The 115,343-nt window shown below is 40.4% G+C and carries 100 protein-coding genes, 5 tRNA genes and 1 pseudogene (1 of these 106 only partly in view); 33 read left to right on the forward strand and 73 right to left on the reverse strand.

The genetic code is table 11. The annotated features are described in order from the left end of the window. On the reverse strand, positions 1-1,835 hold the 5' end (the start) of the coding sequence (gene hrpA, locus QPX86_RS13090) for an ATP-dependent RNA helicase HrpA (RefSeq protein ID WP_285162949.1). 2,041 nt of this gene lie to the left of the window's left edge; only the first 1,835 of its 3,876 coding nucleotides appear in the window; its start codon is at positions 1,833-1,835; the stop codon falls past the left edge of the window. A 133-nt stretch (positions 1,836-1,968) separates the two neighbouring features. Beyond that, entirely contained in the window at positions 1,969-2,385 is a 417-nt protein-coding gene (locus QPX86_RS13095; RefSeq protein WP_220755435.1) for a CBS domain-containing protein, read from the reverse strand. Positions 2,386-2,969: 584 nt separating this feature from the next. Here QPX86_RS13095 and QPX86_RS13100 point away from each other — a divergent pair. Beyond that, the gene (locus QPX86_RS13100) at positions 2,970-3,146 is read left to right on the forward strand and encodes a DUF6435 family protein (RefSeq protein ID WP_285162950.1); all 177 of its coding nucleotides are present in this window, start codon (positions 2,970-2,972) and stop codon (positions 3,144-3,146) included. Positions 3,147-3,417: 271 nt separating this feature from the next. On the opposite strand, the gene QPX86_RS13105 is transcribed toward QPX86_RS13100, so the two are convergent. Continuing rightward, positions 3,418-4,833 carry a DUF4397 domain-containing protein gene (locus QPX86_RS13105; RefSeq protein ID WP_285162951.1) on the reverse strand — a complete coding sequence of 472 codons (1,416 nt, stop codon included), beginning with the start codon at positions 4,831-4,833 and terminating at the stop codon, positions 3,418-3,420. 339 nt (positions 4,834-5,172) lie between these two features. On the opposite strand from QPX86_RS13105, the gene QPX86_RS13110 reads away from it, so the two are divergent. Both QPX86_RS13110 and QPX86_RS13115 read left to right on the forward strand, forming a co-directional pair. Continuing rightward, complete coding sequence (locus QPX86_RS13110) at positions 5,173-5,928, forward strand: hypothetical protein (RefSeq protein WP_285162952.1); 756 nt, start codon at positions 5,173-5,175, stop codon at positions 5,926-5,928. 373 nt (positions 5,929-6,301) lie between these two features. Further along, positions 6,302-6,448 (forward strand): annotated as a pseudogene (locus QPX86_RS13115) (IS5/IS1182 family transposase); the annotation flags it as partial. A gap of 59 nt (positions 6,449-6,507) precedes the next feature. Here the strand turns inward: QPX86_RS13115 and QPX86_RS13120 are convergent. Next, the gene (locus QPX86_RS13120) at positions 6,508-7,443 is read right to left on the reverse strand and encodes an alpha/beta hydrolase (RefSeq protein WP_285162953.1); all 936 of its coding nucleotides are present in this window, start codon (positions 7,441-7,443) and stop codon (positions 6,508-6,510) included. A gap of 55 nt (positions 7,444-7,498) precedes the next feature. Here QPX86_RS13120 and QPX86_RS13125 point away from each other — a divergent pair, with 55 nt between their 5' ends. The 6 genes from QPX86_RS13125 to QPX86_RS13150 all read left to right on the forward strand — a co-directional run bounded on the left by QPX86_RS13125 (position 7,499) and on the right by QPX86_RS13150 (position 11,924). Next, complete coding sequence (locus QPX86_RS13125; protein WP_285162954.1) at positions 7,499-7,639, forward strand: hypothetical protein; 141 nt, start codon at positions 7,499-7,501, stop codon at positions 7,637-7,639. Positions 7,640-7,815: 176 nt separating this feature from the next. Continuing rightward, the gene (locus tag QPX86_RS13130) at positions 7,816-8,328 is read left to right on the forward strand and encodes a hypothetical protein (RefSeq protein ID WP_160178543.1); all 513 of its coding nucleotides are present in this window, start codon (positions 7,816-7,818) and stop codon (positions 8,326-8,328) included. A 132-nt stretch (positions 8,329-8,460) separates the two neighbouring features. Then, positions 8,461-9,429, forward strand: a complete 969-nt coding sequence (locus tag QPX86_RS13135; RefSeq protein ID WP_285162955.1) for an SDR family NAD(P)-dependent oxidoreductase — start codon at positions 8,461-8,463, stop codon at positions 9,427-9,429. A gap of 14 nt (positions 9,430-9,443) precedes the next feature. Continuing rightward, positions 9,444-10,295: an SDR family oxidoreductase gene (locus QPX86_RS13140; RefSeq protein ID WP_285162956.1), complete on the forward strand. Its 852-nt coding sequence runs from the start codon at positions 9,444-9,446 to the stop codon at positions 10,293-10,295. A 26-nt stretch (positions 10,296-10,321) separates the two neighbouring features. Then, positions 10,322-11,239, forward strand: coding sequence for a helix-turn-helix domain-containing protein (locus QPX86_RS13145; protein ID WP_285162957.1), 918 nt, complete (start codon positions 10,322-10,324; stop codon positions 11,237-11,239). 19 nt (positions 11,240-11,258) lie between these two features. Continuing rightward, positions 11,259-11,924 carry an NAD-dependent epimerase/dehydratase family protein gene (locus QPX86_RS13150; protein ID WP_285162958.1) on the forward strand — a complete coding sequence of 222 codons (666 nt, stop codon included), beginning with the start codon at positions 11,259-11,261 and terminating at the stop codon, positions 11,922-11,924. 509 nt (positions 11,925-12,433) lie between these two features. On the opposite strand, the gene QPX86_RS13155 is transcribed toward QPX86_RS13150, so the two are convergent. Beyond that, positions 12,434-13,462: an isoaspartyl peptidase/L-asparaginase family protein gene (locus tag QPX86_RS13155; RefSeq protein ID WP_285162959.1), complete on the reverse strand. Its 1,029-nt coding sequence runs from the start codon at positions 13,460-13,462 to the stop codon at positions 12,434-12,436. A 166-nt stretch (positions 13,463-13,628) separates the two neighbouring features. Here QPX86_RS13155 and QPX86_RS13160 point away from each other — a divergent pair, with 166 nt between their 5' ends. Further along, positions 13,629-15,443 carry an autotransporter assembly complex protein TamA gene (locus QPX86_RS13160; RefSeq protein WP_285162960.1) on the forward strand — a complete coding sequence of 605 codons (1,815 nt, stop codon included), beginning with the start codon at positions 13,629-13,631 and terminating at the stop codon, positions 15,441-15,443. Continuing rightward, a complete protein-coding gene (gene tamB / locus QPX86_RS13165) occupies positions 15,443-19,435 on the forward strand; it encodes an autotransporter assembly complex protein TamB (RefSeq protein ID WP_285162961.1) in 3,993 nt (1,330 codons plus the stop codon). The genes QPX86_RS13160 and tamB overlap by 1 nt, the downstream gene beginning before the upstream one ends. Before the next feature lie 168 nt (positions 19,436-19,603). On the opposite strand, the gene rplY is transcribed toward tamB, so the two are convergent. From rplY to QPX86_RS13180, 3 genes are all read right to left on the reverse strand, one after another. Next, positions 19,604-19,891: a 50S ribosomal protein L25 gene (gene rplY, locus QPX86_RS13170; RefSeq protein ID WP_102527108.1), complete on the reverse strand. Its 288-nt coding sequence runs from the start codon at positions 19,889-19,891 to the stop codon at positions 19,604-19,606. Between the two features lie 323 nt (positions 19,892-20,214). Next, entirely contained in the window at positions 20,215-20,763 is a 549-nt protein-coding gene (locus QPX86_RS13175; protein ID WP_285162962.1) for a DUF882 domain-containing protein, read from the reverse strand. A gap of 150 nt (positions 20,764-20,913) precedes the next feature. Next, positions 20,914-22,359 carry a L,D-transpeptidase family protein gene (locus QPX86_RS13180; RefSeq protein WP_285162963.1) on the reverse strand — a complete coding sequence of 482 codons (1,446 nt, stop codon included), beginning with the start codon at positions 22,357-22,359 and terminating at the stop codon, positions 20,914-20,916. A 234-nt stretch (positions 22,360-22,593) separates the two neighbouring features. Between QPX86_RS13180 and QPX86_RS13185 the strand changes: the two genes are divergently transcribed. The 6 genes from QPX86_RS13185 to QPX86_RS13210 all read left to right on the forward strand — a co-directional run bounded on the left by QPX86_RS13185 (position 22,594) and on the right by QPX86_RS13210 (position 26,626). Beyond that, the gene (locus QPX86_RS13185; protein ID WP_220755498.1) at positions 22,594-22,869 is read left to right on the forward strand and encodes an HU family DNA-binding protein; all 276 of its coding nucleotides are present in this window, start codon (positions 22,594-22,596) and stop codon (positions 22,867-22,869) included. 398 nt (positions 22,870-23,267) lie between these two features. Then, entirely contained in the window at positions 23,268-23,630 is a 363-nt protein-coding gene (locus tag QPX86_RS13190; protein WP_285162964.1) for a YgiW/YdeI family stress tolerance OB fold protein, read from the forward strand. A gap of 79 nt (positions 23,631-23,709) precedes the next feature. Then, on the forward strand, positions 23,710-24,381 hold the full coding sequence (locus QPX86_RS13195; RefSeq protein ID WP_080914599.1) for a response regulator transcription factor: 672 nt from the start codon (positions 23,710-23,712) through the stop codon (positions 24,379-24,381). 52 nt (positions 24,382-24,433) lie between these two features. Next, entirely contained in the window at positions 24,434-25,591 is a 1,158-nt protein-coding gene (locus QPX86_RS13200; protein ID WP_285162965.1) for a sensor histidine kinase, read from the forward strand. Between the two features lie 248 nt (positions 25,592-25,839). Further along, positions 25,840-26,202, forward strand: coding sequence for a YgiW/YdeI family stress tolerance OB fold protein (locus QPX86_RS13205; RefSeq protein ID WP_080914597.1), 363 nt, complete (start codon positions 25,840-25,842; stop codon positions 26,200-26,202). A gap of 37 nt (positions 26,203-26,239) precedes the next feature. Next, positions 26,240-26,626: a hypothetical protein gene (locus QPX86_RS13210; RefSeq protein ID WP_285162966.1), complete on the forward strand. Its 387-nt coding sequence runs from the start codon at positions 26,240-26,242 to the stop codon at positions 26,624-26,626. A 349-nt stretch (positions 26,627-26,975) separates the two neighbouring features. Here QPX86_RS13210 and QPX86_RS13215 read toward each other — a convergent pair whose 3' ends face one another. Then, positions 26,976-27,149: a hypothetical protein gene (locus QPX86_RS13215; RefSeq protein WP_220754885.1), complete on the reverse strand. Its 174-nt coding sequence runs from the start codon at positions 27,147-27,149 to the stop codon at positions 26,976-26,978. 747 nt (positions 27,150-27,896) lie between these two features. On the opposite strand from QPX86_RS13215, the gene QPX86_RS13220 reads away from it, so the two are divergent. Beyond that, positions 27,897-29,831 carry a B12-binding domain-containing radical SAM protein gene (locus tag QPX86_RS13220; protein ID WP_285162967.1) on the forward strand — a complete coding sequence of 645 codons (1,935 nt, stop codon included), beginning with the start codon at positions 27,897-27,899 and terminating at the stop codon, positions 29,829-29,831. Between the two features lie 853 nt (positions 29,832-30,684). Here the strand turns inward: QPX86_RS13220 and QPX86_RS13225 are convergent. The 3 genes from QPX86_RS13225 to QPX86_RS13235 form a co-directional block, all read right to left on the reverse strand. After that, positions 30,685-30,770, reverse strand: a tRNA-Leu gene (locus QPX86_RS13225). A gap of 204 nt (positions 30,771-30,974) precedes the next feature. Next, positions 30,975-31,562, reverse strand: coding sequence for a uracil-DNA glycosylase family protein (locus QPX86_RS13230; protein ID WP_285162968.1), 588 nt, complete (start codon positions 31,560-31,562; stop codon positions 30,975-30,977). Between the two features lie 107 nt (positions 31,563-31,669). Next, on the reverse strand, positions 31,670-33,001 hold the full coding sequence (locus QPX86_RS13235) for a leucine-rich repeat-containing protein kinase family protein (RefSeq protein ID WP_285162969.1): 1,332 nt from the start codon (positions 32,999-33,001) through the stop codon (positions 31,670-31,672). 216 nt (positions 33,002-33,217) lie between these two features. Between QPX86_RS13235 and yqfB the strand changes: the two genes are divergently transcribed. After that, positions 33,218-33,535 (forward strand): N(4)-acetylcytidine aminohydrolase, encoded by a 318-nt coding sequence (gene yqfB / locus QPX86_RS13240; RefSeq protein WP_220754889.1) that lies wholly within the window; start codon positions 33,218-33,220, stop codon positions 33,533-33,535. A gap of 107 nt (positions 33,536-33,642) precedes the next feature. Beyond that, a complete protein-coding gene (locus QPX86_RS13245; RefSeq protein WP_285162970.1) occupies positions 33,643-34,482 on the forward strand; it encodes an SGNH/GDSL hydrolase family protein in 840 nt (279 codons plus the stop codon). Positions 34,483-34,492: 10 nt separating this feature from the next. Here QPX86_RS13245 and QPX86_RS13250 read toward each other — a convergent pair whose 3' ends face one another. Further along, positions 34,493-35,584: an alcohol dehydrogenase family protein gene (locus QPX86_RS13250; RefSeq protein WP_285162971.1), complete on the reverse strand. Its 1,092-nt coding sequence runs from the start codon at positions 35,582-35,584 to the stop codon at positions 34,493-34,495. Further along, positions 35,572-36,135, reverse strand: coding sequence for a TetR/AcrR family transcriptional regulator (locus tag QPX86_RS13255; RefSeq protein ID WP_285162972.1), 564 nt, complete (start codon positions 36,133-36,135; stop codon positions 35,572-35,574). The genes QPX86_RS13250 and QPX86_RS13255 overlap by 13 nt, the downstream gene beginning before the upstream one ends. Before the next feature lie 576 nt (positions 36,136-36,711). Between QPX86_RS13255 and QPX86_RS13260 the strand changes: the two genes are divergently transcribed. After that, positions 36,712-37,587, forward strand: a complete 876-nt coding sequence (locus QPX86_RS13260; RefSeq protein WP_285162973.1) for a polysaccharide lyase family 7 protein — start codon at positions 36,712-36,714, stop codon at positions 37,585-37,587. Positions 37,588-38,720: 1,133 nt separating this feature from the next. Here QPX86_RS13260 and QPX86_RS13265 read toward each other — a convergent pair. The 27 genes from QPX86_RS13265 to rnm all read right to left on the reverse strand — a co-directional run bounded on the left by QPX86_RS13265 (position 38,721) and on the right by rnm (position 66,993). Next, positions 38,721-38,806, reverse strand: a tRNA-Leu gene (locus QPX86_RS13265). Between the two features lie 53 nt (positions 38,807-38,859). Continuing rightward, positions 38,860-38,933: transfer RNA gene (locus QPX86_RS13270), tRNA-Cys, on the reverse strand. A gap of 14 nt (positions 38,934-38,947) precedes the next feature. Beyond that, a tRNA-Gly gene (locus QPX86_RS13275) sits at positions 38,948-39,023 on the reverse strand. A gap of 249 nt (positions 39,024-39,272) precedes the next feature. After that, positions 39,273-39,821, reverse strand: a complete 549-nt coding sequence (gene pgsA / locus QPX86_RS13280; protein ID WP_220754893.1) for a CDP-diacylglycerol--glycerol-3-phosphate 3-phosphatidyltransferase — start codon at positions 39,819-39,821, stop codon at positions 39,273-39,275. A gap of 45 nt (positions 39,822-39,866) precedes the next feature. After that, positions 39,867-41,699, reverse strand: a complete 1,833-nt coding sequence (uvrC, locus tag QPX86_RS13285; protein WP_285162974.1) for an excinuclease ABC subunit UvrC — start codon at positions 41,697-41,699, stop codon at positions 39,867-39,869. Between the two features lie 48 nt (positions 41,700-41,747). Then, positions 41,748-42,392: a UvrY/SirA/GacA family response regulator transcription factor gene (uvrY, locus tag QPX86_RS13290; protein WP_102527121.1), complete on the reverse strand. Its 645-nt coding sequence runs from the start codon at positions 42,390-42,392 to the stop codon at positions 41,748-41,750. Between the two features lie 505 nt (positions 42,393-42,897). Further along, entirely contained in the window at positions 42,898-43,491 is a 594-nt protein-coding gene (locus QPX86_RS13295) for a lipid-binding SYLF domain-containing protein (RefSeq protein ID WP_220754895.1), read from the reverse strand. 313 nt (positions 43,492-43,804) lie between these two features. Next, a complete protein-coding gene (locus QPX86_RS13300; RefSeq protein ID WP_285162975.1) occupies positions 43,805-44,824 on the reverse strand; it encodes an HD-GYP domain-containing protein in 1,020 nt (339 codons plus the stop codon). Between the two features lie 36 nt (positions 44,825-44,860). Beyond that, complete coding sequence (locus QPX86_RS13305; RefSeq protein WP_285162976.1) at positions 44,861-49,564, reverse strand: response regulator; 4,704 nt, start codon at positions 49,562-49,564, stop codon at positions 44,861-44,863. A 115-nt stretch (positions 49,565-49,679) separates the two neighbouring features. Next, positions 49,680-51,293: an ATP-binding response regulator gene (locus QPX86_RS13310; protein ID WP_285162977.1), complete on the reverse strand. Its 1,614-nt coding sequence runs from the start codon at positions 51,291-51,293 to the stop codon at positions 49,680-49,682. A gap of 66 nt (positions 51,294-51,359) precedes the next feature. Continuing rightward, positions 51,360-52,019, reverse strand: a complete 660-nt coding sequence (locus QPX86_RS13315) for a potassium channel family protein (protein ID WP_220754899.1) — start codon at positions 52,017-52,019, stop codon at positions 51,360-51,362. A 6-nt stretch (positions 52,020-52,025) separates the two neighbouring features. After that, a complete protein-coding gene (locus QPX86_RS13320) occupies positions 52,026-53,144 on the reverse strand; it encodes an AI-2E family transporter (protein WP_220754900.1) in 1,119 nt (372 codons plus the stop codon). A 291-nt stretch (positions 53,145-53,435) separates the two neighbouring features. Continuing rightward, positions 53,436-54,458, reverse strand: coding sequence for an AraC family transcriptional regulator (locus QPX86_RS13325; RefSeq protein ID WP_285162978.1), 1,023 nt, complete (start codon positions 54,456-54,458; stop codon positions 53,436-53,438). 54 nt (positions 54,459-54,512) lie between these two features. After that, on the reverse strand, positions 54,513-55,562 hold the full coding sequence (locus tag QPX86_RS13330) for a DUF2955 domain-containing protein (RefSeq protein WP_220754902.1): 1,050 nt from the start codon (positions 55,560-55,562) through the stop codon (positions 54,513-54,515). Continuing rightward, complete coding sequence (locus QPX86_RS13335) at positions 55,552-56,724, reverse strand: HlyD family secretion protein (protein ID WP_220754903.1); 1,173 nt, start codon at positions 56,722-56,724, stop codon at positions 55,552-55,554. Before QPX86_RS13335 ends, QPX86_RS13330 begins: the two co-directional genes overlap by 11 nt. A 342-nt stretch (positions 56,725-57,066) precedes the next feature. Continuing rightward, positions 57,067-57,465, reverse strand: a complete 399-nt coding sequence (locus QPX86_RS13340; RefSeq protein WP_285162979.1) for an ACT domain-containing protein — start codon at positions 57,463-57,465, stop codon at positions 57,067-57,069. 78 nt (positions 57,466-57,543) lie between these two features. Further along, positions 57,544-58,065: a nuclear transport factor 2 family protein gene (locus QPX86_RS13345; RefSeq protein ID WP_220754905.1), complete on the reverse strand. Its 522-nt coding sequence runs from the start codon at positions 58,063-58,065 to the stop codon at positions 57,544-57,546. A gap of 178 nt (positions 58,066-58,243) precedes the next feature. Next, complete coding sequence (locus QPX86_RS13350; RefSeq protein WP_220754906.1) at positions 58,244-58,708, reverse strand: GNAT family N-acetyltransferase; 465 nt, start codon at positions 58,706-58,708, stop codon at positions 58,244-58,246. A gap of 191 nt (positions 58,709-58,899) precedes the next feature. Beyond that, positions 58,900-59,184 (reverse strand): hypothetical protein, encoded by a 285-nt coding sequence (locus QPX86_RS13355; protein ID WP_285162980.1) that lies wholly within the window; start codon positions 59,182-59,184, stop codon positions 58,900-58,902. A gap of 89 nt (positions 59,185-59,273) precedes the next feature. Next, positions 59,274-60,290 carry an acyltransferase family protein gene (locus QPX86_RS13360; protein ID WP_285162981.1) on the reverse strand — a complete coding sequence of 339 codons (1,017 nt, stop codon included), beginning with the start codon at positions 60,288-60,290 and terminating at the stop codon, positions 59,274-59,276. 1,839 nt (positions 60,291-62,129) lie between these two features. Further along, positions 62,130-62,220 (reverse strand) — tRNA-Ser (locus QPX86_RS13365). A 111-nt stretch (positions 62,221-62,331) separates the two neighbouring features. Continuing rightward, positions 62,332-62,664, reverse strand: a complete 333-nt coding sequence (locus tag QPX86_RS13370; protein ID WP_220754911.1) for a hypothetical protein — start codon at positions 62,662-62,664, stop codon at positions 62,332-62,334. A gap of 334 nt (positions 62,665-62,998) precedes the next feature. Next, positions 62,999-63,871, reverse strand: coding sequence for a 23S rRNA pseudouridine(2605) synthase RluB (gene rluB, locus QPX86_RS13375; RefSeq protein WP_285162982.1), 873 nt, complete (start codon positions 63,869-63,871; stop codon positions 62,999-63,001). Continuing rightward, positions 63,872-64,459 (reverse strand): SMC-Scp complex subunit ScpB, encoded by a 588-nt coding sequence (gene scpB / locus QPX86_RS13380; protein ID WP_220754926.1) that lies wholly within the window; start codon positions 64,457-64,459, stop codon positions 63,872-63,874. It abuts the gene before it with no gap. Positions 64,460-64,491: 32 nt separating this feature from the next. Beyond that, positions 64,492-65,280 carry a segregation and condensation protein A gene (locus QPX86_RS13385; RefSeq protein ID WP_220754913.1) on the reverse strand — a complete coding sequence of 263 codons (789 nt, stop codon included), beginning with the start codon at positions 65,278-65,280 and terminating at the stop codon, positions 64,492-64,494. 235 nt (positions 65,281-65,515) lie between these two features. Beyond that, positions 65,516-66,136, reverse strand: coding sequence for an L-threonylcarbamoyladenylate synthase (locus tag QPX86_RS13390; RefSeq protein WP_220754914.1), 621 nt, complete (start codon positions 66,134-66,136; stop codon positions 65,516-65,518). Beyond that, the gene (gene rnm, locus QPX86_RS13395) at positions 66,133-66,993 is read right to left on the reverse strand and encodes an RNase RNM (RefSeq protein ID WP_220754915.1); all 861 of its coding nucleotides are present in this window, start codon (positions 66,991-66,993) and stop codon (positions 66,133-66,135) included. Before rnm ends, QPX86_RS13390 begins: the two co-directional genes overlap by 4 nt. Before the next feature lie 478 nt (positions 66,994-67,471). Here rnm and QPX86_RS13400 point away from each other — a divergent pair, with 478 nt between their 5' ends. From QPX86_RS13400 to QPX86_RS13445, 10 genes are all read left to right on the forward strand, one after another. Then, positions 67,472-69,022: an anthranilate synthase component 1 gene (locus tag QPX86_RS13400; protein ID WP_285162983.1), complete on the forward strand. Its 1,551-nt coding sequence runs from the start codon at positions 67,472-67,474 to the stop codon at positions 69,020-69,022. A 26-nt stretch (positions 69,023-69,048) separates the two neighbouring features. After that, the gene (locus QPX86_RS13405) at positions 69,049-69,669 is read left to right on the forward strand and encodes an aminodeoxychorismate/anthranilate synthase component II (RefSeq protein WP_285165170.1); all 621 of its coding nucleotides are present in this window, start codon (positions 69,049-69,051) and stop codon (positions 69,667-69,669) included. Continuing rightward, positions 69,669-70,706 carry an anthranilate phosphoribosyltransferase gene (gene trpD / locus QPX86_RS13410; protein WP_220754917.1) on the forward strand — a complete coding sequence of 346 codons (1,038 nt, stop codon included), beginning with the start codon at positions 69,669-69,671 and terminating at the stop codon, positions 70,704-70,706. The genes QPX86_RS13405 and trpD overlap by 1 nt, the downstream gene beginning before the upstream one ends. 2 nt (positions 70,707-70,708) lie before the next feature. Beyond that, the gene (trpCF, locus tag QPX86_RS13415) at positions 70,709-72,163 is read left to right on the forward strand and encodes a bifunctional indole-3-glycerol-phosphate synthase TrpC/phosphoribosylanthranilate isomerase TrpF (RefSeq protein WP_285162984.1); all 1,455 of its coding nucleotides are present in this window, start codon (positions 70,709-70,711) and stop codon (positions 72,161-72,163) included. Positions 72,164-72,234: 71 nt separating this feature from the next. Beyond that, on the forward strand, positions 72,235-73,440 hold the full coding sequence (trpB, locus tag QPX86_RS13420) for a tryptophan synthase subunit beta (RefSeq protein ID WP_285162985.1): 1,206 nt from the start codon (positions 72,235-72,237) through the stop codon (positions 73,438-73,440). Positions 73,441-73,449: 9 nt separating this feature from the next. Further along, complete coding sequence (gene trpA, locus QPX86_RS13425; protein ID WP_220754920.1) at positions 73,450-74,259, forward strand: tryptophan synthase subunit alpha; 810 nt, start codon at positions 73,450-73,452, stop codon at positions 74,257-74,259. A 323-nt stretch (positions 74,260-74,582) separates the two neighbouring features. After that, entirely contained in the window at positions 74,583-75,128 is a 546-nt protein-coding gene (locus QPX86_RS13430; protein WP_220754921.1) for a septation protein A, read from the forward strand. Positions 75,129-75,144: 16 nt separating this feature from the next. Continuing rightward, complete coding sequence (locus QPX86_RS13435) at positions 75,145-75,444, forward strand: YciI family protein (RefSeq protein WP_220754922.1); 300 nt, start codon at positions 75,145-75,147, stop codon at positions 75,442-75,444. Further along, positions 75,444-76,253, forward strand: coding sequence for an exodeoxyribonuclease III (xthA, locus tag QPX86_RS13440; protein WP_285162986.1), 810 nt, complete (start codon positions 75,444-75,446; stop codon positions 76,251-76,253). The genes QPX86_RS13435 and xthA overlap by 1 nt, the downstream gene beginning before the upstream one ends. A gap of 158 nt (positions 76,254-76,411) precedes the next feature. Further along, positions 76,412-77,317: a substrate-binding periplasmic protein gene (locus QPX86_RS13445; protein ID WP_285162987.1), complete on the forward strand. Its 906-nt coding sequence runs from the start codon at positions 76,412-76,414 to the stop codon at positions 77,315-77,317. Between the two features lie 211 nt (positions 77,318-77,528). On the opposite strand, the gene QPX86_RS13450 is transcribed toward QPX86_RS13445, so the two are convergent. From QPX86_RS13450 to QPX86_RS13505, 12 genes are all read right to left on the reverse strand, one after another. Next, positions 77,529-78,014, reverse strand: coding sequence for a hypothetical protein (locus tag QPX86_RS13450; protein ID WP_285162988.1), 486 nt, complete (start codon positions 78,012-78,014; stop codon positions 77,529-77,531). A gap of 112 nt (positions 78,015-78,126) precedes the next feature. After that, on the reverse strand, positions 78,127-78,687 hold the full coding sequence (locus QPX86_RS13455) for an SUKH-4 family immunity protein (protein ID WP_285162989.1): 561 nt from the start codon (positions 78,685-78,687) through the stop codon (positions 78,127-78,129). A gap of 111 nt (positions 78,688-78,798) precedes the next feature. Then, positions 78,799-79,239, reverse strand: coding sequence for a hypothetical protein (locus tag QPX86_RS13460; protein ID WP_285162990.1), 441 nt, complete (start codon positions 79,237-79,239; stop codon positions 78,799-78,801). A 214-nt stretch (positions 79,240-79,453) separates the two neighbouring features. Further along, entirely contained in the window at positions 79,454-80,992 is a 1,539-nt protein-coding gene (locus tag QPX86_RS13465; protein ID WP_285162991.1) for a transposase, read from the reverse strand. A gap of 238 nt (positions 80,993-81,230) precedes the next feature. Then, positions 81,231-82,423, reverse strand: a protein-coding gene (locus QPX86_RS13470; RefSeq protein WP_285162992.1) for an IS3 family transposase whose coding sequence is annotated in 2 segments (ribosomal slippage) — positions 81,231-82,115 and positions 82,118-82,423 — 1,191 coding nt in all. Because the reading frame shifts where the segments join, the coding sequence is not laid out codon by codon here. A gap of 73 nt (positions 82,424-82,496) precedes the next feature. Beyond that, entirely contained in the window at positions 82,497-84,245 is a 1,749-nt protein-coding gene (locus QPX86_RS13475; RefSeq protein ID WP_285162993.1) for a hypothetical protein, read from the reverse strand. Positions 84,246-84,374: 129 nt separating this feature from the next. Continuing rightward, positions 84,375-84,782, reverse strand: a complete 408-nt coding sequence (locus QPX86_RS13480) for a GFA family protein (protein WP_220754963.1) — start codon at positions 84,780-84,782, stop codon at positions 84,375-84,377. Positions 84,783-85,009: 227 nt separating this feature from the next. Continuing rightward, positions 85,010-87,268 carry a xanthine dehydrogenase family protein molybdopterin-binding subunit gene (locus QPX86_RS13485; protein ID WP_285162994.1) on the reverse strand — a complete coding sequence of 753 codons (2,259 nt, stop codon included), beginning with the start codon at positions 87,266-87,268 and terminating at the stop codon, positions 85,010-85,012. Between the two features lie 2 nt (positions 87,269-87,270). Next, the gene (locus QPX86_RS13490; protein WP_220754961.1) at positions 87,271-87,738 is read right to left on the reverse strand and encodes a (2Fe-2S)-binding protein; all 468 of its coding nucleotides are present in this window, start codon (positions 87,736-87,738) and stop codon (positions 87,271-87,273) included. Positions 87,739-87,741: 3 nt separating this feature from the next. After that, positions 87,742-88,398 carry a nucleotidyltransferase family protein gene (locus QPX86_RS13495; RefSeq protein ID WP_220754960.1) on the reverse strand — a complete coding sequence of 219 codons (657 nt, stop codon included), beginning with the start codon at positions 88,396-88,398 and terminating at the stop codon, positions 87,742-87,744. Beyond that, a complete protein-coding gene (locus tag QPX86_RS13500; protein ID WP_285162995.1) occupies positions 88,398-89,435 on the reverse strand; it encodes an XdhC family protein in 1,038 nt (345 codons plus the stop codon). Before QPX86_RS13500 ends, QPX86_RS13495 begins: the two co-directional genes overlap by 1 nt. A 257-nt stretch (positions 89,436-89,692) precedes the next feature. After that, positions 89,693-90,337: an MBL fold metallo-hydrolase gene (locus QPX86_RS13505; RefSeq protein ID WP_220754958.1), complete on the reverse strand. Its 645-nt coding sequence runs from the start codon at positions 90,335-90,337 to the stop codon at positions 89,693-89,695. Between the two features lie 402 nt (positions 90,338-90,739). Between QPX86_RS13505 and QPX86_RS13510 the strand changes: the two genes are divergently transcribed. Next, a complete protein-coding gene (locus QPX86_RS13510) occupies positions 90,740-92,038 on the forward strand; it encodes an alpha/beta fold hydrolase (RefSeq protein ID WP_285162996.1) in 1,299 nt (432 codons plus the stop codon). Positions 92,039-92,313: 275 nt separating this feature from the next. On the opposite strand, the gene QPX86_RS13515 is transcribed toward QPX86_RS13510, so the two are convergent. The 6 genes from QPX86_RS13515 to QPX86_RS13540 form a co-directional block, all read right to left on the reverse strand. After that, complete coding sequence (locus QPX86_RS13515) at positions 92,314-92,808, reverse strand: hypothetical protein (RefSeq protein WP_285162997.1); 495 nt, start codon at positions 92,806-92,808, stop codon at positions 92,314-92,316. A gap of 193 nt (positions 92,809-93,001) precedes the next feature. After that, entirely contained in the window at positions 93,002-93,988 is a 987-nt protein-coding gene (locus QPX86_RS13520; RefSeq protein ID WP_285162998.1) for an HlyD family secretion protein, read from the reverse strand. Beyond that, on the reverse strand, positions 93,988-94,440 hold the full coding sequence (locus tag QPX86_RS13525) for a hypothetical protein (RefSeq protein ID WP_220754954.1): 453 nt from the start codon (positions 94,438-94,440) through the stop codon (positions 93,988-93,990). Before QPX86_RS13525 ends, QPX86_RS13520 begins: the two co-directional genes overlap by 1 nt. Positions 94,441-94,622: 182 nt before the next feature. After that, complete coding sequence (locus tag QPX86_RS13530) at positions 94,623-95,504, reverse strand: heparin lyase I family protein (RefSeq protein WP_285162999.1); 882 nt, start codon at positions 95,502-95,504, stop codon at positions 94,623-94,625. Positions 95,505-95,687: 183 nt separating this feature from the next. After that, positions 95,688-96,566, reverse strand: coding sequence for a prohibitin family protein (locus QPX86_RS13535; RefSeq protein WP_220754952.1), 879 nt, complete (start codon positions 96,564-96,566; stop codon positions 95,688-95,690). 114 nt (positions 96,567-96,680) lie between these two features. Next, on the reverse strand, positions 96,681-98,720 hold the full coding sequence (locus tag QPX86_RS13540; RefSeq protein WP_285163000.1) for a DNA topoisomerase III: 2,040 nt from the start codon (positions 98,718-98,720) through the stop codon (positions 96,681-96,683). Positions 98,721-99,132: 412 nt separating this feature from the next. Here QPX86_RS13540 and QPX86_RS13545 point away from each other — a divergent pair, with 412 nt between their 5' ends. Continuing rightward, positions 99,133-99,315: a hypothetical protein gene (locus QPX86_RS13545; protein ID WP_153913104.1), complete on the forward strand. Its 183-nt coding sequence runs from the start codon at positions 99,133-99,135 to the stop codon at positions 99,313-99,315. 169 nt (positions 99,316-99,484) lie between these two features. Here the strand turns inward: QPX86_RS13545 and QPX86_RS13550 are convergent, their stop codons facing one another. The 14 genes from QPX86_RS13550 to fabB all read right to left on the reverse strand — a co-directional run bounded on the left by QPX86_RS13550 (position 99,485) and on the right by fabB (position 115,312). Next, entirely contained in the window at positions 99,485-99,802 is a 318-nt protein-coding gene (locus tag QPX86_RS13550; RefSeq protein WP_285163001.1) for a hypothetical protein, read from the reverse strand. Between the two features lie 109 nt (positions 99,803-99,911). Next, on the reverse strand, positions 99,912-100,316 hold the full coding sequence (locus tag QPX86_RS13555; protein ID WP_285163002.1) for a VOC family protein: 405 nt from the start codon (positions 100,314-100,316) through the stop codon (positions 99,912-99,914). A gap of 228 nt (positions 100,317-100,544) precedes the next feature. After that, positions 100,545-101,267: a signal peptidase I gene (lepB, locus tag QPX86_RS13560; protein ID WP_285163003.1), complete on the reverse strand. Its 723-nt coding sequence runs from the start codon at positions 101,265-101,267 to the stop codon at positions 100,545-100,547. Positions 101,268-101,679: 412 nt separating this feature from the next. After that, on the reverse strand, positions 101,680-102,582 hold the full coding sequence (locus QPX86_RS13565) for a dienelactone hydrolase family protein (RefSeq protein WP_285163004.1): 903 nt from the start codon (positions 102,580-102,582) through the stop codon (positions 101,680-101,682). Between the two features lie 117 nt (positions 102,583-102,699). Beyond that, on the reverse strand, positions 102,700-102,945 hold the full coding sequence (locus QPX86_RS13570; protein WP_285163005.1) for a DUF2164 domain-containing protein: 246 nt from the start codon (positions 102,943-102,945) through the stop codon (positions 102,700-102,702). A 147-nt stretch (positions 102,946-103,092) separates the two neighbouring features. After that, the gene (gene purF / locus QPX86_RS13575) at positions 103,093-104,604 is read right to left on the reverse strand and encodes an amidophosphoribosyltransferase (RefSeq protein ID WP_220754945.1); all 1,512 of its coding nucleotides are present in this window, start codon (positions 104,602-104,604) and stop codon (positions 103,093-103,095) included. 33 nt (positions 104,605-104,637) lie between these two features. Further along, positions 104,638-105,126, reverse strand: a complete 489-nt coding sequence (locus QPX86_RS13580) for a CvpA family protein (protein WP_285163006.1) — start codon at positions 105,124-105,126, stop codon at positions 104,638-104,640. Between the two features lie 115 nt (positions 105,127-105,241). Then, positions 105,242-105,835: an SPOR domain-containing protein gene (locus QPX86_RS13585; RefSeq protein ID WP_220754943.1), complete on the reverse strand. Its 594-nt coding sequence runs from the start codon at positions 105,833-105,835 to the stop codon at positions 105,242-105,244. Between the two features lie 4 nt (positions 105,836-105,839). Further along, a complete protein-coding gene (folC, locus tag QPX86_RS13590) occupies positions 105,840-107,168 on the reverse strand; it encodes a bifunctional tetrahydrofolate synthase/dihydrofolate synthase (protein ID WP_285163007.1) in 1,329 nt (442 codons plus the stop codon). A gap of 60 nt (positions 107,169-107,228) precedes the next feature. Further along, a complete protein-coding gene (gene truA / locus QPX86_RS13595) occupies positions 107,229-108,014 on the reverse strand; it encodes a tRNA pseudouridine(38-40) synthase TruA (RefSeq protein ID WP_220754941.1) in 786 nt (261 codons plus the stop codon). A gap of 115 nt (positions 108,015-108,129) precedes the next feature. Beyond that, on the reverse strand, positions 108,130-111,519 hold the full coding sequence (locus QPX86_RS13600; protein ID WP_285163008.1) for a FimV/HubP family polar landmark protein: 3,390 nt from the start codon (positions 111,517-111,519) through the stop codon (positions 108,130-108,132). Positions 111,520-111,698: 179 nt separating this feature from the next. Then, positions 111,699-112,715 carry an aspartate-semialdehyde dehydrogenase gene (locus tag QPX86_RS13605; RefSeq protein WP_220754939.1) on the reverse strand — a complete coding sequence of 339 codons (1,017 nt, stop codon included), beginning with the start codon at positions 112,713-112,715 and terminating at the stop codon, positions 111,699-111,701. 2 nt (positions 112,716-112,717) lie between these two features. After that, a complete protein-coding gene (locus QPX86_RS13610) occupies positions 112,718-113,860 on the reverse strand; it encodes a 4-phosphoerythronate dehydrogenase (RefSeq protein ID WP_285163009.1) in 1,143 nt (380 codons plus the stop codon). 240 nt (positions 113,861-114,100) lie between these two features. Next, a complete protein-coding gene (gene fabB / locus QPX86_RS13615; protein ID WP_220754937.1) occupies positions 114,101-115,312 on the reverse strand; it encodes a beta-ketoacyl-ACP synthase I in 1,212 nt (403 codons plus the stop codon). Between the last annotated feature and the right edge of the window lie 31 nt (positions 115,313-115,343).

Raw genomic sequence — 115,343 nt, forward strand, 5'->3', positions numbered from 1 at the left:
CTTGCTGGTGAATCATTTAACCGCCACTTTAAGTCATGTACAGCTTGTTTAATTTGAGTATATAAATCCTGCCATTCACGTACTCGTAAATAGGCTAAATACTCTTCTCGGCATTGTTTTCTGAACTGACTGGCTGATAATTCGCTTTTTTGCTCTTTTAAGTAATTCCACAGATTTACCCAACTGACAAAATCTGAGTCTTTATCGGCATATCTGCGATGACATTCATCAGCGGCTTGCTTCTTTTCAATCGGCCTTTCACGCGGGTCTTGGATCGATAAACCTGAGGCAATCACCATCACTTCGTGCAAACAGCTCATATCTTTTGCTTCAAGTACCATTCTCGCCAAACGAGGATCTAATGGAATTTTAGCTAAATCACGGCCTAGGTTTGTCAGCACTAAGTCTTTGCGTTTTTGTTTAACAGCTTGCAGCTCTTCCAGTAGTAAAAAACCATCACGAATATGCTTTTGATCAGGTGGCTGAATAAATGGGAACCCTGCAATATCACCAAGACCAATAGCCAACATTTGCAGGATAACCGAGGCTAAATTAGTACGAAGGATCTCAGGATCGGTAAACTCAGGACGCTGATTAAAATCCATTTCGTCATATAAACGAATACATATACCTGCAGCAACACGACCACAACGACCTTGTCGCTGATTAGCACTGGCTTGTGAAATAGGCTCTATCGGTAAACGTTGTACTTTGGTGCGATAACTATAACGACTAATACGCGCGGTACCAGGATCAATAACATAACGAATCCCCGGCACGGTTAATGACGTTTCAGCCACGTTGGTGGCTAATACAATTCTGCGGCCAATATGACTTTTAAATACTTTTGACTGTTCACCATAAGATAGCCGTGCATATAACGGCAAGATTTCTGTATCGCGATATTTTTGTTTACGCAACATTTCAGCTGTATCACGAATTTCGCGCTCACCATTCATGAAAATCAAAATATCGCCAGGCCCTTCGGCCATTAACTCATCCACTGCAGAGAAAATCCCATCACTGACATCTAAATCAGCATCGGTATCTCGTACTAATGGACGGTAGCGAGTTTCTACTGGGAAGGTTCGGCCTGATACTTCAATGACTGGTGCATTGTTAAAGTGTTTTGAAAAGCGTTCAACATCAATGGTTGCCGAGGTAATAATCACTTTTAAATCAGGACGTTTTTTTAGAACTTGCTTAAGGTAACCTAAAATAAAATCAATATTTAAGCTTCGTTCGTGCGCTTCATCGATAATGATCGCATCATATTGATTTAAAAACTTATCTGATGTCAGTTCAGCCAGTAAAATACCATCTGTCATCAGCTTGATATAACTGTCTGGACTTATCGCATCGGCAAATCGGACTTTAAAGCCGACAACTTCACCTAGTGGACTGTTAATTTCTTCCGCAACGCGGTTTGCCACACTTCGAGCTGCAAGTCGTCTTGGTTGAGTGTGACCAATTAAACCGCGCGTTCCTAGCCCTAACTCTAAGCAAATTTTAGGTAACTGAGTGGTTTTACCTGAGCCAGTCTCACCCGCCACAATCACCACTTGGTTGGTCGCAATGGCAGAGGCAATATCATTACGTTTTTGCGATACCGGCAAGGAGTCTGGGTAGCTAACTTGAGGAATATTATTTAGTCGGTATTGCGCTTTATCGTAAGCGTTAACCGCTTGTTCTGACAACTTAGCAAGGACTTGATCTTTCTTTTCAGACTGAGGCTCTTTTTTTAACTGAAACAACCTACGACGAATTCTAGCCGCATCGGTTTGATAACAAGAGTTTAGGTATGCTTTAGAGAGCGGGTGTTGGTCCGAATTCAAATCTAATTCCTAGCAAGTATTTCAAAAACTGCGATCCTAGCAAGGAACTAGACTGAATGGTATTAGTTTGCAACAAACAACAAGGTAAACTTAGATTTATACTGCAGGTAATTGGCGATATTACCCTTAGCCTCTATGCAGGCGTTAAATAACATTGCTGCATATATATGTTCATCGCTTTAAGTACATCAGTACGGTTAATCGTCCCCACCACCTTTGCCCCTTCTACAACTGGGTAAATCTTCGGTTTTGCCCCTAACATTTGTTCTGCCAGTTGCAATATACTGCCCTCAGGCGAAGCGGTTAAGACATCGGTTTTCATGCAATCTTTAACAGTTTCAGTCATGTCACAGTGATAGCTGCTTTTTAGCATCACTGATAAGCAGTCTTGTTGAGACAAAAATCCCACCAGCTGACCATCATTATCAATCACTGCTGCGCCCGCTTTATTTTTGGTCAGCAAATGTTCTACTGCCGTTGCTAACGACATATTGGCTTTTAACAACACAGGTTGGCGATCCATATATTCTGAAATTTGAATTGAATCCATATATTACCCCTTTAATTTTAACATCAGCGCTAGTGTTCAATCGACGATTTATGTTTAGTCATTAAAAATCAAAACTCTAAATTTTCAGTATCGACTACACCTCATCTTTGATTTAGTTATCGTACTAATAATCGTACTAATAATCGTACTAATATTCGTACTAATAATCGTACTAATATTAGTGTAGTCAAATTTAACAAGATACGTTGATTGAATAACTAGATTGTCGTAACAGGAATTTAAGGGGGGAAATTGATGAGTGACAGACTTTCCTCAGAAGGTGAGTCATAAGATGACTCAAATATTTGCGGCCTTCATTCATCTACAAAAAACTGAGAGGCTGATTTCAGTAAAGGGAAATTACGGCAAAGCAGCCATTAATAATCGTGCTGTTAAGTGCTCAAACTCGACATACGTGAAACTAGCATGCTCGCTGAATATAAAACATTAGCAGCAAGAAACAAGCAACGGGTTCTGATTGGAAAGACAACTGTTAAACTTTCCATAATAATTAATTGAAAAATATAAAACTAAAACCTGTTTAAAAACGTACTAGTGCAAAAGGCTATTAAAAAGTGATTGGTATGTTTTCTATATTCAAGCAAGACCCCATCAAAAAACTCAATAAAGCTTATGAAGCTAAACTTGAACAAGCCATGTATGCACAAAGAAATGGCGATATTAAATCCTATTCAATGATTACCGCAGAAGCAGAAGACATTGTAAAACAGATTCAAGAGCTAGAGCGGCTAACAAAGTGATAACTTGATAGTGTTTGTCGGTGGCAAAAATGCTATGAATATAAATGAGTTAATGCCCTAATCCAATGGACAACATGAGTTAGGGATTAAACCTTGGCGCATAATAATCTGATAGAAAACAATGAAGTTTATTCTGTCGCCAGTTATTTATCACCCCCACAAATTTAAGTACCAAACAAGGCTAATGCTAGCTCTAGATGGGGTTGATAGCCCCATCTAAATTAGCTACTGGTCTTCTTTACTCAAAAAGTAAAAAAGCACATGTATTCACTTAATTGTTGATATGCGTTTGCAGTTCGTAAGGCGTGCCACCGTAGGTATAGTCAGTTGCAATTAAATTAATCACATCACCTTTTTCAATACCGCGTAACGATGTTTCAATAATTAACTCATCAGTCGATGCATTGTAGATATAAATATCGTAATCACCACTTTCCAATTCATAATCATCATTACCCATATAACTTAGTTCAATTTGAGCAGAATAAGAATCAGGATTAGCACCATCATTTAAAATTAAAACGTCAATAGCATCACTTTTTATATCACTAATATTGTGGCTAACTAAAATTTTCGCATGGGTATCTATAACACGCAGATCTTCTTCATTATCATTTACAGTAATAGCTGATGATGTGTCACCAGACGTTAAGATAAGAGTACGACTACCTGGTTGCATATCAACACTAAATGTATCAATTTTATCTTCAGTCGTATTATCCATTAAGTAATAGTTTCGAGTATCACCCGTATCAATATTTTCTATTTCAATATCAACTGAGTCAGACAAAGTACCAAATTCTAGGGCACTTGTGATTAAGCTGGCTTCGTCATCGTTACTAGCATCAGTTAAATAAATATCAAGATAAACATCTAAGTAATCAGGAGCTGAAATACCATGAAAGAAGCGCACATTTGCTGCTTGTGCTTCATTGGTGAGTTTACGGCCGCCATCAGTTTCAATGTCGACGATGGTATTGACGTGATCGTCTGAACCAGCAATCAGATAGCTAGTGAGTGCAAATATTTGAGCATCCCCGTCTGCTATCGTTATGCCGTCTGTCGATGCAATAATGATATCTGTGCCAGATTCAGTCAGTACCAATTTGTAACTACCTGATTCAATTTCTATTTCATCACTTGACGCTTCATATGCCAATGTATAATCGGCGACTTTATTTAATAAATCTTCACCTTCGTTTAACCAGTAAACGTCAATATCAGCGGCTGAGTTCGATAGATTGATAAATTGAATGATTGCATCATAGTCTTCATCAAAATCTTCATCGTATAAATCCGAAATGTCAGTCGTCAATGTTAACGATGACGGCGCATCTGTATCACCATAAATAATATATGTACTGGTTTTATTTTTGGATACACTAATACTATCGCCACTTGTAAATTCGTCATTCGTGGAGTTAGGTAAAATTTGATTAAATTCTAAGTCGTAGCTGTCATTACTGACTTGTTCGATACTGCTTGCATCACCGAACGCTAATTCACCTATAGACTCATCTTCAACCATAATTTCAATCGCTGGAGATTGCGCGACTAAATTAACAAATTGATAGTAGCCCATTGAACTAGAGTCACTACTTTCCTCAAGTAATATCGTTTCCCAATCACACGCTGCTAACGTTAACGATATTCCGACAAATAAGGTTGCGGATAATATTTTTTTCATTTTTCCCTTAAACATAAGAAAATGTGCACCTAAATTGTAAATATGCATTGATTATACTTTTGAATAGTGTGAATTTTCGTAAGCATTAAGGAAAAAGCGTGGAGGTTTAGTATAAGTAAGTAAATAGGGATTCGGCGCGGTTATTTATTAAACCTAATCAAGAGGTATCAAGTTTTTAATTAGCCTTGGAACATAAGCGTTTGATAGAAAACAATTCCACTCTACTTATTCTTGCCCTCACTTATTAAGTAATTCTTATGATATGTTTATGAAGGTAAATAATTAACAAGGAGTTTATCGTGACCTTCAAGGAGTTTTCACAAAGGTTACGCTAATAACATGGAAAAAATTATACAATTTATTGGTAATTCGATACTCATTTTAATCGCATTTAGCCTTTTCTTATCAGGAATCATTTCTGATGAAAGTACGTTAGTAAGCTCAAATTACCTTTACATTATATTAGGTGTTGGGGCTGCATATCTATTTTTGAAATTCACACCAGAATTACATTCTAATAAGAGTAAAAAAGAAAGAAGAAAACATCAAATGTCGGCATTTTTAGTTTTTATTTTTATACTTGTTGCTGGACCACTTGCTACAGCTAGATACGGACACATATTGCTTTCTTTGGCCGGCCAAAGTAAAGAAGTTGATTTAGAGTTAACTGTCGATTATGTAAGTAGTACATATGGTAGTGCTTATTGCGCAGGGGCAATACGTTTAAAAGGTTATTCCAACTTTGTAAACGGTAGGCTCTGTGGCGTATCAAGGTCAATATGGTCACAATTGAAAAGTGGTGACCGTATTATAGTCCAAGGTTTAGAAACATATTGGGGCTTCGAATATACAAATTTTAAAAAAAATCTCGATAGAGAAATCTATCAAAGTAAAACACTTAGGTTGCTTCACGATTTTAAAAACATGGATTCAAATAAAGCTTTTGCATTAGCTAGAGGAGTTGATGGTCGAGAGGTAATTGGTTATTCACATTCATATAGCTCACTTCAAAAGGCCAAAGAAAGAGCGCTTAATGAGTGCCAAGCACAGATAGAATTACATAGCATTACAACTGAATGTAAACTTATTCGGTAATTTATTATAAAAATGAACATTGGTAGTGGTAAGGAGTTTGGCCGCTACTTTAGAGCATACCAAGCTCATTTATGGACAAAAGCGAGTTAGAACAATTGCTCGATAACTTTAGACTCACATTAGATTCGGTATTGCAGATAAGCCTAGAGATCTCTTGCCATGTATATTCACCTGCACCTGATTGTTCTTGAATGACTTTAAACTGCTTTAGTTGAGTGTCCTCGAATTATACGAATTCAAGCGCTTCAACTAAAGCCATTGTTGCGATTCCTATTATTTGGGTTCTATACAAAAATACCATGGAGGGGCTAGTCTGTGCCCCTGAGAGATCTCATCGCCTACCGTATGATCTCGTACCATGGATTGGTTCTGATATAAGTACCGCCATTTAGTCGAAAATGCTTTCGCTAGGATTAAGTATTATCGAGCTATTTCAAGTAGATGTGGCAAGCTAGAAAGGAATTATACCAGCATACTATCGCTGGCATTCATGTTAATGTGGTTGCCGATGTATTGCTGAACATAAAACGTATAGCGAAGATCAACATGCCCTAATCAAAGACATTCTTTGCAATGTTCTTAATTTTGCTCAGCGAAATAATGCTCTGAGGCATGCTTATACGCAGCAAGTAAACGAGCAGTGGCTAATTGACTAACATCAGCATTGGGTACGACCACCTCAAACACATGGTAGCCACCTTCATATTCGTAAAACTCAACCGCCACGCCATTGTTTTTCATTTGCTCAACAAATTCAATCGTTTCATCATAGAACAGGTCCTGATCACCAACAAAAGTATAGGTGGGTGGTAATCCAGATAAATCTGTTGCTCTGGAGGGGGCTGCGTAAATGGGCACACTATCAGTTTGATACAGATCCCCTAAGTAGAGCTCCCATGCCATACGATTTTTCGTCGAATTCCAAATTAAATGCGTGTTCTGCGTATTAGAAAGTGAGCTATTTCTGTCGTCTAACATCGGATAGAGTGGCATTTGAAACGCGATGTTAATTTTCCCTTGGTCTCGAGCATACAAGGTTGTCGCTGCGGTTAAACCACCGCCAGCACTTCCTCCTGCAATAAACAATTGGCTGTCATTGATACCAAGCTCCGCAGCATTATCTTTCATCCATGCAAGGGTGGCGTAGCTGTCATTTAAAGCAGCAGGGTAAGGGGCCTCATGAGAAAGCCGATATGCAGGCGCAACGATCACGGTGTTTGAGGTGTGAATGAGGTCGGACATAAAACGTATATCTAGCGCTGAGTCTGGTGACCCCATAACATAGCCGCCACCATGCAGATATAAGAGTCCAGCAGCATCGGGAGTCGATTTATCTGAACGCAGTATTACCACTCGAATGTTGTTTCCATCTCGGCCTTTGATGTAGGTTTCTTCTACAACAATCCCTTTATCTAAGTCATAGTTCTCTGGCTCTGCCTGTCGACCTAATGCGATCAGCTGCTCCGGAGTTTCGGCTTGAGTAAAACGATCGACAACATACCCAAACAGCCGCAATTCAGAGTCTACATTCGGGTAAGAGGCGTTCACATGAAAGAACAGAGCTCCCACTATGACAGCCAAAGCCCCCACCAACCCAACTGTCACTTTTATTGCTATACGCATAAATCCTCCCGTTACCATGACTAAGGCCGTTGAGTACACGGTTGACCATAGCGGTATGTTTATTGTTTCCAGCATTATTGCTGATTAATTCTAGTGTTCCAGAGATTAGCAAGTTAAGGAAAAGCCAACTTATACATTTCCCAAAAACAGCTGCCTAAACGGAGGGATCTATTTTGGGAAATGTGTAAGTTTCTTGTTTCATCTCTCAGTATGATCTCGACATCGAATCAAGTAGAAGTGCCCACCATTGAAATGTTGTACTCGATGGGCGCTGATGAAGTTTCATTTAACACAATGAGAAAACTAAAAATTACTATTAAAGGTAAGACAATGAACTCTAAATATATTATTGCCTTGTCATTGGTGCTTATGGCACTAATCAGCATTTCTATTTTGACATGGGGAAGTAATACAAAACTTGCCAATGTGGTGCTAGCTAACACCAACTCAACAGAAGTTGAAAAACTTCCATTAGAAGGTAAAGCTTTTAAATACGATAGCTACCATCCTTACAACATCGGGTTTGATTTAGATAATGCTTTAGCCAGCGCACTATCGGAGATGGATGAAGGCTACGACCTACTGGTCAATAGCACGGTCAATGTTCAGTCATATTATTTAATTGTTTACTTTTCCAAATATTTCACAGTGCAAGGCACAGCCCTTCAATCTGCGGAGCTAAAAAAACAAATGAGTGATGAGGCTTATCAAAACTGGTTGATAAGCAGCAATGTGATCAACATAGCAGGTGATACACAATCCGCCGCACTCAAATAACCTGTAAGCACACTACTAATTTGGCTGAGTAACAACAAATTGGATATTCAATAAATTCTATTCCCGAATGTTCAAACCTCACCTGATAAATTTGTACTACAGCTTTGTTTTTAATTTACTGAGATACCATATATGCCACTACTTAGTGACAAAACCCGAATACTACTTAAGTTATTCGTTCCACAAAGAAGGACTCCTAACCCTCAGCATGCTATTCCCAAAGGAGATAAAAACCTTCAAGGAAAGACCATAGTATTTACCGGTGGGACCGATGGCATTGGACGTGGTGCCGTTGAAATGTTGTGTTCAATGGGCGCAAACATTGTCCTGCTCGCTCGAAATAAGACTAAGGCAGAGGCGGTGATTGAGTCGATTAAAACAGCTCATACGCAAGGTTCGATAAACCTAAAAATTTGTAATCTGGCCTCGATGGACAGCGTGAAAGCGTGTGCTGAGCGTATTCTTTCTGAATATCCAAAGATAGATGTTCTGGTGAATAATGCGGGCATCAATATGACCAAGTCTGTTATCACTAACGACAATTTTGAAACGAACTGGGCTATTAATTACTTTGGCCCAAGATTGCTTACTGAACTGCTTCTGGATCGCATTAAAGCGTCAGCGCCGGCACGCATCGTAAACCTCACCACAAATACAGAGTTTATACCTGAAATCGATTTCGATGACATTCAGGCAAGAGTTAATTTCGATACCGACGAAAGCTATGTGGAATCGAAGCTTTCTATGAATATGTTTACTGTTGACTTAGCAAAGCAATTGCAAGGTTCAGGGGTAACCGCTAACTCGCTTTGCCCGGGCCATATCCGCTCTAACTTGCTCAGCCACCTTGAAGGTGCTGAAAAAGTCATGAGCTATGTCATGCACTACATGGCTTCACCAACCATAGTTGGTGCAGACCGAATTGTAAGATTGGCCATCTCATCTGAATTTGATGACGTCACTGGCGCGTACATTTGTGAAGACAAGTTGAAACCTCACCATCAAGAGGCACAGAAACCTGAAAAACGAACACAAGCACAGCAGATGACTACAAAAGCCCTTTCTCGTTGGCTACCTACAAATGAAACTATTATTGAATAATGAGGATTAACATAATGAACAAAAAAACCATACTGATTACTGGATGCAGCACTGGCTTTGGCAAACTGACAGCACGACTTTTTCAAAGCAAAGGCTGGAATGTCATCGCAACAATGCGTTCACCTGAAAAGGAAACTGAGCTCAACAAGCTTCCAAATGTTCTCGTGACAAGGCTTGATGTCACTGAGCCACAAAGCATCACTGACGCTATCAATGTAGGCATGGAACAATTCGGCACCATTGATGCGTTGGTCAACAATGCGGGCATTTCTGGTATGGGCGTTTTTGAACAGTGGGATGAACACGAGATCAACGCGATATTCAATACCAATGTTTATGGTCCAATGCGTGTTGCTCAACAAGTGTTACCAATAATGCGTAAACAAAAAGAAGGGGTGATCATCAATATCTCATCCCTTGCTGGAATTTTAGGTTCACCCTACTCTTCTGTTTATAGCGCGGCTAAATTTGCTGTCGAAGGCTTAACTGAAGCCCTAGCTCTAGAATATGCCCCGTTCAACATCAAGACAAAAGTCATTGCTCCAGGGGCCTATGAGACCAACTTGTTTACCACGATCCCTCACCGAATTCTTGCTAACGGTGACCAACAAATTAGGGATTACAGTGATAAGATGCTTCAGAAGATGAATGTAACGATGGAGCAGATGCGCCAACAAGGTGCTACAGAATCCGATCCTCAGGAAGTCGCAGATAAAATATACCAATGTGTGACTGAAGAGACTCCTGTGCATAACGTATCAGGAAGTGATGCTGAGGCATTCTTACAAATGAAGAAATCCATGTCTGAAAATCAGTTGATGAAAGCCATTTCTGACATGTTTGTACCAGAAGTACACACTGCCTAAATCTAAACGCAGTTGAGGAATAGCCAATGAGTAAAGTGAACACTGTTAAATCCATAGCCCAGTTACATCGCTATTTGGGCCTGCCTAGCCCATTGCACCCGTTGATAACGGTGATTCCTCAATCTGCGTTTCAAGGTAAAGTGGAATCAGGTAGCACCTACGCTTTTGAGTTGTATCAGATATCATTGAAACAGGGTATCGAGTGCACTTTGAACTATGGAAGAAACACCTATGACTTTAATGATGGTTCAATGGTATTTATTGCCCCCGGACAATCAGCTGTCGCTTCTGACATTGAGATAGATCCGAATGCAGCAGGTTGGACAATCGCGTTTCACCCTGATCTGATCTCTCGTTCAGACCTTGGGAAGAAAATGGATCAGTACACCTTTTTCAATTATGAAAGTAATGAATCTCTGCACCTTTCCGCCAAAGAGATTGAACTTGCAACAGATATCTCTGAGAAAATTGAGTTTGAATACTCGCAAAATATGGATCGCCATACTCAGTCATTATTACTATCAAATCTCGAGCTACTCCTTAATTACTGTGTGAGATTCTACGACAGGCAGTTTTACGTTCGGGCTGACTTAAACCGTGATTACTTGGGCCGATTCGAAGCTTTTTTAAACAGCTACTACCTTAGTAATAAACCTTTGGAAAGAGGGGTGCCAACGGTTCAATATTGCGGCCAGGAGTTAGGGCTTTCGCCTTATTATTTAAGCGACTTGCTAAAACGTGAAACGGGAAAGACCGCGCTGGAGTACATCCACCTTTTCCTTATTGAGAGATCAAAATCGTTAATGCTTGAGGACAAGCTGAGCATTAGCCAAATTGCGTGTGATCTTGGTTTTGAATACCCACAGCACTTTTCTAAGTTATTTAAATCCAAGACAGGAATGTCTCCGCGAACCTTCAAGTCATCCTCACAGATAAAGCACTAGAGCTTGGAGTAATTAAACAATGAAAGTCATCATCACGGGTGCAACAGGTATGGTTGGAAGAAGTGTATTAAACCAATGCCTTGAAAGCGATAATGTGCAAGAGGTGCTGCTTATTGGTCGCACGCCATTGGCACTGAATCACCCTAAAATAACAGAGTTAATCCACCCAGACTTTTCTGATTTTAGTCAGGTTCAAACCGAGCTCTCTGGCTATGACGCTTGTTTTCATTGCATGGGCATTTCATCATTGGGGATTAACGAACAAAACTACAACCATATCACCTACGAGATGACTTATGCGTTAGCGTCATCATTAGTTAATGTCTCTGCGCAAATCACGTTTAATTATCTTAGTGGTACAGGGGCAGATAGCTCGGAGCAAGGCTCTGTAATGTGGGCCAGAGTTAAAGGAAAAACCGAAAACATGTTGCTGAACATCGGATTTGCAGACGCGTATATGTTTAGGCTTGGTGCTCTTTTTCCACAACGAGATATAAAAAGCAAAACAGCTTTATACAACCTGTTATATAACGGTTTACGCCCCTTTTTCCCAATATTAAAGAAAGTAATACCTATTACGACCAGTGAAGCGCTGGGTAGAGCAATGATCCACTCCGTCAGTTCTCCACAACCATTAAAGGTACTGGAAAACGAAGACATTAATCGATTAGCGATAGATACATAAATGTTTAGCTCTGTATGTCTTATTAGTCGCGCGGGGAGATGTAGAACTTAGCACCATAGGTAGATTATGAACAACAAAACCTGCACTATTGATAGAATTCACTAAAACACAATGGGGCACAAACGCGTTAGAACGACAAACGAAGTTTAAAGCTGGATGATTCTCAGTTGGAAATTTTGCTGTTTAAATTTCGCCGGAGCTGCTGGGACTATGGTTTATAAAGAATCAAGAGGGGTGAGCAGTTTCACCCTTCTTGCTCTGGTGTGGGCGAAGCGCCACGACGTTAATCCAAACGGAGTTTGGAAATCCAGTATGAAATCCATATGTCTATAACTGATATTAACTAAGTACCAAGACGTAGAGTTTTCAAAATAGTAAGCAAGGAATGGGCACAAATAAGCTACGGCCTCAAACTCAACCTATGCTGAACTAAAAAAGCACCAAATGAAAACTTGATGCTTTTTTAAATCTCAATCGTGATTGATAACAATAACAAGGAAAGTTAAGGCTTACTTATCACGCCAAATCATCACTTGTGCTTCTTCCCCACTCTTACGCGTTGCGCGGTACATCCCTTCTGTATTAAAAGGGGTCGCAATATTGCCGCGATGATCAATTGCTATCACGCCACCTGTACCGCCAGCGGTAATCAATCTTTGGTTAATCACTTCATCGGCCGCCTGAATAATCGACTTACTTTGGTATTTCACCTTCGCGCAAATATCACCTGCGACTTGGTAGCGAATAAAATATTCACCATGTCCAGTCGCTGACACTGCGCACACTCCATTCTCAGCATAAGTTCCAGCACCAATAACGGGCGCATCGCCAATACGACCATAGCGTTTATTCGTCATTCCGCCGGTTGAGGTACCTGCACTAATATTACCTTGTTTATCTAATGCGACAGCGCCAACGGTACCAACTTTATATTCTGTGTCTAACTGTTGGTGCGCAGCTTGGTAATCTGCACTGGTTTTCGCTTCAGCCATTTTTGCTTTTGCACGCTGTAAACCTTGATAACGTTTTTGGGTATTAAAGGTTTCGTTAGCCACCAATTGGACCCCCTGAGTTAAAGCAAACTCTTCAGCCCCTTCTCCATAAAGCATGACATGGACAGACTCATCCATCACCAAGCGTGCTAAATCAATCGGATTTTTAATGTGTTTAACGCCAGCAACCGCACCTGCGTTCATGGTATTACCATCCATAATAGATGCATCCATTTCATGCTGTTCATTATGAGTGTATACCGCACCTTTACCCGCATTAAAGTACGGAGAATCTTCTAGTACATTAATAGCTGTTGTGACGGCTTTAAGGCTTGAGCCACCTTTTTCTAACACCAGATAACCTGCATCAACAGCTTCTTTTAGTTTTGCGCGATAGGCTTGTTCTTGCTCTGGAGTGAAACTGGATTTTTTAATGGTTCCGGCGCCACCATGAATGGCGATAGCAAAAGGTTTGTCACTATTAGCAAAAGATAAACCTGAAAAAAGTGTCAGTGAAACAGCAAAAGCGAGCGATATTGTTTTCATTTTAAGCAAGTCCTTGATCGGTTTGTATCTTTGTAACCATTTCGGGCGGTAATTTCAATCATAACCTTGCCTGTTAGCACTATTCTGGCGACAATAGGTTATAAGTAATTAGCCGTTGATAAGCATTCATTCATTGTTATCCAAATCGTTTAAATATTGCCTTGTAGTGTGCGTTGCCCTCGTTTCGTTGGCATCGAATTTCGCTTGGGCAAAAGATGATTGGCTTAAAATCGAATTAACGGGTACTTCTGAACGATTAACCAAGAATATTTTAGCCCACTTAGGCGAAAGCCCAAATTCTGCGGTGCAGCGCCGCGCATTCCTATTTACCGTTGAAGATAGCGTCACTGCAGCGTTAGAATCCATGGGACATTATCATGCAAAAGTAGACATCGATGTCACTGAATCAGAAAAGGGGCCATGGAAGCTTACTATCGATATCGATGAAGGCGCACCCACCATCATTCAATGGATTGATATCAAGTTCAGTGATGAAATGCTCAATGACGACAGCTTTAATCGCTGGCTAAATCAATTGACAGTTAAACCAGGCGATACGTTAAACCATGGAGTCTATTCTGACTTAAAGTCGCAATTGGTGACTCTCGCACTAGCAAGAGGTTATTTTGACGCGACTTTTGCTCGCTCTGAAATAGAAATCAATCGAGATTTCAATACTGCAAAAATTCATATCGACTTCCAATCAGGAAAACGTTACCTCATTGGTGATGTGGTATTTTCAGGCCAAACTGTCAATGACGATTTATTAGAAAAATTGATTCCTTTTGATCCAAATGCCAAGTACTCCACCAGTCGATTAAACCGCCTTAACAGAAACTTAATCGATACAGGCTATTTCAGCAGCATCAAAGTATTACCGCTAATTGACAATATCTCAGATAGCCAAGTGCCTATCAAAGTAGATTTAGCTCCACGCCCTACTCACTCCTTTGAGGTGGGTTTAGGTGCTGACATTGGCAATAATGTTGAGAATAACATTGAGCCACGTATCCGACTAACATGGCGTATGCCAGAAATTAACCGTTTCGGCCATACTCAAGAAACGACCATGGAGTGGTCACCAGATAGGCCTAAATTCTTAACTACATACACGATCCCTTTGACGCATCCATTAGACGACCAATTGAAATTTAAAGTTGGCCTTTTACGTGACAAATACGGTGTGACTCAAGACTATAATGAAGAAAACAAGAGTTATGACTACACTGGCGAGCTTGAATCTGAAAAGCGTTTGATAGGCATTATCAGGCAAATGCGCTTAGACAGTGGCTGGTTATTTGGTTACTCACTAGAGTTCAACCAAGAGTTTTATAATCAATCGGATACAGACTACGACCCGCAATATATTTTAGCAGGCTTCGGCATTGGTAAAACCACCCGTGGTGACAACACTCTTGACCCCAAGTCAGGCTTTAGGCAGGTTTATAGTGTTGAGTACGGTGATCCCAATTTAGGTTCAGAAATTCGACTGGCAAAATTAGAAGCCAAATTTAAGTGGATTGATACTTTCTTTGATCGTCATCGCTTTGTTGCCCGTCTGGATTTAGGTGCCAATATCGCCGACAGTGATCAAATTGACCAAATATCACCTTCACTGCGTTACTTTGCCGGTGGCGATCAGTCTATACGCGGTTATAGTTACCAAGAGCTAGGCCCTTATATTGAGTATGAGAACTCTGAAGGCGGCACATCACGTCAGGTTGTGGGTGGCCGCTATCTTGTTGTAGGTAGTTTAGAGTATCAATATTACCTTACTGATACTTGGCGAGTTGCAAGTTTTGTCGATGCTGGTAATGCATTTGATACCGAACAATTTGAACCCGTTGTTTCAGTCGGTGGCGGTATTCACTGGATTTCACCTATTGGACCAATCAAGCTTGATTTAGGTGTCGGCCTTAAAGAGACAGAAACAGTTGATCGCTCATGGCGAATTCATATAACCATGGGGACGGAATTGTAATGACTGAACAATCATCCCCTCAAACATCCGCACAAGACCATAAGCCTCATTCAGCTAATGGTCATATTCCAGCGGCTAAGCCGCCAAAAACTCTATTAAAACGCTGCTGGAGTACATTTAAGCTTTCAACACGAATATTCATCTATATTCCATTACTGATACTCATCGTTGTTGCAGTATTAATTGGTACCCCAATTGGCGCACAAATTAGTGTCTTCTTTGCCAATCAATTTGTCCCCAACCTTGAGCTCAAGCTGCGTTCAGGGATTATTAATAAGCATTTAGAGTTTGATTACGCCAGTTGGTCAATGAACGGCGTAGCGGTAGAAGTAGAAAACTTGTCTCTTTCATGGGTGCCAACATGTTTATTCAATAAACAAATATGTGTCGATAGTCTACTAGCGACCGATGTAAAAGTGCGTGTAGCCACCGATGAGTTTGATGACGTTCCTATTGATGAAAATGCTAGCAGTGATGATATAAATGATGATCTTATAGATGATTTAGCCCAAGTTAACGCGGAAACCGCTGAGCTAGATGTAGAAAATGAGGAACCGTCACCACTGATATTACCTGTGATAATAGGCCTTAACGAACTGGATTTAAATAACGTAAAAGTCAGTGTCAACGATATGCGTTATAACGCTGAACGTCTGCAAGGCAAAGCCTTGTGGAACAAAAGTGGCCTGCGCGTGAGTTATCTTCACAGTGATGGATTGCTCGTCGATATTCCGCTCGGGGATGGCGATGATGATCAAACGCCTAGTACGAATATCGATAAAGATAAAAATAAAGGTGAAGATAACATAATTCCTGAAACGCCTTCTGAGATAGATGACTGGGCGATGGCTAATCTGCCCGCGGTCTATATGACCTTCCCTATTTATGTTGATGAACTGATTTCGAACGATAGTGTAATGCGATTAGGTTCACGCGAAGACAAATTTGCGCATATTGCATTAGAAGGCAGTTATGTAGAGTACTTCATTGATGTGCAACAACTGGCAGTCACACACGAGTACGGTGATGCCACACTCGTTGGTGATATTAGCTTAAACGATGACTATCCAATGACCATCGATGCACAATTCAAGCTCAATAATGTGGCTGAATTACCGAGTTTATCCAAGCAAGAAATTGCAATACAGGCCGAGAATGGCTTTGATGATTTAGCAGTAAAAGTATCGGCAACTGGTGATATGACTATCGACTTTGAAGCTATTGTCGCACTCAGCAAGCCTGAAATGAATTATCAATTAGAAGTCGCGCAAGCAGATCTGAAATGGCCTTTTGATAAACCTGAATACTTAGCCAAAGTGGACAAGTTCACCAGTAAAGGTGATATAAACAGTCAATCTGCGATTTTTAGCGCGCAACTACAGAGTCCGTTTCATCCAAAACTTGATGCCGACGCCAATGTTAGTTTTGAGCAAGACAAGCTAACCGTTTCGCACATTGATATAAAATCCGAAGCTGGTGACATTAAGGGTAATGGAGTACTGGATTTCACTGATGGTGTGAACTGGCAAGCAGAGCTACTAACTGAAACATTACAATTAGAAAAGATCAGTTATTTGTATGAACTTACTGAACTCGACAGTAACGTAAGCGGTCAGTTGTCAACTAAAGGTAGTGTTGGCGATGAGACTTGGAACATACAAATCGCCGATGCAGATCTTAAAGGCACGTTAAATGAGTTTCCATTAACAGTCAGTGGCAATATAGAATTCAATGAACAACTTGCCGTCAATGCTGATAATTTACATGCAACCGCACTAGGCGCGGAGCTCATAGTAAATGGACAAGCCAGTAAATTTTGGGATGTTGATGCTGAACTTACCGTACCCGATCTTAGTCAATGGTTGCCAAGTTCAACGGGAGGTATTTATGCAAAAATCGATGTGACGGGTAATGAGCAACAACCCATTGTAGACATTACCGCTAAGGTCAGTGATTTTGAATATGCCGATATGGAAGTTGAGCTCCTTAACCTAACAGCAAATTATCTACCACTGAATAATCATCAGTTTAAACTTGATGTCACTAACGACAAGTTTAACTGGCAAAATATTGATTTATCAGAAATTTCCATCAATGCTTCAGGTAATTTAAATCAACAACACCTTGAGCTTAATACCGCTGGCGAATTTGCCATTCATACCATTGTTGACAATAAATTTGACGAACAAACTCAAATCTTTGATGCCCAAATTAACGCATTATCAGTCACTAATTTCTTAGGAACTTGGACTACAGACCGAGTTGTAGACATCATTTGGGATCAGAAAAAGACTCAAGGAAGCGTCAAGCCATTTTGTATTACCCACCCCAACAATCAAGTGTGTATCGAAACAACTGCAAGCTTCGGTCAATCAGGTGATATCAATCTTATAGCACATGGGATACCAGGACTTTTATTAAAGCCAATGTTACCCACTCGACTATCTTGGGCTGGCGATACAGATGTTATAGCGTCAGCTAGCTGGTCAGAAACTGAAAACCTTCGAGCCAATGCTGAAGTCAACATGGCCGAAGGAGAGATTGAGTTAAAACGAACCAGTAATGATTTTATTAAACTCAATTACGATGTCGTCAAATTGAACATCTTATTAGATGAAGAAAAGCTAGACACTAATCTTATTGTTAAAGCAGAACAAATTGCCAAGATACACAGTCAAATTAGTGTCAGCAGCGATCCAAGTCGCAATTTATCCGGCAATATCAGCATAGACACCTTAAACCTTAATCATTTCCAAGGCTTTTTTCCAAAACTTGAAACCCTTAAAGGTGACTTTACTGCAAATTTGGATCTAGTAGGCAACCTTAATAACCCAATGGCTCAAGGCAGTATTTCATTATCACAAGCTGCAATTGCCACAACCAGTAATCCTACCTTAGTAGATAACATTAATCTCACTATGGCGCTAAAAGGTCAAAAAGGGTTAATAGATGGCAACTTATCTATGGGTGAAGGGTTAGCGCAAATCAATGGCACGTTATCATGGCCACAAGGTGACTTCAGTGGTGATATTGACATCAAAGGTGACAAACTCGCGTTAATCCAGCCACCGATTGCAATTTTACATGCTTCTCCTGATATCAATCTTACCTTCAATAAAGATCAATTGGCGGTCAAGGGAAATGTCGACATACCCGCTGGTGAAATAACCATTGTTCAACTTGCAGAAGGTGGCGTTGCCGTCTCATCTGATGTGGTATTTAATGACTCTATCTCTGAACAAGAACAACGTGTGAGCCCTTATGCCATCGTGTCAGATTTGAACATTAATGTTGGCCCTGAAGTTACCGTTGACGGGATGGGACTTAGCGGCAAACTCAACGGAACACTTCTGCTACAACAACAAGCATTTAAACCGCCATTATTGTTCGGTGATATCAGAGTGAGTCGCGGCACCTACAAGTTCATGGGGCAAACACTAACGATTAGTACAGGTGAAGTTCAGTTTTCAGGGCCAACCGAAATCCCTAATTTAAATATCGAAGCCATAAGAGAAATTAAAGAAGAAGATATTACCGCAGGTGTAAGAGTTACTGGTACCGCTATGCGCCCTATTGTGACCTTATTTTCAACCCCTGCAAAAGAGCAAGCAGAAATATTGTCATACATCGTCACTGGGGCTGGTTTTAGCAATGGCAGCAATGAACAAAACAGTGCATTAATGATGGGCGCAGCCCTAACCTTAGGGTCGCAATTTGGTGGCGGAGCCATGAATAACATTGGCTCGACAGCAACGGGGTTAATCGAAAAATTTGGCTTTTCTAACGTGCAGCTCGATGCCAACGATGAAGGCCGTGTCGCGATTAGTGGTTACATTGGTGAAGACTTAATGGTCAAATACGGTATTGGGGTATTTAACCCAGGCTATGAAATGACGGTTCGCTACTACATTTTATCGCAGCTGTATCTAGAAACTGTATCAGGAACGTTAAACCAATCATTAGATATCTATTACAGTTTCAATGTAGATTAGCTTTTTAAACGATAATTGTCCTGATTATGCTTATCTCTAACACTATGACTACAGATGCTTATTAACTTAAGCTTCTAAGCAGGTTTTAGCTAACTGTCTATGGAATATATACCGTATTTCAGACATAAAAAAAGCGCCTAATGGCGCTTTTTTCATTCAAATTAACGATTAAGCAAATTTGAAGTCAATATGTTCAACTAAAGTTTTGAACGCGTGGCGTTGCATAGCTTGAACACGTACTTTAACTTCTTTACCATCGATAACTAGAGTTAAATCTGTGTTGTAGAAATCGTCATTCAATTGAATGTTTACGATATCTTTTTGAGCCATTTTGATTGAGATAGGCTCTTTACCTGGACCGTAGATTACAGCAGGAACTAAATTCGCATGACGTAGGCGGCGGCTCGAACCTTTCCCGATTTCAGTACGGATTTCAGCTTGAATAGTGTAAGACATGTGTTTCTCACTTAATAAAAAAATAAATTGATGTTGTTATTTTCGACCAATAACAACTCGTGCTTGTTTATTAATAATAAAATTCTATAAAAAGCGTATTAAAACAATTCAATCGAACTCGTTTAAACAAAGCGCGCGGATTTTAACACAGCTTATGCACCTCAACAAGCAATTAGCAGCTATTTCATACCAATAACTCAGTTAGTATCTCACCAACTTATCGATAGCTCTGCATAATTAACCCCATAGCTTAACAGTGCTGAAGATAATACATACTGTGCACGGTTTTTAGCATCATGAAGATTAATGACAAAAATGAAACTTTACCAACTTCTTACAGGGCCACAATCCACATGAATAAAACCAGAACGGGGATAATAGCCAACACCACCAAGCTGTAATGAACGCGCAGCATCACGCAAGGTTTTAAGCTCGACGCCAGGAATAGCGAGATCCATCGCCATACCTTTCATATGATAACTTTTCTTGGCAACACCGTTACTTTTCGCAGCCAACATATTATTGGTATGTGGCGAGCGGTAACCAGAAATCACGTGTACTTCGTCGTTGTTACCAATCGCTTGTTGTAAATTATACACAAACTCATATAAGCGTTTATCCATAGGGGCTGCTTGATTCCGGCGGTGATCTCGTAGCACTTCACTGAATAACGATAATGTATCTTGATTGTACTCACCTTCTGCCCAGAACTGTCCTTGTTCGCGCTCGCCAGTGTGACGATTATAAAAACTCAACTCTCTAACGCCTTGGGTTGAACGACTTGCTTGAACGGGGGTTGAAAACACTGAAGCGACAGCAACACCACTTAAACCTAACAATACTTGCCTACGGGCAGGACAAACTAAAGACATTAACTCACCACTTTCTAATTATAAAATCTGTGTGTTTTTTACACAACCGAAAGGGAAGTTAAACGGAAAGCAAGGCAATAGCAAGGGTTCAAGCCGATAAAGTCAGCTTAAATTTTGTACATCTTGGTAAGTTTTAATCAGGTCAATCACTTATCGAGCAACGCCCTGTAACGAGGTAGATGAATTATTCGCCACAATTGTTTGCCCCATGTTGTTCAAATGATAAATATCGTTACGGTATTGAGCTAAATTAGTAGCATCGACCCACGCATTCCAATAAACAAAATGAATCGGTACGGTTTGTGAAAGTGAGAACCATTGAGTGTTGCCACCTTCTGTTTGCATTCGCTGCCAAGTCCGCTTGTCAATCACTACATTGGTTGCAAACCATTCTGCTAACTCTTGGACTTTTTCAATACGCACACAACCCGATGAAAGCGCCCTGTCATCCTCAGCAAATAAACCTTTATCAGGGGTATCATGTAAATAAATGTTTAAGTCGTTTTTAAAGTGAAACTTATAACGCCCTAACGCATTAATCTCACCAGGTCGCTGAACTAAACGATAAGGAAACGGCCCAGCGTTGACAATATCTTGCCACTCTTGTGGGGTTTTACTGACTTTAGTGCCGCTAACATCATATACATCAAACTGCCTATCACTGATATAACTGCCGTTTTCGGCCACTTTTGGCAATATGTCACGACGCATCAGTTTTTTGGGTACAGTCCAAGTTGGATTAATCACAATATTAGAAATTTGGCCTTTCATCACTGGGGTTCGTCGATAAGAACGCCCAACAATCACTCTAGAGGTCAGTGCCACTTGATTATCACTGACTAATACCATTTCAAATGCAGGAATATTCACTAATAAATATTGCTCACCTAAATCTGCTTTATAGCTAGTCTTTTGTACAAAGTTATCTGCCAGTAATTCAGCACGCTCTTTTGGAGTTTGATTAAGCCAATATAAGGTTTTAGGACCAATAACAGCATCAGCCTTTAAACCATGACGAGCTTGAAAGCGCGCAACAGCATCAGCAATAGTGTCATCAAAAACGAACTGAGTTTCAGAACGAGAAGACAAATCACCCAGTAGCCATAAACGTTGCGAAATAGCACTAACGGTTTTATGGCTATCACCGGGGCGTAATAGCCCACCAGGTTGAATACTTGCCCAGTCATGGCGTTCGTTAAGCCACATGAGCCTTCTGATGTGGTTTAACACACTTAAATAATCTTCCACATTGGGTTCAAGAGCAAAGGTTTTGCGTTTTGAAGAGGCGCTAACATCTAAACTGTCATATGGCAGTGCAACTTGGCGTTGATGCCAAAATTCGGCAATATCAACTTGGATAGTATCAATATACTCGAGCTTTTCAGCTTCACTTGCCCCTTGTAAAATGGATAAAAAATCCTGCCACTTAACAGACGGATCCACCAACGAAATCAGTAAGACATGTTGAACCAATGTCTTGTAGGTCGCATGGTTTTGTGAAGCTGCTTTAATCGGCAAGCTCAATAGAATTGACAATAAGAAAGTAAAAGCAAAACCAGTACGAACATAAATACGCAAACAACACAATGCTCTCATCCATTCCCTCCTACTTCGAATTCATTTACTCAGTATGGCAAAAAAATATCAACCTTGTGTTACAGAAAGTGATATCAGCTAACAAGTTACTACGAAAGGCGGATGAATTTAGACCAACCAAACCAACAAGCCATTAGTAAGCGATTAATTGGCCTTAAGAAACTAGGAATGCTGTGGCAGAACTGCTATAAACGTTGCCCGCAAAAAAATTTAACTATTTATCGCAGTAATTTTATGAATAAGAAGCAACTCGTACAAACTATGGCATCTGACATTGGCATAACACAATCTCAAGCCAAGCCTCAATTAGAACAGATCCTCATTCAGCTTCATAAAGCCTTAACCGAAGGCGAGAAAGTGTATTTACCCCAATTTGGCACCTTCGAGCTTCGTTACCATTTAGCAAAAAATGGTCGTAATCCTCATACAGGTGAAAGCATCGAAATCCCAGGATTCAATCAACCGAGCTTTAAACCTGCCCCAGCATTTAAAAAGCACATCAATGTTTAAGTTATTATTCGCTCAATAAAGTAAAAGCTAAAACGACAAAGCCTCTGCTAGAATAATTCGAGCAGAGGCTTTTTATTAGGGATGATTAAGGGTTTTAATTAGGCCGGATAAGGCCTGTCTAAATTGTTTTTGGACAGAAGTGAGTTAGTACAAAAGGGTTAAAAATGAGTTATGAGATTATAGGAAGTACGGTAATAAATTAAAGTTTACACGACCCCACATATTATGTTCCTTTAATTTAAGCTATTTAAATCAGCATACAAATATCAGATTTTCCTTCACACTCTCTTCACACCTTAATCGATATAGTAGCTACACATTGAGCAGCACGAGACTTAAAAACTCTGTTACTTAATATAAATTTTTATACTACGCACTTTATTTATTAAGGAAAAACCATGTTTAAAAAATTAATCGTATTACCTCTTATTGTATTTTCTAGCCTTAGTTTTGCTAATTATGAACCTGCACAACAAGGTGGATTTTCAGGACCAAATACAGATGTTGAATTGTCAGTTAAACAAGCATTAGAAGTAAAAGATGATACGACTGTTTCTTTAACTGGTCATATTGTACTTTCAAATGGTGGAGAAGATTACTGGTTTGAAGATAAAACTGGACGTATCCTAGTTGAAATTGATAACCATGTATTTAAAAACCAGACTGTAACGCCTGAAATGTTAGTGACAATTGTTGGTGAAGTCGATAATGATTGGAGCGATAGTTCAGTGGATGTAGATGTATTAACAATTAATTTTTAATAGATTGATTCAGGCAAGCTTCTTTCGTAAGGTAACTATTTATCATTCAACTTTATAGTTCGTATTACGAAGGTGCTAAATGCATATATTAATTGTGGATGATACCCATAGTGTCGCAGAAACAATTGCTGATTATCTTGAACTTGAAGGCATGACCATTGATTTTGCTTATCATGGGGAAGCAGCCTTACAATTAGTGCAAGATAATCACTATGACGCCATTATCATGGACATTATGATGCCCAAAATGGATGGCATTACTGCGGTCAAAAAGTTAAGAGAAGAGTTATTTTGTGATACACCTATTTTGTTCTTAACCGCTAAGGATCAGCTTGAAGATAAAATAGCTTCTTTCAAAGCTGGAGGTGATGACTATTTAGTAAAGCCCTTTGCATTAGAAGAATTGAGTTTACGTTTACATGCTCTTTCCCATCGCGGTGTACGTCAAAACATTGGCCAATTAAGCTTTGCGGATATCAGTGTTGATGTTAAAAGTGGAGAAGTGAATTGCGCTGGTAAAATGATTAAAGTGAGTCCAATTCAATTAACCATTCTTAAAGTGTTACTTAAAAAAGCTCCCAATATTGCGAGTAGACAAGAAGTCATACAAGCAATATGGGGAGATGAAAGTCCTTCTAGTGATGCACTGCGAAGTCATGTATATAGCTTGCGCACTAAACTTGCTGAAGGGCAAAATGAATCCCGACTAGAGACTATTCATGGGCAAGGCTTCCGACTTAAATCAGAATAACAAACAATATCCGAGCATTTATCGCCACATAAGACGCCATTTAAGCATCTCATTGTTGGTTATTTTTTGTTTTTTCGGCTCAACTGTTTATCTTGCTGAAAGCAAACTTGAAGTGATTAGTTTGCATCATTGGCTAGATACTGAATTAGATCGTTACGAGAAAGAATATGCCATTTATGGTTTAGCTACAAAGTTGCCCAACACCGCTGAATTTGATACTTATTGGACAGAACGTGAAGTACCTGATTGGTTAGCTCCATTCCAGCAGATTGGTTTTAATGAGCACTTATTAGGCTCAGAGGACAAACACTTTATTATCGCAAACCACCCTTCAGGTAAGGGGTTGATGTATATTGTCTTTAAAAAAGATGCCGATGATTTTTTAGATATATATGAAGAAAGTCTGCATACCTATATTATATTCCTCGGTTTATTTATTGGATTGGGCGTGGTGATTTATAGTTTCTATTTTATGCGTTTAATATCTTCGCCATTACTCGCCATAGAGCAAAAGATCACGCTAATGAAACCTAACCAACAAATGTCTAAACTACAAACAAAATATCGTGAAACACGCCATATAGAACAAACCTTTATTAATAATAAAAAGGATATTGAAGGCTTTTTCCAACGCGAAACCGAGTTTAGTCGCTTTTCATCTCATGAGTTACGCACACCAATCATGGTGATCAAAGGCTCTACTGAATTATTAGCAAAAATCCCCAACCAACTACCAGTTGCACAAAAAGCAATTAAACGCGTACAACAGGCCTGCGAAGACATGGAGATATTATCTGAAGCCTTTTTATTATTAGGTAAGGAATCAATTGAAGAAGCACACTTTAAAGAGGTTCAGCTTGAAGATGCTGTTAGAAAACAGCTCGATGAATTGCAGGTTTTATTTTTAAAACAAGGATTAGATTACTCCTTACATCTACATCAACCAGCCACAATAAAGTGTCCACCTTCCTTTGTTTCTATTGTGATTAATAACCTCATTAAAAATGCATTTAGTTACAGCGTTGCAGATATTCAAGTCAGCCTACAACAGCGACAATTGACCATCACGAATCGTCATCAAGGAAACGAAACTTATCAAGCAGGCTATGGTTGTGGTTTGGTGATTGTTGAGCGCGTGTGCGAACGAATGGGATGGATATTTACTAGTAAAGATACGGGAGAAGAGTTTATAGCCTTTGTACAATTTTAAGTTGTTCCTACAATAAAATATTAGCTAATATTTTATTGTTAGTATCCTGTTCTTCAAACATTTAACCTTCCTTAAATTGAGTAAATCTACTCTGCTGAATTATTTTAAACTTAATTTGAATATAAAAAATACCTTCACGTTCTCTTCACACCTTTACCTGCATAATGCCCACATATTAATTTACTTGGTCGTAATAAGTAAGTTAACAACCTGCCATTATTGAGCGACTTATTTTGTGAGGAAAAATTATGTTTAAGAAATTATGTGTATTACCACTTGTTATGTTTTCTAGCATTAGCTTTGCAGCCATTACACCTATTCAACAAGGTGGATTTAAAGGCCCTAGTTCTGCACCCCAATTAACAGTTTTACAAGTTCAAGATGCACAAGACGAAACCTTGGTTTCAATTACAGGCCATATTGTTTCGACGCAAGGAGATGAAAATTACCTATTTAAAGATGAAACAGGTGAGATTCAAGTTGAAATTGACAATCATTTATTTCAGGGCCAAACAGTGACCCCAGAAACAATAATTACCATCGTTGGTGAAGTAGATAAAGAATGGAAACAGATTTCGATTGATGCTGACTCGTTATTAATCAATCAATAAATGCTAGCTAAACGAATAAAAAATTATGGATAAGAAGATGATAATTAAGACTTTAGCATCCTTAGCTGTATGTTTATCTGGGCTTATCGGTCTGACTATATATGCACTCGTTACTTATAGTAGTGATATTTATAACGCATTAGAGGATGACTCTTTAAAAAGCATTCAGACCCAAATCGAGAATGTACATACCAACATTGAATCTGTAGTAGAAAATACAGAAAAAACTATTCAAGGCAACATCATTGAAATTCAAGGCGATGTTGTATCGGCAATGAGTAAAACTAACGAGACAATTCAAGGCCACGCAGAGCAATTTAAAAGTAATGTTAAGTCCGCGGTTGAGAGTACAGATTTACAAATTCAAGATAGTATTAAAAGCATTAATGAAATTGATGCTGAAGAAGGTGAGAGTACTGAGTAAAAGTAGAATAAGCATCCTTCTACATAAAATGGAAAATATGCTTTGCTAAATATTTTCCATTTTTATCTCTTTCATCTCAACGAGAAATGAAAGTCCAACATTTCAATGTGTCGGTCAATAGAAAATGGGTCACAATTTCAAAACGTACCTAACTCACTTTGGGGCATAAACGTGTTATGACCACTAACTCTTCAGTTCATTTATATTGGGTTTGTTAAAGAAAATCACTACTTCAATCTAACCCATTGCCTGCCGCTGGAATGTTCAGGATGAACGGTATGTCGCGAACAAATGGATGTGAAAGAGCGACCTTATATGCAGATACTACAGCGAGACGCTGGCTCTTGATTTAAAAGTAAGCATCCATGTAAGCTCTGCCAAAACAAATAACATCCATGTTAAACGGCCAGTTCGGCATCCATTTATCTCGCTCAGAGCGTTTCACACTGTGAAACTTCGCCTTGTTTGGGTAGCTCGCTGCTGTATCTACACTGGGATTATTACTTCTTCGATTTAGCTTCATTTGTGTATCCAGTAGGCTTGAGAACATCAAGAAAATTGTGTGAGCCCTGACATGGCCTTTCTCGCACATCCATGTGCTTTAAGGCATTTAGTGCATCCTGCACTTAAGATCCTGGCTAGCTTTCGAGGGGAAGGGACGCCCCATCGGAAGCGTTAGCGATTTTAAAAAATGGACGAAGCGGAATACAAAAGGAGTTAAAAGTTGGCTAGATCACCGTTGAAATTTCCCGCTTTTCAGAAAATTTATTAGGTGCAGCGGGGTGTTCCAAGAGGGTATTGCTGTTGATACCCTCTTGGTCTGGTGTGGGCGAAGCGCCGCGACGTAAATCCAAACGAAGTTTGGAAATCCAGTGTGAAATCCATATGACTAAAACTGATATTAACTATGCAACAGGACTTTGATTTCTCCAAATGGCTAGTAAGCTTCAAAGCATTAATGATTTATAGATAAAATAAAATGAACTGGAAAGTTAAAGTCCCCCAAGAATATAACAGATATAGAATCACTAAATGCTACTCAAATGGCTATATGACAAAAGCAGATGACAAATGCAGGTGACAAATGCCAGTTATAAACACGGACTCCAGAAACCACCTCATCTAATAATGCTGAAAAGCTAATTTACGGGTTTTTATCCACTGCTTTTGTTAGAATCCTTTTTTATTTTTAACAGCTGTATTTTTCAGTTGTGATATTGCCACTTTGTTTTGCTGCAAGTGCTGAAGTTTACCTATTTAAAGGCAGGTTATGACCGTTCTTCTAATGACACCACCGATGACTCAGTTAAATACGCCTTATCCGGCTACAGCGTATTTAACTGGCTTTTTACGCTCTAGAGGCTATGAGGCGGTGCAACGCGATCCTGCAATTGAATTGTTTTTAGAAATGATGACAGCGCCAGCACTTGAGATTATTCGTCAGCATGTAGAAGAGAACTACCAACACTTTGAAGATGACGAGCTCCCTGATGTCATTTTTAATTTTCTTGCTGAATTTGACCGTTACCACTTAACCGTCGAAACTGCGATTCGGTTCTTACAAGGCAAAGACCCAAGCCTTGCCATGCGGATTAACTCGCGTCGTTTTTTACCTGAAGGCCCTGCATTTGATGCCATTGCACAAATGGAAGCGGTATCAGGTGATGTACTGCAAGCAGCCTTTGGTAACCTAGGCGTACAAGATAAAGCCAAATATTTAGCCACGCTGTTTATCAATGATTTATCGAGCGTAATTACTCAAGGGGTTGACCCATACTTCGAAGTAAGTCGTTATGGTGAGCAACTTGCCGCAGCCAACCCAAGCTTTGATAACCTCTACGATACCTTAATGGGCGAGCCAAGTTTTAGCTCTGAAATCTTGGAGCAATTAGTCGAGCATTACCTTGAAGAAACTCAGCCGAGTGTGATTGCACTCACCGTTCCTTTTCCAGGCAATATGCTCGGCGCTTTGCGTATTGCGCAAACCTGCAAAAGTATCAACCCAGAAATCCCTATCGTTATCGGTGGCGGTTTTATTAATACAGAACTACGTGCGCTGAAAGATCCCCGCGTATTTGAGTTTATTGATTTTATCTGTCTAGATGACGGCGAGCGACCTTTAATCACCTTGCTGGAATACTTCCAAGGTGAGCGTGAAATTGATGATTTAGTGCGTACTTATTTTCTCGCAGAAGATGAAAGTGGCCAACCTTATGTTCACTTTAATGAAAATACCGAGCTTCACGATATTCCACAAACTGATGTGGGCGCACCAATATACGATGGGCTGCCGTTAGGTGATTACCTGTCGTTATGCGAAATGCTTAACCCAATGCACCGAATTTGGAGTGATGGCCGCTGGAACAAGCTCACCATTGCCCATGGTTGTTATTGGCGTAAATGTAGCTTTTGCGATGTCAGCCTAGATTATATTGACCGATACGATGCTGCAGGCGCCGATGTATTGGTCGATAGAATCGAACAGATCATAGAAGAAACTGGTGAAACAGGTTTTCATTTTGTCGATGAAGCCTTACCGCCAAAAGTGTTATTTTCATTAGCTAAACGATTAATTGAACGTAATGTAGTGATTAGTTGGTGGGGTAACATCCGTTTTGAAAGAACCTTTAGCCAAGCACGCTGCCAGTTACTCGCAGATTCAGGCTGTATCGCTGTCAGCGGTGGCCTTGAAGTCGCATCCGACCGTTTATTAAAACTGATGAAAAAAGGCGTCAGCGTTGAGCGTGTAGCTCATGTGACTAAAGCATTCAGTGACGCTGGTATTTTGGTTCATGCTTACTTGATGTATGGCTTCCCCACTCAAACTGAGCAAGAAACCATTGATTCCCTTGAAATGGTACGTCAAATGATGGAGCAAGGTTGTTTCCAGTCAGCTTACTGGCACCGTTTTGTTGCCACGGTTCACAGCCCGATTGGTATGAACCCTGAACAATTTGGTATTACCTTAGCTGAACGACCAGATATTTTATTCGCAGAAAATGATGTCGACTTTACTGACCCAACCGGCACAGATCATCCCATGCTAGGCGAAGGACTTCGTAAAGCAATTTACAACTACATGCACGGTATTGGATTCGACCAACCAATGAGCTTTTGGTTTGATCAAGAAGTCACCCCAACTCAAATGAAAAAAGATTTGATACTCACAGCAATCAATAACTTTATTGCCAGTAACGAAGAGTAATTAAGTCTTCAAGATAATAAACAGAGCAATTATTTGCTCTGTTTTTTTATGTCCTGTTTTTACTCAGCTTAAATTGAACTTGATTGCTCCTTGTCGGACTAGAACTGGCACGTCCTACTTTAAAGCGACAAGGGATTTTGCTTTTATTCTGAATCATTTCTATAAATTTCAGACACAAAAAAGCCCCAACTTTCGTTGAGGCTTTTTCGCATCATACCTACGTATAGCTCTTTAAAGTAAAGAATGATGGTACCCGATGCCAGACTTGAACTAGCACGCCCTATTTTAAAACGACGAGGGATTTTGATTTTATTCTGAATCATTTCTATAAATTTCAGACACAAAAAAGCCCCAACTTTCGTTGAGGCTTTTTCGCATCATACTTACGTATAGCTCTTTAAAGTAAAGAATGATGGTACCCGATGCCAGACTTGAACTAGCACGCCCTATTTTAAAACGACGAGGGATTTTGATTTTAACTCAATAACTCAAATTACAGGTACAAAAAAGCCCCAACTTTCGTTGAGGCTTTTTCGCACCATACTTACGTATAGCTCTTTAAAGTAAAGAATGATGGTACCCGAGGCCAGACTTGAACTGGCACGCCCTACTTTAAAACGACGAGGGATTTTATCTTTCTACAATTACTCAATTTTTAGACATAAAAAAGCCCCGACTAATGTCGAGGCTTTTTTATGATGGTACCCGAGGCCAGACTTGAACTAGCACGCCCTACTTTAAAACGACGAGGGGTTTTGCTTTTATTCTTTGAATCATTTCAACAAATTTCAGACACAAAAAAGCCCCAACTTTCGTTGAGGCTTTTTCGCACCATACTTACGTATGTAAATGATGGTACCCGAGGCCAGACTTGAACTGGCACGCCTATTAAGCGAGGGATTTTAAATCCCTTGTGTCTACCGATTCCACCACTCGGGCAAACTCTGGTAACTCGTCGTAACGCGTTACAAAATTTGATATTCAACGAAGCAATCGGTTGCCACCGCTGATGTGGTGCATACTTTACTGATTTTTCAGATTGAATCAATAAAAAAATGAAACTTATTGTTCGAATGCCCATTTTACAAGCAAATAGCACGAAAACACGGCATTAAAGCACCATTTAACGCCAAGCCTTTAAAACTAATCCTTTAATGCGTCGTTAACTCGACATTTAAGCTCAGGTAATAATTGCTGAGCAAACCATGGATTTTTCGCTAACCAAATATTATTTCTTGGGCTGGGGTGTGGTAAAGGCATTATTGAACGAGGATAGTCTGACCAATTTTTAACGGTTTCAGTTAAAGACTGCTTAGCAGTGTCTAAATGATAGTCTTGAGCATACTTGCCAATAACAATGGTGAGCTGTATTTGATCAAGCTCGGCGAGCAATAACGCACGCCACGTTTTGGCGCATTGTTTAAGCGGAGGTAAGTCACCGCTTTTACCCTTTCCCGGATAACAAAAGCCCATTGGCAGAATAGCCACTTGCTTAGGATCGTAAAACACTGCCTTATCAATCCCTAACCACTCTCTTAAACGTTCGCCACTGGCATCGTCAAAGGGGACACCAGACTGATGTACCGCAAGACCAGGCGCTTGTCCTGCTATTAAAATTTTGGCAGTTGAATGAAGCTGCACAACAGGCTTAACCCCGTGCGCTAATTCAGGCTTACACAACTCACATTGCTTTACCTGTTCAATCAGAAGATTTAATTCCGCTTGGCTCATTCTACTAACTTACCTTTTGATTTTTTATATACCATTATGTAGCAGCTGAAATATTAAACTCTAGTTTGTTCTATCTTTCTGGCTCTTCTGTTCTCAGAAGTTAAATTCTAGCTTAACTTGCTTAACTGCTGACAAATTTCATCAAAACTCGGTCGTAAATCAGATTGATGCTGTAAACATTGCTGAGATAGTTCTGAAAGCACGGTGAATTCAGTCGTGTTGGCTTTATTACCCAATGCAATTTGTTGCTGCAATAAGTCATCCAGCATATTGCCAAACGCTCTAACTTCAATCCATTGCATAAAATTAGCTTGCTGTGGGGATAATTTACTTAAATCAGTCGCTGCGCCAAAGTCACCAAACAGCATATTAGCTTGCGCATCAATCATGGTGTTGTGGGCGTAAATATCTCCATGACTCACTTTATGTTGATGAAGGTGCGATAAAGCCCCTGCCATGCTCAACATCACTTTGACTAAATGCGCCATAGAAATGTCCATATCATCTGCAAAGGTATCTCTGGTGCAGGTGACAAGTGAAGGTGGCAAACCTAAGTTATAAAATCGCGGTGGAATAAGCTCCATCACCAAACCTAAATGATCTGGTTCTGAAATCTGCGCCAGTACTTTAATTAAGTTTGGGTGATGGCCTGCACTTAAGCAGCAATGTAATTCATCTTTAGGGTAACCATCAGAAGTCACTGCGCCTCTAAACATCTTCAGCGCAACGATATTGCTGATACCTGCTTGTGACTCAAACGCCTTATTCCAGTGAGCTTGATAAATTACCCCTGATGCGCCTTGACCTAGTTGGTCACCAAGTTCAAAATCAGCCATGTTCGCTTGACGAAACGAGTCATGACTAACGTGATTATCAGTCACTGGATTACCACTAAATGCCAACCAAGCCAACTTAGGTAAAGATAATAACCAATCTGGTACTTGGGTTAATTCATTGGCTGAAATGCGCAGTAACTCGAGCTCAGTACAGTTCGCCATGCTATTTGGCAAAGCAGTAATTTTGTTACCCGCAAGCGCGCATTTTTTTAATCGGTGCAAATCTCCTATTGAGTCAGGTAACTTGGATATTTGGTTATCGGTTAAAATTAGCCAACGGGTATCAACTGGCAAACTGTTTTCTGCAACTGTGGTAATTTGGTTCGCTTTAAAGCCAATCATTTCAAGTTTAGGACACTTGGCAATCACTGCAGGAAGTTCAGTAAAGCAATTGAATGACAGAAATAAAATTTTCAACTCAGTTAATTGTGCAAACTCATCTGGTAATTGGCTTAAACGATTATTGGATAAATCCAGCACCTCTAAGGTGTCTGCAAACGCTAACACTTCATGCGGGAATTCAACTAATTGTTCAGCAATTTGGATACGTTGTAATTTCTGACTATTTAATTCGCCTGATTTTAATTGCGCCAAAGTGTGCAAATGACCTTCCTAAATATTTATTCGATTAAAATTGCGCACATCATAAGGGATCACTCCCAACAAGTTAAGACTGCAAAGTCAGAGTTAAGTAGAATCAATCAACCCATTGTCATTTCAGTTCAAACTAGCGCAAAATAATAGGACGATATTTGGTTGGTATTATGTAATTAGTTTTATTTGATAAGTAATATTTGATAAGTAATAGAAGGTTACTCAATGAGTGAATTAACACCTATAAGTTTTTTTGGTCGCTTTGAAAAAGACATTTTATCTGGGGCTAAAACCATTACTTTACGAGATGAATCAGAATCTCACTTCAAAGTCGGTGAAACCTTGTCAGTGTCGACTTTTGAAGATGACCGTTGGTTTTGCAACATTAAGGTATTAGCGGTGACTAAAGTGGCTTTTCATCAATTAACTGAGGAGCATGCTGAACAAGAGAACATGGAGCTTTCATTTCTTAAGTCACTCATTCAGGAGGTTTACCCCGGAGTTGAACAGTTATTCGAAATTAAATATCAGCTGGTTACTTAACTGATATTTTTTAAATAAGTTAATCAATTCAAAAGAAAAATGGGTGAAGTGGTTAGATATTTAAGTTATAACTGACGACTAATGATTAACGGAAAGGATGACCGACATTGCATTACTTAAGCTTATTTTTGTTATGGCCTGTATATTTACTTCAAGCTATTTGGGTCAAAAAAACCACACTTAAGCTGCCTGAACCCAATGGACTTCGGGAAGGCGTCGTAAAACTAAACGACACTGAAAACTCATCTTTCAATTCTGAAGCTAATGATGGTTCGGATGCAAATTCAACGACATTATCTTTATTGATTGTTGGCGATTCAGCGGCTGCAGGTGTTGGGGTAGAAACTCAGCAACAGGCGCTATCAGGCCAATTAGTCACTTCCTTGTCCTCAATGATGTGTCAAACAACACAATCCTCGGCTCTAGGTGATTACAAACTCAAATGGCAATTAATCGCAAAGAGTGGTTATAGCACCCAAAACTGTCTCAACAAATTCAATTATATTCTAACTCAACCCCATCAAATTTCTGCCGATGTGGTGGTTATTTCATTAGGTGTGAATGATGTTTTAAGCCCTATTTCGGCTAAGACTTGGATTAGTCAGCAACAGCAATTGTGCGAGTTACTTTTTACATCATTGGCTTGCCAACAAATAATCATCACCAGCGTACCGCCTATGTCAGCCTTTCCTGCTTTACCACAACCATTCAGATGGTTTCTTGGCGCGAGATCTAATGAATTTAATCATGCATTAACTCAATGGATTAAAAGCTGTGCTTTACCGTGTGAGCAATTAGACATGCGCCAGTCACTCGCTAGCGCGACGATGGCCAAAGATGGATTTCACCCCAGTGAAAGTATTTATCAACACTGGGGGAAGCAAGCTGCGATACTTATCAGTAATAAAATCAATGCTGAGAACGTTAAACATCAACACCTTGCCTAAAATCTTTAAGCTAAACCAGCGTGAGTACTATTTTACCGACAAACTGTTTTTGCTGAAAAATATCTTGAGCTGTTGCGATATCTTCTAGGGCAAAAGTTTTTGCGACCAAAGGCTTAATTTTGCCACTTTCAATGCAAGTAACTAAGTTTTGAAATACCTGCGGTGCTAATACTGTACAACCAAAGAAGCTCAGGTCTTTTAAATATAAGGTTCTTACATCAAGCTCGACTAACGCACCACCAATGGCCCCTGAAACCGCATAACGGCCCCCTGGTTTAAGTACCTCGAGTAACTGCGGCCATTGCTTACCTGCCACTAAATCTATCACTACGTTGACACTGTTATTACCTAACACTTCCACTAAATCAACATCTCTAGCTAAGACTTTATCGGCGCCTAAGCTAAGTAAATGCTCATTTTTACTTGGACTAGTGATTGCAATGACTTTTGCCCCACGCGCTTTTACTAGCTGAATTGCTGCAGAGCCCACACCGCCTGAAGCCCCAGTTATTAATACAGTATCTGTTGAGCCAACATTCGCACGAGTAAGCATGTTCTCTGCGGTAGAGTATGAACACGGAAATGAAGCAAGCTCAGCATCTGTTAGCGAGCTATTAATTGCACAGGCATACTGAGAGGCTACTTTGGTGTATTGAGCAAAGCCGCCATCGCATTCGGAGCCGAAATACCAAGGCGAAGTAAGCTGCTGGCCATTATGTTCCCTAAGGCACGGCTCGATCAATACCCGCTCGCCAATTCGATTCTGGCTAACTTTATTACCAACCGCGACGATAACGCCGCATACATCCGCGCCTTGGATACGGGGAAAAACAAATGTATTTCCCGACCAACTAGTGTCATCACTTTCAGCATCACCGCTTTTAACTTCAGATTTGGAATACCACCCCGTGCGGGTATTGATATCGGTATTATTTACGCCAGCAGCGAGTACTCGAATTAGCACTTCATTATCTGTTAGTGTCGGCACTGCAATATGTTGGTTTAACTGCAACATTTCAGGTCCACCATGACCAATTAATTGAACCCCTGTCATTGTTGCTGGGATTGCTTGGTTTAGGCTTGGTGCTTCTAAGGACGGCATACTGGTGACTCCATAATGATAGATATGATTTGTTTGGCAGAAAGGATTGATTCTTGTCCTTGTAATGGCCAAGTGGCTGAAGCGCCTTCATGTAGTAGAAATAACGCAGATGCGAGATCAGGCCGGCAACTCACTTGTGCTAAGCGCTGACGCACCTCTTCTTTATGGCCTGCAACGACATTAATGACATCCTGATTATCAGGAAAAGCAGTTATCGCATTCATTGACATGCACCCGTTCGGGGCAAATTGCTGCATCCATTTTTCTAACTGAGTGAAAATATGTAGAACTGACTTCGTTCCATTCGTTAAAGAATCATCAGCCAAAAAAGAAAGGTATCTTTGATGACGGTATTCAAGCGCTGCGACAATCATCGCCTCTTTAGAAGGGTAATGTTTATAAAGGGTACGCAAGCTCACATTACATGCCGTTTTTAACTGCGCCACACTGGGCTCTGCAAACCCATACTGGCTAAAGGCCTTCTCTAAACTTGCAGCAATTTGGACTTTTAAAGGTAGTGGACAATCAGTCGTGTTTGGATCCATTTCCATCAAGCTCACCTAGTAGAGTATTCATTCTACCCGCAATAGTAGAATGAACACTCTACCCTGTCAATATCTCTAATGAATTTTTCACCTTGTCTAATAGTTCTCTACTCAGTCTCTATCTAATCTTTAATCAATGGAGACTCAATCTTTGATCAATAGCAAATCAATCCCTAATTAATGCTAATTATGGGGTTTAAGTCATGCTAGCTACCTACATCACCGGAAATCAATGTTTGTCATTTTTATATTAAATCTCAATAACACTCACTCTTTTAACAAAAAATACTGTTATAGATTAGTAAATTAGCTTGAAGCCAATTAAAAGAAAGTGAACGAAATATAAGTTTTAACTTAGAGACATGCACATTTGAGCTGTGTTTGTTGAATGAGTAAAAATGTTGTGATTTGAGTCATAATTAATTTGTATTATTATATGTTAAATATGTTATTTGGCGTTATATTGGTGCTAAGTCATTACGAGCATCACAGATGATGCTCTGAGCGTTAATCCAGATAAAGTCATTCAAAGAAAGTAATACGAAATAATTCATAAAAGCCATAAGTAGGAATGTCGTTACAATGAAAAAATTAACAGTACTACCTTTAACCTTAATCGTATCGGGTTTATTAACAGCATGTGCAGCGACAACCGAACCAAGGGTAAATCCATATCCCGCAGCAACGGGGGAACGTGAAGCGCCAGCGGATTATTCTCAATTTTCTAATATTTTATCTGCGTCAAAGCTGCAAATTTCAACCCCAAATTCAAGACCTGGCAGTAAATATGAATTAGCCACTGACAGCGATTTTAGCGGCATCGTTAACGAGCACTTTTATGTTGATAAAGGCTCTAAAGCACTAATCATGAACATGGAAGGTTATAAATTACGTAATGAGTTAAGAGTGCTTGAGAACTTCAAGTCAGATAGTCCCAATACTTTTTATCATCTTTCAGCTGAACTAATGCCAATAAACCCACGCGAATCAGTGAAAGATAGCCCATCTAAGAATGACGCTATGACATTCTTACAAGTGCACAATAAAGGTACCTTTGATGATGGCAAGCATGGAGTAGGTTACATCCCTCACCCACTATTACGCTTGGTGTATGAAGCTGACCGCAAAGGGGTTAAAGATCATTACTGGGCGATCATTAAAAACAACGCAGTCAACTGCAGTAAAGACAGCGGTAACCGCGACACATCAGATTGTAAAAATGCCTATGTTCGCTTTGATCTCGGTGCATATGACCCAAATGCCCCAACTCAATTCGATATCATTGTTGGTGATTCAAAATTAGTCATTAATAGAGATGGTGTGAACCAAGTGGAGCATGACATCACGTACTGGAAAGAGATGCTCAATTATTTTAAAGCAGGTGTTTATAACCAGTTTGAAAATGGCAAAAGTGAAGCTCACTTCTATCAATTAGATTATAAGATTGAACAAAAATAATTTAAGGTTTTTGTAGAACTCCACTTTAATCAATGGGAGTTAGCTAACAAATCAAGAAAATCAGCTAACTCTCACTGAACATATATTTATAAAGCTCAAGTTTCGAGCGCTAAACATATTCAAATTGCAGACACAAAAAGCCACAACTTTCGTTGAGGCTTTTTTGCACCATACACTTAATACAATAAGTCGTATGTAAGCTCTTCATAGAAAAATAATGGTACCCGAGGCCAGACTTGAACTGGCACGCCTGATTTTAAAACGACGAGGGATTTATCTTTGCACAAACACTCAAATTCTTCCGAATTACAGGCACAAAAAAGCCCCAACTTTCGTTGAGGCTTTTTTGTGCCATACACTTAATACAATAAGTCGTATGTAAGCTCTTCATAGAAAAATAATGGTACCCGAAGCCAGACTTGAACTGGCACGCCTGATTTTAAAACGACGAGGGATTTATCTTTGCACAAACACTTAAATTCTTCCGAATTACAGGCACAAAAAAGCCCCAACTTTCGTTGAGGCTTTTTGCACCATACACTTAATACAATAAGTCGTATGTAAGCTCTTCATAGAAGAATAATGGTACCCGAAGCCAGACTTGAACTGGCACGCCTGATTTTAAAACGACGAGGGATTTATCTTTGCACAAACACTCAAATTCTTCCGAATTAAAGGCACAAAAAAGCCTCAACTTTCGTTGAGGCTTTTTCGCACCATACTCTTTAATACTAAAAGTCGTATGTAAGCTCTTCATAGAAAAATAATGGTACCCGAGGCCAAACTTGAACTGGCACGCCTGATTTTAAAACGACGAGGGACTTATCTTTGCACAAACACTCAAATTCTTCCGAATTACAGGCACAAAAAAGCCCCAACTTTCGTTGAGGCTTTTTCGCACCATACACTTAATACAATAAGTCGTATGTAAGCTCTTCATAGAAGAATAATGGTACCCGAGGCCAGACTTGAACTGGCACGCCTGATTTTAAAACGACGAGGGACTTATCTTTGCACAAACACTCAAATTCTTCCGAATTACAGGCACAAAAAAGCCCCAACTTTCGTTGAGGCTTTTTCGCACCATACACTTAATACAATAAGTCGTATGTAAGCTCTTCATAGAAGAATAATGGTACCCGAGGCCAGACTTGAACTGGCACGCCTATTAAGCGAGGGATTTTAAATCCCTTGTGTCTACCGATTCCACCACTCGGGCAAAAGTGTTGTCTTAACTGCTTAACGTAATTGTTAGCAACTAAACAAAAATTGTGGAGGCGCGACCCGGAGTCGAACCGAGGTCGACGGATTTGCAATCCGCAGCATAGCCATTCTGCCATCGCGCCGTATAGAGAATGATTGGAGCGACATATCGGGTTCGAACCGATGACCTATACCTTGGCAAGGTATCGCTCTACCAACTGAGCTAATGTCGCATTTTTAGCTTAATTAATTCACTTAACAAGGTATCGTCTGATACAAAGCTAACTGAGCTAATCTCGCAATCATTTGCCTATCTTCGCAGATTAGGCCTCGATGTCATCAAGTTGCAACCTTTCGGTTATACGCTGAAGCATCGCTGTCTACGGGGGTGCATTCTACCGATTTCAGTGTCGGTGTCAATTGCTGTTTTCAACAAAAATGACTGAGTGCGCACTAAATAAACTTATTGAACTTTTATTGCACTACTCAGCGGTTAAGTCTTTCCAAGCTGCTGAAATATAACTCATCATCGACCAGAAAGTTAGCACAGCAGCGACATAGAATAGTCCATAAGCGACATTAGTCAAAAATTCATTCGGCTGCCAAATCAAACCAACAATCGCCACCATTTGCGCTGCGGTTTTATATTTACCAATCCAAGACACTGCAACGACACCACGCTTACCAATTTCAGCCATCCACTCTCGCAGCGCTGAAATAACAATTTCACGGCCGATCATGAACAGTGCAGCTAAGGTGAGATAAATATTATCGTTTTGCTGAACCAACAACACCAACGCCGTTGTCACCATAATTTTATCCGCTACCGGATCTAAAAAGGCACCAAAACGAGTCGACTGTTTGAGTTTTCTTGCTGCATAACCATCTAACGCGTCCGTTACCGCCGCTAACCAGAAGATAAATGCGGACGCAAAAGGCGCCCAAGCGTAAGGGAGATAAAAAACTACGACAAAAACCGGCAACAGTAACAACCGGAATAATGTTAGCGCTATAGGTAAATTAAAAGGCATTGAAGAAACCAAATAGTCAGAAACAGCGCCAATCTTGCCTTAATTTTATCCCCCTCGCAATGCATCATGGATTGTTTGTGCCATTTCTAGGCTAATTCCGGGTACTTTTGTTAATTCAGCAACACTAGCGCCCTTAACTTCCTGTATTCCGCCCAAATGTTGTAACAATAGTTTGCGACGCTTTGGCCCAACACCCTGGATCGATTCTAATGTCGAAGTATTGCGAGTTTTCTGACGTTTATTACGGTGGCCAGTAATAGCAAATCTGTGTGATTCATCTCGAATGTGCAATATTAAGTGGAATGCTGGCGAGTCACTGGCAAGCTCAAAAGTTTGTTCTGTACCGCCAAATACAAACGTTTCGAGCCCTGCTTTACGGCCTTCACCTTTAGTTACGCCAATTAACAATGGTGGTCTATCTATGTTCACGCACTTTTCATCAACAATCTTTTGTGCAATTCGCAACTGGCCAATACCGCCATCAATAAACACAATATCCGGCACTTTGCCGTTGTTATCAATTTTTTCGAATCGACGCTTTAGTGCTTGCTCCATTGCAGCGTAATCATCGCCGCCGGTAATGCCATTAATGTTATAACGGCGATAGTCTGCTTTATGAGGGCCTTCACGGTTAAACACCACGCAAGAAGCTACGGTGCTTTCTCCCATCGTATGACTGATATCAAAACATTCCATACGGGTGATCTGATGGCCAAACTCCAACGCTTCTTCCAATAACTGAAATCGCTGCTCAACGGTATTCTTGTGAGATAAACGCGTATTCACTGCATTCGTTGCATTTGTTATTGCTAATCGTAAGAAGTTAGCGCGCTCCCCTCGTACATGGGTTTTAATTTCAAATTTACGCTCTAACGCCGCTGAAATAGTTTCTTCTAAAACTTTTTTCTCATCAAAATTCTCGCTAATGATGACTTCTTTTGGAATTGTTCTTTGAATATCAGCGTTTAAATAAAACTGACCTATGAAAGACACCAGCACTTCTTCTAAGTCGGTTTCCGGTGGTACTGTCGGATAATAACTACGGCTGCCAAAAATTTTACCGTCGCGAATAAACAATAAATGAAAACACACAATGCCTGATGCGTAATGCACGCCAATCACGTCCATATCACCTTTATGGTTTGATACTTCTTGCTGTTCGGCGACGCGTCTTAATGCAGTAATTTGATCACGATATTGCGCCGCGGACTCATATTCCATTTCATTGGCAGCAGTGTCCATTTTAGCCACCAGCTCGCTGATCACTTGTTGGTCTTTACCTCGTAAAAACAAACTCGCGAGTTTAACTTGGCCTGCATAATCTTCATCTGAGATACGCCCTACACAAGGCGCACTGCAGCGCTCAAGTTGATATTGTAAACAAGGCCGAGAGCGAGACTTATAATACAAATCATCACACTGACGAATAGGAAACAGCTTTTGCATGAGGTTTAGGCTTTCACGCACAGCGCCGCCATTAGGATAAGGCCCAAAGTAATGGCCTTTCTCTCTTTTCGGGCCGCGGTGATATGCCAACCTAGGATGCTTATGGCCACTTAATAAAATATACGGATAGGACTTATCATCACGTAACAATACATTGTACTTAGGCATGTATTGTTTGATGTAATCGTTTTCAAGCAGTAATGCATCGGTTTCGCTATGGGTTAGCGTCACATCAACATTAGCAATACGGGCAACAAGCGCTTGAGTTTTAACGTTAGGCAGATTCGCTCTGAAATACGAAGAAAGACGCTTTTTGAGATCTTTTGCTTTACCGACATAAATCACTTCACCTTTGTCATCGTACATACGATAAACACCTGGTGAAGATGAAACGGTTTTTAAAAATAATTTTGAATTAAAGCTTGAAGGCATCAACTATCCTAAAGTAGGCGTCGATACCTTGGTATGAACACCTAATGTCTAAAAAGAACTGGCATCGAGCATTTTGTAGCGAATAGCTAGGCGGGTCAACTCAACATCTCCACCAATATCTAATTTGGCAAATAAACGATAGCGATAACTGTTGACTGTTTTAGGGCTTAAATTTAGCTTTTCAGATATGTCATTAACCTTTTCACCATTGGTGATCATCAACATGATCTGCAACTCTCGCTCGGATAGACTGCTAAACGGATTTTCATCAGAGTGACTAAACTGACTCAATGCCATTTGCTGAGCTATTTCAGGCGATAAGTAACGTTGTCCTCGCGACACTTGTTGAATGGCACGCAGCACTTCAGGCGACGTCGAGCCCTTGGTTAAATAACCTGACGCACCAGCTTGCATCACTTTAGTAGGAAATGGATCTTCTGTTTGAACCGTGAGTACGATAATTTTCGCTTCCGGTTGATAGCGTAGAATTTTACGGGTGGCTTCTAATCCGCCCATACCTGGCATATTCATGTCCATCAGAATCACATCCGCTTCACTTTGACGAGACCACTGCACTGCAGTTTCGCCGTCAGGAGCTTCACCAACCACTTTTATTCCTCGTTCATCTTCTAATAAACGACGAATGCCAGTTCTCACTAATTCATGATCATCAACTAAATATACTGAAATCAACTTCTATCCACCTTAAAAACAGATTCGTCCTGAATTTTATTCTTATCCGTACATGGGTAATTTAGCTCATTGAGCGACTGACGGAAAGCGAAATAAGCGCTTAAGCTTGTAGGAATAGCTTAGTTAATAAGTTCTTCTCATGAAATTGACTCGTAAATTCAACTCGTACTAAAAATCACATCTGTAATTTTCACTACTTTATGCTAAACAGGCTAATTTTTTTAATATTATCAGCACAAACCTCTGAAATTAACGGCTAACCCCCAAGATAAAAAATAACCTAATTAATTTATCTAAATCTTCTTACTAAACGCCAAAAATTACTCAAATGTCTAAAAATTGACAAACCTGAAGTAAAAATTCTCATTATAGAAATATTGCCACTGATTTAATCCCATAAAAAACCGCAACTGAATAGTCAGTTGCGGTTTTCATTTTTTACTCTATAAGCTTAGCAAATTCGCTTTATAAAAAACTCATTCAAAGAAGTTTTTAAGCGGTGCGCTTACTCTTCATTTTCAACAAAATCGTCAGAAAAATCAGTTTCCCAGTACTTATAACCTTGAACCGTCGCCTGTGCTGCAGCCCCCATTAGGTTAACTTGGTAGGTTTTTACACCACTGACATCGACAGATTGGTTAGCTGACGCTTGGTCACCGCTTTCTTCATATTTTGCACTGGCTTCAGCCTGCGCTTGACCTTCATAACCAGACTCTTTAAAGCGAGTCATCGCATCGTTATCCATAAAGGCTTGTACAAAGGCCATTTGCTTCCAACCAATACCCGCACCCACACCGCCAGTTGCGAAACGGTAATAAGAATTTTGACCGTTTGAGGTTAGTACACAGACCCCGCCACCGGTTGACAGTGCAAACAAGTAGCTGTTACTACCAGTACAAACTACATAACCCACTGACTGAGCGACCGCAGTTTTTGCGCCGCTATGTTCAGCATAAATCTCTTGTAACGCTGACTGTGTTTCTTTACGCGCATTGGCTTTTTTAGACTCTGGGTTATCACCTGTCGCACAACCTGTTAATAAAGCAGGCACCATAACAGCAGCTAAAAGTAATTTTTTACTGATAAAAGTCTTAGACATGTAATTTTCCTCTGTCGAAAATAGGTTTAAATTGCCGTTATTGGCAAGTTACACAGATAAATAAGGGCACTCATATAGAGTGAATAATCCGTTCAGAAATAAGCCACGTAGATGACTACTGTGTTACTTAACCGCTTCTGAATAAGCCTTACATCGTTTAGCATTTTTCACTCATTGGCTTAGCGCTTAACTCGATATAGGCTTATTATAATCGAGCGCTAAAACATTTGTTACCATTTCACGCCATATGTGACATTAAACACCCTCACTTAAGCATTTACTCATTGAGTTCAACATAAAACCCATAAAAACATTACTCAACATCTTTAAATTTAGCTTTTATTTCTAAAATTTCATCTAGTTTATCAACAAATAACGGCACTAACTTAGGGTCAAAGTGACTCCCTGCTTCTCGCTTAATAAGCGATATAGCATCGTCTACTGTCCACGCCTTTTTATATGGGCGCTCGCTGGTTAACGCATCAAATACATCTGCGATGGCGACAATACGACCATTTAATGGGATATTCTCACCACTTAATCCATGAGGATAGCCACTGCCATCCCACTTTTCGTGATGAGTCAGCGCGACTTCTTGAGCAATGGTCATTAGTTCTGAATCCTTGTCACCAAGGATTTCAGCGCCGATTACACAATGCTTTTTCATTTCCTCAAACTCTTCAAACTCGAGCTTTCCGGGTTTCTTTAAAATGGCATCAGATATTCCGATTTTGCCTACATCATGCATAGGGGCTGCATTCATTAGCACTTCAGCAGCAGGTTCATTCATCCCCGCTGCAAGAGCTAGCACGTGAGTGTAGTAACTCATGCGAATGACATGCATCCCTGTTTCATTATCTTTATATTCGGCTGCGCGGCCTAAGCGGCGAATAACATTTAATTGATTTTGAGCAATTTCCGCCGTCTTTTGCTGTACTTTAATCGCAAGTATTCTGTTTTGATCTGTTAATGCTAGTTGAGTATGTACGCGACGTTGTACGATAGGCGGATTAAATGGCTTAGTAATATAATCGGCAGCGCCGAGCTCTAACCCTTTTATTTCATCATCAGCAGAAATTTTAGCGGTCACAAATATCACTGGAATATGGCGAGTTCTTTCATCTTGTTTGAGTTGTCTGCACACTTCAAAACCATCAATGCCCGGCATCATGATATCTAGCAAGATTAAGTCTAAGTTGATACTACGAGCAATTTTAAGTGCTAACTCACCATTTTTAGCAATCTTAATCTGATAGTCTGACTTTAATACACCCGCTAACACATCAATGTTTTCAGGGGTATCATCCACTACTAAAATAGTCTGCTTTTCCATCTACACTCCTTGTTCAATCCGTTAATACGTATTTATTCAGTCCATTAACGATAATTGCTCAATCATCTGTTTAGCGATTTCCATCGCCGTATCTAATTCATAATCATTCAACTGCTTTTCTAGTAATTTATAATTGTGTACTAACGGCTCGACATTTAAACAATCGCCGTGACTGTCGAGATATTCAGTCGCTTCCATATCAAAGCTTTCAAGCATGGTAATTAAAACTTCTAAGGTTTTGATTGCTAATGACTTGTCTAATGATAGTTGAACTTTATCAATTTGCGACGCAGGAATTGAAGTGGATATTTCTTCACATACTTTAGACAGCTCAAGTTCAATGTCAGCTAACGTGCTCACTTCACTTTCAGACAACCTTTGCTCCAAATGTAATGCCTGTTCAGCTAACTTAATTGCGCCGATGCTGCCAGCAACACCTTTTAATGTATGTACCAGCCGAGCGGCTACAGATTGATCATTTACTGCTATAGCCTTCGAAAATGCGCCAATAAACCCTTTTTGACCAGTAACGAATTTAGCCAATAACTTATAATATAAACCTACATCACCTTGTGTTCGTATCAAGCCTTGAGCAGTATCAACATGCTTCATTTCTATAATATTTGAGTTTAATTTCTCTGTTCCATTTTGCTCAATGAGTTCTATTTCAGTCGGATTTACTGGGGTTATCCATTTCGCCATCGTTATGAACATCGCTTCTACATCAATAGGCTTAGGTATATGATCATTCATACCTGCATCAAGCGCTTTTTCGCGATCTCCAGCCATAGCATTGGCTGTCATCGCAAGAATTGGCAAAGTTTGGTTTTGCGGCATTTCACGTATTTTTCTGGTTGAGGAATAGCCGTCCATCACTGGCATTTGGCAATCCATTAACACGCCATCAAAATCTTGTTCAGCTACCAGTTCAAGGGCTTGTTGACCATTAGCCGCGATGGTGGTTTCGATTTGCTTATTGTTAAGTAACTCTTGAATGAGCTCTTGGTTTAAATCGTTATCTTCTGCAATCAATATATTGGCGCCCGCTAAATGCTTTAGAGCTTTCGACAGTTCACTGCCTGCATCAGTATGTCTAGATTGATATTCTTCATCCGATATAACGTAAGAAAGCGCTTTAATGAGACTAGATTGAGTTTGTGGCTTCGTTAAAATGCTATCAAAATGCACATCAGCTGCACTGAGTAATAAGTCCTCTTTGCCATACGCTGTAATCATGATGAGCTTAGGTTTAATTTCTGGTGTGAGTTCGCCAATAAATCGAGCGACATCAATCCCACTGACTTCAGGCATCTGCCAATCGACTATAGCGACATCAGTTTGTTCACCACTGTCGAGCCAGGCAATAGCAGCTTTACCGCTATCAAACACTTTGACCTTCATCCCTACATTAACCAACAAGTTAGATAATATCTCTCTCGCAGCTTGATTATCATCAACTAATAAAACCGACTTACCATCAAGATAAGAAAGGTCTTGCTCCATTGGAGAGCTCGAAGAAATAGGATTTAAGTCAAAAGGAATATTGAGATTAAAAATACTGCCAACACCTGACTCGCTACTTAACGTAATATCAGCATTCATCAATTCCGCAAGGTTTTTGCAAATCGCTAAGCCTAGACCTGTACCACCATATTTTCGAGTCGTTGATGCATCAGCTTGTGAAAACGCATTAAACAGTCGCGACTGCTGCTCAGGCGTCATACCAATACCTGAGTCGGCTACAGAAAAGATAATATTGGCTTGATTGGGGGTAAGTTCAACTAATTTAGCTGAGATGATAATGTTGCCATGCTCGGTAAACTTAACGGCATTGTTCGCTAAATTGATGAGCACTTGCCCTACTCGCAATGGATCACCTAACAAGTTTTTAGGAATGTTTTCATCAATATCAAATAACAACTCCAAACCTTTATCAGCCACTTTAATGCCAATAAGGTTACTAACATTATTTAATAATTCATCAATGCTTAAATCAATGTTTTCGATGTCTAATTTACCAGCCTCAATTTTAGAAAAATCGAGAATATCGTTAATGATCCCTAATAAAGATTGAGCTGAACCATTGGTCTTTTCAATGTAATTACGCTGCTGACGGCTTAAATCAGTTTCTAGCGCTAAATGTGACATGCCGATAATGGCATTCATTGGAGTGCGAATTTCATGGCTCATATTCGCCAGAAAATCACTTTTGGCTTTGTTGGCGTCATCAGCTTCGGCAATGGCGGCTGCGAGCTCTCTTTCTAACTCTTTTGCTGCATTAACATTAATATGCACGCCACTTATCCGTTCAGGGCTGCCATCTTCGTGATATTGATAAGTTTGCCCAATACTTAAGATCCAGTCGTAACTGCCATCTTTACGGAGCATCCTAAACTCTTGACGAATAATTTGCTCGACATCGCCTTCGGCTGCAGGCTGTTTTAAACTAAGAATATCAGTATGATCATCTGGGTGAATCAAGCCGGAAAAAGTTTCAGCTCCCGAAGTCAGTTCTGCCCATTTATCTTCATTTGCACAAATATCAAGCCGCTCATAACCTAACATTTGGCTGTACATACGATTGACGACAACACGATTTTCGTGAGGGTAAAAATCCCACATTCCCATTTGGGCACTTTTAGCGGCAACTTCAAGTTTTTCTTCTGAGTCTAATAAAAGGTTTTCAGCAAGCTTTTGTTCAGTAATATCAAATAAAGTGCCATCGAAAAAACCTTTCCGATTATTTTCAGACGTTTCAAACTTTGCCATAACTTGAACATACCTGAGTTCACCAGAACGATTAAGGATTCGCATATCAACAACCACTTTTTTGTTGTTTAATGCTGCCTGTCTGACTGTTTCAAAGAACATTTCTCCGTCGCCATCAATAGCTAAATGAACAAAGCGCCGCTTAGGGTCTGTGCCAATAAAGTCTGCAACAGGGTAGCCCGTGATATGCTCAAAATTAGGACTAATATAAGAAACGGTAAAATCATTACTGACTAAATCGACGTAATTGCACCGAAATACTGCCCCTTGAATATTTTCGACTAAGGTTTGATACTGTTGCTGATTCTTTTGCATCTCTGCTCGAACAGTCTCCTGCTCATCAATATCAAGCAGTGCTAGTCGAATTTCATTCAAGCTAGTATCGTCATTAAATTCAGTTCTTACAGTAAGAGACACAGCAAGGTTTTGACCTGATTCTGTATTTAAAATAAGCCTAGCATCAGAGGTATCTACACCTTTCAGAGCCGATTTAAAAACTCTCTGACCTTCTCCATCATCGGTATTAAGCACATCTGCCCAGGTTAATTCAGTGAACTCTTTGCGCTCATGACCCGTGATTAATGCGAACTGTTTGTTGTGCTTAGTAAACTTACCATTGACGTCTAAAGTTGCGTAAGCCACTGCTGAGTTTTCGTATAAATCCCATAAACGGTTTTCTCGTTCTTGAATATCTCTAGTTCGAATTGAAATGGTTTTTTCTAACTTCTCATTACTGATTTGTAATCGACGTAAAATATGACGACTAAGCCAGAGGCTTGCTACAGTCAATAACAGGCATGACAACGCAATGACGCTGATGAGAATAATGATGATGGTTTTAAAGTACGAATAATTACTGCTTGCTTCGTCAATAGACATTTCTGTGACGATACCAAAACCGTAGCGCTCATCCCACTTCCAAGCACCTATAACATCCACACCTAAATAGTTTCGATAAGATTTATAACTGCTACCGTTCCGCTTAGCGCTAACTTGCTTGGCTGAGTAAGTCAGACCAAGCTCATTATGATTAACACTTGCAGGGGTCTGTGCAGTTAACTCATGAATTGGGTCGGTGACTTTCAGGTTGAGTACTGACATTTGTCCTTCTTCTAGTAACCCAAAAGAAATTAAATGCTTTTCATAGCGACTATGGGACAGCATCCGGCCTTGCTCATCAACAAAGTATGATTCACCAGTATCTCCAACTGCACCACTCTTGGTTAATTTCGCAAATTCTAGATAAGGGTCAATTCGAAGTGAAAGCACAGCGGTAATTTCGCCATTATCTTGAGTAACAGGACTGAGTACAAACATGGTAGGGGTATCAGCACGCTCTATTCCATAAGGGTTAGATAAAGCAATATCAGATCGCATCGGAGGTGTGATGACAATTTCACCTTTGACAGCTCTAGCAAATAATTTGGGATGTTCACGTTTAACAATATTAGTGACGCCAAGATTATTGTCACGACTTGAGGCAATATTCTTCCCATCTAACGTGATAATGAAAAAACCTAACGAACCAAACGATTCGCTATACCTTTTATAAGCATCTCTAGACCAGGCTAAATGATCACTTTCAAGGAGTTCTTCCTTATCTGGACCGATTTTTGTTAGATAAATCGCGCGTTGTAGTAACAATGGATTGGTCGCAACAGCGCCCACTCTATCTTCCCAGCCTCTAACCCATGAAGACAAGGCTGCATCGGTGGTCAAAGCGACAGAATTTAACGCTAAGCCACTTTTTTCTAAATCATGTTTATAAGCAACATTCAAACCTATCGCTGCGATGAGTGAAAGTAGCACTAAAAAACAACACACTATTAAACCAGTGAAAGTCCGATTAGTACCACTTTCAAAAAATGTTGAGAGGTCATTATTAGCTTGCTTTCTTAGACGTAAAAACAACCACAATAGTAAAAACAACAATCCAATTGCTATCGAGGATAAAGTTATATTCATTTCCATCCAATTCCATTACATCAGTTATTACAGTGATAGACCAATCAGCTATTTATATGATTTTCTAAGCTATTTTCCAGACCCCTTACTCAACTAGATTAGTCCATCCAAAAACAATAGCTTATAAATCTTGCATAGCATGTGGCAGTGAAATCGAAACGCTTGTTGTGTCATTTTCATCACTGACTTCTAAAGCAACGTTTCCATTTTGTGCTTCTGCAAGTAACTTAGCTGAGTAAGTACCAATACCCGTCCCATTATCTTTACCAGCTGAAGTGTATTTGTTCCAAAAAGTGTCGCGGATATGTTCTTCTACAACGCCAAGATTCTGAATAGTGATAATCAATGCAGGCTTATCTAAATCGGTATTTGAAACGCTATCAATTCTCTTCAAAGAAATTGATACGCGCGTCTTATTTGGCGCTGCTTCACAGGCATTTTTAAGCAGATTAAATAACATCGAATAGCTAAGACTTTCGTCACCCAGTGCTAGGTAGTCTTCGTCACCATCCTCTTCACAATCGAGGTAAATCAATAGATGTTTTACTTGGAAAGTTTTCTTTAAAACCGCAATAATTTTTTCCAGTAAATTGAACATGGAAAATGGCTTTGGTATTAAGGTAAATCGACCGGTTTCAATTTTATATAACTCACTAGACATATTGATCATATTCAACAATTGAAAAGACATATCTTCCGCGATGTGAGTATTTTCTAGGTTACTTTTGGAAATGTGAGGATCTTGGCTTATCTGTTCAAGTAACGCCATTAACCCAGCAATAGGTCCTTTTAAATCATGCTGCAATACTTGCTGAACTTCTTGTTTTAACTTTTCCGTAGTCACCATGTTGTCAAAATCAGACTGCAGACGCTTATGCATTTGCACATAAGTCATCAAGTTTCGAACTCTCAGCTTTAATAATTCAGGTTGGATAGGTTTACTAATATAATCGACTGCGCCACTATCTAACCCCTGAAGTTGGTATTTATCTTCAGTTAATGCTGTAACAAATATCACAGGAATATTTGCAGATTGAGGATGCTCTCTTAGACGTTTTAGTACTTCAAAACCATCCATACCTGGCATCATGATATCTAATAGAATTAAATCGGGAGGCGAATCTGATTGGGCTATTTCCAGCGCTTTTTGACCTTGTTTAGCCAGCTTGACTTGATATTCGTCTTTTAATAATCCACCAATTAAAGTGAGATTATCGGTAGTATCATCAACGACCAATACTGAAGAGCGAGGAGCATCTTTATCATCTATCGTATTAGATGAATTGGGAGAACTTAGAGTATCGGCGACTAACGCGGGGTCGTCTTGCTGGAAAGACTGAGCTTTGTTACTAATATGACCACTCAAGCATTGTGCAACACGTTGTTGTAAAGTCACTGTATTAAATGGCTTAATAACAATATCTGTGACGCCGCTTGTGATTGCAGTGCTCACCCTCTCTCTTGCCGCCTCAGCAGTTATCATTAGAAAAGGAATGTGTCGCCACTTTGTCGATTGACGGACTTCATTTAATAGCTCAATGCCCGACATCACAGGCATATTCCAATCAGAAATAATCAGATCAATGGTATAGTTTTGAAGTACCTTTAACGCTTTTGCACCATTTTCTGCCTGATGAACATGACCAATGCCAAAGCGACGCAATTGATCTGAACTGATTTTACGGATGGCGTCCATATCATCAACAATCAAAACACTTTTCTTCGTTAAATCCATGCGACCTCATCCGTTAGAGTCAATGACTCTACTTCGCGAAAAAGTAGAGTTTAATTAGCCTTTTAGCTAATTTTCAGTTTGTGACATTTTTGCCCCAACTAAACTAGCAACAATAATCGCCATATAAAACTGACCACAAATAGCCTCTGCAAAAGCAAAAAATCTCGCGATGGGCATATTGGGAGAAATCTCACCGTAACCCACTGTGGTTAGCGTGATATAGCTGTAGTAAATTGCAGTAGATAAATTATCAGGCCATTTCTGTACTTCGATACCATTAAAGGCCGCACCGAATATTTCGATTAATAACAAATAGGTGAACGCCCAAATAAGCCCTAAAAGCAAAAATATACAAATAGAGCCAATAATCTGGTTAGTCGAAATTTTGCCAGAAAATAATACTTGTTTCGCAGCGCGTGAGGTTGCTGCAATCAGAAAAGAAAGAATGGTTAATAAGGCAACAATATCCAGATTAAGTAATTCAAATACTGAGCCGATACTGGCAAAAACAAGTGTAGTGAACATCAAGCCAAAGCTTGAACGTATCCAGCGCTTATTTTGACCTAAGCCAATAACCGAAATAGACAAACTCATTACGGTAGTGCCTACCACAATCATTTGCCCAGCATCAAAAAACTGTTCAACTAATGCCGCACTTAACAACACCAATACTAAAGACCCCAGTAAATAACTAAAGTTGTCTTCCTGCGACATCACTTTACCCATCAGACTTTATCCTTCTGTCTTTTCAACTTCAGGTAACACTGAATCGGTATCCACTTCGGCAGTTTCAACAACTAGCCATGCCGAAAATAGTTTGTAGCTTAATGCCAGTACCACGGCGCCGACAAACAACCCAACGATGCCAGACAAAATCATGCCGCCGATTGCACCTAGCAATATCACCAACATAGGAATATCTACGCCACGTCCCATTAGCATAGGCTTTAAGAATGCATCACTGGCACTCACTAAAATGCTCCAAATCATAAAGATAATTGCTGTCGTAGATGATTCCACGCTGAATACATAAGCAATGATAGGTGCCAAGATTAATATTGGCGGTAATTGAATAATGGCTAGAATAAGCACCAATAGCATCCAAATACCTGTACCGGGTACCCCAGCTAACCCTAAGCCAATACCCGCCAAAATAGACTGAATAAATGCGACGCCAATAACTCCTTGCACCACACTTCGAACGGTAGCAACAGCAAGTGCTGAGAACTCTTCACCATGCTTACCCGCAAGCCTTACTGAGACTTTATGGAACATTTGGTTTGAACCTTCAGCTTTACCCATAAACACGCCAGCAATAATGATTGATATTAAAAACTGCAAGACTGTCATACCAAAGCTACCAAATGCACCAGCTGCTTTGGTTGAAAATGTTTTTATTTCATCGGCATAAGTTCTAACCAACTTCTCTAAATCGGACGAAGCTGAAGACCAAACGTTATACAGTTTATCGCCAACTAAAGGGAGTTCAGCAACCGACTCTTTAGGTGCGGGGATCACTAAAGTGCCATCGTGAACTTCAGCGACAAAATCTTGGGTGCCAGATACTATAGCGCCTGAAAATAATACAGTCGGGACAATTAACAAGGCCAATGAAAGTAAGGTGATCAGCAAGCTCGATTTAACCATAGTCAGTTTAAGCTTACGGCTAATGAGTTTTACGACGGGGTATAAAGCTATTGCAATAATACCACCCCATAAAATGGGCATAATGAAAGGTTGAATGATTTTAAAACACCAAATCACCATCGCGAAAATTAACGCTATTTTAATCGCAGCATCCACTGCTGCATGAGTAAACTCCGCAGAGTTCGAAATAGGTTTATCACTCATATAATGTCTGTCCCTGATTTAATGTCATTCCATTTAAAAATAATATTAACAAGCCAAGTTGTCAGTTATGGGTCGCTAACTCTTTTAAACAAAAGTAATTTTGATACGTTTATTAATAAAAATATAGCGCAACTTTGCCAATAAAACACCCGCTACAACATAAAAACATTTCATTAATCAATGAAATATCAATTAAAGAACATTTAAAACTGTTAACCAACGATTTTACAATATAAAACTGAGACTTAAGACAGAGGCAATAGCGTATTTACTGCAAATGTTGTATCAAATTCATTTTGGTTGGTTATTTTGACGAAACACTCGAGGTGAGAAACCAGACATGCGCTTAAATGCTCTGGAGAAATGCGCAACATCAGCATAACCCAAGGAAGCTGATATCTGAGTAACAGCAATATCCTTGTTTAACAAAAGAGTCTTAGCTTGCTGAAAGAAAATTCCTTCTACCATTTGGCTGTAACTCACCCCTTCTTCAGAAAGCCTACGCTGCAATGTACGTACACTTAACCCTAAAAGATCTGCTGCAGCGGTTATAGGTAATCGTCCTGAAGACATATAAGGTAATAATGCAAACTGAAGGCTGGCAATAAAACCTTTAGGGCTTTCTACTATGGTTTTTAATGTGGAATCCCACCCCTCTTTAAGCTTTACAGGACCATCTAAAACCGCATCAGAGATACTTAATGCAGTCACATTACGTGCGTAAAACACTTGTGACTCATTAAGCTTTAACACGTTTAAGTAATGCGCTTCGTTTGAAGACTGCAGGGCAATATCAATTGGTTGCCAATGGGTTTGTGTCACAGCTCGAACTAACTCAACCATCATGGTTAAAGCAAATTGCTCAGAAAGGTCAATTTCAATGGGGTCTTCTTTTTGACGAAAACGAGCAAACCACACCTTTTTTAAGGCCGTTTTCAAATGTACTTGGGTTTGTTTAGACTCAAGGTTTACCACATGAGTAAAGTCAATCAATGCTTGTCTTACTGTGCCTTTTAAGGAGATTTTAGCTAAGTGTTGAGGAATGAATATTGATCTAGCGACTTGATATAACCACTCAGAAAAGCGTTGCCTACCCAGCTTTTCAGCCATTAACTTTAATAAATTTAATACCGCTTGTTCTGAAACGTAATCATACTCATTTGTCAGCAGACTCTCGGGTAAACCTGCTTGCTCAATAAGCGGATAAACATTGTTCTCAAAGTCTTTAAGTCTAGCGACAAACGGAGCTATGTATTCGGCACGCAAAAGTGGAATAAAAGCGCTTTGTTCTTTTTCAAAAACTTGTGATGGCATTTATTTCACCTCAAACTAACGGTCAACGAATCAAAAAACTAAATAGCCAAATCATTACATGGCAGTTCTTTTCTGTAAAAACTTCCAATTACGTGTCTCAAGAAAGAACGATGCTACTACCATGTATACTCCCACAAGAAATAATTGCGCAATTCGAATATAAAAATTGGTAGCCACATCAGCATCAGTTGAAGATGCTGTCGAGCCGACAACCACCAATAGCGCTGAAAATATTCCCGCAAAGATAGGCGCTTTTTCAGGGTTAGCATAAATTTTTTGGCTAAATAATAATGCACAGATCATTGCTAAACCCACGTAAAAAGTGAGCTCAGGGACAATCACTAATAAATTGTAAAAAACCACCGCCATTGCACCACCGATGCCATTAGTGATCAGCAAAAACAAGCTCACTTTTACACTCTTACTTCCCGCAGATTGTAACGACAAAATGGCGATAAAAATCATCGTCAATAGCGCACCAGTAATCTCAAATAAGTAGAAAAAAGTAATCACAGGAAAGGCAATAATCAATGCACGAACAGACTCATAAAGGCGCTCATCAGAGGTCAACCCTGCTGCGACATGGGTTTCTCGGTTAGGAGATAGATCAGGCAATAAAATATGCAATAAGGTAAAAATGACGACAGCTACAACACCTGAGAAGCTTAATCCCACCCCAACAAAAATAGCAGCACCCGGATGAAGTATGCCTAAATAGGGTAATACTAAGGTTGCTACAATCAAAATAGTGGCAAAGAAATTCCATTTAGGATTTGAAAAAAGGTAGTAAGCCCAGAGCATCAGCAGCGCAAGAAGTGGCAACAACACCATCGGATATTGCACAGGGCCAAAGCTTACCAGCCATGCAATTGCAATCGTCGCCACCATTGATAACAGCAACTCATAAACAGTTTGAATAGTCGGCTCGGTTCTATCGACTAAAAACTTAGCCACGAACACCGGAACAATAAACGCTAATTGCCAAGCAAATATCGCTGAAACTGCCACGGCCAGCCCGATACCTAGAGTAAAACGAATAACCCGACGGGTATAAATCGCTTCCTCAAGTTCGGGGGCTATGGCAACAGTTTGCTTATCTGACATAAGAGAACCAGCTTACTAAGCGAATCCAGAACTTACCAAATAAGTTCATAACTGAGCTCTCTTTGGTATAAACCATTACGTCAGCTTGGCCGCCTACTCGGCGCAAACCTTTCGCTTCATCTTCATCAAATACAATGGTCACAGGGAAACGTTGAGACTGCCTTAACCATCCTGTTTGACCAGTTGTTTGTGCAAGTTTGCCTGTTTGCTCGTTTTGGCCCCAGTCAACACCATAGTCGATGTAAGCGACTTTACCGGTAAATACCTTGCCAGGAGCATAATCCAACGCAAACTCCACTTTATCGCCAGGCTTCATGTTACCAATGCTGTTCTCTCTAAAGTTTGCTTCAATCCACACATCTTCAGACGAAATAAACGTCATAACAGGTTGCCCTGCATTAGCGTAAAACCCCTCTTTTAAACGAAAATTAGAGGCTACACCGTCAGTTGGTGCTTTAATTTCAGTTCTCGCCAAATTAAGCTCTGCTTGTTCAAGTGCTAATAATGCAGATTTAACGGCAGTGTTATTTTCACCTTCTGAACCTAAACGTTCCTCTGCTTTGGCTAAGTCAGCATTTGCCGCCGCAACACCGGCTTCTGCACTGGCTAATTCTGCGCGGGCATTATCCGCATCAGCCTGCGACATCACATTTTGCTCAACCATTGTAAAAATACGTTTTGATTGCACTTTAGCGTTGGTGTAGTTAGCTTCAGCATTAGCAACTTTAGCTTTTGCAGCGGTCACATTAGCTGTTAATGCTCCCATATTCTGCCCTGCTTGAGTCACATTTTGCTGTGCAGTAAACAGTGCTATTTCATAATCTTTTGGATTAATCCGTGCCAGTACTTCACCTTCTCGAATTAATGTATTCGCAGAGGCAGTAATCTCAATCACTTCACCAGAAACCTGAGGAGTAATTGGCACCACAAAACCACGTATACGACCTAAATCTGTAGAAGGAATATATCTGTCAGCAATAAGGTGAAAAACAAATAAAAAACACACCACGATTAAAATGATATTGGTGACTTTACGAATTTTTTGATTCTTTGCTTTATCTGCTGGGGTATCAGCAGTAGAAGCTTGTTCGACTTGGGCTTGAGCCTCTTCAGTTTGAGCAACAACCTCAGTTGAAGAAACTTCTTTATTCTTATCAGTCATAACCTTCCCTTGAATCGACGCTATATTTGAGCTGCTAAATTGAGTTGTTAACCCATTAGAATGTTAACAGTTAATTAGAGACTTGTTAGTGTAATTGCAGTATAGAATTAATTCGATATAGAACTCAAATATAACTATTAAATTAGTTAGTTATATTGGCTATCGGCGCTGAGTAGCTAAATTGACTAGAGAATAAGTGAGTTACATGAATCTTGGAGCGAAAGCTTGATAGAAATAAATGACATTTAACTCACTTCTTTGCAATGACTTTGAAAGGCTTTAGAAATACTATATGCAATGACCTTTGCAAAAAACTAAACAGCATCGTTTTAAACCTCCAATTCAATTAACAGAAAACTCCTTTAGCGCAGTCATGGCAAGTGCGGCTTTATCGGCCGGCACAAAGATATGGTCATGATAATATGCAGCAATAACATTGGCACTGATACCGTAATCTGTTAGTTTTTGAGCGATAGCCGCAGTTAATCCCACCGCCTCTAAACTAGAGTGAACCGTTAACGTAATTTGCTTAAAACGTCCCTCAAACGGTAAGTAGGCTTGAATAGCTGCCTCTGAAGATAACACTAATGTTAACCCTTCTTGCTCCTGAAATAGGCACAAGGGATCTAAATGGGCATATTCAGCAATTCGCCCTTTTACATGGCAAAATACAAACTCACCAGTATGTAACTCTGGCGACATATTAGCTAATAATTGATTTAAATCTGTTATGCCTGTCATTTTCAATCCTTGGGGCTTTATTTCATACTTTATTTAACGCTTTAATTATTACTTTACTTAACTCATTTATTTAATCTTTTATTGAGAGTAATGCCTAATCACAGACACCTTGCCATCGTCTATTTCAAGCACTTCAAACGCTGAGTTATCATGAAGAGTTAGTTGACCATTATCAGGGTGAGTCCCTTTTGCCACAGTATGGAACTCAATCATTATCACATTATGACCGTAGGCTTGATTAGTGAGTTTGGCTGAATACTCATCGTGTGATGCTAAGTAATAGCTCATTCCTTTACGAAGCGCAGCTTTACCGTCAGGCTGACGGCTATCGTCATCGCTCCAAGGTAAATGCTGGTAACCCACATCATCAGTTAAAAAAGATAAATAATGTTCTAAATCTTCTTTGGTCGCATCAGGTTTCTGTGAACCTTTCCATGCTTCAAAGTACTGCTGAGTAAAGCCTTCATAATCAAACTCAACTTTTGTAGGTTTATCTTCAGCAAGTGCTTTAAACGGTGCTAAAGCAAGGATTAATAGCGCCAACCACACCAGCAGTGATACGCGCAATGTCGAGATATTACTTACAAAATTCCATTTCATCATGTTTCCCTTAATACTATTTACCGTTTAACCGTTACATCTAGTTTCACTAATTTAAGCTTGTAACTTACTGAATAAAATACTGAACTGCAACGGTTGTAAACCACCTAACTAAATTAAGAGAGTTATACTAAGAGAATTAAATATAGAGATAAGTCACAAGGGTATGATGGGGTAATCAAATCGTTTTTTGGTATTCAAATAACCAAAAAGCTTCGTTAATATCAGGTTGAATTTCGCCTACTTTTTTATAGCCGAGCTTTTGATAAAAGTGATGATTACGAAAAGCTTTATAGGGAGTAACAAGCGACCAATTAACGATTTGGGAATAGCGTTTTTCAAGTAGATTTATCGTTTCAGAACCTATTTTCTTATCCTGAAACTCAGGTGCAATAAAGAAGTACTTCACCTCAATTTCAGTCAGGCTTTTCAGCACCACTAAAATGCCACCCGCATTTTGACTTCCATATTTAATAATATAATAGTGACCAGACTCAATACTTTGCTGATGCCAAGGCGTGGATTCAATATGAGGAGGGAAACTTCCATACTGCTCAAAATCAGCTTGAAAGGCTTTAACGGCAAGCGACTTTAACAGCGCAGCTTGTTCAGTTTTGGCTAAAACTAATCGGGTTAGTATCATAATTAGCTTTTATTACTCGCATTACTAGTTGTAGTGATAACTCATCAAAACGCCAACAGATTAAAAGATAATCGCAAAAAGATTAAATGCTAAATAAGTTACGTTTACAAGTGAATTTCTAACTCTTTCTTAGACAGGAATGAGATTGTAACGCCCTAATAATGAGCAAATTAGCTTGTTATAAGCGCTTATTATCCACCACTAGTTCCAGAGTCACCACCTGTTGAATCATGACCAATATCAGAGTCAGCAATCCACATTTGATCTTTGGTGGCAGAATTAAACCAAAAAAACACTTTAGTTCGGTAAGTAACTAAAAGATAAAACAATGCTGTAAGAATTGGAACAATTATAAAGATAACTGAAAACTTAAAACGCTCTTTGCCATTATGCTTCTTATTTTTGTATACAGCTATTATCCCTATGAGCGAAAAGATAGGCCAGAGAACTAAAAAGGCAATTTGCTCAAGAGTCATGTTTAGGCCTTATAATGCCTCGTTAAGAAGCAAATAATATGTTGGCTAAAATTAGCGACGAAGGGGCAAAAGCCAACTGTTTTTGCCCTTTAAAACGACTTGTTAGATGCTATGTTACGTATGAACCTAGCAACGGGCTTTTCAAAATATTTAAATGATACAAATGCTACTGAAACAGTTAGAACGAAAGATAATAATAATTTCAATTCAACACTTAAATTGAGCTTGTTTACAAAAATAATAATTGGCATGTGAAGCAAATATAATGAATAAGATACTTTTCCCAAGAAGTCACCGAACCTGTTAGCTAATAGTACATTATTATCAGGAACTAAAAATACAATACAAAAAAATACGGAACTCATTACAAGTAATACTTCATAGCTTAACCACATTCTTGTCTTAGCATCAGACGTAACAGATGAGAGCTCTGGATACATAGCAGGTATTAAGAGTAACACGAAAATAAAGTAATGTTTTTTAAGGTATTTCGGCACCTCAAAAGACTTATAATGCATTCCAAAAATAACCCCAATAAAAAAATAAGGTAAACTTCTTAACGTATTAAATAAGTTGTAACGAACTCCGTTTATGTCTCCATATACTCGTGGAAAGTTTGCGAAAAATAGCAGGAGCATAACCGCTAATATTGAAAGGTAAATATAGCCTCTCCTATTCTTTGAAAATGACCAAAAAATCAGGAATACGAAGTAAAATTGTATTTCAGGGGGGATTGACCAAAGTACACTGTCACCATATAAAAATAGTAGATGACTAATCAGTGCATTCGTATCTGGAATGTTATAAAGACTATCATTGCCGATTAAGGACAAAACATAAGAGCTAAGTACAATAACCAAGAATAATGGAACGACTCTTGCGATTCGAGCTAATAAGTAGCGCTTGATATTAACGTTGCTGAATTTTTGGGTCAGGTATAAGTGAGACATTAAAAAACCACTCAGCAAGAAAAACAGCATTACACCGTACGCTCCAGAGCCTCCGCCTAACATTCCATTAAGCCAATTTGTAATATCGCTAAAATGAGTAATAAACACAATTAATGCAGCCAACCCACGCAATGTGTTTAATTTTCTAATCTCCAACTAAAACCCCGGACTTGAATAATGCAGGCATCTAACGCCCCTCTAATAAGTGAGCCATGTGCTGGCGGGCGATTTGCACAGCAAATGGCATGACAGCCTTGGTGAATCTTAATTCAGAGGCTTGTTATATTTCGTCCAATAAATCCACACTCCAAAAAGAAAAACAATGTTCAATATAAGCTTAAATATTCCCAAAAATACTGTCGTTCTAGTTTGTACAAGATCCTGATATTTGGGCAATTCGCTATTCAACCTATTGACTGCTAGTGTCACTGTTTGAGTGTCTCCTTGTCGACTAGCAATTGTAATCGCTTTGGCATACGTTTCTATTTTTTTTGACGATTTTTCTAGTGTCTGTTCAATGCTTGTATTACCACTATTAGTATTCCACCAAGGTAAATACTCGAAAGCTAGCCCACCGATGCTTAGCAGCGAGATAATAAAAATAGTAATAAACGGTACTTTTAGGCTCATCGGTAGACTCTAGAAATCTAACAGCATAATAGCGAGAATTCCGATAAACACCCTTGGGCATCTTACCGATCTCCAATCACTTCCAGCTTTATTTGTTAATATTTTTAATAACTTAACAGTAAGATTTCTGTGAGGCAATAATCATTTTTACGGTGAAAACGAGAATGTAGATAATCGAGAATTTTTTGGGGTCGTTATGTAAACTTTCTCACAAATAAAATACTGACCTTTCAATAATATAAGTCTATTCGTTTGGTAAAACCAAGAATTTTGCTTTTACATAACGAGAAGCAAATACTGTCAATTGTTGCATTTTAATTATAACTGTATAAATACACAGCTATACGTGATATTTAATTAAAGAGAATGCTGACTTTAGATGACTAGTTAAACAGGTGCAGTGGCTAACAAGCTTCGGGGCATAAACGTGTTATAACCACTAACTTTTCACTTCATTTATATTGGGTTTGTTAAAGAAGATCACTACATTGCCTGCCGCTGGGATGTACAGGACGAACGAAATGTCGCGATCACATGGTCAATGATGTTCCATACATCATAAAGACATTTACCATATCCCTATGGTTCAGATGTGAAAGAGCGACCTTAATGTGCAGATACAACTGCGAGACGCTGGCTCTTGATTTAAAAGTAAGCATCCATGTAAGCTCTGCCAAAACATCTATGTTTTGGAAGCTCGCTGCTGCATCTACACTGGGATTATTACTTCTTCGATTTAGCTTCATTTGTGTATCCAGTAGGCTTGAGAACATCAAGAGAATCAAGTGAATCCTGACATGGATGTCAGGCTAGTTTTCGAGGGGAAGGGACTCCCCCGTCGGAAGCGTTAGTGATTTTTGAAGATGTTCGAAGCGGAATACAAACGAAGTTTAAATCTGGATGATTCTCCGTTGGAAATTTTGCTGTTTAAATTTCGCCGGAGCGGCAAGGGATATCGAAAAGGGAAATGCTGTTGTTTCCCTTTCGTCTGGTGTGGGCGAAGCGCCACGACGTTAATCCAAACGAAGTTTGGAAATCCTGTGTGAAATCCATATGTCTAAAACTGATATTAATTAAGTACCACGACGTAGAGTTTTCAAAATAGTAAACATGGAATGGCGCATAAACGAGTTATGAACCCTACATTGACGCGCCACAAACCTGTTAACTCTCTGGCTGAACTAACTCGAATTCCAGAAAGCAAAAAGCCCGCTAATAAATTAGCGGGCTTTTCTAAATATGACTGAGAGATAGAGATTCGAACCCTAAATGGATTGTGCTACAAACCTTTTAAATATCTTTCCAAATATCTCAAATTTTAAAAAGCAAAAAGCCCGCTAATAAATTAGCGGGCTTTTCTAAATATGGCGGAGAGATAGGGATTTGAACCCTAGATGGGCTACAAACCCATGCCGGTTTTCAAGACCGGTGCATTCGACCACTCTGCCATCTCTCCGAACGAGCGAGATAATAGCGATCTCACTCGCTGGTGTAAAGTACAAATTGAAATAAATTATCTATTTGGCTATTTGAGCAGCAATCTAGGCTTTAACGCTTAAAATAAGCACTATTTATCCATTTTAACCGGGGTTAAACCTTTTGCCCTATCATCGACAGCATCATCTAATTCAAAGCCAGCTTGTTTCCAAGTCTCTGCTTCTTCTGGGTTAAACTTCTCTTTTGACCAAGCCGATGCAGAATCCACACTAAAACTTGCTTTACTCCATTGCTGAGATTGTTCAGCATTAAAACCACTCTTACTCCATGTTTGTGCTTTTGCAGCATCAAACCCTATTGCTTTCCAGTCTGCTATTTCCCTTTCAGACATCCCCTTCCATGTCGGCGCCGATGCACAGCCATATAAAAGACAAGCTACTACCATGACGATTAACTTTTTCATTTAATACTCCCTTAACAGTAAGTGTATGTAACTGGCTAAAAAATCATCAAATTAAATATAGTTAGCGATATTCACAGTTTCAAGGAAGCCCTTGATTATATTTATGACCATTTGAGCATATCCATCATTGAGAATGCTTGATTAAGACTGGTCAGCTCTATCTGAGCCTTTAACAAAAGCAAAATTTTAACGCTGGAGCCAAACGATATATCAATAAACGGCGCGCTTTAAGCTGCAAACAATAAACCGCTAGCAAAAAAGATAAGCAATAAAAAAGGCCGCCAATGGCGACCTTAATCGGTAAACACAATTCATTGCACACGGCTATAGCAGTTTAACCTCGTTGACGTGTCGACTTTGGACGCGCAACAGCTGTTTTATGCTTACGTACAGCACGGCGAATTTTAGCGCCTTTAACTTGTGCGCGAGCAACACTGTGCTTATCGGTGCCAAGTAATGTACGTGTTTCTGGCTCTAAACCGGCTAACTGACGCAAGTAGTTAACTTGTTCCATATCAAGCTCAGTCCAGCCACCACGCGGTAATGCTTTAGGTAATTCAACCATACCGTAGCGAACACGAATAAGACGGCTTACTTGTACTTCTTGTGATTCCCATAAGCGACGAACCTCACGGTTACGTCCTTCTTTAAGCGTGACATGCCACCACTTATTTAAACCTTCACCACCAGCAGGTTTGATAGTATCAAAACTTGCAGGGCCATCTTCAAGGGTTACGCCTTTACGCAAACGCTGAACAGCGGACTCTGGCACTTCACCGAAAGTACGTACCGCATATTCGCGGTCGACTTCATTTGAAGGGTGCATTAAACGGTTAGCAAGCTCACCGTCTGATGTGAATAATAATAGACCCGAAGTATTGATATCCAAACGTCCAACCGCTACCCAACGTGAATCACGTATTTTTGGTAAACGTTCGAACACAGTGGTTCTGCCTTCTGGATCTTTACGACTACAAATTTCACCTTCTGGCTTATGGTAAGCCAATACGCGACAAATGATGTCTTCTTCAGTTTTGATAACGATGGCACGGCCATCGATGCGTATTTTGGCATCCGCTTCAACGCGATCACCTAAACTGGCAATTTCTCCGTCTACACTAATACGGCCTGCAGCAATCCATGCCTCCATCTCACGACGGGAGCCATGGCCTGCACGGGCCAAGACTTTCTGCAATTTTTCGCTCATCTAGTTCGACTCTTCTGTTTGTTGTGGTGCCAATGATACTTTCTCAAATAGCACCTGCAATGACTCTTCATCACTAAGCGAAGGCAAATCCGCTAAGGTTTTCAAGCCAAAATAGGATAAAAACTCTGTGGTCGTAGCATAGAGTGCTGGTCGCCCTGGCACTTCTTTATGACCGACGGTTTTTACCCAATGTCTATCAGCTAAACTCTTTATTATGTGGCTGCTGACGGCCACACCTCTTACATGTTCAATATCACCGCGCGTTACTGGTTGCTGATAAGCAATCACCGCTAAGGTTTCTAACGTCGCCCGTGAATATTTAGGGGATTTTTCTTGCCACAAAGGTTGTAAAAATTCACTTAACAACTCTTGGGTTTGAAAGCGATAACCACTAGCCACTTCAACCAGTTGTACCCCACGCTCTTGATAATCTTGTTGTAACTCATCTAAGCAAGCTTTAATCCTTGCTCGAGACACATCAAACTTCACTAAAACAGTGTCTTTAATCATTTTGATACTGAGTGGTTTTCCCATTACAAATAAACTGGCTTCGATTAATTGTTTTAATTGAATGTCGTTTATTTGCATGATGTCCTTTCTCATATCTTGTGCCGTATCGATTAAAACGCTTTCACGTAAATCGGTGCTAACGGCTCATTTTGAACCAAATCAACTAATAGCTCTTTCACTAATTCCATCAAGGCTAAAAAGCTCACTACCACACCCGCTTTGCCCTCACTAACATCAAATAAATCAGTAAAAGGGATAAAATGCTCAGTCGACAGTTTTGCTAAAATCTGACTCATCCGCTCGCGGGTTGATAACAACTCACGCTTCACATGATGATGTTCGTTCGCATCAATTCGTTTTAATACCTCAGAAAACGCCTGAGCAATATCAACTAATGATACTTCAGGAGGCATGATAACCGGCTTAATGTTTGGTGCGGCTTTAGCTTGTGCTAAATATACATCGCGCTCCAATCGTGGCAGCCCATCTAAATCGGCTGCAGCCTGCTTTATCACTTCATAGGCTTTTAACTGGCGAATTAACACCACGCGAGGATCTTCTTCCTCTTCATCTGCAGTCACTATTTTAGGTAACAACAGTCGAGATTTAATTTCTGCAAGTGTCGCTGCCATGACTAAATAATCAGCAGCAAGCTCAATTCGCGCTTCAGTTAAAATATCAATATAGACTAAATACTGAGTGGTAATTTTTTCAATTGGCAAGTCAACAACATCCAGTTTTTGCTTGCGAATTAAATATAATAATAAATCTAACGGCCCTTCAAATGTCTCTAAAAACACTTCAAGCGCTTCTGGCGGAATAAACAAATCGGTCGGCATTGCATCAACGGCTTCACCGCGAACAATCGCTAGGGGTAAACTTTTTTGGATACCCTGCATTGGTTTATTCCTTAATTTAATGACTTAATATCAGTTGGTTAAAACAAGTAGCAACACATAACAAATGGTAAACTGATTTGCCTTACACTTTGGCTAATACGTCAAAACTATAGCTAGAAATTACCGAACGCGCGATTATACGCACTATTGCTTAGGGTTGAAACAACTATCCCACAAACTTGCAGGCCAAAAGTTATACTGCGCCCCAAACTGCCCTTTAATTTGCTCAAAAAACTTATTCAAACGGGCTGATATCACCTGCGCCTTCACGCACAATAACCATGTCGCCATCGGACATATCAATCACTGTGGTTTGGTTTTCAGCTAGGTAACCACCATGAATAATAGCATCAACACTGTGCTCTAAAATATCTCGAATATGCTCAGGATCAGACTCAGCAAACTCTTCATCTGGCATCACTAAACTGGTCGACATAATCGGCGCTTCTAAGGCTTCTAACAGCGCTAACGCAATCAAGTTATCAGGCACGCGAATACCAATGGTTTTCTTCTTATCGCACTGTAATCTACGTGGCACTTCTTTGCTGGCTTTAAAAATAAAAGTGTAAGGGCCAGGGGTGCAGCTTTTCAGTAAACGGAAGGCTTGATTATCAACGCGGGCAAAGTTCGCCAGCTCAGACAAGTCACGGCACATCAGTGAAAAGTTATTATCATTTTCGATTTTACGAATACGCACCATACGGGTCATGGCATCTTTTTCGCCAATCATACAACCTAATGCATAACCTGAGTCAGTAGGATAAACAATCACCCCACCCTGCTTTAAAATGTTTACCGCTTGGCTAATTAATCTTGCTTGCGGGTTTTCGTCATGTATATAAAAGAATTGGCTCATGTTCGCTCCGTCCAAGATTCTGATTGCCAAACCCACTGTACACCAGCAGGTTGGAATAAATTTTTGCCTAACTCAATCCAATTACTCGGGAAATGAAAATCACTGCCAATGGAACCCTTTAAGTTATTCATATGGCTTAAAGCGACTAAGTTAGCGCGATCATCAATACTTTGTTGGCCTAGCACGACTTCCATCGCATCACCGCCCGCTTCTTTGTATTCTCGCACCAAACGCTTTAACCATTTAGCCGACAATTTATAACCGCTTGGGTGCGCTAAAACAGCCACGCCGCCAGTTTGATGAATAATGTCGATAGCTGTAGCCATGTCACTCCAATTATTGGGCACATAACCTGTTTTCCCACGAGCTAAGTAACGCTTGAAGACACTCGGCATATCCTTAGCATAACCGTTTTCAGCTAACCAACGCGCATAATGCCCTCGGCTGATTGCCGCGCCATCGGCGTATTTTTTTGCGCCTTCATAAGCGCCTTCAATACCTGCTTTTGCAAGACGTACTCCAATTTCTTGAGCGCGTTCTTCACGTAACTCACGTTGACGACTTAAAAAATCAAGTAACTCTGGCGCTTGTTTATCCATGTTCAAACCAACAATATGGATATCAAAATTTTGCCAACGAGTTGAAATTTCAACACCGTCGATTAATTTAAGCGGCTTTTCATGTTGTTGATTAAATTGATGTGCTTCTGCAAGACCTGCCACGGTATCGTGATCAGTAATAGCTAGCATTTCAACGCCCTTTTCAATGGCGCGTTCAACAAGTTCAGAAGGAGTAAGTACGCCGTCAGATGCGGTCGTATGGCTGTGAAGATCGGCCAAGAGAGAGTCTGTTATCATAACGTTATTGTACTTTAATCTTTGTTGAAAAGCTTAACCCTGACGTGATTATTTGCTACATATTCAGCAAATTGATGGCGCTTTCACCTTGATGAGCAAAAAAATACCAAATTTGAGAAATATTCAATTGACTTTAAACCTCAGCTAAGGTCTTCTATAAGGCATACGTTAGCCAAACGCATTTTGCTAACTTTTTTAGATATACAACCTAAACTCAAGAGATTCGATTTAAATGACTAACTTTAACGCACTTAACATCAATTGGTGGTGGCACTTCCCAAATTAACGGGTGGTGTGAAGCGTTGTAGTTATTTAAATAACAACAAGATTTTACTAGAAAGCCCGCAGAGATGTGGGCTTTCTTGCTATTTACGGCTTGCACTCTCCGATAAAACTAACGCAAACCGAGCACGGCACTGGCACCAATAAGAGTATCGAGTATGAAGAATCAACATATTAGAGAGGCGCAATAAGTATTATGGAACATCAGTTCGCCCATGTAGTGACCCAAAAGCAACCGTTAGCGTATCACGCTGATCCATTAAGCCTTTATCAGCATGTGACCGCCAATGCGCCACATACTATGTTGCTAGAATCCGCTGAGATTGAAAGCAAAGATCACTTAAAAAGCATTGTGTTAACCCACGCCGCCATGATGGTTCGCTGTGACGGTTACAAACTGACATTCAGCGCCCTCACCGATAACGGTGCTAGTTTACTTGCACCTATCAGTGACTTCTTCAAAACAAGTGAGCAGCAACAGCAAGACAAGGTATTAGTCATTAACCTTGCTAAAGCCAAGCAGTTACAAGATGAAGATGCGCGTTTAAAATCCACGTCTCCTCTTGATGGTTTAAGAATGTTCGTTCAACACATTCAAACTGATCAAAAAGATGCCTTTGAAGATTTGTTTTTAGGTGGTGTACTGGCGTATGACTTAATCGATACTGTAGAGCCGCTACCAGAAGTGCCTAATGCTGATAACGATTGTCCTGATTACTTATTCTACCTCGCCGAAACACTTATCTTAGTTGACCACCAGCAACAACACGCTGAAATCATCACCCACCAGTTTTCAACTGACGCACAGCTAACTGAGACACTTGCAAAGCGTGCTATTGATGTTAATCAGCAATGCCAAACATTGACGCCAGTTCAACCTTTAGTGACGGTCGATGCTGACACGCACGTTAACATCAGTGACGAAACCTTTAAGCAAACAGTGATTGATTTAAAAGAACACATTGTTGCAGGTGATATTTTCCAAGTTGTACCTTCAAGAAGCTTTAGCCTGCCGTGCCCGAATACCTTAGGGGCTTATCGAGCGCTGCGCCTAACTAATCCAAGCCCGTACATGTTTTACTTTCGCGGCCCTGACTTCACTTTATTTGGCGCCTCTCCTGAAAGCGCACTCAAATATGATGCAGCAAGCAACCAAGTTGAAGTATACCCAATTGCAGGTACACGTCAGCGCGGTAAAACTGCCGAAGGCAGCATTGATTTTGACTTAGATAGCCGTATTGAGCTTGAGCTTCGACTTGATAAAAAAGAGTTGTCTGAACACTTAATGTTGGTTGATTTAGCCCGTAACGATATTGCCCGTATTAGCCAAAGCGGCAGCCGTAAAGTGGCAGAATTGCTCAAAGTTGACCGCTACTCACACGTGATGCATCTCGTTAGCCGTGTTACTGGTCAATTACGTGAAGACTTAGATGCCCTGCATGCTTATCAAGCTTGCATGAACATGGGCACTTTAGTCGGCGCGCCAAAAGTGCGTGCGTCACAGTTGGTTCGAGAAGCCGAGCAAGCTCGCCGTGGCAGTTATGGCGGCGCAGTCGGTTACGTAAATGGTCTAGGCGACATGGATACCTGTATCGTGATTCGCTCAGCCTTTGTTAAAAATGATGTGGCCTTTATTCAAGCAGGCGCTGGAGTGGTATTTGATTCAGACCCACAAGCTGAAGCCGACGAAACCCGTCAAAAAGCCCAAGCGGTGATTTCTGCCATCAAAATGGGAGGTGGATTATAATGACGACTTCTCAGAGCACCAATAACATGAAACTGTATTTATTAGATAACTTTGACTCATTCACCTACAACTTAGTGGATCAATTTCGCAGTTTAGGCTTCGAAGTGCTGATTTACCGTAATAATGTTAGCGCTGATTACTTAGCTGAAAAACTTATCGCAGAATCAGGACAAGCAGCCTTAGTGTTGTCTCCAGGACCAGGCGCACCACATGAAGCTGGTTGCATGATGGAGCTTATCGGCAAAGTCGCGGGCAAAGTGCCCATGCTGGGTATTTGTTTAGGCCATCAAGCCATGGTTGAGTATTACGGTGGTAAAGTTGAACGTGCTCCCTTTGTGGTTCACGGTAAAGCTAGCCCAACTACGCACAACGGCGAAGGTGTGTTTGCAAACCTACCTTCTCCACTACCAGTAGCGCGCTATCACAGCTTAGTGGCTACCTTAGTGCCTGATTGTTTAGACGTGATTGCCACAACCGAAGACATGCCAATGGCGGTGATTCATCCACAAGATAAAGCGGTTGGATTCCAATTTCATCCAGAGTCTATTTTAACCACTTTAGGTAGCACGCTATTAACCCAAACCTTGACTTACCTCACGCACGCTAATGAAAGCAGCCAATCCACTAACCAAAAGGGAGCCTTATAATGTCTCAGCTTCAACCACTATTAGACTCACTTTATCAAGGCAATGCATTAACCCGCAGCCAAAGTGCTGAATTATTTACCGCAATCGTTGAAGGTGAAATGGACCCTATTGCCATGGCTGGCATGTTAGTGGCACTAAAAATGCGCGGCGAAACCATTGAAGAAATCACAGGAGCAGCAGATGCACTTCGTAAAGCCGCTAAACCATTTCCACGCAGCCCTAAATCATTAGCAACAGGTGTGGTAGATATTGTAGGTACAGGCGGTGATGGTCATAACACCATTAATATCTCTACCACAGCATCATTTGTTGCAGCAGCTGCTGGCGCAAAAGTGGCCAAACACGGCAACCGCGGCGTATCGAGTAAATCAGGTGCATCAGATGTGTTATCACACTGCGGTATTGGTTTAACCATGGCGCCAGAAGTAGCTAGTCAGTGTATTGAAGACTTCGGTTTATGCTTTTTATTCGCGCCACATTATCATGCAGGTGTGCGCCACGCAGTGCCTGTAAGACAAGCACTTAAAACCCGTACTATCTTTAACATATTAGGCCCGCTGATTAATCCCGCTAAACCTGAAGCCATGTTACTTGGCGTATATTCACCTAAATTAATTGCGCCAATCGTTAACGTATTAAACGCTTTAGGTGTTAAACGTGCCATGGTCGTATACGGCAGCGGACTCGATGAGGTCGCCCTACATGGCGAAACCCAAGTTGCAGAGCTTAACGACGGCAACATTCGTTTTTATAAGCTAACGCCACAAGAGTTAGGCGTTGAGCCTGCTGAAATTTCAGCCCTTGAAGGCGGTGAGCCAAGTGATAACGCCCTTATTACTCAAGCTATTTTAAAAGGCGAAGGTAAACCTGCCCATCGTGACGCGGTTGCGATTAATGCGGGTTGTGCACTATATGTCAGCGGGGTTTGTGACACTGTACAGCAAGGTACTCAACTTGCCCTTGAAACAATCAATAGCGGCAAAGCCTTTTCGGTATTAACTCAACTGGCTGAAGCAAGCCAGCAAGAGGAAGCATAGTAATGTCTACAGTAATGCCTAACGTTGCTAATAAAACGGCTAAAGAATCAAACGTATTAACTAAAATTGTTGATACCAAAGTAGCGCATATAGCCTCGTTAAAGCTGCGTTATCCAGAATCAAGCTTACAACCCAAAATATCAGACCGCAGTTTATTTGATGCCCTTAAAGCGCCAAATGCGGGTTATATTTTTGAATGTAAAAAAGCCAGCCCATCTAAAGGGCTTATTCGTCCAGTATTTGACGTTGAAGCAATTGCCGATATTTATGGTAAATACGCTGCAGGCATCTCGGTATTAACTGACGAGCAATTCTTCCAAGGCGATATTGATTACATTCCACTAGTACGCGCTCGTGTCAGCCAACCTATTTTATGTAAAGACTTCTTTGTCGATACATATCAAATCAAACTGGCAGCCCATCAAGGTGCTGACGCGGTACTATTAATGCTGTCAGTACTTGATGATGCGCAATACAAGTTATTGGCTGAAGAAGCGGCCAAATACAATTTAGATGCGCTAACCGAAGTCAGTAACCAAGAAGAACTGGAACGCGCCATTGATCTTAATGCGCGTATTGTGGGTATTAACAACCGCAACTTACGTGACTTAAGTACCGATTTAGCCACCACTGAAGCTTTAGCGCCGCAAATTCCAACTGACAGAGTCATTATCAGTGAGTCAGGCATTTATAATAATCAGCAGGTTAAGCGCTTAAATCCGTTAGTAGATGGTTACCTTGTGGGCAGCTCTATCATGGCGCAAGACGATATCGACCTTGCTTGTCGTCAACTGATTTTTGGCAATAACAAAGTCTGCGGGTTAACTCGCCTTGAAGATATTAAAGCAGTAGCTGAAGCTGGCGCAGTTTTTGGAGGATTAATCTTCCACCCAAAATCATCACGAAGTGTCACTGTTGAACAAGCGGCTTCATTAGTCAATCAAAGCGAACGAAATAACATTGCTTTGAACTTTGTCGGCGTATTCGTCAACAAAGCCAATGAAGACATTGTTGCAACCGTAAAAGCAGTCGGTTTGTCAGTAGTGCAATTGCATGGCAGCGAAACCAGTGACGATGTCACTGAGCTTAAACTCTTGCTTGCCGATGCTAAACTTGATTGCCAAATCTGGAAAGCCGTCAGCGTAGACAGCGAGAGCCAAACGTTAGGTGACAAACCAGAAGGTGCAGACCGATTCTTATTTGACAGTAAAACTAACACAGGCTTTGGCGGCACGGGCGAAACCTTCAACTGGCAAGCGTTACTCGAAAATTCTGCGATAACTAACACAGAACGAGAAAACAGCATGCTTGCAGGTGGGCTAACACCTGAAAATGCATTCGAAGCCAACCAGCAAGGTTTTTACGGTTTAGATCTCAACTCAGGCGTTGAATCACAGCCCGGCATTAAAGATGCACACAAGCTTGCCCAAGCATTCACGGCAATCAGAAAGAATTAGACCCGAATTTTATACAGCATTACGAAATAGCCTACATGGGTATTTCAGACAATTTTGATAAGGAAGACCCAATGACAAAGCTCAAGCTTGACCCTTATTTTGGCGAATATGGCGGCATGTACGTACCGCAAATTCTTGTTCCAGCGCTAAAGCAATTAGAAACCGCTTTTGTAGAAGCTCAAGAAGATGAAGAGTTTCAAAAAGAATTTACTGAGTTACTGAAAAACTATGCCGGTCGCCCTACCGCATTAACCTTAACCCGTAACTTAAGCCCTAACCCTATGGTCAAAATCTATCTAAAACGTGAAGATTTACTCCATGGCGGTGCGCACAAAACTAACCAAGTACTGGGTCAGGCGCTATTGGCAAAACGTATGGGTAAAAAAGAAATCATTGCTGAAACAGGTGCAGGCCAACATGGCGTAGCTACGGCGTTAGCCTGTGCACTATTAGACCTTAAATGTAAGGTTTACATGGGCGCGAAAGACGTTGAACGTCAATCACCAAACGTATTTAGAATGAAACTGATGGGCGCTGAAGTAATTCCTGTTACATCAGGTTCAGCCACCTTAAAAGATGCCTGTAACGAAGCCATGCGTGACTGGTCAGCAAGTTATGACAAAGCGCATTACCTGCTCGGCACCGCAGCGGGACCACATCCATTTCCGACAATCGTGCGTGAATTCCAACGTATGATTGGTGAAGAAACTAAAAAACAAATTCTTGAAAAAGAAGGTCGCTTGCCAGATGCGGTTATCGCATGTGTTGGCGGTGGTTCAAATGCTATTGGTATGTTCGCTGACTTCATCGAAGAAAAAGACGTTGAACTTATCGGTGTTGAACCTGCTGGTAAAGGCATTGATACGCCAATGCACGGCGCACCGCTTAAGCACGGTAAAACGGGCATATTCTTTGGTATGAAAGCGCCATTAATGCAAGACAGCGATGGCCAAATTGAAGAGTCATATTCTGTTTCAGCCGGTCTTGATTTCCCATCAGTTGGGCCACAACATGCGCATCTTAATGCGACAGGACGCGCCCGTTACGAGTCTGCTACCGATGATGAAGCACTAGAGTGTTTCCAGCTGCTTGCGCGCACAGAAGGGATTATCCCAGCGCTTGAATCAGCCCATGCCATTGCTTATGCAGTCCGTATGGCTAAAGAAGCCACTAAAGAAACTATTTTAGTGGTTAACTTATCGGGCCGTGGTGATAAAGATATCTTCACCGTCTCTGACATTTTAGAACAAAAAGCTTCTGCTGAAGCTGCGAAGTAAGGACTTATCATGACTAATCGTTATCAAGCAGCTTTTGACCAATTAGCGCAAAAACAGCAAGGTGCGTTTGTGCCGTTCGTGACCCTTGGCGACCCAAGCGTTGGGGTGTCACTTAAGATCATCAAAACCTTAGTGGATAATGGCGCTGATGCATTAGAGCTAGGCTTTCCATTTTCAGATCCATTAGCTGATGGGCCGGTGATTCAAGGCGCTAACTTACGCGCATTAGATTCAGGTACTAACGTTGCAGATTGTTTCTCACTGCTGACACAGGTCCGTGAGTTATACCCTGACATGCCAATTGGATTACTGTTATACGCTAACCTCGTATTCGCCAATGGCATTGATGCTTTTTACGCTAAAGCTAAGCAAGCTGGCGTAGATTCAGTATTGATTGCTGATGTACCAGTAGAAGAGTCGGCACCATTCAGTGAAGCGGCTCATAAGCATGGCGTTGCTCCTATTTTTATCGCGCCGCCAAATGCGGATACCGACACCATAAAAATGGTCAGTAAAAACGGTCAAGGTTATACCTACTTGCTATCTCGTGCTGGGGTGACAGGCACAGAGTCAAAAGCAGGCGCACCTATTGGTGAAGTCCTTGCTAAACTTGCAGAGTTTAATGCACCACCGCCATTATTAGGTTTCGGTATTGCCGAGCCTAAACAAGTGAGCGAAGCCATTAAAGCGGGTGCCGCAGGCGCCATTTCAGGCTCCGCAGTGGTCAAAATCATCGAACGTAATAAAGACGATGAAAAAGCCTTATTAAGCGAGCTAGCTGAATTTACTCGTAATATGAAAGCGGCGACACACAAATAAACGGTCTTAAATAACAGACTTTAAATAACAGACATGAGTCATAAATTTATGGCTTAATGTTACAGATATTAAGCTTGATTTAAGACTTAAAATGCCACTCCTTCGAGTGGCATTTTTGTTTTATCAATTATGAAGTTTTATTAACCCTTAAACAGCATAAATCAGCCAATCTCACCCTCGTTACCCTTCATATCAACCCTGCCGCCATGCTAGACTCTGAGCCTACTATTACCATAATGATTAATACCCAACTCAAGCTTACAAAAAATCGATGACGGCTATTAATCAATAAACTGACTTATCTATTTAGGCTATCGCATCATATGAAACAATTGCTTGATTTTCTTCCGTTGGTAATCTTTTTTGCCATCTATAAATTTTATGACATTTACACTGCAACAGGCGCGCTTATCGCAGCTACCGCAGTGCAGCTTATTGTCACTTATATCCTATATAAACAAGTCGAAAAAATGCATTTAATCACCTTTGCGATGGTGACATTTTTCGGTACCTTAACCTTGATATTCCACGATGACGCCTTCATCAAATGGAAGGTCACTATTGTTTATGCCTTCTTCGCCATCGCATTAATGGTGAGCCAGTTAATCAATAAACCTATCCTTAAAAGCATGCTCGGCAAAGAAATGAAATGCCCCGACAATATCTGGGCACACGTCACTTGGTACTGGGTCAGCTTCTTTGTTGCCTGTGGTATTGCTAACATCTATGTTGCCTTTAGCTTGCCGCTAGAAACTTGGGTTAACTTTAAAGTATTCGGTTTAACCGCCCTTACCCTAGTCAATACTGTTATTACCGTTATGTACCTATACAAACATATGGAACATGATGAATCGGAACAAATAAAATAATTCAAGGAACCTATCTATGTGGTACATGATTTCGTCACAAGATGTTGAAAACAGTTTAGAAAAACGCATGAGTGCCCGCCCAGCTCACCTTGCACGCTTAGAAGCATTAGCCGCTGAAGGTCGCTTATTAGTCGCAGGCCCGCACCCTGCTATCGACAGTGAAAACCCAGCAGAAGCCGGTTTTACAGGTTCATTAGTGGTTGCAGAGTTTGAGTCATTAGTTGCCGCACAAGCATGGGCAGACCAAGACCCATACATCGATGCTGGCGTATACGCGAGCGTCATTGTTAAGCCATTTAAGCGAGTACTTGTCTAATGAAAATTGTCTCATTTAACATCAATGGTATTCGCGCCCGCTTACATCAATTGCAAGCGCTTATCGACAGCCACCAGCCTGACGTTATCGGTTTGCAAGAAACCAAAGTCCACGATGAAGCTTTCCCTGTCGCTGACGTTGAAGCCATGGGTTATCACGTACATTATCACGGCGGCAAAGCCCATTACGGCGTGGCAATGTTGTCAAAAGCTGAACCGATTGAAGTCATTAAAGGGTTTAAAGATGATGCAGAAGATGCCCAGCGCCGAATGATCATGGGTAAATTCAAACAGGCTAACGGCCGCATTATTACCGTAATGAATGGCTATTTCCCACAAGGCGAAAACATCAGTCACGAAACCAAATACCCAGCTAAGCGTAAGTTCTACCAAGACTTGATGCAGCATTTAGCTGATAACCACACCCCAGATGAAGACATTGCCATTATTGGTGATATCAACATCTCACCAGTGGATTTAGATATCGGTATTGGTGACGTTAACGCTAAACGCTGGCTTAAAACCGGTAAATGTAGTTTCCAACCAGAAGAACGTGAATGGCTGCAGCGCCTTAAAGATTGGGGCTTAGTTGACAGCTTCCGTGAGTTACACCCAGAGCGCACTGAACGTTACTCGTGGTTTGATTACCGCAGTAAAGGCTTTGTCGATAACCGCGGCCTGCGTATTGATGTGGTCATGGTGACTCAGTCGTTATTACCACGCTTAACTGAATCTGATGTTGATTACGATTTACGTGGCATTGAAAAGCCATCAGATCATGCGCCGATTTGGAGCACCTTTTCAGACTAGTAAAGAGTGATTAGTTAAGAGTAACTGCTCGATATGAACAGCAAATCACAAAAGCCTAACGTTAATGCGTTAGGCTTTTGTTTTGAGGCGAGGCAGAATACCTCTCAGTGTATATTTTCACGCTCTTCCCTTTCTTGTAAGGTTAATTAGCTAAACCTATGCAAATAGTATTTATGCTATTATGTTTTATATTAGGAAGTGGTTATGTAGCGAGTTTAACTGTGAATGGAGCCAAAACTATAAAAGGACTTTATAAGTTGAAGCATATTAAATACCCCAAAGCCCCAAAAAATAGGCATGGATTTGTTAGCTTTTTTATCTATGTGACGCTTATATTTATGAGTCAGCCCACTCTCGCTTCTGAAGATAAAACCATTCACTTTACCACCAGTAATAGCATTGAACCCTACTTTTTTGTTGATAAGAAAAGCGGACTGCAATATGAATTATTAGATGCAGCTTTAACTGCAAGTAGTTTGCAACTTGGAGAAATTACCTTTGCGACCAACCTCAGAGCTTTGCGATTAGTCAAAACCAAAAAAATCGACTGTATTATCAATTCCCCTTCAAATAGCGACGGTTTATTTTTAACCCAAAGCTTATTAGAGTATCAAAATAGTGTATTTTTTCTGACCAAAAACAAACTAAAAATAAATACAATTCAAGATCTTAAAAACTATTCTTTGGTTGGGTTTCAAAATGCAAATCAATACTTAGGTGCAGAGTTTTCAGAGTTATCGAAAACACATAAGAGTTATCATGAAATTGCCAGTCAAAAAAACCAAATCTTGATGCTATTCAGTGAGCGTATTCAAGCTATCATTCTTGAACAACGGATTTTCGACTATTATCGCAATCAAATCGACGACCGAATTAAATCACCTTTTGAGGTCACCAAGTTCAAATTATTCGACCAAGCGCCTCGCTATATTGCTTGCCATGATCCCCATACCGCCATCCTAGTCAATGAAGCTATTTCGCAGTTAAAACAAACCAACAAATATCAGGATATTTTGCTCAATGCTGAGCGGAGCTATAGCGGTGTTTCTGAGTTAACGAAGTAAACTTTTAACTGTGGGCTAATATTGAAACTATTCAAAATCGAATGTTTTTTTAATTGGTTAGTAGTTGGTGCTGTGCCAAAATGAATAATAAAAGCGGTGCCTCAAAGGCAAACGAAGCTTTCATTCAAGGGCTGAGGCTACCAACGTTTAGTTGCTGCTAGAAAAACTGAATAAAGTAGCTATTTACGCCATAATCTCTTGTTAGTTTTATTTACCAAATACGCCACCATGGCTTTTTAATACCGTCATGCTTAATGGTTAAAAACTGAGGTTCGCTTTCAGCTCCTGAAGCTGAAACACCAATAATTTTAACTTTAATGTTAAAAGCCTCTTGTTCATAGCTACTTCCATCGAACCAAATAAATGAAAACTCCTTTCCATTTTCTACGTATTTAGAAGGTGTTACAGCTTCACCAGTAAATAAACTATCTTCAAAGTTTCCTTCACTGACTTCAAATTTATAACCTTGCTTTTTCGCCGGCGTATTTTGTAATTCTAAAGTGAGAATACCCGCATCTGATGTCGAATATAAATTACCATCGTCAGTACCTCTTCGAATTGTCTTAACTACGAATGTTGGCTTTTCTGCTACGATAATTTCTTTTGAATCAACTACAAATGTATCGAGTAGTAGAATGAACGAACCAGAATAGGAAATGCTACTAACGAATAGTAATGATAATATTGCAAACCTCAAGATATCTCCTATTTGAATATAGCTAACGCCCGCATAAGCGACGCATAAATAGTTGGCTAAAATTGCGAGGAACGAGCGCTGCCAACTTTTTAGCGTACGTTTGAGTAACTTGTTATACGTTTTTTTGATGCAGACTAAAGTTGTCTGCAAGTTTACCCCAAAGAGCATTATCACCTAGAGCGAAAGGATCAATTTTTGTTAATTTTGTTTTAAATAATGAAACTAATAACGGATTAACTCTGTGCTCTATAAGTGCATTTTCTTCTTTTAATAAAGCTTGATCTACCATATCTAAAAACGCATCCAGCGTTAAAAACAATTTAGCTAAATTAGCATTAACAAATATTAATGTAGCACCATCAGAACTTACTTGATAAATACTACTGTCATTTGGTTTTAGCACTATAGGATCAGAGTTTTGCCCTGAACCTATAACAGTACAATCGGGGAAGTTTTCTATAGCAAACTTTATATTACCTTTCCAATCACTTGCCCAAGACCAATTTGATAACAATGGTAGAAATTGTTCATCTTCAAAGTCACCAAAATATAAACGAGGAGAAACAAAACCAGGCAACCCTGTTTTACAAATTACATCCGCGTTCTCAGCAGTAATACTTTTACCTTTCAATAAATGCTTTGGATATATTTGAAACTCAAAATCGGGATGCACACTCTACCTCGAAACGTATAATGCCCCAATAAGGGGAAATTTATTAGTTGGCTAAAATTGTTAAACGCAGTGAAAACAGCCAACTATAAATTTTCCTGCTTTATTTTCTTGTTAGGTTTCGCTTAGACCGAACGAGCTGTAATAAGCAACTACTTTAGTGCTCCTGAATATGTATAACCATAACGCAGCAGCAAGAGTAAATGAAATGATTAACCCAACAACGCTACCATAACCAAATAACAAAAATATTGCTGACCAATAAAGTAAATTCCCCCAACGCGACCATGGTAAACCTTTGGCCGTAGCAAAGCTCAAATACGCCATACAGCTTATAAATACTAAAAACAGTGGACCAGCACCTGACAACCAAAACTCACTATAACTTAATACCTCACCATTGATTTTATACGTTGCACTCGGCCACGGCCAAAAGCCAAACAATAGAAGAGGCACAAACGTGATTGCATTTACGCCATACATAAACATAAAAAGCCGCGGCATTCTTTTTCCTGATTTAAAAAAAAGAAAAAGCGTATTAAAGAAAAACTCCATCTCTACTGTGCTCCTTGAAGAAACCTAACGAGCTTGTAGAATTACTCGTTTAAAATTAATTGTTCAATCAATAAACAGTATATGAGTTCCTATTTTGATTCAAGCGTTTAGCCTAGGTTTCATTATGATTTCAAGCATTGATTTTAAGTGGGGATAATTGCGGTTTAAGTGAAGCTTTAGACGTCACTTTTAAAGGTAAAAAGGGCTTCCCCTCTTAATGCATACTATGTTGCAGTTTCTCGATATTATGAACAAGACAATACAGTTGCCATTGGGCGTTTACTTTTTCTTGGCATCGTAAGGTCAGTTTGTTCATGCCTTTATTGACCGTAATATTGCCAAATACGGGCTCAATACAACCGAGCCGTTTGCTGTATTGTCGTCGTCCCATCGGGCTGTCTATATTCACTTTCATCTTATCAATGTAACTGAGCTTTTTGCGTGATTCATCATTCTTAAACTGTACTTGCCGACCCGTTTTTATCGGCGGTTTTCGCATGCATTGCTGTTGTAGCGGGCAGTTTTTACAGTCTTTTAAGTAACCACAGAATCGGGTGTACTCTTGGTTATAACTTTTAACATTGATACCACTTCGCCACATGTCATTGCCCGCAGGACAGCGGCAGGTCTGAGTGATTTCATCATAATGAAAGTCACTAGAGGTAAATAAGCGCGGCTTGCCCTGACGTCGTTTAAATCTGCGTTTTTCTTGTTCTGTTTCGTAAGTTTCACTGTCTTTAAACAGCGGGTTTCGTTTTCTAAATTGGTTATCGGCAATGTAAACATCAAAGCCACTTTGCGCCATAAATGCCAAATTAGCTTCACTATTGAACCCGCTGTCTGCGGTGAATTTAATGGTGTGTTCGTTTGAGGGCTTATCGACATGGAGTTTATCGAGCTGTTGTTTTAATTGCGTGACAGCAGGCTTGAGCGTTTGTTGTTCACCGACCGAGCCCCACGCTTTTGCTTGTAGGATGATTTGATGTTTATCATCATTTATCGCAATCCCGTTATAACCTTGTATGGTGCCTTTAGATGTCGTCATCTTGGCGCTGTCAGGATCGGTGATATTACTTTTTACAGGCTTGCCTTGACTGCCTAACTTCTCTTTGTGTGTCGCAAGGAATGTCGTAATTTTATCCGCACTTTTATCCAGCTTTTCTTTTTGCTTTAAATCTTGTGTGGCGAGCTCTTCACTTACCCCATCTTGCGCTTGATGACGCTCAATAATACGCTGACTTGCACGCTGTAGCTTAACTCTTTTACGACCAAGTTCATCGAATGTGCCGCTCCATTCTTTACTCGCATTTGACTTCATCTTACAACCATCAATAGCGAACATATTACGACCGATTAATCCTTCTTCGTCACATATCATCAGCACTTGGGTAAAAAGGGGTTCTATTTGCTCATGCATTTTAGCCACAAACCCCGCTATAGAAGTGTAATGTGGCTGAACGTCACCGGACACACTCATGAACAAAATATTGTTTTCGCAAGCTTTGGCAATGCGTCGGCTACTGATTAAACCATGAGCGTAACCGAGTAAAATAACCTTCAACATCACAGCGGGAGAATACGCCGCGGCCCCCGTTTTATCATTGTTATACCAGGTATCAAATGTCGATAAATCAAGTTTATTTTCGATAATATAACAAAGCGCATACTCAAACGTACCAGGCAGAATTTGCTCTGAAAAATTGATGGGAATGAATTTACTTTGGCAGGATAAGTCAGGCTTGTAGTTGGCCATAACAATTTACTGTAGGTGAATAATATCTATTAGATCACAGACATCGATACGCCGCAAGGTTAAAAAACAACCAAATAAGTTTATTTGTAAAAGACGTTGAAAACGTCATTTGGAGAGAAATTCTACAGCCTCAACGCCTCATTAAGAGGCTAAAAGTAGTTAGCTAAAATAGTGAGGCACGAACAAAAGCTAACTGTTTTTTGTGATCTTCACCCGATAAAATAGACACCGTCCATTTTCAAAATAATTTCTGCTCAAATTCAACAGGTGTTTTATATCCTAAGCTCGAATGCAGGCGCTGTCTATTGTAGAAATAGTTTAAATAACCTTTGAGCTTAGAATGTAATTTAGTGCTCGTTTCAAATGTGTTTCCTCTGATTACATCCGCTTTCAATGAATGAAAAAAAGACTCGACCTCTGCATTATCTGTACAACAACCAGGCCTGTTCATGCTGGCTTTAATGTTGTGACACGCTAAATACTGTTGAACCACATGAGCTCTGTATTCTGCCCCTCTATCGGTGTGAAACAGAACAGTCTCGCTGGGTTTACGCTTTCTTATTGCGAGCTTTAAGGCCTTTAAAGTCAACTCTGTTGTTTTGTTCTTTCCAAATGCCCAGCCTATGACTCGGCGGGAATACAAGTCGATGACAACGGCTAAATAATGCCACTTAGCCCCTACTTTTAAATACGTAATATCTCCTGACCATTGTTGATTCATACCTGTCGCTTTGGCCAAACCTTTACGCTTATTTTCAATCGCTTTATAGAAGAACTTTACTTTCGCTGGTTTACTGTATGTCTTTAAAGACCGAGCCCTTAAACCATGCTCTCGCATCAACCTAGCAACTCGCTTTTCACTGGTAATGACTCCTTCTTTTTTAAGAGCGTGAAAGACGCGGGGGCTGCCATATGTTTGGTGATTAGCATTAAACACTTGTTCTATTTTAATCAGCAAATTTGCATCAGAAACGGCTCGTAAGGACACAAGACGATGACACCAAGCATAGTAACCACTACGTGATACTTTTAGCCAAGAGCATAGGTATTTGACGCCTAGTGTTTGTCCGAACTTTTGGATGAATCCAAATCGTTCTGATGTACTTCCGCCAGATACCGTTGCCACTTTTTTAGCAAGTCGTTCTCCTGCTTAAGCCGCTGATTTTCTTTCTTTAGTTTCTGGAGAGCCTTCAGTTCATTTTTAGTGGGTAGCTTACTCATAATTTCATTGTTGCTTGGATAGCGAGGGGCTTTAGAAAACTTACCTTCTTTGTATTCTTTTCGCCAACGACTCAGCATTAACGGGTGAATATCAAGAGCTAGAGCAACATCCTTAGACATGACATCATCTCTTAAGCTTAGCTGGACTGCTTTGATTTTGAATTTTACAGGATAAAACCATGTCTTTCTTGGTTGGGTATATCTAGGCATTTTAGCCTCCTCAAAGTGATGAGGAGGTGTCTACTAAACTGGGGGAAGAGCATAGTCCCGCTTGATTGGCTTGTTACCTTTCGATTACGTCGAGTATTTGCTTCATCGCAGGGTCTTTACCTTTAAAGTAGCTGTCCGACGACAGATTTACAGGAATATGAGGTGCGATCCAGATACGATGATCTTCAGCCTTTGAAGCTTGATGATATTGAGAAGAAATTATCCCCCATACACCACTATAGGGAAGCTTAAACCAGCCCGCCTCACCAAGATGATTAGGCCTACTGCCACTGGGCTCGCCTACGATGATGGCGTCTGTTAAGCGATTAATATCAGCAAGTAATAAATGTGCCGCTGAAAAGGTATTTCTGCCAACGATAACAAATAGCTTATTTTCTTCGCTCTGTTCAACAAAGTGAATCAACGCCCTAGTTAGCGGTGGTAAAATTGAGCCATTGCCACCACTATTGTGGCGTAAATCCAGTACCAGATTTTTTATCTTACTTTTTGATAAGACTTGGCGGATCTCTTTGCTAAATAGTGCAATAGACTTGGACTTATTCTGAGCAATAGCATTTAGCTGCACGAAAAGGTAATTATCTTTTTTGTTTTCCTGATACCAGTAATTTTCATTCTTTTGTTGTAAATAATCCGGAACATTTGCGCCTTCTAACTTAGGTAATGTAGGAAAACCTCTAAAATTGAACGACTCTCCCGATAATTTGACTCGTTCATTTTTGCCATTTTTATCAGCTAAAGTTAAGAGAACTTCCTCTGCACTTTTTACGATGCCAAGCCCCTCTAGTACCTCAGGTAAAGCCAAATAATATGGCCCTAGCCAATATTGTTGCATCTCATTATCCCTGGCATTTACACTAGCTATCTTTTCCATTGCTTTTTCAATAGGCGTATCTGCAATTGATATCACTTTCCGCCCAAGTAAATGCTGATAATCTGCATTTGTTTTAACAATATAAAGACCATCACTAAATTTATAAAACTGGACAGGTAAGCGAGTAAATGAGCCTTTTTTGGAGTGAGTAGGAACAATAAAGTTATGTCCATTACCAACACTAGCGACAAGTTCCATAAACTGGAAAACGATTTGCTGATCGCTTAGGTTCGGAATATTCTGTGCTATTGCTTTTGCTTGAAGTTCAAGCTCACCTTCAGAAACGTGATGATAAGTATCAACATGAAGACGTTTAATCTCATCAAGTAAAAATTGTAAATCTACCAACCAGGCATCGTTTCTTGATAACCCTGATTCAAGGTACTCCCCCGAAAGCCGCTGATAGCTTTCATTATCAACGAGTTTTTGAAACTTGGGACTACCAATAAGTGACTTTCTGTCATCCCACCTAAATTCAAGGGCTGTCTTTATCCAATCAAGAGCTTGTGATTTATTCCCCAAAGCTGAATAACACTGAGCAATTTTAATCATTATGTCGTTAGACGGCGAGCCTGCCGACTTGAGCCCTGTCATGATTGTACCGAGTTCCAATGTTTGTTTTAGCGCAGGTATGGCTTGCTCGCATCGATCGGTTTGCAGATAACCATGCCCCAGCATAAACCAAGTATCACCATCATCTTGGTATTCTTGAGTAAGGCTTTTAAGTAATGGGATAGCTTTGTCCCACTCGCTTTTTCTAGCTAAGTGGATTGCCTGATTTCTCTGAGCCCAATACTCAGCGCCACTTTCGGGAAAGCTTGTTGATGGCAACCTACCAATGGCCTCATTGCTCATTAAATTTGACTTAGATGCAGCGAGTGAAGTGGTACATACAAAACAAAGAAGATAGGTAATTATTATTTTTTTCATGATGCTTGACTCTAATGTTGTCGAGAAAGATAACACCCTGTTAACAGGCAAAATATAGTTGGCTAAAATGAGGAACGAAGTGACAAAAGCCAACTGTTTTTTGTCCTAGTTTAACAACTTGTTAGAGAGCTATTTACGGCTAGGCTCGAACGAGTCATATCTTGGAAGCTTAACATCTAATTCTTCCCAATTTGCTTTTGACGAAACAAAATTATGAGAGATTGGGCGTTCTTCTATATCTGAATCAAGAATACCCAGCCTTAATCTATAACGTGTAGGATCTTGTTCATTTGAACTATAAACTGGAGAACCACAATTAGTGCAGAAATACCTATTTTTACCTGGCTTAAATGAAAATTTGCTTAAGCTATTTTTGCCTGATGTAATCTCTAAATCTACAGAGCTTATGAAACCATTTGTGGCAAAAGCTGTACCGCTATTTTTTCTGCACAAAGAACAATGACAGTGAATAATGTCACTGATTTCACCATTTATTTTTATTTGCACTTCGCCGCATAAACACTTGCCTAGATACATAATTCGATATTCCTACAGCTCTCTAACGTCGCAATATGGGGCGCATAAATGCTTGGCTAAAATTAGCGACGAAGGAGCCCAAGCCAAGCGTTTTGCGTCCCTTTCATAAATGCCTAGTTATGTTTTTATACGATATAGCAAATAGTTACCCAGCAGCAATGGCCAAATTATTATTGCTACAGGTTGAACATAAAGCTTGGGCATAGTTATCACTCAAGGATTTAATGCTACATCTTCAGCACTTTACTCAGCGGTAAATCGCGATAACGTTTACCAGAGGCTGCAAATATGGCATTGGTTAAACTAGGGGCCACTGGCGGCACGCCCGGTTCACCGACGCCTGCAGGTTTGGCATCTGACTCAACAATAATGGTTTCAATTTCTGGTGACTGGCCGATGCGTAGCAGCGGATAGTTATGGAAATTTGATTGCTCGACTTTACCGTCTTTGTAACTAATTTCGCCCATCATCGCGAGGCTTAAACCAAATATGATGGCGCCTTCAGTTTGTGAGTGCACGCGGTCAGGGTTGACAACTGTGCCTGCATCAATCGCCGCGATACTCTTCAGAACCTTTAGCTTGTCACCATCCATTTCAACTAATGTGGCGACAGCAACATAGCTGACGAAGCTGCGATGCACGGCAAAACCCCAGCCTTGATTGGCTTTGATTTTAGGCTGATTAGCCATGGCCTTTTCAACGGCATCAATCACACCTAAATAGCGGCCAATATCAATGGGGAAGTCTTCTAGAGTCTCGCCATAGTTACCGTATTTAACCACTTGGTTTTCAAGCTTTTCATGTCGCGGTTTGCCCAATAGCTCACGCCACATGCTAATACAGGGTTTGCCTGCATTGACAGCAAGTTCATCGACAAAGCTGCCGACACCAAAACCATGCTGAATATTACACACTGAACGCATCCAACCGATACGAGAATGCGCCGTTGCTTTGACTGACTCCAGCTGAATTTGGCTTAGGTTAAACGGCATATCCGAAAAACCAAGGTCTAATTCCCCTGCTGATGGCATATCGACGCCTTCGGCAAAAGTTGAGCTAATCGACGGGAAACCTGTTCGGGCAAGTAATGCCGTTGGGGCGTTATTGCCATCTAACTTAGCTTGATAATGCTGTGCACTAATAGCATGGTAATACCCGTTTTGAATTTCATCTTCACGGCTCCATAGCAGTTTGACGGGTTTAGCTATTTTTTGTGATAACCATGCAGCTTCAGCGCTAAAGTCAGGTTTCGATTTACGCCCAAAGCCGCCACCTAACAAGGTGACATTCACTTTAACTTGCTCGTCTTTTAAGCCTAAAACGCCAGCGACATTCTTTTGAGTACTTTGCGGCGTTTGGGTTGATGCCCAAATTTCGCAACTATCTTTAGTCACTGATGCCGCAGCCGCTGGCGGCTCCATCATGGCATGGGTTAAGTACGGTACGGTGTAAACAGCTGACAAACTATTATCGTTACTCCAATCAGTAACAGAATCGCCCAATTGACGAATAACCGTGCCAGACTCCCCGACGCGTTTTACAAGCTCAATTAAATCGGCATCCGAGTCATATTGGCTGTTAGCAGAGTCTGTCCAAGTGATTTTTAACGCTTTACGCCCTTGCAGCGCACTCCAACTATTGGTTGCAATAACGGCAACTCCGCCAAGCGGCTGAAATAACGGCGCACCTTTTGATATCGGGATTTGTATGACATCTAACACCCCTGCGACTTGACGAGCGGCGCTATCATCTAAGGTAGCCACATCACTACCAAACACTGGCGGGCGAGTAATTGAGGCGTGCACCATTCCTGCTACTTTGACATCAAAACCATATTCAGCTTTGCCGTTAAGCATATCGTCCATATCCACAATGGTGGGCGACTTACCAATGTGAGTAAATTTAGATGCTGGTTTTAGTACCACACTATCAAGTGCGGGTGTTGGCAGAGCAGACGCTGCAATCGCTAGCTCACCAAATGACAGGCTTTTACCATTGGTTTTGTGATGGATTTCACCTGCCTTTGCATACACATCTGATGGTGAGACTTGCCACTGATTAGCGGCGGCTTGCTCTAACATGCTTCTTGCTGTTGCGCCCATTTGACGCATTTTTTGATAATGCTTACGAATACTGCGGCTGCCATCGGTGTTTTGACTGCCATACTGCTCATCTGCTAGGCCTTGTACGACAACAATTTGATCCCAATCGGCTTCTAATTCATCGGCTAAAACTTGTGGCACACCTGTTCTGATCCCCTGACCCATTTCTGAGCGGTGACAGGTTAAATACACCTTATTATCTTCGCCAATGGCGATAAAGATATTCAGCTGTGCTTGCTTGCCTTGAGCGCTTGCCTCTTGACCGATTGCCATAGGACTCCACGCTAAACCTGAGGCTCCTAGTGCTAATCCGCCGCCCACTGCGCCAAATAGTTTAAGCACATTACGACGGCTAATATTTTCAACTGCGGTAAATGTGGTCATGGTTATGCCTCCGCTTTACGATTGTCTGCTGCGGTATTGATCGCAGCTTTAATACGGGGGTAAGTGCCGCAGCGACAAATATTGCCTGACATCGCATCATCGATTTGCGCTTCAGAAGGTTTGGCTGTGGTGTTAAGTAACGCTGCCGCTGACATAAGTTGCCCAGCTTGGCAGTAACCACATTGCGGGACGTTGTGTTTCTCCCAAGCTGCTTTTAATTTTTCAGCTTCAAGCCCTTCAATGGTCGTTACAGATTTACCTGCGGCCTGCTTAATGCTGGTTAAACAACCACGTACAGGTGAACCATCGATATGCACAGTGCAGGCTCCACAAAGGCCAGCGCCGCAGCCGTACTTGGTGCCAGTTAACCCTAAGATATCCCGCAGTGCCCATAAGATAGGCATATTAGGGTCTGCATCTAGGGTGAAACTCTTACCGTTCACTTCAAGTGTTTGCTTTTGTTGCGTCATCACTTACTCCTTGTTAGCCAACCACCAGCTAAGATCGGCTTTGGTATCAATATCAATGGCGGCTTGCTCTAACGGAAAGACGGCCAAGGTTTGATTAGTTAAATGTTGTTTTAATAGTTTTTTAGCCCCTGAATCGCCAGTTAATTGCTGAAGGGCATCAAAGTCTTCAGCAAGGAATATGGCTGGCACACCTGGGTTTTGTTGATAATAAGCAGCTGTCGTTTGACCAAAAAGACAAAACAAACGATAGAGGCTTAAATAATGTAAATGGGAAATAGCCACTTGATCAGCAAGGCTTAATAGCAAGGCATCAGCTTTTTCAGCTTGGGCATATTTGGCGGCCATGTCCACCGAACTGGCAATACCCGATTGCCAGTCTTGATTGATGAGTATCGGCGTATTCATTGGCACCAATGGAGATAATTCATCAATATGACCGCCCAAAATTACGCAAGGTTTACCAATATCTATTTGCTCAGCAGCTTGAGTTAATTCCAATAAGCTATGCGTCAGCAAGCTGTGGTTTTCAGCTTGTGGATCTGGGTCTTTCACTTCTGGGCCTGATACTGTGGCAGCAAGCTTTGCACCATCAAACCGTGTGCTTTGACCCGCAGCCAACATCACGCTGATCACTTTGGGGGCTTTAGATAAAAAAGTCACTAGCCCATGACCCTATCTAAGCGGCATAAATCATCATCTTTACCGATGCTATGATGGAGCACCCCATGACACTGGGATAATATGCTTATTGCTACCGAGCTCGGTAATTCGCCGCCGAGCGCGAGTCCTGCAGGCGCTGAAAAGAAGCCACTGAACTCTTGCTGTGAAAGCTTGGCTAAACCTAGCACTTTATCGCGTCTGTGCCCAGGGCCTAATAACGCGATATAAGCGATATCGGTGGGCTGTAATGCGCTAAGTGCTAGTGCATCTAACTCAAGATTGTGATTCATCACAACAGCAGCGTCTAATTGAGTTAATGTGTCACTTTTAAGTTGTTGCAGTGGGGTTTTATTGATTTTAGCAACCGGAAAATCATAGCTGCGAGCATAGGCTGAGCGACTATCAAATACGGTAACTTTCCAGTCTAATTGGGCAGCCATTGCCGCTAAAGGCTGTGCATCTAATCCACCGCCGAATATGCCTAAATGAAATGGTGCACGAACAGGAATCGATAAATAATCTTTATCCGCCATAGTGAGTTGCCGAGTTTTATTCGATAAATCGTTACTTTGAATTGGTTTATCGGTATCTGAGGCAATAAATCTACCTGACATCTCACCAGCATGGCTAGCATTGTGATTAAGAGACAGTTGGTACTGACCGTGATAACCACGGGTTAACTGCTGATGTAGCATAGGTAAACCAAGGTAATGGTTGTCAGCCAATAATGGCACCATCATGATATTAACTAACCCACCACAACCTAGCTGATAACTAGTGTCGTTTTCATCGGTAGCATCATAAGTGAGATGAAGCACTTGTTGAGTTTGAATAGCTTGCTGTGCATGTCGGCGTAAGTCGGCCTCTAGACAACCACCACTGAGCATTCCCAGTGTTTTACCTAACGGGTCAAATAACATCATGGCACCCGGCTTACGGTAAGATGAGCCTTCAACCGAAGTAATAACAGCTAATGCCCATTCGAGTTGCGGTTTTTCAGCCCAAATATCCAATAGTGATAATAAGTGATGCGCCATAAATCCTTGCCTGCTCAATCAATCCTTAATTAACCCGTAACGTATTAAGATACGAGTCATTGCCAGCACATTGTTGTGTTGGAGCTTATAAGCTAACAAAGGATGTCAATAATGCAAAGATTAGTGAAGGCTAAAGAATGTAATAAACCATGTAAACTCGAGGGAGGATTGCCAGCGAGTCAGGCTACTCGCTGGTTTGCATAGGTGCGGATAATAGGTAAAAAAATGTAACTTTATATCCCGATATATCGACTGGCTTAAGCCAGTAACTGATCTGCCACAAATGGGTTGTGCTGTCGCTCTTCTTCAAAAGTAGACATAGGGCCATGACCCGGAATAAAACTCACCTTGTCGCCTAAAGGCCATAGCTTTTGCGTAATTGAGTTAATCAGCTGTTTATGATCTGATTGCGGGAAATCAGTTCGGCCAATTGAACTTCTAAATAGGACGTCACCAACCCATGCAAGATGCGACTCTTTTGAGTGAAATACCACGTGACCTGGTGTATGGCCTGGACAATGCAGTACTGCTAGGGTTTGCTCACCAATAGTGACTTCATCGCCTTCGTTTAAATACTGAGTTGGTTCAAAAGAATCTATATGCGGGAAACCAAAATTTTGACTCTGCTTAGCTAAGTTTTCTAGCCAGAATTGGTCAGCAATATGCGGTCCAATAATCGGTATATTGAGTTGATTAGCGAGCATTTTAGCACCACCAACATGATCAATATGACCGTGAGTTAATAAAATTTTATCTAAAGTAAGCCCTAACTTACTGACTTCGGTCACAATGCGATCAATGTCTCCGCCAGGATCAACCACTGCTGCTAGTTTGGTTTTTTCACACCAAATCACACTACAATTTTGTTGGAACGGGGTAACTGGAATGATTTGATATTTCATTTCTTATTTCCTCACAGTAGCAAGTGTTTGCTTTGAGCTTATTATGCTTCAAGTGGCGTAAAAAAGTTTGATCTATCTTTTAAATATTTATAAAAAAAATCACAATCACACGAACGCTTGATGCCAACTTGATATATAGACCGTACATTCAATGTATTTATTTAAGCAATAAACAAGGTTAATTTACTCTTAATTCCTTATTTTAATATGAATAGATCATTAACAATCAAACTGTATTTAAAGGTGAGTTATAAGAGTGAGTTGAAGCGATTATAAACAATTACAAACATAAATTAGCTTTTGCTAACAAAACTTAGCTAATTCAGCTTAAGTTTTCATTGTGATCGATAGTTAAGCTTTCTACAATACTACCTTTCTCTAGTCTCTCTTCACAGGTACGGCATGCAAATGGACAGCATTCTCTCAGGTATTGTTTCAAAGAAACATTTTTTCTCGGTTCCGCTCAATTATCAGCAACCAGAAGGAGAGAAAATAACGGTATTTGCTCGTGAAATAGTCAGTACTGAAAACCAACAAAAAGACTTACCTTATTTAGTGTATTTTCAAGGTGGCCCAGGTTTTGGTGCAGTTAGACCCATTGAAAATAGCGGCTGGATAAAACGTGCTTTGCAAGAGTATCGGGTTATTTTACTCGACCAACGAGGCACCGGCCTTTCAAGTTTAATTAATCATGTCACGCTGAGCCATTTACCCCTTGAACAGCAAGTAGAGTACGTTAGCCAATTTCGAGCTGACAATATTATTCGCGACGCTGAGTTTATTCGCCTTAAACTGACCAACAATACTCAGTGGAGCATTTTAGGCCAAAGCTTTGGTGGTTTTTGTGTATTGCACTACCTGTCTGCTGCGCCAGATTCGATTAAAGAAGCCTTTATTACCGGCGGTATTCCATCATTAACTCGCCGCGCTGATGATGTTTACAAAGCGACCTATCAACGTGTGATTAAAAAGAATAATGACTTTTATCGCCGCTTTAAAGATGCAGAGCAATTAACCGCTGAGCTTGCTGAATACGTAGATAACAACCAAGTTTCATTAGCCACAGGTGAACAACTCACCGTTGAAATGCTACAGTTACTTGGGGTTAATATCGGGATGGAACAAGGCCCTGAAGCAGTGTATTACCTGTTAGAGCAAGCATTAATTGACACAGCTTCAGGCAAGCAGATTAATCCGCTTTTCTTACATCAATTTAGTCAGTTCTTGGACTACAATACCAACCCTATTTTTGCTTTAATGCATGAATCGATTTATTGCCAGCAGTTCCATCAGCAAGGTGCTAATTGGTCAGCCCACCGAGTAAGAGAGCAGTTCCAGCAGTTTAATTATCAAAAAGGTCAACGCCTGTTATTTACTGGCGAGATGATTTATCCATGGATGTTTGAGCAATTTAACCAACTAAAGCCGCTTAAAACCTTAGCCGATGCTATTGCCAGTAAATCTGATTGGAGCAATTTATATGACGTTGATGTGTTAATGCAAAACACAGTGCCCGTTACAGCAGCAATTTATAGCGAAGATATGTATGTTGATATGAATTACAGCCTCGAAACAGCGGTCTTGGTTGATAACCTTCAATATTGGCTAACATCTGAATATGAGCACAATGGTATTCGTATTGATGGTGAACGAGTGTTAGATAAGCTGATTTCATTAAATCGTCAAAAGTCGTTGAGATAATATGACTTTTGGTCAAAAAACGGCTTGAGATCACAATGTGAATGACTAATTTAATTTTCGTTTAAGCATAAAGGCGCATAATCACTCGTGTTCCGCCCTTTATGTTGTGAACTAGTGAATTTTTATGAGTAATCCTTTATTGGCTTACTCATTTTTTTTGGCTTAAATTCTTCGGTAAATTCAACTGTATTTTACTAACACCATTTGTCATTTGAGTTGCAAAAACTAAAGGGAGCCTCAATAATTTTAGCTCCCTTCATGCAAGATAAATAATCTTAAGCAGTTTCAGCTGTTGCTTCGTTAGTCGGTTTATCACGCAGTGAAAAGTAAATTTTCGAAACCAAAAACTCAGCGATTAATATCCCAAATACCAATACAAAGAAGGCAACAATTCCGTTGAACGGCCCGGTAAAGGTAATGCTGTCACCAAATGCTAAGTTAATCGCTTCAAGCATAATAATTTTTGAAAAGAACAAAATTGCCCATGTGCTTAACGCGCGGTAAATCTTTGGCGCCGTACCCGGTTTACTCTTAAAGTGATCAGCTAACTTGTGTTCAAATGCAATAGTTAGCTTGAGTAATAATTGCAGTAAAATGGCAACTAACAAGGTTACCGAAAAAGACGACACGGTGATATGTTGCCAATACTCAGCAAGTAAGTTCAACACAGTTAAATCAACTAACACTGCTAAGGTATAACCTACAAAATAACGTTGTGGGCTATTAAAACCATGTAATGGTCTAGCTAGCGTGGTTTGTTCTTCTGACATAGTAAACCTCTAATTTATCTGTGTTTATAAACGATTAACTTGCTTATCAATAGTAACCAGTTATCAACAATATTCAAACAAATAAGTTACTAATGCCGATTAAATTAAGCTCCAGCAAGCTCAATTTGATCATTAAAATGCTTCGGCATTAGAGTGTTTAGGAATGAGGCAACCTAAATAAGGAGTGCCTAAATCAAAAGGCGCCAAAATAACTCTTCATTGCTTTAAGTCTTAACGTGGCTGCGCCTAACATATCGATTGGACCTAATAATGAAAACGGCTTTTCAGTTGATATCCACGCAGAGCCTCGAGCACCAATGGGAATTTCAATCCCTTCAGGGTCGGTGAATTCAATTAACACGGTGCGGCCAATGTTTTTCGAGTTATTAATAAGTTGCTGAGCAACACCTTGCTCTTGGCTACCATGACTACCTCTAGCTTCACCTGTTGCTAATGAAATTGAATGTACTCTACCTCGAAAAATATGACCTGGATAAGCATCAATATAAAACTCAGCAAACTGGCCTTGCTTCACCCTATTCCATAATTGATCAGGGATACGCATTTCTAAAATCTTCGTCTCAGTATTCCACAGTTGAATGTTACCCACTCTTGAGCCTGCTGCAGTGTCGATTCGAGTAATCGCACCATCAAAAGGCGCACGAATTTCAAGTTGGTTATTTTCAAATTCAGCTTGTTGCTGCTGCGCTAGCAATGACTCACGGTCAAACCTTAGCGAGCTGAGCGTTGACTGATATTGGTCAATATCGCGTTTTGCTACCACGTTTTTAACTTGAGTCAGTCTTGCTAAGTCTTGTTCTGTTTGGCTAATTTCGCTATCTAGGCTGTTAATTTCAGCTTCAATTTGGCGCAAGCTATTACTCTCTTCGTTATTTACCAAGGTATATAATAACTGCCCTTTTTCAACACGCTGATTATGCTCAACGTAGTATTGGTCGATTGATTCAGTTATCGGACTTAAAATCGCCGTTTGCGCTCTCACAACCGATGAGTCAGTTAAATCCACTGGCGAATAAAATCGATGGGCGAAAAACACTGCTAAGTTAATCAGCACGCCCACCACAACCATTGAAATGTAATTAGCCGTTGTGCGCTTGACTAAGCCCGTTTTTAACAAAATCCAGCAAATCAATATATATGGGTAAAGTAGCTCTTTCATTATGCTTGTCTCCCTTTTATCACTGCAGTAATTTTTTTCCAGTCGGTTACTACAATTAAGATGGCTGCTATCCACAATTCGTTATAAAAAAAGCCGATAGTGCATAGCCAAAACACCAATTTGGCTTGTCCCGTATGTTCTGCATGTTTTTTAGGTAATGAGTGCAGTTTCCAATATCCCCAAATTGCTAAGCAAATCGTGACTATCAGCATCATGGTCAGTGCGCCGATAAAAATCTCGGTATCAAGTAATTTCCCTTTAAGCGCGGATGTGGTGGTCCAATAATCCGCTGGAATATCTTGATGGTGCACAGTAAAACCGCTGGCTAATACAACTGAGCCGATGGCGATAAATACAAGGGTCATTAAAATAATGAATATCGTTTTGTAGCGACTAACAAAACCTGCTGCGGGTTTGGTTTTAGGGATAGTAGTAGGAACCGAATGTGTCATAACCTGCCTCTATTTGATGTTGTTTAATCATCTTGTAATGGCAGAAATTATAGGTTGAGGCTGGCATCAAAAGTTACCATTTTACGCCACAATATTAGGGAGCATAAATTGACCGATTTACTGGTTTGATAGCTGGTTAACTCACAAGCGACGAATATAAGAATCGAAAATAGTAATGCAGATTAAAAATGACTGACTTTCACATCATCTAACCAGATTGATTCGACTCGCTCAGAGCGCTCACGTAAAACCCCTAACTGAACAAACATATTCTCATTGCTGGCAACTAAGGTTTGTAAGGTTAAATCGACTTGCTGTTGGTTATCCAATGATACTTGTATATGGCCTTTATTCATCGACCAACGGGTTGCTAACTTAACGGTATACCAAACGTTTGTTTTTATATCGTCAAACTGCCATAAGGCTTGTTGGACGTTTTGAGTTTCAGGTTGATCACCAATCACTACCGTTTTGGCAATATTAGATACCAAACTCATTCTTGCACCATTAAGTTGTAATCGATAACTCTGTCGATAGGTTTTATCGGACTCCCAATACGCTATTTGATGGGTGTCATCACTGAACAAGTTAGGAAGCATAAACTGCCAGCTTACAATGGTCGTTTGGCCTTCTCTGGTATATGCAGGCTTATGCTGTAACTCAACACGATTAAGTGCATCGATACCACGCCAAAGATAGGATTGTTCACCTGTAATCTCAATTAAAGCTGCATAATCTTGAGCCATAGCGGAGGTTGAAGTTGGGGGTAATGCAGAAGTAATAGCTGGATTCGGTTTTGGCCGAATGCTAATACCTTGAGGATGTAAAATATATGACCACTTATCTAAACTTTGCTCATCAAAATTTTCGTGCCAAATACCTGTTGAGATAACACTATTGTCAGCCTGAACTAGAGCACTTTCAGCCAAAGAAGGTTTTGCTGAGCCTATCAATGTAATAGCAAGTATTAGCGCTACAAGTGTAGTAACAGCAACAACTGAAGCTGAATTTTTAATCCCTATTACTCGATTACGATAATATTGCTGCATTCCCAATTTATCCATTATCCATTAACCCTTTCAGCCCAAGATAAACGATTTATTTAAGCTCACAGATTAGCGAAAGTAGTAAAAATTAACGAACTTTATATTGAATAAACTATGTACTCAATAAACAACAATAAAAAAGCGCAATATTGCTATTGCGCTTCACGGTTAATCGAGAAAACTTGAATCAGTCATTAAGAACTAGTTAGCCTGATTCTCGCGAATATCCATTATTGGCATCACACCTTCACCCATCATGGTAGTCGGTAATTTTCCGTCCCATGCTTGCGCTTCAGTTAAGGTGACGATTAACGGGTTGTTTTTAAGCGCCTTGGCTTTAGCCTCAATCGCTTGAGCTTCAGCCTTACCTCTTAATAAAATAGACTGAGCCTCTGCTTCAGCAATCTTTAAAATACCTTTTGCTTTAGCATCAGCCGTGTTCACTGCGCGTAATGCTTCTAGGCGCTGTCTTTCAAGTTTATGCTCTTCTGCCGCAGCTAAGTTTTTCTCAGTTTGCTTAATTTCAATAGAGTTAATGTACTTTTGCGGCAAGATAATATTTTCAATTTGAATGTTATCAACGACAACCGGAAAATCAGCCATTTCTTCAGATAGTCGACGTTCGATACCTTGAATAGCACTGGCTCTGTCTTGAATCAATTGTTCAGCTTCAAACTGAGGAATCGTATCTTTTGTTGCTGAGCGGAATCGAGGGTCTAAAATACGCTGCTCAAATTGACTCAAACCACCGTAGCTTTTAAAAAGTTCTAATGCGGCTTCTTTATTAACCGTCCAGTTAACCGATACTTCAATGGTGACTGGCATCTGTTCTTTAGTGCTTGAGGCCATTTTTTCCGCATTTTTACGGGTTCGGACTTCAATCACTTCTACTGTTTCAATAAAAGGAATTTTAAAATGTAGGCCCGGGTTTTGCTGATCTTTTGCTTCTCCGAAGCGTTTTACCACACCAACATGGCCTTCAATGACGATGTAGTAAGAGTTAAACACAGCAACGATGAGCAATAAAAATGGTATCGCTTTTAAAAGCGAAGAAGGGGTAATAACATCCTTGATATTCATAAACTTCCTAATGATTTAAATAACATAGCAATTTCCTGACGCGCTAGATTACCTAAAACAAACAAAATCGCAACACAATTCAGTAAAATGTATCAACCAATCTCAACCAATAAATTACTTAGCGCTGCGGCTTTTGGTGTTTCTTGCTGATTTAGCAGTCCCCTTGGAGGTGCTGGTAGATGATTTACGTTTATAACCGCCTTTTGAACCTGAGCGACGCTTTTTATAACCAGGACCCGTTACCCCAGATAAGGCATTGGGTAATCGATTAGCAGCTTGAGTTATCAGTTCATTCAGTTGAGTGATTAATGGTGTCATAAACGCATCGTAACGTAATTGCTTTTGACTTATGGCATCTAGGCTACTTTCCCACAGCGCTGTCATATCTGGCGTTGTAGCAGATTCGGGCAATGAGTTCACCAAACCGCTTCCCACAGCCGTTGCTACAATCGCCTTGCCTTGGCGCTGTAAATAGCCACGCTTGAATAGCAACTCAATGATACCTGCACGTGTGGCTTCAGTGCCTAATCCATCGGTATCTTTGAGGATTTTTTTCACATCTGCATTGGTGACATAACGGTTAATTCCGGTCATTGCCCCTAATAATGTGGCATCGGTAAAATGCTTTGGTGGTTGAGTTATTTTTTCAACGAGCTCTCCATTTAGGCTTTGTAATTGCTGTCCCTTTACTAGCGCAGGCAGGGTTGCTAACTCATCATCATCTTCTTTTTTGGTATTAACACCATTATTGCTGTAGTTATTGCGACTAGAACTATTACTACTAGAACTGCCTGATGCAAAAAGCTGTTTCCAGCCCAGTGAGGTTTCTTGTTTAGCTTTGGTAGTGAATAAACCGCCCTCAATAGTGACTTCAACCAGTGTTTCGTCATATAAATATGCAGCGTAAAACTGCGCTAAGTATTGTCTAGCAATATGGGAATATAACTTGGCTTCTTTTGATGACAGATTAGCTAAATTACTGACCTTTTCAGTGGGTACAATTGCGTGGTGAGCATCAACTTTTTTATCATCCCAAGCTTTAGATTTAAGCTTAGCATTTGGTGCATCTGCTTTTGCCGTTAAAGAGGGATCGTTTTTAGTGATTGCATTAATCACATGCGGTGCTAAACCATGTTGCTCAACCGGTAAGTAACGACTATCTGAGCGAGGATAAGTAATCAATTTATGACGTTCGTACAAGCTTTGGCATATATCCAATACTTCTTTAGCACTCATACCGAATCGTTTAGCCGCATCAATTTGTAATGCCGATAAACTGTATGGCAGCGGTGGATTTTGGCGTTTACTCTTAGCTTCGATTTGGGTCACTTCAGCGGATTGATTGCTAATGCGACCAACAACATTTTCAGCTAGGCCTTTTGCCAGTACCCGCCCTTCTTCATCCATATATGGCTGACACGCTTCACTGGGTTTCCACTTAGCAGTGAATGATTCATTTTGCTCAGTTAATAAATGCGCTAACACTTCATAAAAAGGTTTAGGAACGAAGTTCGCGATTTCTTCATCACGCCTCACGACTAACCCAAGTACAGGGGTTTGGACTCGTCCAACCGATAATACCCCTTGATAGCCCACCTTTTTACCCTGAATGGTATAAGCGCGGGTCATATTCATGCCATATAACCAATCAGCTCGGCTACGAGCTAATGCAGAGGTTGAAAGTGGCACAAACTCTTTATTGGTTCGCATTTGGCCAAGCGCTCTTTTTACTGCCGAAGGATTTAAATCACTGATCAGCAGGCGTTGAGTTTGAGCAATCTTATCGGCTTTTACCCCTGAATGAGAAATGACTTCATCCACCAGCAACTGCCCTTCTCTGTCGGGGTCGCCAGCGTTAACCAAGCTCGAAGCCTGCTTAATCAGTTTCTTCAAGGTAGACAATTGCGAACGTGTTTTTGATTTCGGCTTCAATTTCCATTGTTCAGGCACAATTGGAAGGTGAGCTAGCTGCCAAGACTTGTAAGCTGGATCGTAAGCATCGGGTTCGGCTTGCTCTAATAAATGTCCCACACACCATGAAACACAATCACCGTTGGCGGTCATAATGTAACCATCACCTTTTTTGTGTGGCTTTGGCAATACATCAGCTATGGCTCGGCCTAAGCTTGGTTTCTCGGCAATATATAGAATCATTCAAGTCTAACCATCTAGATTGGGAAGCGCTCTTAACACTGTATTTTAAATAATATGGCTCCTACTGTATATAATTACAGTTATTATTAACAGTAAATATTCACTGAAATTAGATTTAAAAAGAACTGGCAATAAATAACACCTGAGCGAGTTTAAATAACAATTAAAGGCTTCTATATCTAGCTGTTCAGTATTTAATTAGGCTATTTTTGTAGTTAATTTTCATAACCGAAAAACAAAGAATATAAAATCGCCCCTATTGCCATACAATTGACTTTTTATACCGCCAAAAACAAACGTTTCATCTAAGTTCCCATCATTAAAGCTGAAATAAAGTTGATCCAGATCATCATTGTTAACGAATTCTTGGGATAGGTTTAGTTATCGCAAATATTGAGCTCAGGAGCCCGTTATGGAATTGAAGCAATGTGAGAAGTGTTACACAGACGTCTGCGTAAACGGGAAATGGTTTCATCATGATCATTTGACCACAAGTGCTTACATGTTAAATGGTGGTTCACCAGAAATGGTTGAACTTGCTAAAATGCCAACCACTGAAACTGAGTTAGTCGATATGCTGACTAGCACTTTTTGATTAAACTTGATTGAGTTTATTCAGCCTAAAAGTGGCAACAAAGCTCTATAAATTTTGATCAAAAAAGCAGTGTTAACACTGCTTTTTTTATGCCTGCTATTTAAACCCGCAACCAGAGCGAATTTTGTCTTTGGTTCTATGTAATAATAGGCTATGTGTTTGCTATTAATCATTCACGCTGCGCATTCATAGTACGCCCCATTAAAATAACAATAGCGGTGACTGCAGGACTCAATATCGTCAGTGCAGTTTTGCTTGACCATACCATTATCAGAACATCGAGATCATTATGAGATGTATAATCATTAACAGGGAAATAGAAAATCAACAACCACAATGGTATTGAGCTTATGGCAATATGAAGCATGTACTTGCTGTTAACCTCTCGCTGCTTAGCTTTTTTATTGCACAGATGAATAACCCCAATAGTGATAGCAGAAAAAACCACTGTCACAGCCCATAAAATAAAAGCAATCACCATTCCCATTCATTACCTCAATAAACGAATAATTAAACTTCATCACTGCATTTAACGCAGCTTAAAATACCACTGTTATCGCTTTATTAAACAGGCTTATTCAACATGCTTATTCAACTTACGAATTCAACTGAAGTAAGTCCCATTTATTGCCGTATAAATCTTGGAAAACCACGACAGTGCCATATTCTTCTATCCTAGGTTCCTCATTGAATACCACTTCATTGGCCAGCATTAACTTATAGTCACGCCAAAAGTCGTTAGTTTGAAGAAACAAAAATACCCGACCTCCAGTTTGATTACCCACCGACAGCTTTTGAGTTTCATTGCTGGCTTGGGCTAATAGCAACTTGGTGCCATTGCCATTTGGCGGTGACACTAACACCCAACGTTTTCCGCCACCTAAATCGGTATCTTCGACCAAGGTAAACTGTAGTTTTTGAGTGTAGAAGGCAATAGCGTCATCATAATCGTCAACGACTAATGCAATCACTCCGATTTGCTGTTGAGTAACTGTCGACATGCAATGTCCTTTTAATTGAATGTAAAATTAGCATTAAGATTGTAAGGCTTTAATTATAAAACATCTGATTTATTTTATTGATATAAAACAAGTTAAATAAAAGTTGGTAGGCTTAAGTTCAGTGAAAATAAAAAAATAAACCACTCATTAATGAGTGGCTTATTTTGAATTAATTGGTCAACAAATAGTAAACTGCTTTAGCGACTATTTAGCCTCTTTTAGCCTCTTTTAGCCACTGACAAGGGAATGGAAAAACCTATCTTGCCTCGGTAAATAGTAATTTTCATAATTAAAAGACATCACAACACGCTTTGTGCGTCCAATGATTTCATTGCGAGGCACAAACCCAATCACACGTGAATCAGCACTGTTATCCCGATTATCACCCAATACAAGATAATACCCGGGTGGCACTGTCACCTCGTTAAAGTTAGCGCGTTTTGATCCAAATTTATTGACTCTTATTGAATGCTCCACGCCAAGTAAATCTTCAATCTTATCCTGCAAATCATGGCTGCTTGTTATTTGGCTTTCTTGCTCAGTATCGAATTCAAGCTTTTGAACAGCTTTAGCGGTGACATCTAAATCATCTTGATAGCTAATACTTTGATTATTGATCACTAGTTGATTGTTGTTTAGCGAAACTGTGTCACCAGGAACTCCAACAACACGCTTTACCAATCTATTTCCAGCAGCTTCGGAGTCAAAAATAATGATATCACCGCGAACTGGATCGCCTGTTTTATATAAGGAAAAATGAGTAAAAGGAATGCGAACATCATAAGCCATTTTGTTTGCAAGAATTCTGTCACCGATTAATATACTTGGCTTCATTGAGCCTGTAGGCACGGTATACCAATCAGCGACTGCACTTCTGAATACGCTCATTAGCGCGATAAAAATGAGCAGTGATTTATACTCTTTTAGAAACTTTGCGAGTTTGTTTATCATCGTAATCCCTTATGTTTAGTGTTGAACCTAGTGCTAGCGTTAAGCTTGCGGCTTTGCGCTTACCGTTTAATACAATGTACTTTCTGCAATGTACTCTCTGTAATGTACTCTCTGTAATGTACTCTCTGTAATGTACTCTCTGTAATGCATTTTCTGTAATGCACTTTATGTAATAATTTGAGCACTTGATTAAAGCAATTATAAGGCCACTATTATTTAATAATAAATTCAGTAACTTGATATTTTCAGGGTTAACTTAAATGAGTAATTTCACCACCTATTAGTCTCTTAACCTTAACAAGTGATGAGTCGTCACATGAAAATGAGCTAAACAAACCACTCGTTCAAAAATTTTGCATTAAAAAAGGAAGCCGAAGCTTCCTGTTATAGTGACGTCATCAATGAAGGGTCGTTAACTTAATTTCTCTGTAAAAAAGTTAATGGTACGATCCCATGCAAGTTTGGCGTTGGCTTCATCATAACGGCCTGTCGAGTCATTATGAAAACCATGCTTGGCGCCTTTATACATATGCATCTGATAAGGTACTTTATAACGATTTAAATCAGCTTCGTAATCAGGCCATGATTTATTAACCCGCTCATCTTCTTCACCAAGTTGTACCATCAAAGATGCTTTAATATTTTCACGAAGTTCTTTCTTAGCGGGTGTTCCATAAAAAGGCACGCCAGCGCTAAGCAAGTCAGATTCGACTGCAGCAAGGTAGTTAACGATGTAACCACCAAAACAAAAACCTACTGCGCCTAATTTTCCGTTACTGTTACCATGAGATTTTAAAAATTTAGCCGCAGCGACAAAATCTTGCTGAATTTTATCTCTGTCCATCGAACGCTGCATTGCGCGGCCTTCATCGTCATTACCAGGATAGCCACCTAATGGATATAAAGCATCTGGCGCAAATGCAATAAAACCAGCTTTTGCTAAACGACGCGCCACATCTTTCACATAAGGGTTTAAGCCACGATTTTCGTGAATAACTAATACAACTGGCAGAGGAGCTACTTCGCCTTCAGCTTGATTTACAGGAACCACCAAGTAGCCTTGGCCTTTTCCATGCCCTTGTGGTGAATCAAATGTCTCGTAGGTGGCTTTGATATCGGCATCATTAAAAGATACTTGCTCTGCTAACGCATAATTAGGTAGTAATGCAGAAGTCAGAACGCTCATGGAGTAACCTACTGCGACTAAGGTACCCAGCTTCTTCATGAAGGTTCGACGGTCCATACCGCCGTGGGCATATTCGTCGTACCAATCAAATGCTTCTTGAGGGATATCATTTCTTTGTGGCTGAGACATTGCTTTTCTCCATTTTGAATCTTTTAAGATTGAGTTCCTTTAACTAACCTAGGGGAGGAAAAGCACAATGTAAATAGTTTGTCGTACAAATAGTAAATGACTGATTTATTTGAATAGCTATTTTATATCTTTCTCAATACCGTATATATCTTCATCAATGGTTTCGATACGTGCTTCGAATATTGCTCTTGCATCATGTAAGCCACGGTTATAAAAGTGCGCCCCAATATTACTGGCAAAGAAATCCAATAGAAATTCGGCATCAAACTGACCTAAATCTTGATCGAGTTCATCTTCAAAATAGGTTTGGATTTTATGCACCATCATTTCACGCTGCTCTGCAGTAAATTCAATTTTAGACATTAAGCCCTTCTCCTAAACCACAATCTTGTGGGGTAACTATGTAAAAACAGGTTGTATTTAATCTTATATCATAAATGTTTGATTGGGTTTCAGATACAAAAAAGCCAGCTTTCGCTGGCTTTTCAAATGCAATGACGTCACATCAAATTAAGGATGACAGACGTTGTGCATTTCTAAGTTAGTGCCGATGTCTTTGCTGTTCGCTTTAGCATCATCGTTACGTAACTGTGTTAAGTGATCTAAGTAGGCTTGGTCAACATCATTGGTGATGTATTGACCATCGAATACTGAGGTTTCAAAACGCTTAATATCAGGGTTTTCCATTCCTACAGCATCGACCAAATCAGTTAAATCTTGGAAGATAATGCCATCTGCACCGATGATTTTTGCAATTTCGTCAGCATCACGGCCATGAGCGATAAGCTCATTGGTCGTTGGCATATCAATACCGTAAACGTTAGGGAAACGGATTTCAGGAGCAGCTGATGCAAAGTAAACTTTCTTTGCGCCTGCTTCACGTGCCATTTCAATAATCTGCTCAGAAGTGGTGCCACGTACAATAGAATCATCGACTAATAATACGTTTTTACCTTTAAACTCAGTGTTAATAGCATTGAGCTTACGACGTACAGACTTCTTACGCTCTTGCTGACCTGGCATGATAAACGTACGGCCAATATAACGGTTTTTCACAAAACCTTGACGGTAAGGCAGATCCATACAACGGGCAATTTCTAATGCGATATCACATGATGTTTCAGGAATTGGAATAACCACATCAATGTCATGATCTTCCCATTCTTTTTGAATTTTAGCGCCCAATTTTGCGCCCATGTTTACACGGCTGCCATAAACTGAAATTTTGTCCATCGCTGAGTCTGGACGAGCAAAATAAACAAACTCAAAAATACATGGCGCATAGCTCGGGTCTACTGCACATTGGCGAGTAAATAGCTGGCCATCTAACGAGATATAAATCGCTTCACCAGGCGCAACATCACGCATCACTTCAAAGCCTACGGCATCTAATGCAACGCTTTCAGAAGCGACCATGTATTCGGTACCCGTTGGAGTTTCGTGCTTACCAAGCACTAACGGACGGATACCGAAAGGGTCGCGAAATGCGACTAAGCCCTGACCAATAATCATCGCTGCAACAGCGTAAGCACCACGAGTTTGTGCGTGTACTTTAGCCACGGCATCAAATACTTCATCAGCGCTTAAGGTTAAACTGCGAGTTTCTTGAAGCTCATCTGCTAATAGGTTTAGCAGAACTTCAGAGTCTGAGGTGGTGTTAACATGACGACGTTTTTTAACTAGGCTTTCAGCCAGTTCAACCGTGTTAGTTAAGTTACCGTTATGGGCTAAAGAAATACCAAATGGTGAGTTAACATAAAAAGGTTGCGCCTCTGAAGCACTCGAGCTACCAGCAGTTGGGTAACGCACGTGTCCAATGCCAGCTTTACCTTGAAGGCGTTGCATATGTTTAACTTCGAAAACGTCTTTAACTAGTCCATTTGCCTTACGTAAACGAAACGCACTCTTGTCAACAGTCACAATACCTGCTGCATCTTGACCACGGTGCTGAAGCACGGTCAAAGCATCATAAATGGTTTGATTAACCGATGACTGACCAACTATTCCGACGATACCACACATGGGTAAGCTTCCTCATTGTAAGATGTTTTATATTTATATTTTGGGTACAAAGCTAGATGTGTTTTCCAAGTAGTCAAAAAACCACTGAATCACCACACCAAATTGGGGTACAAGTTCTGACTCTTTCCACCAGTCTTGACTTGGCGAACCGGTAAAAGCATCCAGAAAAAATAAGATTGCGCTGACAATTAATGCCCCGCGCAGTGCACCGAAACACAAGCCTAAAACTCGATCGGTACCTGATAAACCAGTTTTAGAAACCAGTTGACCTAATAAGTAGTTTACTAATGCGCCTAAGATAAGCGAGGCGACAAACAAGATGGCAATGGCAACACCGTTGCGCATGGTTTCGTCGCTCATTTGCGTTAAATGAACGGCTAAGTCTTGATAAAATTGGCTGGCAATAAAGAAGGCAGCGAACCATACCACTAAAGACATGGCTTCTTTGGCAAATCCGCGGATCAAACTGATGACAGTTGATAAGCCGATGACGATGAGAATAGCGTAATCAATCCAAACCATTGAGATGGGGATCCGGTATAGATGTTAAGACGGCGCGATTCTAACAGAGACAGAAAACTTTCTCACCAACTGCTAGATAAATTGACTTTGCGCTGTACCAAACAATAGTGAATAGTTAGTTTTCTAGGGGATTGTATTGAACAATTTTGCCTTGAAGACCATTAATTTTTTTGATTTTTTTCTGGTATGTTTTCAATTTATCAGTCGAAAGCTCAGGGCCGACAAATACCTTAGTCAACGAACCATCAATTGGTTTTGCAGGTAAGGTGTAAGCAGTAAAGCCATTTTCTCTAAGCTTTTTAACTAAATCTTCCACATTTTTGGCATTGTTAAATCCACCCAACTGCAAAGTGTAACCCGCTTTGATAGGCTCCACTTTTTTCACTTCAGGCTTAGCTTTAGCAACTTGTTTAACTTCGGCAGTTTGAGTTTGAGTAGGTGCACTATTTGCGATCGACTCCTGAGCAGTATCTTCTGATACTCCTAGGTCTTGGGTTTGGGCGATTTCTTCAACTTCAAAGGTTTCAGGTTTGTAACCTTCACCAATGGCATCACTTGCTTGCTCATTGATTACTGGACGCAGCGGGATTTCAGTGAACTCTTCGATTTCTCGTTGTTTCTTGCCATCGAGTAAGTCAGGCAAAAATATCACCCCAAGCGCCACGATAACGACGGTTCCCACTAATCGGTTTTGAAATTGAGCAGACAAATGTTTATTCCCTTTGTAAAATTTTGCTAAAGCCAGCCACAGTGTAAAATGAGCCAAAAACAATTACCACATCATCTGCAGTTATATTTACACTTATGCTCTGCCACGCTTGGCTAATTGAATCAAACTGATAAGACACGGACTTAGCTGAATTATTGGTTGAACTCACCGGCAACTGATTTGCTAACGTTTGCGCATCTAAGCCACGATCAACATCTAAGCTTGTAAAATACCATTCATTAACTGTGCCGTTAAGCTCGCTAAGTACAGCGGATGCATCCTTATCTTTTAACATGCCACACAAAGCAATAATGCGAGCAGGTTTATATTGTTGCAATTGAGATGCTAAATACTTTGCGGCATGGGGATTATGAGCAACATCGACTAGTACAACAGGTTTATCTAACACTTGCTCTAATCGCCCTGACAAGCTCGCTGTTGCGATGCCAGTGGTAATATCAGCAGCACTAATTGCTGGCCATGTTTGTTCAATGACGGCAATGGCAGTCGCAGCATTAGCTAAGGGTAGTTTAGGTAAGCTCAGTTTATTGATGGCGCACTTGTTGCCACTGAATTGCCATTTATCGCCATTAAGGTGATAGCTAAAGTCTTTATTAACTCGATATACCTTAGCGTTAATTTCAGCGGCATATTCAAGTACTGTACTTGGCAAGTCAGGCTCACCAATCACGGCTAAACAGTTTTCGCGAAATATGCCAGCTTTCTCGCGGCCCACTAACTCACGGGTATCGCCAAGATATTCTTGATGGTCGATATCAATTGAGGTAATGACAGTGACATCTGCATCGATAATATTAGTGGCATCTAAGCGTCCACCTAAACCCACTTCAAGTAACACCACATCAGGTTGAGTCTGCTTAAATATATACAGCCCTGCTAAGGTGGCATATTCAAAGAAGCTTAATGAGATTTCGGTTTGTTGACTTTGTGTTCTGGCACTTTCAATCGCAATAAAAGCTTCGATTAACTGTTCATCAGAAACATCTTGATGATTCAATCGAACTCGCTCATTAAAGTTAATTAAGTGAGGAGAGCTATACACGCCTACGGTTTTACCCGCTTGCAGTAATACGGACTCAATCATGGCGCAGGTCGTCCCTTTGCCATTAGTGCCTGCAACAGTAACAACCTGAGAGTCGAGATTTAGTACATTTAAGCGCAGAGCCACCTCAGTGACACGGGTTAAGCCCATTTCAATTTCAGTTGGGTGAATAGACAATAAATAATCTAACCACTGAGATAAACTTGCACCTTTTTTTGGCGCCTTGATAGCCTGACTATCATTTTCACAACTGGCATTTACTGAAGTCATGTTATTCCTTAACTCAACAAGTCTGATTTATCCAAGGTTTAACTCGTAAAACCGAGTTACTTAATCGAGCATAAATAATGGCCCCATAGGCGGCTTAGGTAATTGATATTGCTCCGGGTAAGTCACATCCACTAGATATAGGCCATTTGGCTTTGATGTTGGCGCAGCATACTTTCTATCTTTTAAGGCAAGTAGCTCATTGACCCATTCTACTTTTTGATTTGACTGACCAATTTCAATTAGGGTGCCGACAATATTTCGTACCATATGGTGTAAAAAAGCATTGGCTTTAATATCAATCATAATGAATCGCCCTTGGCGAGTAACATTAACAAATTCGATGGTTCTCACAGGGCTGTGAGCCTGACATTGCAGGGCTCGGAAACTGGTAAAGTCGTGTTCGCCGACAAACAGCTGCGCACCTTGATGCATCAATTCATGATCAAGTTCGTAGTGATAATGACTTAAGCCATTGCGTAAAATGCCCGGTCTAAATTCACTGTTATCAATAATATAACGATATCTACGGGCAGTAGCGGAAAAGCGAGCGTGGAACGTATCGTCCACTTCCTTTGCCCAGCGAATCGCAATATCATCAGGTAGTTTGGCATTTACACCTAAGGTCCAAGCGGACATTTGGCGAGTAGACTGAGTGTCAAAATGCACCACTTGGCCTGTACCGTGAACCCCTGAGTCGGTTCTGCCAGCGCAAATTATCTCAATGGGTTCATTGGCTATTGATGATAAAGCGGCCTCGATTCTTGCCTGTACAGAAACAACTTCTTTCTGTCGCTGCCAACCGAAGTATTGACTACCATCATATTCGACACCTAACGCCACACGCATTGAAATAACCCTCAAATTTTAAGAGCGCGCATTTTAGCACAAAAAAAACGGCGCATGCATGCTGCGCCGTTTGATCATTTTTATTGCTTAGTTAACACACTATATTCGTTGTTTATTAGCTCATATTATCAAGCAGTTTACCCGCTTCTGTTTGTTGACGTTCGTTGCCGTCAATTTGAACTTCTTTCAAAATCGCTTTGGCGGCATCTTCATCTTCGATTTCGATGTAAGCGCGAGCTAAATCTAACTTGGCATTGACAGAGTTCTCTTCATCATCAACATCAATCATTTCAGCATTGCCGATTAGGGAGTTAACCTCTCCCATATCCACATCGACATCTTTATATTGATCACTTAAGTCGATGTCCTCATCGGCATCGTTAAGTAATTTATCAATATCAATAAAGCCATTCTCTTGCTCAAACGTATCAAGTATTGCCTCAGAAGGCGCTGCTGAACTATCGGACTGTTCTGATTCAGTTTTAGTTGATTCACTTACTGTAAGGCCTTCTTGGGCATCTAATGCCGCTAAAGCTTCATCTACGGTTAAATTATCATCAACTAATTGATAACTATCATCATCGTTACTGATACTGTCAGTTTGCTCTGCAGCAGGATGGTTAGAAGCTTGCTGGAATAAATCCGCTTCCCAGTCCAAAGCTGGCGATTCGGATTTCTTAGACTTTAAATCATCGAAGAAGCCTGAGTCTTTAGTTGCAATTTCGGTGTCTGGCTGTTCTTCAACATTCAATTCGACATTTAATTCGCTGTCTTCAGAATCTGCTACTGAAAGCTCAGATAACATAGCGTCAAACTCCTGCTCTGAAACAGTAGTTTGTTCTTGATCTTCTTGTGTTGAGTCTAATTCTGTTGCAAAGCTCTGCTCTGGCACCAGAGTTTCATCATTTGAAAATAGTGGCACTTCTTCGTCAGCGATTTTATCGACATCAAAATCTGCTAACAGGGCATCAAGCTCATCAATATCTGAATCTTGTTCTTCATTACTTTGTTGCGAAACTTTATCTTGCTGCTCTGCTGCAAGCAATTCAGTGACCAGCAGATCTTCTTGAGGCTCAGTTTCTTTTTCTGATTGCAATTCAGAAGGCGAATCATCTTGCATATCCAATGAAGACTCATCACCTGGCGCAAACTTAAGATCTGTCTCATTTGAGTCTGTAACATCTAGGTCTGTAACATCTAAGTCAGCTAACAATTCATCTAAATCGGCAGCTTCGTTATCAGTATTTTCTAATTTTGATGAGAATTGCTCTGGTTGCTCTTGTTCAATATCTGCAATGATGTTGTCGATTTCGAAATCAGTATTGGTATCAAAATTGGCTTCATCTTTTTCGGTTTCTGAACCAGTCGATTCTAACTCTGAAAGTAGCGAGTCGATGTCGCCATTATCTGATTCAATTTCAAGTTCAGACTCTATTTCTTCAAGTTCTGCACTCAATACCTGCTCAACATCAAGACCTTCATTGCTTAATGGAGCGAACTCTTTCTCTGGATCAACTTCAGCGATAAGCTCATCAATATTCGCCGTTTCATCTAGGCTGACTGAAACATCATTTTCTAATTCGGCGGCAATTTCTGCGGTAAAATCATGTTCATCTTCCGTAGGTGCGTCAATGGAGGCTAAAAGCGCATCCAAGTCATCTTCATCCGAAGTCGTTTCTGCTTGTTCAGATGCTGACTCTGTCTCAATTTCAGCCTCTAAAGCTAAATCAGCATCAGTTGAAATCTCATCTGGTAAATCAAAGTCAGCTAATAAGCTATCAATATCATCTTGGGTATCTGTCGCTAGAGCTTCTGTGACTTGAGCTTCTGTGGCTTGAGCCGCTAGTTCTGGCGCTGCAGGCTCATCTTCTGTTGTTAAGACTTCTGAATCTGTCTCTGCTGGTATATCAAATCCAGCTAACAGGCTATCAATATCATCTTGTGGGTCGGCAGCAGGAGTGTCACTTTCCAGCGATTGAATATCACTAGAGTCAGTTTCTTCAGGTAAATCAAAGTCAGCCAATAGACTGTCGATATCATTTTGTGGATTGCTATCTTCTGTTGCATCAATGTTTGACTCCGAACTTGAATCTAAACTTGCTGCAGAGTCAGGCTCTGGTTCGTCAAAGCCAGCTAATAAGCTGTCTAAATCATCGGTGTCTGATGCTGTTTCTTGTTCTGCAGCGGTATCTTCAGATTCAACTGGCGAGTCTAAACCTTCAAGTAAACTATCAAGGTCATCTTCATCAGCTTCAAGAGGTTGTAAATCTTCCTCTTGCTCTTCCATAGCTTCAGCCCATAGATCATCTAACGATGTTCCTTCAGCCTCTTCTTCAGTCGTTTGGGCATCTTCGGTGATGTACATATCAGCATCGGATGATTCATCCAAGCTTAGTTCTTCAGTGGCTGTAGTTTCTAAATCAAGCAAATCGTCGATGCTGTCGGTTGACGCTTCATCTTCATCTAAATGAATGGCTAAGTTTTCAATATCATCCACTTCTGCTTCAGGTTCAAAAGCCTCCTGTTCCATCTCTTGCTCTGCTGAAGTTTCAGCTTCATTCAATGCATTGTTCTTACGGCGCATTAGCCAAAATATCAACAAGAAAATAATGACTAAAGGTAGCGCAGCAACCAGTGCTAACAACATCATATTGTCTGAAATTGAACGCCAGAAATCAGTCGGTTCTTCTACCACCTCAGGTTTATTATTCTGCTCCACTAACTGCTGATGAGTCGTCTCTAACCCTTGGTATTTTTCAGTGAGTAACTGAAAGTCTTCTTGCATCGCTGATAGCTGCAAAGTTAACTCTTGGATCTTAGCTTTTAGTGCAGTGTTGTCTGCATCTTTCACCATTAACATATCTTCTGCACGCGCAAGCTCGTCAGTTAATGACAAGGTCTTAGTTTGTGCATCTTCTAATTTAACAGTTAACTCATCAATTTGAGGCTGGCTTTTAGCTGCGGCTTGTTTTGCTAAGTCTGTTGCCGTGGGTTGCTTTGTCTCAGCCACTATTTGTAATGGCTTTTGCGGCGATGGTTGATTAGCTACCGACGGGTTATTTGTTGAAGGAATCGCTGGAGGTGTTGTTGATGTAGCACGTTGATTCGCATTAGGAAGACGTTTATCGTTATTTTCCGCCCTTGTTTTAGCTTCTGAACGACTAACTTGTGCCATAACATCAGCAGATGGCACTAGTAGCGTCATGCCGCGTTCTAATGAATTGTAATTATTACTGCTAAAAGCATGAGGGTTCGCGTCAAATAATGCCGCCATCACTTGATATACGGAGATATTTTGATTGGGTCTTACTTTTTGAGCAATGCTCCAAAAGGTATCAGCTGAGGTTGTTGGGCCATATTGACGAGCTGGCGCGGAGCTGACCTCACCATTTGGACCGGTAATTTTGAGCGTTTCTGCATGGGCAGGCTCGATAAAATGAGAAGCAGAAACAACGGCCATTGCACAGGCCATAATGCCAACAAAATAAGAGGTACGAAAAATCATCAATCTTTCCCTTTGAGCGCGATCGAGTTGTCTTCGTGACAACTGGCTTTAGGTCATTTATTTTTATTAATTAAGACTATAAACCAGATTTAGTCACCCTGCTACTGCTGACAGCGGTAAAACGAAAAAAGCCTGCAGGCTGCAGGCTTTTTAGTCTAAATAACTCTATTCATAGCAGATTAATAATAATCTCTAATGAGAACTTCAGCTATTTGAACACTGTTTAAAGCAGCACCTTTACGAATGTTATCGGCCGTTACCCATAAATTTATACCGTAATCGTGAGAAATATCTTTTCTTACACGACCGACAAACACAGGATCTGTGCCAGCAGAGTCGGTTACAACTGTTGGGTAGTCTTCATCGTTTTCAAATAACACCACTCCTTCTGCATCACGCAGAACTGCTTTTACTTCTTCAGCTTCAACAGGTTGACGAGTTTCTAAATGCACAGCTTCTGAGTGTCCGTAGAATACAGGAACACGCACAGCTGTTGGGTTAACCACAATATCGTGGTCGCCAAAAATCTTCTGTGTTTCCCACACCATTTTCATTTCTTCTTTGGTGTAGCCATTTTCCATAAACACATCAATTTGCGGTAACACGTTAAATGCAATTTGCTTTGGATAAACTTTGTTTTCAGCAGGTAAGCCTTGAAGTAACTTCGACGTTTGACCTGCAAGTTCATCAATAGCTTGCTTCCCAGAACCAGAAACTGATTGATAAGTCGCAACGTTAATACGCGAAATACCAAATGCATCATAAATCGGTTTTAAAGCCACTAACATCTGAATGGTTGAACAATTAGGGTTGGCAATAATGTTACGATTACGAAAATCAGCAATGGCTTGTGGATTAACTTCAGGTACAACAAGCGGTACGTCGATGTCGTAACGGAAATGTGAGGTGTTATCAATCACAACACAGCCATTCTCAGCAGCAATAGGTGCCCACTTAGCTGATACATCGCCACCAGCAGAGAAAAAGCCAATTTGAGCTTTACTCCAATCGAACGTGTCCACATCAAGAATTTCTACTTGTTTACCATTAAAGCTTACGGTGTCGCCAGCACTGCGGCTACTTGCTAATGGGTATAAGTTTGCGACTGGGAATTTTCGCTCTTCAAGGATCTCAATCATAGTTTGACCCACTGCGCCCGACGCACCTAAAACAACAACATTAAATTCCTGTGACATAATTAACGCTCGACTCCTGAAAAACCTAATTTATATATCCAATTTACCTCAGATAGCCCCGTGTTGACTAGCGACAATGCACTAAATTCACGTCTATGTGTGTGATTTTTTCTCATATGGTCAAACCCATGGTTATTAAGAAAGCTATTTCTAAACAAATAGTCGTCATCACTGAGGTTGTAGACCAACCTTGAGATATTCAGTAACTGAGTTTCTGAAAGGTCACTGTTAATATTAAGCTGGCTGATATTAAAAGCGGGTAACAAATTGCTGACGCTCTTATCGACCTCAAGATTAAGAATAGCGCACAGTTTTTGGAACAACATGTGCGTTCCTCGTGCTTTACCTTCAAGGCTGTAACCCGCAATATGAGGAGTCGCAAATTCAACTAATGGAACTAGCTCAGGCATTGGGTTAGGCTCACCTTCCCATACATCCAAAACCAGTTTTAAATCGCTTCTTTGTTGCTTTACTTTAATCAGGGCGCGATTATCAATGACTTCGCCGCGACAGCAATTTAATAACCAAGTATTGGGTTTAAGTTGGTTGAGTTTAGCTTCGTCAAACAAATACCAAGTCTTATCTTTACCTGTTCGTGTAATTGGCACATGTAAACTAATGATATCGGCTTGGTCAATAATGGTATCAAGGGGAACAAACTCGCGAGATGCATTGACTTTATCGCCTTGTTTAGCCAAAACAGGATCGCACAATAGTACTTTCATACCGTAAGCTTTTAGGCAATGTTCAAGTGCTGAACCTGTATTCCCTGCCCCAACAATGCCTACAACCTTACCTTTAAGCGGTTGCTTAAATCGTTTAGCAAGCTCCAACATGGCAATAAACGCGAACTCACCGACAGCTGTAGCATTACAACCTGGAGCATTACTAAAGGGAATATTGCTTACTTGAAGGTAATCAAGATCAATATGGTCAGTGCCAATTGTCGCGCTGCCGACAAACTTAAGCTTATTAGCTTTTGCAAGTAGCTGCTTATTTACCTTAGTGACGGAACGAACCAATAAAACATCGACATCGACCAGTTGCTCTGGTCTAAGTTGACGGCCATTAACAAGAGTTATTTCGCCTAGTTCGCCAAATAATGCTTCAACATAAGGCATATTCTCATCAGCAACAATCTTCATACTTGGGATTTACCATCTTAAAACGATACGATTGCCTTATTCTATCAAGTAATGAGAAACAGTCGTTACCTTCAAAAACGAAATAATGAATTCTATTTTAAATTTGGATCCTAAACAGCGGTTAATTTACTTTAAATACAAAAAAACCTTCAACGTTTCCGTTAAAGGTTTTTAAATATTCAGTCTAAATATCAGCTTTAATGAGTCATAAAATACATCATAACGACAAGCTAAATATTATTACTTAAATTTACGCATCACTAATGTTGCGTTAGTGCCACCAAAACCAAAGCTATTGCTCATAACAGTGGTTAGCTCAGCATCACGATATTCAGTGACTAATGGAATACCAGCCGCTTTTTCGTCCGGAGTATCGATGTTGATACTTGGCGCAATAAAGCTGTTTTCCATCATTATCATGCTATAAATCGCTTCATGAACACCTGCAGCACCCAAAGCATGACCTGTCATTGACTTAGTTGAAGCCACTGGCGGAATGTTGTCTTGGAAGACTTCATGGATTGCTTCAAGTTCACGCACATCACCTACTGGGGTAGATGTACCGTGAGTGTTAACATAATCAATTGGTGTATCAACATCAGCAAGTGCCATTTGCATACAACGAACAGCACCTTCACCTGACGGAGCAACCATATCGTAACCGTCTGAAGAAGCGCCATAACCGATAATTTCGGCATAGATTTTAGCGCCACGAGCTAATGCGTGCTCTAACTCTTCAACAACCACGATTCCGCCGCCGCCAGAGATAACAAAACCGTCACGGTCAGCATCGTAAGTACGTGAAGCCAATTCTGGTGTTTCGTTGTACTTAGTTGATAACGCACCCATCGCATCAAACCCCATAGTCAGGGTCCAATCTAATTCTTCAGCACCACCAGCAAATACCATATCTTGCTTACCCATTTGGATAAGTTCAGCCGCATGGCCAATACAGTGAGCAGATGTTGCACAGGCTGAACTGATTGAGTAGTTCATGCCTTTAATTTTGAATGGGGTAGCTAAACATGCACTCGCGGTACTCGCCATAATACGAGGTACGATGTAAGGACCTACACGTTTAACGCCTTTTTCACGTAGCTTATCAGCTGCTTCCACTTGGTTTTTAGAAGATGCACCGCCGGTGCCAACAACTAAACCCACACGATGGTGAGAATATTGCTCTTCAGTTAAGTTTGCATCGCTGATAGCTTCTTGCATAGCAATGTATGCATAAGCGGCAGCATCACCCATAAAACGTAGCGCTTTACGGTCAATGTGATCTGCTGGGTTTAATTTAATCTCGCCCCACACGTGGCTGCGTAATTTCATTTCTTCGAATTGGTCAGAATGGGTAATACCACTACGTCCAGCTTTAAGTGAATCAGTCACTTCTTGCTTGTTATTACCGATGCTTGAAACAACACCTAAACCTGTTATTACGACTCTTTTCATTTTTTGCTATCCATTTTGTACGTGTCAGTAC

The organism is Shewanella goraebulensis, from assembly GCF_030252245.1.
Classification (GTDB): domain Bacteria; phylum Pseudomonadota; class Gammaproteobacteria; order Enterobacterales; family Shewanellaceae; genus Shewanella; species Shewanella goraebulensis.

Bases quoted from the DNA above. Each gene is read 5' to 3' on its own strand.
- QPX86_RS13095 (WP_220755435.1), bottom strand. From the start codon at position 2,385: ATGGATTCAATTCAAATTTCAGAATATATGGATCGCCAACCTGTGTTG.
- QPX86_RS13100 (WP_285162950.1), top strand. From the start codon at position 2,970: ATGTTTTCTATATTCAAGCAAGACCCCATCAAAAAACTCAATAAAGCT.
- QPX86_RS13105 (WP_285162951.1), bottom strand. From the start codon at position 4,833: ATGAAAAAAATATTATCCGCAACCTTATTTGTCGGAATATCGTTAACG.
- QPX86_RS13110 (WP_285162952.1), top strand. From the start codon at position 5,173: ATGGAAAAAATTATACAATTTATTGGTAATTCGATACTCATTTTAATC.
- QPX86_RS13125 (WP_285162954.1), top strand. From the start codon at position 7,499: ATGACAGCCAAAGCCCCCACCAACCCAACTGTCACTTTTATTGCTATA.
- QPX86_RS13130 (WP_160178543.1), top strand. From the start codon at position 7,816: ATGGGCGCTGATGAAGTTTCATTTAACACAATGAGAAAACTAAAAATT.
- QPX86_RS13135 (WP_285162955.1), top strand. From the start codon at position 8,461: ATGCCACTACTTAGTGACAAAACCCGAATACTACTTAAGTTATTCGTT.
- QPX86_RS13140 (WP_285162956.1), top strand. From the start codon at position 9,444: ATGAACAAAAAAACCATACTGATTACTGGATGCAGCACTGGCTTTGGC.
- QPX86_RS13145 (WP_285162957.1), top strand. From the start codon at position 10,322: ATGAGTAAAGTGAACACTGTTAAATCCATAGCCCAGTTACATCGCTAT.
- QPX86_RS13150 (WP_285162958.1), top strand. From the start codon at position 11,259: ATGAAAGTCATCATCACGGGTGCAACAGGTATGGTTGGAAGAAGTGTA.
- QPX86_RS13155 (WP_285162959.1), bottom strand. From the start codon at position 13,462: ATGAAAACAATATCGCTCGCTTTTGCTGTTTCACTGACACTTTTTTCA.
- tamB (WP_285162961.1), top strand. From the start codon at position 15,443: ATGACTGAACAATCATCCCCTCAAACATCCGCACAAGACCATAAGCCT.
- rplY (WP_102527108.1), bottom strand. From the start codon at position 19,891: ATGTCTTACACTATTCAAGCTGAAATCCGTACTGAAATCGGGAAAGGT.
- QPX86_RS13175 (WP_285162962.1), bottom strand. From the start codon at position 20,763: ATGTCTTTAGTTTGTCCTGCCCGTAGGCAAGTATTGTTAGGTTTAAGT.
- QPX86_RS13180 (WP_285162963.1), bottom strand. From the start codon at position 22,359: ATGAGAGCATTGTGTTGTTTGCGTATTTATGTTCGTACTGGTTTTGCT.
- QPX86_RS13185 (WP_220755498.1), top strand. From the start codon at position 22,594: ATGAATAAGAAGCAACTCGTACAAACTATGGCATCTGACATTGGCATA.
- QPX86_RS13190 (WP_285162964.1), top strand. From the start codon at position 23,268: ATGTTTAAAAAATTAATCGTATTACCTCTTATTGTATTTTCTAGCCTT.
- QPX86_RS13195 (WP_080914599.1), top strand. From the start codon at position 23,710: ATGCATATATTAATTGTGGATGATACCCATAGTGTCGCAGAAACAATT.
- QPX86_RS13205 (WP_080914597.1), top strand. From the start codon at position 25,840: ATGTTTAAGAAATTATGTGTATTACCACTTGTTATGTTTTCTAGCATT.
- QPX86_RS13210 (WP_285162966.1), top strand. From the start codon at position 26,240: ATGATAATTAAGACTTTAGCATCCTTAGCTGTATGTTTATCTGGGCTT.
- QPX86_RS13215 (WP_220754885.1), bottom strand. From the start codon at position 27,149: ATGAAGCTAAATCGAAGAAGTAATAATCCCAGTGTAGATACAGCAGCG.
- QPX86_RS13220 (WP_285162967.1), top strand. From the start codon at position 27,897: ATGACCGTTCTTCTAATGACACCACCGATGACTCAGTTAAATACGCCT.
- QPX86_RS13230 (WP_285162968.1), bottom strand. From the start codon at position 31,562: ATGAGCCAAGCGGAATTAAATCTTCTGATTGAACAGGTAAAGCAATGT.
- yqfB (WP_220754889.1), top strand. From the start codon at position 33,218: ATGAGTGAATTAACACCTATAAGTTTTTTTGGTCGCTTTGAAAAAGAC.
- QPX86_RS13250 (WP_285162971.1), bottom strand. From the start codon at position 35,584: ATGCCGTCCTTAGAAGCACCAAGCCTAAACCAAGCAATCCCAGCAACA.
- QPX86_RS13255 (WP_285162972.1), bottom strand. From the start codon at position 36,135: ATGGAAATGGATCCAAACACGACTGATTGTCCACTACCTTTAAAAGTC.
- QPX86_RS13260 (WP_285162973.1), top strand. From the start codon at position 36,712: ATGAAAAAATTAACAGTACTACCTTTAACCTTAATCGTATCGGGTTTA.
- pgsA (WP_220754893.1), bottom strand. From the start codon at position 39,821: ATGCCTTTTAATTTACCTATAGCGCTAACATTATTCCGGTTGTTACTG.
- uvrC (WP_285162974.1), bottom strand. From the start codon at position 41,699: ATGCCTTCAAGCTTTAATTCAAAATTATTTTTAAAAACCGTTTCATCT.
- QPX86_RS13295 (WP_220754895.1), bottom strand. From the start codon at position 43,491: ATGTCTAAGACTTTTATCAGTAAAAAATTACTTTTAGCTGCTGTTATG.
- QPX86_RS13300 (WP_285162975.1), bottom strand. From the start codon at position 44,824: ATGGAAAAGCAGACTATTTTAGTAGTGGATGATACCCCTGAAAACATT.
- QPX86_RS13305 (WP_285162976.1), bottom strand. From the start codon at position 49,564: ATGGAAATGAATATAACTTTATCCTCGATAGCAATTGGATTGTTGTTT.
- QPX86_RS13310 (WP_285162977.1), bottom strand. From the start codon at position 51,293: ATGGATTTAACGAAGAAAAGTGTTTTGATTGTTGATGATATGGACGCC.
- QPX86_RS13315 (WP_220754899.1), bottom strand. From the start codon at position 52,019: ATGGGTAAAGTGATGTCGCAGGAAGACAACTTTAGTTATTTACTGGGG.
- QPX86_RS13320 (WP_220754900.1), bottom strand. From the start codon at position 53,144: ATGAGTGATAAACCTATTTCGAACTCTGCGGAGTTTACTCATGCAGCA.
- QPX86_RS13325 (WP_285162978.1), bottom strand. From the start codon at position 54,458: ATGCCATCACAAGTTTTTGAAAAAGAACAAAGCGCTTTTATTCCACTT.
- QPX86_RS13330 (WP_220754902.1), bottom strand. From the start codon at position 55,562: ATGTCAGATAAGCAAACTGTTGCCATAGCCCCCGAACTTGAGGAAGCG.
- QPX86_RS13335 (WP_220754903.1), bottom strand. From the start codon at position 56,724: ATGACTGATAAGAATAAAGAAGTTTCTTCAACTGAGGTTGTTGCTCAA.
- QPX86_RS13340 (WP_285162979.1), bottom strand. From the start codon at position 57,465: ATGACAGGCATAACAGATTTAAATCAATTATTAGCTAATATGTCGCCA.
- QPX86_RS13345 (WP_220754905.1), bottom strand. From the start codon at position 58,065: ATGAAATGGAATTTTGTAAGTAATATCTCGACATTGCGCGTATCACTG.
- QPX86_RS13350 (WP_220754906.1), bottom strand. From the start codon at position 58,708: ATGATACTAACCCGATTAGTTTTAGCCAAAACTGAACAAGCTGCGCTG.
- QPX86_RS13355 (WP_285162980.1), bottom strand. From the start codon at position 59,184: ATGACTCTTGAGCAAATTGCCTTTTTAGTTCTCTGGCCTATCTTTTCG.
- QPX86_RS13370 (WP_220754911.1), bottom strand. From the start codon at position 62,664: ATGAAAAAGTTAATCGTCATGGTAGTAGCTTGTCTTTTATATGGCTGT.
- rluB (WP_285162982.1), bottom strand. From the start codon at position 63,871: ATGAGCGAAAAATTGCAGAAAGTCTTGGCCCGTGCAGGCCATGGCTCC.
- scpB (WP_220754926.1), bottom strand. From the start codon at position 64,459: ATGCAAATAAACGACATTCAATTAAAACAATTAATCGAAGCCAGTTTA.
- QPX86_RS13385 (WP_220754913.1), bottom strand. From the start codon at position 65,280: ATGCAGGGTATCCAAAAAAGTTTACCCCTAGCGATTGTTCGCGGTGAA.
- QPX86_RS13390 (WP_220754914.1), bottom strand. From the start codon at position 66,136: ATGAGCCAATTCTTTTATATACATGACGAAAACCCGCAAGCAAGATTA.
- rnm (WP_220754915.1), bottom strand. From the start codon at position 66,993: ATGATAACAGACTCTCTCTTGGCCGATCTTCACAGCCATACGACCGCA.
- QPX86_RS13400 (WP_285162983.1), top strand. From the start codon at position 67,472: ATGGAACATCAGTTCGCCCATGTAGTGACCCAAAAGCAACCGTTAGCG.
- QPX86_RS13405 (WP_285165170.1), top strand. From the start codon at position 69,049: ATGAAACTGTATTTATTAGATAACTTTGACTCATTCACCTACAACTTA.
- trpD (WP_220754917.1), top strand. From the start codon at position 69,669: ATGTCTCAGCTTCAACCACTATTAGACTCACTTTATCAAGGCAATGCA.
- trpCF (WP_285162984.1), top strand. From the start codon at position 70,709: ATGTCTACAGTAATGCCTAACGTTGCTAATAAAACGGCTAAAGAATCA.
- trpB (WP_285162985.1), top strand. From the start codon at position 72,235: ATGACAAAGCTCAAGCTTGACCCTTATTTTGGCGAATATGGCGGCATG.
- trpA (WP_220754920.1), top strand. From the start codon at position 73,450: ATGACTAATCGTTATCAAGCAGCTTTTGACCAATTAGCGCAAAAACAG.
- QPX86_RS13430 (WP_220754921.1), top strand. From the start codon at position 74,583: ATGAAACAATTGCTTGATTTTCTTCCGTTGGTAATCTTTTTTGCCATC.
- QPX86_RS13435 (WP_220754922.1), top strand. From the start codon at position 75,145: ATGTGGTACATGATTTCGTCACAAGATGTTGAAAACAGTTTAGAAAAA.
- xthA (WP_285162986.1), top strand. From the start codon at position 75,444: ATGAAAATTGTCTCATTTAACATCAATGGTATTCGCGCCCGCTTACAT.
- QPX86_RS13445 (WP_285162987.1), top strand. From the start codon at position 76,412: ATGCAAATAGTATTTATGCTATTATGTTTTATATTAGGAAGTGGTTAT.
- QPX86_RS13460 (WP_285162990.1), bottom strand. From the start codon at position 79,239: ATGGAGTTTTTCTTTAATACGCTTTTTCTTTTTTTTAAATCAGGAAAA.
- QPX86_RS13465 (WP_285162991.1), bottom strand. From the start codon at position 80,992: ATGGCCAACTACAAGCCTGACTTATCCTGCCAAAGTAAATTCATTCCC.
- QPX86_RS13475 (WP_285162993.1), bottom strand. From the start codon at position 84,245: ATGAAAAAAATAATAATTACCTATCTTCTTTGTTTTGTATGTACCACT.
- QPX86_RS13480 (WP_220754963.1), bottom strand. From the start codon at position 84,782: ATGTATCTAGGCAAGTGTTTATGCGGCGAAGTGCAAATAAAAATAAAT.
- QPX86_RS13485 (WP_285162994.1), bottom strand. From the start codon at position 87,268: ATGACCACATTTACCGCAGTTGAAAATATTAGCCGTCGTAATGTGCTT.
- QPX86_RS13490 (WP_220754961.1), bottom strand. From the start codon at position 87,738: ATGACGCAACAAAAGCAAACACTTGAAGTGAACGGTAAGAGTTTCACC.
- QPX86_RS13500 (WP_285162995.1), bottom strand. From the start codon at position 89,435: ATGGCGCATCACTTATTATCACTATTGGATATTTGGGCTGAAAAACCG.
- QPX86_RS13505 (WP_220754958.1), bottom strand. From the start codon at position 90,337: ATGAAATATCAAATCATTCCAGTTACCCCGTTCCAACAAAATTGTAGT.
- QPX86_RS13510 (WP_285162996.1), top strand. From the start codon at position 90,740: ATGCAAATGGACAGCATTCTCTCAGGTATTGTTTCAAAGAAACATTTT.
- QPX86_RS13515 (WP_285162997.1), bottom strand. From the start codon at position 92,808: ATGTCAGAAGAACAAACCACGCTAGCTAGACCATTACATGGTTTTAAT.
- QPX86_RS13520 (WP_285162998.1), bottom strand. From the start codon at position 93,988: ATGAAAGAGCTACTTTACCCATATATATTGATTTGCTGGATTTTGTTA.
- QPX86_RS13525 (WP_220754954.1), bottom strand. From the start codon at position 94,440: ATGACACATTCGGTTCCTACTACTATCCCTAAAACCAAACCCGCAGCA.
- QPX86_RS13530 (WP_285162999.1), bottom strand. From the start codon at position 95,504: ATGGATAAATTGGGAATGCAGCAATATTATCGTAATCGAGTAATAGGG.
- QPX86_RS13535 (WP_220754952.1), bottom strand. From the start codon at position 96,566: ATGAATATCAAGGATGTTATTACCCCTTCTTCGCTTTTAAAAGCGATA.
- QPX86_RS13540 (WP_285163000.1), bottom strand. From the start codon at position 98,720: ATGATTCTATATATTGCCGAGAAACCAAGCTTAGGCCGAGCCATAGCT.
- QPX86_RS13545 (WP_153913104.1), top strand. From the start codon at position 99,133: ATGGAATTGAAGCAATGTGAGAAGTGTTACACAGACGTCTGCGTAAAC.
- QPX86_RS13550 (WP_285163001.1), bottom strand. From the start codon at position 99,802: ATGGGAATGGTGATTGCTTTTATTTTATGGGCTGTGACAGTGGTTTTT.
- QPX86_RS13555 (WP_285163002.1), bottom strand. From the start codon at position 100,316: ATGTCGACAGTTACTCAACAGCAAATCGGAGTGATTGCATTAGTCGTT.
- lepB (WP_285163003.1), bottom strand. From the start codon at position 101,267: ATGATAAACAAACTCGCAAAGTTTCTAAAAGAGTATAAATCACTGCTC.
- QPX86_RS13565 (WP_285163004.1), bottom strand. From the start codon at position 102,582: ATGTCTCAGCCACAAAGAAATGATATCCCTCAAGAAGCATTTGATTGG.
- QPX86_RS13570 (WP_285163005.1), bottom strand. From the start codon at position 102,945: ATGTCTAAAATTGAATTTACTGCAGAGCAGCGTGAAATGATGGTGCAT.
- purF (WP_220754945.1), bottom strand. From the start codon at position 104,604: ATGTGTGGTATCGTCGGAATAGTTGGTCAGTCATCGGTTAATCAAACC.
- QPX86_RS13580 (WP_285163006.1), bottom strand. From the start codon at position 105,126: ATGGTTTGGATTGATTACGCTATTCTCATCGTCATCGGCTTATCAACT.
- folC (WP_285163007.1), bottom strand. From the start codon at position 107,168: ATGACTTCAGTAAATGCCAGTTGTGAAAATGATAGTCAGGCTATCAAG.
- truA (WP_220754941.1), bottom strand. From the start codon at position 108,014: ATGCGTGTGGCGTTAGGTGTCGAATATGATGGTAGTCAATACTTCGGT.
- QPX86_RS13600 (WP_285163008.1), bottom strand. From the start codon at position 111,519: ATGATTTTTCGTACCTCTTATTTTGTTGGCATTATGGCCTGTGCAATG.
- QPX86_RS13605 (WP_220754939.1), bottom strand. From the start codon at position 112,715: ATGTCACAGGAATTTAATGTTGTTGTTTTAGGTGCGTCGGGCGCAGTG.
- QPX86_RS13610 (WP_285163009.1), bottom strand. From the start codon at position 113,860: ATGAAGATTGTTGCTGATGAGAATATGCCTTATGTTGAAGCATTATTT.
- fabB (WP_220754937.1), bottom strand. From the start codon at position 115,312: ATGAAAAGAGTCGTAATAACAGGTTTAGGTGTTGTTTCAAGCATCGGT.